Below are 114051 nucleotides of genomic sequence, written 5' to 3' on the forward strand. Positions count from 1 at the left end.
ACCGGACCCCGCACGCCCGGTGGTGATCATCAATGCCGCCACCTCCGTGCGTTGCCGGCACTATTCGCGGTTCGCCGATTACCTGTTCAGCCATGGCCTCGACGTCATCACCTACGACTACCGCGGCATCGGCGAGTCGCGGCCGGCCTCGATGCGCAAGCTGAAGGCGTCCTGGTCGGACTGGGGCAGCCTGGACTTCGAAGCCATGCTGCAACGCGCGCAGCGGGAATGCCCCGGCCAACCCATCGATGTGGTCGGACACAGCTTCGGCGGCTGCGCGGCGGGGCTGGGCGCATCCGGGCAGTTGATCCGCCGCGTGGTGACCGTAGGCGCGCAGTTCGCCTACTGGCGCGACTACGCCCCAGCGAGCCGCTGGCGCATGCTGGGCAAATGGCATGTCGTGATGCCGCTGCTGACAGCGATTTACGGCTACTTCCCCGGCAAGCGCCTGGGCTGGCTGGAGGACACCCCCGCCGGCGTGGTGCGCGACTGGGCCACGCCCACTGCGCACTATCAACGGCGGCCCAGTGGGCGCCACCTGGCGCGCCGGGACCCGGCGCTCCCCTTCGCCCGGGTCGAGGCGCAGCTGCTGGCCATCAGCATCAGCGACGACCCTTACGGCACCGTGCCGGCCATCGAGCGCCTGCTGGGCTACTTCACCGCCAGCCAGCGCAGCCATTGGCGCATCGAACCTGCGGACATCGGCGAGCGGGAAGTCGGGCACTTCGCGTTTTTCCGCAGCCATTACCAGGACCGCCTGTGGCCGATCGCCCTGGCCTGGCTGCAACACGCCACATTGCCCAGCGACACCCCGGGACGCCTGATCAGCGGTAGCCGTTGAGCGTGCCAGGCAGCGCATTTACTGGCATCCTCTGCCGCCTGAAAGCCAGGCCGGACACTGTATCCATCCCTGGCCCCCTCTTTGCGCAAAAGGTACGACGCCCATGGCATCTGCGAACAAGCAACACAAAAGAGCCCAGCGGGCGAAAACCAAGGCCAAGCAGAACCGCACCCAGCGCAACGCCGCGCCAGTGGAACTGGACCCGAACGACGACCGCATCGACTTCGAATCGGTGGACCTGACCGAGCTGTTCAAGAAGATGATCGACGCCGAGAAGACCAGCCAGCAGGCGATGTGCGCGGCGTTCCTGGAAGACCCGCTGCTGGAGATCGTCTACGAGCAGGAAGGCGAGGAAGGCGCCATGGACTTCATCCTCGCCGCCCTGATCGAGTACCGCCAGTGGTCCACCGAGACCGACGAGGCCGGCGCCCTGGCCTGGATCGAAAGCCCGGAGTTCCAGGCCGCCTACCTGGCCGCGTCGGAAGCCCTGATGCAGAAATAAGCTTCAACACAATCTGTAGCCGCTGGCGCAGCCTGCGGCTACAACGCGCCCTGCATGACCCTCACTGCTGCGTCGAATGTTCAATCGTCATCGCGGGCAAGCCTCGCGCCTACGGATCACCTTCATCTGCAGGAACGAGGCTTGCCCGCGAAAGCGTCGGTACAGGCCATAAAAAAGGCCGCTGTCAGCACTGACAGCGGCCTTTTTCGTTACCGGGAAAAACTCAGGCGCGGCTCAATACACCGGCCGCCTGCTTCTCCAGCTTGCGCCGACGCGCAACCAGCAGGCCCGCCGCGATCACGACGATGCTCAGCAGGCCGGTGGCGACGATCTCCATACGGTGCCCTTCCTGGAACAGCATGATAGTCAGCACCCCGACGATGAATACGATCACCGCGTAGGTCAGGCCCGGGAACAGCCACATGCGGAAGGCGATCTTCTCGCCGGCCGCCGTGCGTTTCTGGCGCATGCGCAGCTGTGATACCGCGATCACCAGGTACACCAGCAAGGCGATGGCGCCGGAACTGGCCAACAGGAAATTGAACACCGCGGCGGGTGCCACGTAGTTGGCGAATACCGCAAGGAAGGCAGCGGCGGTGGACAGGATCACCGCCCAGTAAGGCGTGCCGCTAGCGTTGGTGCGCTTGGCCGCGGCCGGGGCGTCGCCGCGCTTGCCCAGGGAGAACAGCATGCGCGAGGCGGTGTAGAGCGCCGAGTTCAGGCAACTGGTCACCGCCACCAGCACCACCAGATCGACGATCAGCTTGGCGTTGGGGATGCCCATGCGGTCGAGCACGGTCTGGTAGGAACCGACCTGGGCCAGGCTCGGGTCATTCCATGGCACCAGGGCCACGACGATGAAGATCGACACCAGGTAGAACAGGCCGATCCGCCAGATCACCGAGTTGGTCGCCTTGCTGATCTGCTGGCCCGGGTTCTTCGATTCGGCGGCGGCAATGGTGACGATCTCGGTGCCCATGAACGAGAACATGGTGGTCAGCATGGCGGCGAGTACCGCGCCCATGCCGTTGGGCAAAAAGCCCTGGGTATCGAACAAGTGCGAGACGCCGCTGACATTGCTGGTCGGCAGCAGACCGAAGATCGCCAGCAGGCCGAGCACCACGAAGCCGATGATCGCCACGACCTTGATCAGGGCGAACCAGAACTCGAACTCACCGTAGTTCTTCACGCTGAACAGGTTGGTCGCGGTCAGCAGCAAGGTGATGACCAGGGTAAAGGCCCAGATCGCTATATCAGGGAACCAGGCATGCAGGATGGTCGCGGCGGCGTTGGCCTCCAGCGGAATCACCAGCACCCAGAACCACCAGTACAGCCAGCCGATGGTGAAACCGGCCCAGTGGCCGATGGCGCGGTCGGCATAAGTCGAGAAGGAACCCGTGTCCGGCGAGGCGACGGCCATTTCGGCCAGCATGCGCATCACCAGCACCACCAGGGTGCCCGCGGCCGCATAGGCCAGCAGCACGGCAGGGCCGGCTTCGGCGATGGCGTGGCCGGAACCGACGAACAGCCCGGCGCCGATTACCCCGGCGATCGACAGCATGGTGACATGCCGCGGTTTGAGCCCCTGTTCGAGGTCATTGGAGGTCTGCGTACTGCTCATTGAAACTACCTTTGCGAAGAAAGCGAAAGCGTCCACCCGGTCTGGATATTCTTTCTCGTAAAAAGAATCCAACAGGGCGTTCTTTATTTCTTACGCAAGATTTGCGCCAAAATGTTACAGGCTCCCAGCCGGCGCGGCCTGCGAAGGCGATCGACGGATGAGCGCAAGTCCTTGAGATTAATGGCCTTGCGCCAGAACGTTACCGCACCACCCATTTGTAGAACGAAGCAGCGCACCAGAAACACACACAAAAAGTGTGTGACGCACAAATAGAGGGCGGATACGCAACCTTTGGCCGTTTTACCCTTCCAACACCTGGCCAAAGCTGGCACCATCGCGCCTTTTTTTACGCGACACCCGCTGGGAACAGGGTTCAAACGGGCGTTCGGTTGTTGACGGGGCGACAGTCTGCTGTGCCGATGCGACAACCTGTCACACGCCGTCTGCTTACACCCTGAAGCGCTGTTGGCTGTCATTCGAACGCTATGCTAGGTTGGCGCCTCGCCAGAAAAGCCGCTACCAGCAGGAGCGCAATGAACTCATGAGGACCGCACATGGCTGAGGCCACGCCCGCGCTTGAAATCCGCAACTTGCACAAACGGTACGGCTCGCTGGAGGTACTCAAGGGTGTCTCGCTGACCGCACGCGACGGCGATGTGATCTCGATCCTGGGTTCCTCCGGTTCCGGCAAGTCCACCTTCCTGCGTTGCATCAACCTCCTGGAAAACCCGCACCAGGGCCAGATCCTGGTGGCCGGTGAAGAACTCAAGCTCAAGGCCGCCAAGAACGGCGAACTGGTTGCCGCCGACGGCAAGCAGATCAACCGCCTGCGCAGCGAAATCGGCTTCGTGTTCCAGAACTTCAACCTCTGGCCGCACATGAGCGTGCTCGACAACATCATCGAGGCGCCGCGCCGGGTGCTCGGCCAGAGCAAGGCCGAAGCCATCGAAGTGGCCGAAGCGCTGCTGGCCAAGGTCGGCATCGCCGACAAGCGCCACGCCTACCCGGCCCAGCTCTCCGGCGGCCAGCAGCAACGCGCCGCCATCGCCCGCACCCTGGCGATGCAGCCCAAAGTCATCCTGTTCGACGAGCCGACCTCGGCACTGGACCCGGAAATGGTCCAGGAAGTGCTCAACGTGATCCGCGCCCTGGCCGAAGAAGGCCGGACCATGCTGCTGGTCACCCACGAAATGGGCTTTGCCCGTCAGGTCTCCAGTGAAGTGGTGTTCCTGCACCAGGGCCTGGTGGAGGAGCAAGGATCGCCACAGCAGGTGTTCGAGAACCCGCTTTCGGCACGCTGCAAACAATTCATGTCCAGCAACCGCTAACGGAGCAACACGCATGCAGAGCTATAAGAAATTCCTCCTGGCCGCTGCCGCCACTCTGGTGTTCTCGGCCAATGCGATGGCCGCCGACAAACTGAAGATGGGCATCGAAGCGGCCTACCCGCCGTTCAACAACAAGGATGCCAGCGGCCAGGTCGTGGGTTTCGACAAAGACGTCGGCGACGCCCTGTGCGCCAAGATGAAAGTCGAGTGCGAAGTGGTCACCTCCGACTGGGACGGCATCATCCCGGCCCTGAACGCGAAGAAGTTCGACTTCCTGATCTCCTCGATGTCGATCACCGACGAGCGCAAGCAGGCGGTGGACTTCACCGACCCGTACTACTCCAACAAGCTGCAGTTCATCGCGCCTAAAGACAAGGCCGACTTCAAGACCGACAAGGCTTCCCTCAAGGGCAAGATCATCGGTGCGCAGCGCGCCACCCTGGCCGGTACCTGGCTGGAAGACAACCTGGGCGACGACATCACCATCAAGCTCTACGACACCCAGGAAAACGCCTTCCTCGACCTGACGTCCGGCCGCCTGGACGCGATCCTGGCCGACAAGTACGTCAACTACGAGTGGCTCAAAAGTGAAGCGGGCAAGCCTTACGAGTTCAAGGGCGACCCGGTTGAAGAAAGCGACAAGATCGGCATCGCCGTGCGCAAGAACGATCCGATCCGCGAGAAGCTCAACGCCGCCCTGAAGGAAATCGTGGCCGACGGCACCTATAAGAAGATCAACGACAAGTACTTCCCGTTCAGCATCTACTGATACTGACTGGCCTGCCCGGCGCCCTTCCCCGAGGGCGCCGGTCCTTAGCAAAGCCTGCCGCGACTTGAATAACCATCCATGAATATCGATCTCTACGGATTCGGCCCGGCGCTCGCCGCTGGCGCGCTGATGACCGTCAAGCTGGCTCTTTCGGCGCTGTGCCTGGGGCTGGTGCTCGGCCTGCTCGGCGCCTTGGCCAAGACTTCCCCGTACAAGCCGCTGCAATGGCTTGGCGGCACCTATTCGACCCTGGTGCGCGGCGTTCCCGAGCTGCTCTGGGTGCTGCTGATCTACTTCGGCACCGTCAACCTGATGCGCGCCCTGGGTGAGTTCTTCGGCAACCCGGAGTTGGAACTCAACGCCTTCGCCGCCGGGGTCATCGCCCTCGGCCTGTGCTTCGGCGCCTACGCCACCGAAGTGTTCCGTGGCGCGATCCTCGCCATTCCAAAGGGCCATCGTGAGGCCGGCGTGGCCCTGGGCCTGTCGAAATGGCGGATCTTCACCAGGCTGATCATGCCGCAGATGTGGCGCATCGCCCTGCCGGGCCTGGGCAACCTGTTCATGATCCTGATGAAGGACACCGCGCTGGTGTCGGTGATCGGCCTGGAAGAAATCATGCGTCACTCGCAGATCGCCGTGACCGTGTCCAAGCAACCTTTCACCTTCTATATGGTGGCGGCCTTCATGTACCTGGGCCTGACCGTGCTGGCCATGACCGGCATGCACTTCCTGGAAAAACGCGCCGCTCGCGGCTTCGCGAGGAGCGCCCAATGAACTGGGAAGTGATCATCAAGTGGCTGCCCAAGCTGGCCCAGGGCGCCACGCTGACCCTGGAACTGGTGGCCATCGCGGTCATCGCCGGCCTGCTGCTGGCCATTCCGCTGGGCATCGCCCGCTCGTCGCGCCTGTGGTACGTGCGCGCCCTGCCCTATGCCTACATTTTCTTCTTCCGTGGCACGCCGCTGCTGGTGCAGCTGTTCCTGGTCTACTACGGCCTGGCACAGTTCGATGCAGTGCGTAACAGCGCGATGTGGCCGTACCTGCGCGATCCGTTCTGGTGCGCCACCGCCACCATGACCCTGCACACCGCGGCCTATATCGCCGAGATCCTGCGCGGGGCGATCCAGGCCATCCCGCCGGGCGAGATCGAAGCGGCGCGGGCGCTGGGCATGTCCAAGCCCAAGGCGCTGTTCTACATCATCCTGCCCCGGGCGGCGCGCATCGGCCTGCCGGCCTACAGCAACGAAGTGATCCTGATGCTCAAGGCCAGCGCCCTGGCCAGCACCGTGACCCTGCTGGAACTGACCGGCATGGCCCGCACCATCATCGCCCGCACCTACCTGCCGGTGGAGATCTTCTTCGCCGCCGGGGTGTTCTACCTGCTGATGTCCTATGTGCTGGTGCAAGGCTTCAAGCTGTTGGAACGCTGGCTGCGCGTCGAGCAATGCCAAGGCCGCTGAACCGCTTCTGTAGGAGCGAGGCTTGCCCGCGATAAACGATAACGCGGTGTACCAGATAACCCGCGACGCTCTCATCGCGGGCAAGCCTCGCTCCTACGGCCCCTATCCTGAGCAGCCCAGCATGCCCTCCATCCTCCAAGGCCCCGAACTCCTCAGCCGCTTCCAGGCCCTGGACCGCTTCCTGCTGGACCATCAACCGCTCTGGCGCCCACGCCCCTTCACCGAGCCGCAGCTGCCCTGGGAAGCCCAGCACCATGAACTCGCCCAGTGGCTGCGCCAGCGCAGCCTGGACGATGCCGAGGCGAGCCATAACCACCCAGAACGGCTCGATGCTCCCGCGCCCTTCCCCGATCTGGCGCGGATCGCCGCCGTGCTCGGTGCCGTGGCCGAGCTGCCGACGCACGAGGTGCCAGCCGCCCGCCAGCGCCTCAATGTCGATGTGCCCGGGCGCAAATGGCAGCAGATCGAAGCCTTCGCCGCCTGCCTGGAGTTCACCCAGGCGCCCGGCCACTGGCTGGACTGGTGTTCGGGCAAGGGCCACCTCGGCCGCCGCCTGCTGCAACCCGGGCAACGGCTGACCTGCCTGGAATACGACCCGGCGCTGGTCGCCAGCGGCCGGCAACTGAGCGAACACCATCGGCTGCCGGCCAGCCACCTGCAGCAGGACGTACTCGCCGCCGACGCCGCTGCCCGCCTGAGCGCCGAACACACCCCGGTGGCCCTGCACGCCTGTGGCGACCTGCATGTACACCTGATGCAACTGGCCAGCGAACGCGGCTGCCGCCAGCTGGCTATCGCGCCCTGCTGCTACAACCGCATCAGCCATGCCGAGTACCAGCCGCTCTCCGGCCCGGCCAAGGGCTCGGCGCTGCAACTGTCCCTCGACGACCTGGGCCTGCCCCTGAGCGAGACCGTCACCGCCGGCGCCCGGGTGCGCCGCCAACGCGACAGCTCCATGGCCCGCCGCCTGGCCTTCGACCTGCTGCAACGGCGGCTGCGCGGGGTCGACGAATACCTGCCCACCCCGTCGCTGCCCGCCAGTTGGCTGGACAAAACCTTCGCCGACTACTGCCACGACCTGGCGGCCCTCAAGGACTTACCCACAGTCGGTTCGCAGGACTGGCCGGCGCTGGAAGCCGCCGGCTGGCAGCGCCTGGCCCAGGTGCGCAACCTGGAGCTGCTGCGCGGCCTGTTTCGCCGGCCCTTGGAGCTGTGGCTGGTGCTCGATCGCGGGCTGTTTTTGCAGGAACAGGGTTACTGCGTGCAACTGGGCCTGTTCTGCCCGGCACCGCTCACCCCACGCAACCTGATGCTGCTGGCGGAACGTGGATAAGTTGGATCCATCATCCTATCCAGCCTGTGGATAACTCTGTTGATGAAATCCCGCCAAAGCCGCTGAAAGCGCCTGCTACAGCCTCAATACAGAGCTGGTCATTTTTTGTTCATAAAAATAAACCAGCGAAAAAACAGCCAGTTGCGGCGAATTGAGAACGGATCCACAAAATCAGCGAAAACAGCCGCGCGACAGCCATCGATTGTGCATAAGCGTCAATGCCAAAGGACATAACAGCCGAAAACCGGCACCACAGGCGAGGCAAATTGCGCCGGTCGGCGACGCTTGTTATACAGACGCAGGCGCTCGCGGGCGCGTCCGCTCCAGAACCTTTGTGATTAACGGGAAAAGACAGTGACGTTCATTTCTTATGCACAAAATTTCGAAGACATCCGCCTGTGGCGCGCGCTCAAACACGTTGAAAACGGCTTCTACATCGACGTCGGCGCCAACCACCCCACCGCCGACTCGGTGACCCGCGCCTTCTACGATCGCGGCTGGCGCGGCATCAACGTCGAACCGGTGCCGAGCTATTACCACGCCCTGTGCCAGGAGCGGCCCTGGGACACCAACCTGCAATGCGCCGCCGGCGACAACGCCGAGGCCCTGACCTTCTACGCCATCGCCGACACCGGCCTGTCCACCCTCGACCCCGCCATCGCCCAGCAACACAAGGACGCCGGCATGCAGGTGCAGACCCAGATTGTCAGCTCACGCACCCTGAGCGATATCTGCGAGGCCCACGTCGGCGGCCCCATCCACTTCCTCAAGATCGACGTCGAAGGCCACGAAGAAACCGTGCTGCGCAGCATGGACTTCAACCGCTGGCGGCCGTGGATCCTGCTGATCGAAACCCCATGGAACCGCGACCAGGCCTGGGAAACCCTGGTCACTGGCGCGGGCTACCACCCGGTGGTGTTCGACGGCATCAACACCTTCTACCTGGCCGAAGAACACCTGAACCTCAAGGGCGCCTTCGACATCCCGCCGTGCAACCTCGACGAGTTCCAGTTCAACCCCGGCCACCGCTTCGTCGCCCCCGCCACCGACCTGGAACAGGCCCTGATCGCCGAACGCCAACGCGCCGACCGCGCCGAAGCTGCACTGCACGCCCTGCGCAACAGCCGCTCATGGCGCGCCCTCGAAAAACTCAAGAAAGTACTGGTCCGCGGCTAGAGCCCGGCACAAAGCAAAAATAGTCAGATTTCAGGGGTTTACAGAACCCCGCCAATCGCTATAATCGTCGCCCACACGCCGGTATAGCTCAGTTGGTAGAGCAACTGACTTGTAATCAGTAGGTCCCGGGTTCGACTCCTGGTGCCGGCACCATACAAGGTTCCAGAGAAGGCTTTCAAAATCTCTGGAACCCCCGAAAAACCCGCCTTCTGGCGGGTTTTTTCGTTTTGGCGTTCCATCGGTTTCCGTCAGAAACTGGTGGATTCCAACCGTTTTAAGGGTAGAGTTTGGGATACAGGTCACTTCGATAAAAGGGAGTACCCTTATGTCGCGCACCACAGCTCCCCTCTCCGACGCAGCTTGCCGCTTGGCAAAACCTACAGACCGCGCCTACAAGCTTTTCGACGGCGATGGCCTCTACCTCCTAGTCCAACCCAATGGCCGCAAAGGCTGGCGGCTCCGTTACGTCAAACCTGACGGACGCGAAGGACTGACCTCGTTCGGCAACTACCCCGTCATTGGCCTCGCCGATGCGCGCCGCAAGCGCTTGGAAGTTAAGCGAATGCTTGCGGATGGCGTTGATCCTATAGAGACCAAGCACCAAGCCAAGGCGGAAGCCGTAATCAAAGGCAGAACCTTTGAAAGCGTTGCGCTCGACTGGCATACGGAAATGTCGGCCAAGTGGGCACCAGGCCATTCCAAGACAGTGATGAGCCGCCTCAAAACCCACGTATTCCCGCTGATCGGCGCACGCGCCATTATTGATCTCGACACCCATGACCTTATGCAGCCCTTGGAAGCGATCAAGAAACGCGGAACGATAGACGTTGCTTTAAGGGTACAAAACTACCTTCAGAGCATCATGCGCGAGGCAAAGCGCCTCCGGCTTATCACCATAAACCCTGCTTACGACCTCGAAGGCTCGATCAAGGCCCCGCGGGTGGTCCATCGCCCGGCTCTACCCTTATCGCGACTGCCGGAACTGCAGGAGCGGATCGACACCTATAAAGGCCGGGCACTTACCCGTCTGACGGTGATGCTGTCGCTGCATGTGTTTGTACGATCCAGCGAGCTGCGTTTCGCACGCTGGAGCGAGTTCGACCTCAAGCGTGGCACCTGGGAGATACCGGACACTCGACCAGCGCTGGAGGGAGTACCTTTTTCCACAAGGGGTACGAAGATGGCCGGGGATATCCATTTAGTACCCTTATCGCCGCAAGCAGTGGCGCTACTCGAAAAAATCCATGCACTCACAGGCAAATTCGCATTGGTCTTCGCAGGTGATGCCAAACCCTGGAAACCCATGTCCGAAAATACCGTGAACAACGCGCTACGGACGATGGGATACGACACCAAAACCGATATCTGCGGGCATGGGTTTCGTTCAATGGCCTGCAGCGCACTGATCGAGTCCGGACTGTGGTCCGAGACCGCCATTGAAAGGCAGATGAGCCACAAGGAACGCAACAACGTCCGCGCCGCTTACATCCACAAGGCCGAGTTCATCGAGGAGCGCAGGCTGATCATGAACTGGTGGAGCCGGTACCTGGAGACCAACCGGCAGGAGCATGTCACTCCACACGAATTCGCGAACCAGACCGGAGCGAACGTCACTCGCCTAAAAGCAAAACGTGGCGCAACCGAGTAAGCGCTCGGTCTTCATATCTCAGTGATCCGCTTTTCCACGCGGGTCCATCCAAGCAGGGCTGCAAAGCCGCCCTGCTTGGATGGACCTCACTTAAAAAATCGAAAGCCCAAGTAACTGTCTGTCGAAAACCACAGATTTCCACCGGTGGATAGTTTCATCCACAGCCGCAGAACGCCCGAAAATTCGGGCCTTGACCCGAATTATCCACAAGCGTAGAAAAGATCGGGCAAAGCGCTGTCGTCGACAGCAACCCAGGTAGCCAGAACCTTTAAGGCTACGCCACACGGTGGTGGTTCTCCCAAAGTGCGATTAGCGTCCGGCGGCTCGCACGGTCACAGCGATGTGATGGATGCCTCCTTTTACCAGTGTGCCCACTGCGGCAACTCATTCCCTTTCATAGCTGCCCTGCAGCAACCTATCCGCTTGGCCATTTCACTGCGCCAACCTGCGCCCGTCTCTTTCTTCCGGAAAGAGACGGGCGCTCCTACCGCTGCTGCAGCCCAACTCGTACAAGGCTTTGCGGCATTTCCCCTCGTGACAATCGGCGTGACAAACACCGAAGTCACCAGCAACAGCGATGCAGATGATGGTGCCGCAGCCCAAGGAATGGACTGCACCTGACTGACAGCCAGGCATGCCCCGGTCATCGCATCACTGCCCTCACCCGACTCAGGATCTCGCGGCGCCGGTCTCGTCAGCCAGTGCAACCTCCACCCGCCCACTTCTTCGGAAGTGCTCAGGAGGTCAGATCATGAGATGCCCAAGCTCCCGGTCGTAAAGAGCCGTAAGTCCCGCGTTAGTGGACACCCCTCACAGGTCGCAGGGACCTTGATCCCTGATAACACTCAACATTCTTGGCGGGATGACGTGGGGATAACGCTTCAGTCGATGGGCTTCGGGAGGAACAAGGCTATGCCACTTGTTGGAAGAAGGGGTGGACGGAATTTTGGATGGGGTCGACAGCTGAGTTATGCCGGACGGCAGGCGTTAAAGGATATGTTTGGCAACGGGCACTATTCCACGGTCAAAGCCCACGCAGACCGCTGGGTAGCCTTCGCCGAATGGTGCCGGTCCGAACTCGATCCAAGTATCAATGACGCCCGCAAGATCGACCAGCAAACGCTATTCGACTATGCCCAGCACCTGAGCCAACAGGTCGAGCGAAGCGGCCTGAAAATCGCTACCGCACAGAGCCGACTTTCCAGCGTGAACCGCACGCTGGAGGCGATTCGTGGTGATCGTTCGGTACGGGTCACCAGCCCCAGCCAAGCCCTCGGCTTGCACAGGTCCACAGTAAGAAGCGAGGCACCCAATGGACAAGATCGCAAGCACCTGAAAACCGTCATCAAAGCGCTCAACGCCCTGCAGCAGCAACGTGTCAGCGCAATCCTGCACCTTGCCCGCGAAACCGGCATGCGCCTGCGCGAAGCCATCCTGGCCGACCTGCCACGTTTGTATCGCGAAGCCGAGCGACTCGGCCGCATCAACATTCAAGACGGCACCAAGGGAGGTCGTTCAGGCGCATACGCACCACGATGGATAACAGCGACAAAGAACGTACGGGACGCACTGCAAGCCGCCCGTAACGCCTCGCCCATTGGCAGCAACAACCTGCTCGCCCAAGACGAAAGCTACAAGACCTTCCTGCAGCAAACCGTGAAACCGGCACGCGAGATCCTGCACGTATATGGCTTGAAAGGCTTCCACGAATTGCGCGCCGCCTACGCCTGCGAACGTTACAAACAACTTACTGGCCATGCAGCGCCGATCAACGACGGTACCTGCTTTCAGGAAAACCGTGAGCTCGACCAAACAGCACGCCAGCAGATCAGCCTGGAGATGGGCCATAACCGCACTGACGTGATCGCAGCCTACATAGGAGGACGGAGATGACTAAGTCCTTCGACATGAGGCTTTTCCTTGATGCCGTACTCACCGGTTCCCATGCCACGCGGCAGCGCCACATTAGGCAGGCCCAAACAATACAAAAGGCCATTCGGAAACGCTTCGGCCGAGACAATCCGTGGAGTTGGCAGCTTAAACATTTCCGGTGGTTTGAGGAGCAACACCTGAAGTCCCGCAGCCCGGCGACGAGGTATTACTACCAGCTAACCGAGTGGTTGATTATAAAGCGGCTTGGTAAACCTGGGCTTGCACAAGAAAGAAGCAAGAAAAACTGAGACCGCCCTGCCGGGTGATTGCAAACGGCGGCGAAATGGACCTGATCGCCTTCACAGCGCTAGGCGACACATTGTGTGGCTCGCATCAGGAAGATGTATAGAGCAGCCCAGCCACCAAGACTTCCACGCTAGTGTGATTGGCTATTTCAAAGCGGACCCACCTCTATAGAGCGCCTACTGAGCAAAAAGTGTTGACAGCACGAGCCAACGGGGAGATATTGCTCTCGCCATCTACTCAGTACGTCTTGTACAGAGAAAAATGAGGCGCGGCAGGTTGCACCCTGCCGCTATTGCAATAACTGACTCGTTAGGAGAGCTAGAGCTATGAAACTGTACCAAATTACCTATGACCTGCGTAAGAAACGTGATTACCAATCCCTGTATGAGCGCATTAAAGCCTACGGCACTTGGTGCCGGCCGCTGGAGTCTACCTGGATTATTGCCACGACCCAGACAGCGGCTCAGGTGCGAGATAACCTCAAAGCAGTAATGGATGCTGATGACGGGTTGCTTGTAACTCGTCTTAAGGGCGACGCTGCATGGTATGGGCTGGCAGCCGAGCAAGCCAAATGGTTGCAGAACCAGTACCAACGCTGCGAAGTCTGACCACACTTGTCGCGCCAAGGATGGCGCTTTTCCCCTGAGCTATTTATGCCAACCCAGTTATTCAAGTTGAGCGAACTGGCTGATGTCCGCTCCGGATACACCTTCCGCGGCGCGCTGGAGCATGACCCGTCTGGCGATGTTCGAGTACTGCAGATCAAGGATCTGCGCCAAAACGCAGTGATTGAACCCGATACGCTAATTGCCGTTACCTGGGACATTCGTACCGCTCCGCCTCTGCTTCAGCCTGGCGACATCACCGTGATCGCCCGTGGTGATAGCAACAAGGCCGTACTGTACGCAGGCGAGCAGGCAGTTGTAGCGACCAGCCAGTTTTTTATTGTTACAGCGAAACAGTCACAGGTGCTGCCGGCATTCCTGTGCTGGTTAATCAACTTGCCACAAAGCCAACGCAGCCTTGAGCGAAGCGGCAGTGCGATTCAAGCCATCGGCAAAGCGTCCTTGATGGACATGCAGATCCCCCTCCCACCGCTCGCGATCCAGCAGAAACTGATTGCCCTGCAAGCGGTGTGGGATGAAGAGGATGAACTGATCGCGCGCCTGCAAACCAACAGAGAGCACATGCTGCAAGGCATTTACCAGCAACTTATAAAGGCTTGATCCATGAACGACAAAGTAAACCAGGACGATATTAACAAGGCGCTGTGGGCAGCCTGCGACACCTTCCGCGGCACCATCAGTGCGGACACCTACAAAGACTTCATCCTCACCATGCTGTTCCTCAAGTACATCAGCGATGTCTGGCAGGATCACTACGACAACTATAAAAAGGAATACGGTGACGAGCCGGAGCTGATCGAGGAGATGCTCAAGAACGAGCGATTCGTGTTGTCAAGTGACGCCAGCTTCTATGCCCTCTACGAGCGTCGCCATGAGCCAGGAAACGGTGAGCGAATTGACCAGGCGCTGCACGCTATTGAGGAAGCTAACGGCACCAAACTCAAGGATGCCGGCAAGAGCGTGTTCCAGGACATCTCCTTCAACACAGACAAGCTCGGTGAAGAAAAACAGAAGAACTCTATCCTGCGCCACCTCCTAGAAAACTTCGCGGGGGCCGAACTCAACCTTAAACCGTCCCGTGTCGGCAGTTTGGATGTGATCGGTAATGCCTATGAGTACCTGATCAAGAACTTCGCCGCCAGCGGTGGGCAGAAGGCCGGTGAGTTCTACACACCGCCGGAAGTCTCTGAGCTAGTCGCCGAACTGCTAGACCCGCAACCGGGCGACACCATCTGCGACCCGGCCTGCGGCTCAGCGTCACTTCTAATGAAGTGCGGACGCAAGGTGCGCGAACACCACAACAGTAAGCAATACGCCCTCTATGGCCAGGAAGCTATAGGCTCCACCTGGTCGCTGGCCAAGATGAATATGTTTCTGCACGGAGAAGACAACCACAAGATTGAGTGGGGGGACACCCTGCGAAACCCCAAACTTCTCGACCAGAATGGTCAGTTGCTAAAGTTCGATATTGTAACCGCCAACCCACCGTTTTCGCTGGACAAGTGGGGTCATGAAGAGGCCGAGCACGATCAATTTGGTCGCTTCAAACGCGGCATCCCGCCAAAAACCAAGGCCGACTTCGCCTTTATTCTGCACATGATCGAAACCCTGAAAGCCAAGACTGGGCGAATGGCAGTAATCGTGCCCCATGGCGTACTGTTTCGTGGCTCCAGCGAAGGCAAGATTCGTCAGCAACTGATTGAAGAAAATCTGCTAGATGCCGTCATCGGTCTGCCGGAAAAACTCTTCTACGGCACAGGTATCCCCGCCTCAATCCTGATTTTCAGTAAGGCCAAAGCTGACGAAAACGTTCTGTTTATCGACGCCAGCCGCGACTTTAAGGCCGGCAAAAACCAGAATATTCTGGGTGATGAGCAGATCAAGAATATTCTGATCACTTACCGCCATCGCATTGGTTCGGACAAATTCAGTCATCGCGCCAGCCTGCAGGAAATCCGTGATAACGACTACAACCTTAATATTCCGCGCTATGTAGATACCTTCGAGAAAGAGGGAGAGATCGATCTGCTCGCAGTGCGTAACGAGCGCGAACAGCTCAAGGCACAACTCGTCAAACTGGAAGTGCAGATGGATGAGTACTTGAAGGAACTTGGTTATGGTTTTTAACGAGTGGCCACGCAGCAGCCTAGATGCTATTTCAAAAGTCATTGACTGCAAACACAGGACTCCTATTTATGTTGACTCCGGCATTCCCGTGGTATCCCCTGGGACATTAAAATGGGGGCAGCTAGATTTGGCATCGCCAAGCAAGCGAGTAACAGAAGAGGACTATCAATCACTGATGGATCACTGTGTAGTCGATATTGGCGATCTAGTAATTAGCCGCAACCAGTCCATTGGCGTGGCAAGTTATGTCGACACGACAGAACCGTTTATTCTTGGTCAAGATACAGTTTTGATCAAGCCAAACTCTGAAAAAGTTAATAAAAAATTCCTATATTTCAAGTTTCAATCAGAGCGTGTTCAGCTAGACATTCTAAGGCTGGCTGGTGGCTCGACTTTTTCACGTATCAACTTGTCAGAACTACGCAAGTTACGTTTTAGCATCCCACCGATTCAAGAACAGACAAAAATTGCAAAAATTCTGTCCGCATGGGATCAAGCCATCACCACCGCCGAATATCTTGTAGAGAATAGCAGGCTCCAGAAGAAAGCGTTGACGCAGCAATTACTGACGGGTAAAAAACGCCTGCGTGGTTTTCAAGAAGACTGGCGACAAATCCGCCTCGAAAAGCTCTTCCGTAGAGTCACAACAAAAAACACTGAAGCAAATACCAATGTGATGACTATTTCAGCTCAACAGGGCTTAATCCGCCAAGAAGATTTTTTCAGCAAAACCGTCGCCTCAGAAATTCTAGACAACTATTTTCTACTCAAGAAGGGACAGTTTGCCTACAACAAAAGCTATTCCAATGGTTATCCTATGGGAGCTATAAAGCGCCTGAACAAATACGATAAAGGCGTGGTCACTACACTTTATATTTGCTTTGAGACCGTCAACGAAAACACCTGCACTCCAGAGTTTTTTGAGCACTATTTTGAGTCTGGCTTGTTGAACAAAGGCTTGAGCAAAATCGCTAACGAAGGCGGTCGCGCGCATGGCTTGCTTAATGTCAAACCAAGCGACTTCTTTGGCCTACAGGTGTTTGTCCCCGAAGGTATAGAGCAAAATGCAATTGCTGCTGTGCTCACCACCGCTGATCAGGAAATCCAACGACTTCAAGCCAAACTTTCCTGCCTGAAGCAAGAGAAAAAAGCATTGATGCAGCAATTGCTAACAGGCAAACGCCGAGTAGTGGCAGATGAACAGGAAGTAGCTTGATGGCTAAAAAACACGTCCCCTTTGTGATTGCCTACGATTTCGACGGCACCCTGTCTCCCGGTAATATGCAGGAGTACAACTTTGTACCGGCATTGGGCATCAAGCCGGCTGAATTCTGGCGCGCAGTCAAGGCTATGTCTCAGGAGCAGCAGGCGGACGAGATTTTGGCTTATATGCGGCTGATGATCGAGAAAGCGCAGGCCGCCCGGGTGCCGGTGCACAAAAAGGACTTTGCCGATTTTGGGGCGCATATTCAACTATTTCCAGGCGTGCAAGACTGGTTCAAACGTATCACTGAATATGGCCGCGCCAAGGGCGTAAAGGTCGAACACTTCATCATCTCGTCGGGGCTACGCGAGATGATTGAGGGGACCCCGATCAACAAGCATTTCACACGCGTCTATGCCTCAGGCTTTATGTACGACCATAACGACGTCGCGCACTGGCCAGCCTTAGCGGTGAACTACACCACCAAAACCCAGTATCTGTTCCGCATAAACAAGGGCAGCCTGGATGTGCACGATAACTCGGTAATCAACAAGTTCGTAGAGCCAGCCGAGCGGCCTGTGCCGTTCAGCAACATGGTGTTTATCGGCGATGGTGAGACCGATATTCCCTCCATGCGCCTGGTCAAGAATCAGGGCGGCCATTCGATTGCCGTGTACGGCAAGGGCAAACGCGGTGCCCGCGAAAAAGCACTCAAGCTGGTCAAGGAAGGGCGTACTAACCTGGCGACCACTGCCGATTACACCGATGGTTCAGCCATTGATCGCGCCGTGAAGGCGATGATCGACAAGGTGGTATCGGATCGCACAATCGCAGAAGCGAATGGCTGACACCACAGGTAGCGACCTACAGAGATGATGGTTTGAGGCAGTTCACCCAGCGCGGAATGGATGCTCGACCATAGTGGGTCATTGACCAACATAGCAGTTAAATTCATGAGCTGATTGGTTCCAGCAACAGCTGGCGGGCGGCTTGGAGAACTACAGCGGATGATACCAACACCTAAATTCCAGGAAGAATACAGTGCGAAACTTCCAGCTTTGGCTCTTCTGTGCAACCTCGGCTGGCAGTTCCTCTCGCCCGCGCAGGCACTGACAGCAAGGAGCGGCAAGAGCGACGAGGTAGTTTTGCGTGATGTACTGCGCGAGCAACTGAGCAAGCGACGTTTCTTGTTTAGCGGGAGTGAATATCCGCTATCGGCCAAGGCCATCGACAACCTGATCGGTGAGATGTGCAGCCCAGCGCTCAACGAAGGGCTACAGGCCGCCAACGAGCGGCTGTACAACCATTTGCTGTATGGCATCTCGGTGACGGAGTTCGTGGATGGTAAAAAAGCTAACCCGACCGTGGCGTTGATCGACTGGAACAATCTTACAAATAACAGCTTCATCTTTACCGAAGAGTTTCGCGTGCTGCGCAGCAGTGGTGTGGAATCGCGGAGGCCGGATATTGTTTGCTTCGTCAACGGTATTCCGCTGGCAGTGATCGAGGCCAAGCGCCCCGATAGCAATGCACAGAAAGGCCCGACCATCGACGAAGGCGTTTCGCAGAGTTTGCGCAACCAGCGTCACGACGAAATCCCAAGGCTATTCGCCTACAGCCAATTGTTGCTGTCGATCAATGGCAGCGACGGGCGCTACGCCACATGCGGCACGCCTGCGAAATTCTGGGCGGCTTGGCGTGAGGAAGATATCGCCACCGCAGAGTTGTATGCGCTGAAGAACCGCAAACTGAGTGCCGCGGAGAAGGCCTCTATTTTTAGCCACCGCCCTCCCCGTGATCGGGACTGGTATGACACCCTGATCGCTGGCGGCGAGCTAGCGCTGACCGGCCAGGATCAGTTGCTTATCAGCCTGCTCTCTCCTGCCCGGCTGCTGGAGATTACTCGCTACTTCACCCTGTTCGATAAGACGGCTGGCAAGATTGTTGCTCGCTATCAGCAGGTATTTGGCATCAAACGGCTGATCGAGCGGATTACCCACAAGCGCAAGGACGGTGGCCGCGAGGGCGGGGTGATCTGGCATACAACAGGCTCGGGCAAGTCATTCACCATGGTTTTTCTGAGCAAGGCGCTGATCCTGCATGACTCGCTCAAACAGTGTCGCATCGTGGTGGTCACCGACCGGGTCGATCTGGAAAACCAGCTGAGCAAGACTTTCGCCTCGGGCGGCGAACTGGCAGGCAAGAAGGATCGCGGGGCCGCGATGGCCACTTCCGGGACGCGCTTGGCCGAGCAGATCGGCAAGGGTAATGAGCGCATCATTTTCTCCCTAATCCAGAAGTTCAACAGCGCCACCAAGCTGCCGCAATGCGTGAACACTAGTGCTGACATCATCGTGCTGATCGATGAAGGTCACCGCAGCCAAGGCGGTGAAAACCATATCCGCATGAAACAGGCGCTGCCCAATGCGGCTTTTGTGGCGTTTACCGGCACGCCCCTGCTCAAAGACGACAAGACCACAAATAAGTTTGGTCCCATCGTGCATGCCTACACCATGCACCGAGCCGTGGAGGATCAAGCGGTGACGCCGTTGCTCTATGAAGAGCGCATCCCCGATCTGGATGTGAACGCGCGCGCTATCGATAGCTGGTTCGAGCGCATCACTGAAGGGCTGAGCGAGCAGCAGAAGGCCGATCTAAAGCGCAAGTTCGCCAAGAAAGGACAGATCTACAGCGCAGATGATCGAATTCGCTTGATTGCACTTGATATCGCCAACCACTTCGTGAAAAACATTGATGAAGGCCTCAAAGGGCAGTTGGCCTGTGACAGTAAGGCGTCGGCGATCAAGTACAAGCAATACCTGGACGAAGCGGGTCTTTTCGAAAGCGCTGTGGTGATGAGCCCACCGGATAGCCGCGAAGGCAACACCGAAGTGGATGAAGCTGCTTCACCGGAGGTAACTCAATGGTGGAAGAACAACGTTGGGAGCGCGGATGAGCAGGTCTACACCAAGAAGTTGATTGAGCGTTTCGATAAGGATGATTCGCTCAAGCTTTTGATCGTAGTGGACAAGCTGCTGACGGGCTTCGATGAGCCGAAGAATACCGTGCTATACATCGATAAGCCGCTCAAGGAGCACAACCTGATTCAGGCCATTGCACGGGTCAACCGATTGCATCCCCTGAAGAAGTTCGGCCTGCTGATTGACTATCGCGGCATTCTTTCCGAGTTGGATACCACGATTCAGAAATATCAGGATTTGGCTTCACGCACTCAGGGTGGCTATGACATAAATGACATCGCCGGCCTCTACAGCCAGATGAGCAGCGAGTACAAACGGCTACCTCAACTGCACAAAATACTCTGGGCGATTTTTGCCGATGTGAAAAACAAAGGCGATATCGAACAGTTACGCCAGGTACTGGTACCCAAGATGCAGGAGCGCGACGGTGAGTTTGTGGATGTAAATCTCAAAGTGCGCGAGGACTTCTATGAGGCGCTAACCGAGTTCGCCAGTTGCCTGAAGGTTGCATTGCAATCAGCCTCTTTCTTCGAGGACACCAGCTTTAGTGACGCTGACCGCGCTCACTACAAGGAAACGCTCAAGCAGTTCTCCAGCCTACGCCAACTGGCCAAACAGGATGCCGGTGAGACGGTGAACTATGACCAGTACGCCGAACAGGTGCGCAAGTTGCTGGATAAGCATGTAGTCGGCGTGGAGGTTAGAGATCCAGGTGGTGTTTATGAAGTTGGCAAGATGGGGCAGCAAAAGCCTGAGCAGTGGAGTGAGGACAGGGTGCGCAACGAAACCGACATCATCAAGACCCGCGTGAGCAAGATGATTGAGCAGGAGCTACGTGACGACCCCTATGCCCAAGAAGCATTTTCTAAGCTGCTGCGCCAAGCCATTGAAGATGCCGCAAAGCTGTTCGATCACCCGCTCAAGCAGTACCTGCTATTCCACGAATTTGAGCAGCAGGTGCAGGCGCGCAAGCTAGATGAACTGCCGGACGTATTGGCGGGTAACCGCCATGCCCAGGCTTACTTTGGTGTTTTCAAGAAAAGCCTTCCGGAAGCCCTGACCTCAGCCGATGAACAGGTACAGGGGCACTGGGTGAAGCTGGCTTTTAGCCTGGATGAAATGGTCATGACCTCTGTGGCCGAACATTCTATCAACCCACAGAACATTGAAAGCGATATCCGCAAGAAGTTGTTACCGCTGCTCTTCAAGGAGTGCAAGGCGGTGGGGGCCGGCATGGATCAGGCGAAGGCCATGGTTGAGTGGGTGGTGCAAATTACGCGGGTGGGCTTGTCCGGTCTATGAGCGCTCCCATCGTCACGAATGCTCCGTCTAGTCCACCAGGGCAAAGCCGGCTGAGCTTTTACTACGCCGATGAGTTGATACAGGTTGAGCGGGCCCCACGGGGGCGCGAGGTTTCGCGCATTCTGATCAAGGTCGATCCAGATTGCCGCGTGCGGGTCAGTGCACCGGCCGGCGCTAGTGATGAACAGGTATTGGGTGCACTGAAGCGGCGCGGCCGTTGGATTTATCAACAGCTTCGTGAGTTCCGCGCTCAGCGAACGCATGTCCGCCCGCGGCAATACATCAGCGGAGAAAGCCACTACTATTTGGGCAAGCAATATGTGCTTAAGGTCGTGGAGGCTCCTGATGAGCTGCAACAGGTGCGTCTATTGCGTGGCAAGCTGGAGGTGTCTGTCCGGATGAAGTCGGCTGGAAAGGTACGCGAGCTACTGCACGCTTGGTACAAGACCCGCGCCCGAGAGGTTTTTGATCGACGTCTGGAGGCAGTCTTGCAGCAAGCCCTTTGGGTTTCTGGCAAGCCGCCACTGCGCATCCTCAGCATGCAAACGCAGTGGGGCAGTTGCTCCCCCGCCGGGCGCATCACTCTCAATCCCCACTTGGTTAAGGCGGCTCGTGAGTGCATTGACTATGTAATCCTGCATGAGCTTTGCCATATCGCGGAGCATAACCACAGCGAACGCTTTTACCGGCTAATGCAGCAAGTGATGCCACAGTGGGAAAGTGTGAAAAAGCGGTTAGACGGTATGGCGGCTTCCCTACTCAACGGCGGTTGATTTTGATTATACATCTGGATGCCGACTCTAGAATTACTACTGACCAAAAGCAGCCTCCTAGTTAGTCGGCACTATTGATCCGATTTTTTGCCGCAAGATCAACTTTCTTGATAGAGACCATCGCTGATGGGACACGACTTTAAAAGTATGGAAAAGGGTGAGCTACACGTTCACTTAAATGGCCTCGTCAGTACGCGCCTAGTTATTGATTTACTCCAGCAGCAGGGAGCAGAAATTCCTGATAATTTCGATTTAGAAAGAGACCTCACCAGGTTTATACCTTCCCCTGACCTTCAGACATATCTAAAGCCTTGGCAAGTTTTAAGGCTTATACCTCAAGGTCGCACAGCTCTCAATTTAATGGTTTTTAGTGCATTCGAAAACCTAGCAGCTCAGAATGTAAAGTTTGTCGAGTTACGGAGTAGCGTAATTTATCTTGCACTCCTTAATAACGTCACAGTACCCGAGGCGCTCTTGTGGTTGACCGAAGAGATTTACAGCGCCTCACTAAAATACGGCATTAGGGGCGGGCTGATATTAACGGTTTCACGCGGGGATTACGCTGCGGAACATCTACGCACCCTCTTAGCCGCTTATGCATCCATTGGTAAGCCCGGAATAATAGTGGGGCTAGATTTAGCTGGCAACGAAGATACCGTATCTCCAACAGAGCTCCCTCAGTTATATCGGAAAGCAAAATCTGATTTAGGATTAAAAGTCACTATACACGCAGGGGAAACAGGCAACCCCCAAAATATTATAGAAGCTATAGCCGAGTTTGATGCTGACAGAATTGGGCACGGCACAGCCGCATTCAAATCAACTAAAATCATGGAATTGATGCAAAAACGCGACATATGTGTAGAGGTATGCCCTATTAGCAACCGCCTAACAGGTGCTGTAAAATCAAGCGAGTCCCATCCTGTATGCGAGTTTATTAAATTCGGTGTACCGTTCGTTATTTGCTCGGACAATCCGGCGATTCACGGTGCGAGCATTAGCGATGACTATAATGAGTTCTATAAAGAAACAGAAAATAGTGCCATTCTCGAGAACATGCTGACTTTACAAAGAAAATATAGCTTCATGGAAGATAAAAATGAAAATTAGATTTGTTTCAAAAAACAACTTTAAAGTCCAAGAAGTCCAACAAATACTTCAGGATGCTGGGGTAGAGGTCGTTGCAGCCCGATACTCAATTGATGAAATCCAAACTGAGAATGTTGATAGTTTGGTCAGAGATAAATTACTGAAGGCTTTCAAGATAATAGGACGCCCTGTTTTCGTCGAGCATACTGGTCTCTATATTGACAGCCTCAATGGCTTCCCAGGTGGATTAACACAGATTTTTTGGGACAAGCTTCAAGCTGACAAATTTTCGACCCTGTTTGGATCCGGGGAAAATATTAACTTGGTCGCAAAAACGATAATTGGATATTGCGACTCTATGAAAATCCATCTTTTTGAAGGTGCAATAAAAGGTACCATATCTGCTGAACCCCGAGGAAACAGGGACTTTCAGTGGGATTGCGTTTTTATCCCCGAAGGCTTTACTGAAACTTTCGCGGAAATGGGGGATAGAAAAAACGACATATCGATGAGGCGTATTGCATTCGATAAGTTTAAACAGTTTCTTAAAGATGGAAATACTTGATGGAACAGTTACTATCATCTTTTAAGCAAGGCAACGTTATACTTTTCGTTGGTGCTGGAGTATCCACCAATCTGGGGCTTCCATCTTGGGGCGAACTGATCGACAAAATCGCTCAAGAACTAGGGTATGACCCTGAGATTTACAAGACATTTGGCGATCATTACGCCCTTGCCGAATATTATAGGATCAAAAAAGGTAGTATCGGTCCCCTCCGAAGCTGGATGGACCGAAGCTGGCATGCTCCGACTATCAATATAGAATCGTCGAAAATTCATGAACTGATTGCAAAAGCCAACTTTCCAATAATTTACACTACAAATTATGATCGATGGCTCGAAAACACATTCGATCACTTCCAAAAGCCATACACCAAAATAGCATCAGTATCTGACGTAACTAAGATAAGACCTGGAAGTACTCAAATAATTAAGTTTCACGGAGACTTCGATGATGACACCTCGATAGTACTTGATGAAACTAGTTATTTTGAAAGATTAGAATTCGAAACACCTCTAGATATTAAATTGCGATCAGACGTGCTTGGCAAATCAGTACTATTCATTGGTTACCGACTTGCCGATATAAATTTAAGGTTTCTATTCTACAAGCTATCCAAAATCTGGAAGGCCAACTGCAATAGTGAGGCACAGCCTCGGTCATACATATTTTCACCTAGACCAAACCCTGTCCAAGAAGCCATTCTTAACCAATGGGGAATTAACATGCTGTCCTCTCAGGTAGACTCCCAAGGAGATGCTCTCGCTGAATTTTTAGAGAATTTTGTATAACTCAAATGCATTTTCACCCGGCTAAACCGAAGAAATTTACGACTTCGGCCTGATTTTAAAAGAAGGCTCTCAGCAGGCCGAAAGTTCAAAGCAGACTCTGAAATTTATTAACCACATCGTTGCACTTGCTATGGGAATAATCCCTAGCAGAAAAAACTGCAAAATCTTAGGGTAGCTTTAGGGGTATAGCGGATTAATCGTAGCTGTTATCTCATTGTATTCAATGAAAAAAGTCCGTTTTTTCGACTCCTGGTGCCGCACCATACAAAACAAAGCCCCGCAATGCGGGGCTTTGTTGTTTCTGGCTGTTGTAAACGCCACTTAGTTCGCCTTAGTTGTCCACATTGTGCCCAGGCTGGCGAAAACGGTCCCAGGCGCTGGGCGCGCTCAAGCGGTGTCGGGCCGACCCGCGAGTCTGGTGGCCGACATGGACAGCCAACTGGCCGTTCATCCCCCATGCCGGCAACGCCGCTGCCTTCACTGCGGCGCCAGCCAAGGCCAACGTGCTGGGGGGGAAGATAAAGCCCCTCCCCTTTAAAAATTGAGCCTGAGCACTGTCCGCCAGAGGTTTTTAATCGGCGAGGTACAGTGCTTGTCCCAATTGCGCTGCCACCATTCATCCTCGTTTTTCACTTCGGTCTCGATGTCGCTACCCGCCAATGTTGCTGGCTGCTGACGGAACAGCATCGGAAAGGCGCAGTGCTGCTTTATGCGCTTCTTGAAAATCACGTCAACGGGCGTGCCGTTGTACGGGGTGTTCGCCAGGATCTGACAACCCTCACGAGACAGGATATAAGCGTGCAGCGCAACGACGCGGCCCCGGGCAATAAAGGGGAACCAGGTTAGCCAAGTCCTGCCCATGCTGTACCCCAGGTGCAGCACTTCAAATTGCCGAGTACGGATGAATTTGTTGATCCAGCGGATGGGGGTCGCCTTCAGCTCATACGGTGCAACGTCGTCTTCAAAGATCAACACCCGGTCAAGCCCGCGCTCGAGCGCAATCCGTGCCAGGTCCTGGTGCGACTCATAGCAGCCACGGACAGGGTCGGCGTGCCGCTCCACGACATGGAACACCACCGGGTTTCGGATCAGGCTTTGTACCGAGGCCCGGAACAGCTCTCGCCGGTCTGTTCGCTCTTTCAACGAAATGCAGTAGACCGCATCCACGTCGAACATGATTTTCCCGCCCGAGCCCTCAATCCTTTCTGACACCAACTCACTCCCACAAAAACGAAGAAGGCGCGGAGTTGAGCCGCGCCTGTTGCGGCAATTATGTCAAAACGATGGCGGGGATTTTTCTGAACTTATTACGAGTTAATTCCAACAAGGGCAGCATCATAAATGTTGCACGATGGCTTCACCGAAACAGCGAGGGATGCAGATGAAGTACAGCGAGTTTCGGCGATGGTTGAAAGACCAAGGCGAGGAGTTCCAACCCGGCAAGGGCAGCCACTTCACCCTGCAGGAACGCGGTCGGCGGATCTCTATCACCGTCGAGGCTGCATAAGCATCTGGTAAGCAACGACCAGCCCCCCACTGCTCTATCGGGCAGTGGGGGCTTTTTCATGCATGCGGCCACCGCCCTGAAAAATCCGAGCGCAGAGAAAAAAACCTGCCAAAAAAACACTTATCCCCCTCCCGCCGACGGGCTCTGCGTCCATTTTTTGTGCAAACCGGCAGGGTAGTGCAAACCAGGCCCCAGCCCAGGCCTGCTACGGGTCCTGTGGGGCGTTCGGCACTTGCACGGCTCAAGGTTTTGCAGAGAAATGTCATGCGCTTGCGCGGCGTGCTGTGGCGTCCTGGACGGGGTGACAATTCTGAAAGCCCCGACCCGCCTGGGCGAAAAGCTGAAAAACATGAGAAGACCGCAGTTTTCAAAATCGGAACGACTCCAGAAAAAACAACAGTCGCCTTCATCCATTATCGTTGCTTTCCAAGATCAATTTTTTCGAACATCCCGTTCGATATTTTCTCATATTCACAGAAGCCAATTAGATCGATCATGCGCCACGACTCACGCAGATGCGGGTGAAACAGTGGGATGGATAACTAACCTGATCGCCTATTTAACAGGCCGTCAGTCAGCTCAAGACACACCTCAAGAGGAAGTACGCATGGCTAAGGTATTGGTTCTTTATCATTCGATGTACGGTCATATCGAAACAATGGCCCAGAGCGTGTCGGAAGGTGCCCGGAGCGTTCCCGGGGTTGAAGTCACCCTCAAACGCGTACCCGAGACCATGGACCCGGAAGCCTTCAAGGCTGCCCATGGCAAAGTGGATCAGAGCGCTGCGGTTGCCACGCCAGGTGAGCTGGGCGACTACGACGCAATCATCCTGGGTACTCCGACCCGCTTCGGCAATATGTCCGGCCAGATGCGCAACTTCCTCGACCAGACTGGCGGGTTGTGGGCCAAGGGCGGGCTGGTTGGCAAGCTCGCCAGTGTATTCACCTCGACAGGTACCGGCGGCGGCCAGGAGATGACCATTACCTCCACGTGGACCACCCTGGCTCACCACGGCATGATCATTGTGCCCATCGGTTACAGCTCGCCAGCCTTGTTCGATACATCCAGTGTCGGCGGTGGCACGCCTTATGGCGCATCCACCATTGCCGGTGGTGACGGCTCGCGCCAGCCTGATGCTCGTGAACTGGAGATCGCCCGTCATCAAGGCCAGTACGTGGCCCAGCTGGCGGTCAAGCTGAGCAAGTAGGCGGTCGCCAGGCCGAGCTGAGGCAGACACTGCCTAGCGCGCTCTGTAATCAGCAGGTCCGGAGACAAAACCAAGCCCTCGCAGCAATGTGAGGGCTTGTTGTTTCTGTCTACGTCACAAGCGACGTAACAAGCCGCCGTCTCTTGGCGATGACCATCAATGCGCGCAAATCGCAACCTCCGGTCGAGACCAGCCCCATCGTCAGCACTGCCTGCGGCCATTCCCCCTCAATTGATCGCCACTGAAAACAAAAATCCGCCCGGCCGTACGTTTTCAGAACCATCCCCTTAAAGGCATCAGCCCTTGGTAAGTGTCAAAACGTGCCCAGCGGTGACGACGGTTCTCTTGCCGCTTTCAGGAATTGGAAAAACAGTGTTCATCTGAATAGGCGTATTAGAAGAGGGGAAATGGAGGAAAAGTAGGGTCAGACCATCTTATTTTCCTGAGGCATACACCATAGGGAGCCCGATTCAGAAATGTCTCATTTCTTGGGCAATTGCATCCAAACCAGAATGCCGGCTTCAGTCGATATCCGGGCTCACTAATAAAGCCACCGGTATATCTGCAGGCTTTCACACCTATGGGGAAATGGAATGCATCCCAGACCTAACATCACCCTGCATCCTTGTGCACGAGAAACACTCTCTCGACACAGGTGCAGGGTGCCTTCTCTTGCCATTGGACTGCTCCTTGCCTACCAATCCGGTACCGCCCTGGCGGACCTCTCTTTCGACGGACAGAACCGCTTCATCATGACGGGCCAGCGAATGGCGGTAACCCTGGTCAACGAAGGCAAGCAGGCCGCCCTGGCGCAAGTCTCGCTGGACTGGGGAGAGAAAGAGTCTGGGCGCAGCCAGACACTGCCCCTGGCGGTCTCCAAACCGTTGCTGCAAATCTCCAGCGGACAGAAAGCCACCGTGGAAATTTTCTACCAGGGAACAGGCCTGCCTACTGACCGCGAATCTTATCTTCTGTTGAGCGTCCTGGACGTGCCTCCGGCCGCCAAGACGCCTCACACCATGACAGTCGCTTTGCGGCACCGCTTCAAGCTGCTCTACCGCCCACCGCTAAAGAACACCTTGGACGACGCCATGGCCGGATTGTCCTGGGAAACGCAGAGAGAAACCGCAGGCAGGCTCATCGCCGACAACCCATCCCCCTACTACCTGACCCTCAGCGATATCGAAGCCATCGGACCGAATGGCCAACCCTGCGGCCAGCCGATCGAGCACCTCATGCTCCCGCCGCTCTCGACACAGCCCGTCGACATACCGGCCTGCCAACCTGCCAGTCTGCGTTACCAGATCGTCAGCGACGCAGGCAACCTGCGCCCCTACGGGGCAACACTATCCACCGACAAAAAAAGCCACGGCTCGGCTCAATTTTGAGGTCAATGGAGGAGACATGATGAAGAAAATTTACCAGTTGGTTTGCCTGGCCCTGCTACTGGCGCTGACTCAGAAGAGCTATGCCCTGGCCTGCAAGAAAGATGGCACCCAAGCCGCCGATGCAATAATGATCAACACCAGCATCGCTGTGCCGAACACCCTGCCGAAGGATACCGTGCTCTGGCGCTCCGATAATTACAGCATCAGCATGACCTGCTGGCAGGACAACTACGGGTATGGCAGAGAATACGTTTACTTTTATCTAAGCCCTCGCGACCAAGGCCTCACTATATTGGGACCAGACTTGGAGGTGGGTATCCAGCTGAACGGAACCGACCTGCGCTGTACTCAACTGGAGAGATGTCGGGTGCAACTCCCCATCGTTTTCGAGGGCTGTTACGTTTGGGCCGGTTGCAAGGACAAAGCTCAAACCTTCCCATTGAGCTTCAACTTCTTTATCTCCAAAAAAAGCCCGCCCAGCTCAGGCAAGGAGGGAAGCCTGACAGGAGCCGTGGTTTATCCAGCGTTCCAGTTGGATGGAGGGGGCGGTATGAACATCAACCCTGATAGCAACTTTGTCATGTCACTGGTTGGCTTGAACAATATGCGCTATATCGCCTGCTCATCGACCCTGTTTGTCTCCCCCAAGACCGTCGACTTTGGCAGTATCGCTGCCGCCTTGGCGCAAGCCGACAAGGTGATCAAGGAAGTCCCGTTCAGCATCACCGCCCTCAAGAACTGCACTAGCGCTTACGGGCTGAACGCACGGCTCACGCCGGTCGCCGCTACCGCGGCGGATGGCTACACCCTAGTGCCGAACAACAACTCATCGGTGGGCATCAGCCTGCTCAAGCAACCGAGCCGCAGTGCCATACCCTTCAACAAAGAGTTCACCTTGGTAGAGAACAGCCGTGATCAGATGGTGGTGAATAACTTCCTGGCTCAGCTGAAATGGCGAACCAGCAAGGCAATTCTCGGACCATTCAACGCCACCGCGACGATCGATGTTTTTTATAAATAGCCCCTCCGACCTCTGACATTCGCCTGTCATTTGACCGTTTGAAGAACTTGAAACAAGGGCGCCAATTGGCGTCCTTGTCTTTGCAGGGCGTGGTAGATCAAACGGCCATCACTCGCCCGATTACCCACGCAGATTCAGAATCCGGACAGACGGATCCAGGCCCCTCCGATTACTGCATACGCCCGCAGTCCGCGGCCTCCAGCGAGGCGTTGACAGGGGCGGTGCTATACTTTTTTAGCTAGTAATCAGCGTGCGGTGTTATCCAGAGCGGCAGGAAAAACGGTCTGGAATTTCAGATAACGACTGCAGAAAAAATGGGGGCCTCTGCGACGACGAAGTAGGAGGTGACTCATGAACCGGCATTTTTACATCAGCGATAATCTCGACGAGCTGGAAACCGTTGAAAGCGAGCTGGAAGCCAGCGGCATCAGTACCGAGCAGATTCATGTGCTCAGCGACCGGGATGCGGATGTGGAACAGCATCACCTGCATGATGTGAATTCACTCATGAAGCAGGATGTCGTTCACTCCGGCGAGATTGGCGCGGTCATTGGCATACCGCTCGCGGCATTGGTACTGCTCGGTGCGTATCTGGCAGGTTGGACCGAGTCCGCGGCAGGCTGGGTGCCGTTCATCTTTCTGGCGATCGTGATCCTGGGCTTCTGTATCTGGGAAGGCGGCTTCTTTGGTATCCAGGTGCCCAATGCCCACTTCAGCAATTTGAAAAAGACGGTAAGGGACGGCGAGCACATTTTCTTCGTGGACGTCGAACCCGCTCAGGAGCCGATCCTGGATCAGGTCATCAGCCATCACCCACAACTGCAGGTCGCCGGGACCGGCGCAGCAGCGCCTCACTGGATAGTGGCCTGGCTGCAGAAATGGCATCAGTTCAAGCGCACGATATAGGACGCTGCGGCGCCTGAACGCCGGAGGCGGAAGCCGGTCATTGCCCGAGGAAAATCCCCCGGGTGGAAAACACGTAGTCCGCCTCGGCGGCCATCAGGCCAACCAGCACCAGCAGGCACAACGGCGGGACGAGGATGGCGTAGACCATCGCCAGGCGTTCCCAGGCCATGTGCATGAAGATGGAAACGATCAGGCCGGCCTTCAACAACATGAGGACCAGGATCAGCGACCACCTGAAGTAGCCCTGGAAGTGAAAGTAGTCGACCAGGTAGGACAGGGTACTGAGTACGAACAGCAGCCCCCATATCTTCAGGTACAGGCTCAGTGGATGCTGTTGACCTTGTGCATGTGCCATCGCCGGTACTCCTCTGCAGGCTCACCATAAGTAGAAGAAAGCGAAGATAAATACCCACACCAGATCCACGAAGTGCCAGTACAACCCGGCGATCTCGACGATCTGGTAGTTTCCAGAGCGCTCGTAGTCTCCGCGCAATACCTTGAAGGCGACGATGCACAGGTAGATGACGCCGACCGATACATGCAGCCCGTGGAAACCGGTAATCATGAAAAAACTGGCGCCGAACTGCGCGGCGCCCATGGGGTTCGACCAGGGGCGTACGCCTTCGGCGATGAGCTTGCTCCACTCGAACGCCTGCATGCTGACGAAGGTCGCACCGAAGGCCGCGGTCGCCAGCATCAGGGCCGCGCATTTGCCGCGTACACGGCGATAGGCGAAGTTCACGGCCATGGCCATGGTGCCGCTGCTGCTGATCAGCACGAAGGTCATGATGGCGATCAGGATCAGGGGGATTTCAACGCCGCCAATGGTCAGGGCGAACACCTCGCTGGGGTTCGGCCAGGGGACGGTGGCACTGATGCGCACCGACATGTAGCCGGTCAGGAAGCAGGTGAAGATGAAGGTGTCGCTGAGCAGGAAGATCCACATCATCGCCTTGCCCCAGGGCACCCGCTTGAACACATCCTGATCCGAGGCCCAGTCGGTGGCGATGCTCTTCCACCCCGCTACCAGCGTATCGGGTGGGGGTGGGACGGAACTTTCCGGAGGGGTTGCTGAGGGCAATGCCATGGCTTCACCTCAGGCCGCAGAATGCGGCGATGGCTTGATAGGTTTCCGGCGTGCTGGTCAGCAGGACGAAGAGGACGATCCACAGCCCCAGCAGGTAGTGCCAATAGATCGCGCAGAGCTCCACGCTGGACGCCAGTCGCGACAGCGGAACGCGTCGCAGGAACCTGGCGCCGACTCTGCCCCACGCCACCAGGCCTCCCAGCAGGTGCAACCCGTGTACGCCGGTCAGCAGATAGAAAAAGCTGTTAGCCGGGTTGGCGGAGACGAAATAGCCCCAGTCGACGAACTGCTTCCAGACCCAGAGTTGCCCCCCGAGAAAGGCGATCGCGAAGACACCGCCCAGGGCGAAGCCGAGGGTGGCCCCATTCAACGCATCCCGCCGGGCGGCCATTCGCGCCCACTGCAGGCTGACACTGCCCAGCACCAGCAGGAGCGTGTTCAGCCAGAGTTGCCGGGCACTGGCCAGCGGCGCCAGGGGCTCGGTCAGAGGCTGCCAGTCCGCCATTTGCGAACGCGCGATGAAGGCCAGCAGGAACAGCAGGAACAGCGAGCTCACCACCACCAGGAACATGCGCAGGCCCACTTTTGCGGCTTTCTCCCTGTCCAGGCCTGCCGGTCCCCAAGAGTGGTCGGGGGGCTGACTCCAACGGCCACCGGCGCCGGCGCTTTCGGTGTTTTTCAATAGCGGCCCGTTCATGGTCTTTCGCCCGCGATCCTGGCTTCTGCGCTGTTCTGCCTCATCTGCTCCAGCTCCTGGGCCGAAACCGTCTGTGGCACGAAGTCCTGCTCTATCCCGGGCACGCTGTAGTCATAGGCCCAACGGTGCACCACCGGCAGCTCCGGCCCCCAGTTGCCATGTACGGGCGGGGTGTCCGGCGTCTGCCATTCCAGGCTGGCCGCCCCCCATGGGTTCGGGCCCGCCGGCTTGCCTTTGAAGGCACTCCAGGCCAGATTGAAGAGGAACAGCAGCTGGCATACCCCGACCGTCAGCGCGACAACGGTGATGAACGCATTCAGCTGCTGCGCCGATTGCGGGATGAAGTCGTAGTTCTGCCAGGCGTAATAGCGCCGAGGCATGCCCAACAGCCCCAGGTAGTGCATGGGGAAGTAGATGCAGTAGGTCCCCAGGAAAGTTATCCAGAAATGCAGCTTGCCCAGGGTGTCGTTCATCAGGCGCCCGGTGATCTTCGGAAACCAGTGATAGATGGCGCCAAATATCACCAGGATTGGCGCCACCCCCATGACCATATGGAAGTGGGCCACCACGAAGTAGGTGTCCGACAGCGGGATATCCACAATCACGTTGCCGAGAAACAACCCGGTGAGGCCACCAACCAGGAAGGTGACGATAAAGGCCAGGGCAAACAGCATCGGCACCGTCAGGTGGATGTCGCCATGCCACAGGGTCAGCACCCAGTTGTAGACTTTCAGCGCGGTCGGCACGGCGATGATCAAGGTGGTGGCGGCGAAAAAGAAGCCGAAGTACGGGTTCATCCCGCTGACGTACATGTGGTGCGCCCAGACCACGAAGCTCAGCACGCCGATGGCAATGATGGCCCAGACCATCATGCGGTAACCGAAGATGTTCTTGCGCGCATGGGTGCTGATCAGGTCGGAGACCAGGCCGAACGCCGGCAGGGCGACGATGTAGACCTCCGGATGGCCGAAGAACCAGAACAGATGCTGGAACAGGATCGGGCTACCGCCCTGATGCGCGAGCTGCTGCCCCATGGAGATCACCGCCGGCATGAAGAAGCTTGTGCCCAGCAGCCTGTCGAACAGCATCATCACCGCGCTGACGAACAAGGCCGGAAAGGCCAGCAGGGCCAGGATCGAGGCCATGAAGATGCCCCAGACGGACAGCGGCATGCGAAACAGCGTCATGCCGCGAGTACGGGCCTGCAGCACCGTGGTCACGTAGTTCAGCCCGCCCATGGTGGCGGCGACGATGAAGATCGCCAGCGACACCAGCATCAACACGATGCCCCATTCGGTCCCCGGGGTGCCCTGGGTGATCGATTGCGGCGGATAGAGTGTCCAGCCCGCCCCGGTGGGCCCGCCCGGGACGAAGAAGCTGGAAAGCAGCACCAGGACCGAGAGCAGGTAGAACCAGAAGCTCAGCATGTTGACGTAGGGGAAGACCATGTCCCGGGCGCCAATCATCAGCGGAATCAGATAGTTGCCGAAGCCGCCCAGGAACAGGGCCGTCAGCAGGTAGATGACCATGATCATGCCGTGCAGGGTCATCGCCTGGTAATAGGTGCTGGCATCCATGAACTCGAGGCTGCCGGGAAAGCCAATCTGTATGCGCATCAGGCCGGACAGCACCAGGGCGACGAGCCCCACGGAGATCGCCGTCAAGGAATACTGGATGGCGATGACCTTGTGGTCCTGGCTCCAGATATAGCGCGTGAAGAAGCTCTTCGGTTCGTGCAGGACTTCTGTTTCTGCATGCTCGACATAAGCCATCAGGTCATCCTCCGCTAAGTTTCGGAGCATTTCCGGCGAGTTACGGCGACTTGCCCGATTCCACCTTGCCGGCATCCGCGTCGACAGCAGCTTTCGACTTGATGAAGGCGATCAGGGCGTCCAGTTCCTTGTCATTGGGGGTAAAGGTCGGCATCACCGCGGCGTAACCCTTGACGATCGCAGCACCAGGGTGGCGCACGGAATCCTTCAGGTAGCCCTCATCGACCTTGATCTGAGAACCATCGGCCAGGGTTTGCGTCTTGCCGTACAAGCCCTGCCAGCCCGGGCCGATACCCTGGCTGCCATCGACACTGTGACAGGCCAGGCAACCCAGCGATTCGGCCAGCCGCTGTCCCTGCTCCGCCAGCTCATTCTGTGCGTCTGCAGGGCCTTGTTCTTTCTGCCCCACGGCACTCAGCGACTTGATGAAAGCCACCACGGCGGCCAGTTCATCCTGACTGAAAGTATAGGCCACCATGACCGGCGGATAGCCCTGGACCAGCCTGGCCTGCGGCTCGAGAATCGACTCCTTGAGGTAGGCTTCGTCGACCTGGACACTGCTGCCATCGGCCAGCTGTTCCGAGCGGCCGTACAGGTCCTTCCAGCCCGGGCCCAGGCTGGTGCTGCCGTCCTGGCTATGGCAGGCGCGACAGCCATGGTTTTCCACCAGTTGGCGGCCTTTTTCCAGCAGGCTGTCCCGGCTCGGGGTGGCGATGTTCGTCAGCGTCTGGGCAAAGGTCGGCTGGCTGGCGAACCATTGGTCGAAAGCGCCCTGCTCCTCGACGACCAGATGGCCGCGCATGTTGAAATGCCCCACGCCACAGTATTCGGCGCACAGCACTTCAAACTTGCCGAGCCGGGTCGGGGTGAACCAGAAGTGGGACACCATGCCCGGCACCATGTCCATCTTCGCGCGCATCTGCGGAATATAAAAATCGTGCAGCACATCCTTTGCCCGCAGCAGGACTTTTACCGGCCGATCGATGGGCAGGCGTACTTCATTGTTCATGATCAGCACATCGTCCTGCCCGGCAGGGTCATTGCGATCAAGACCGAAGGGATTGCCGGGATCGATCCATTTGACATCCGCCTTGCCGAGTTTTCCGTCACGCCCGGGAAAGCGAAACGCCCACTGCCACTGCTGGGCAACCACTTCGAGCTGGGTAGCCTCTTGCGGCACCTGGACAAAATCGTTGTAGACCACCAGGCCAGGCGCGAGCATGCCGATGATGCCCAATGAAGTGAGGATGACCAGCCACCCTTCCAGCTTCCGGCTTTCCGGCTGGTAGTGCGCCCGGGCACCTTCGCGATGACGGAAGCGAATCACGGCGATGGCCATGAACAGCGTGATGGCGATGAAAAAGATTCCGGTGATAACCAGGGTGATCAGCAGCGTGGTGTCTATCGACCCCCAGTTGGAGGCAGCCGGCGTCATGTGCCAGGGAGCAAGCAGGTGAAACAGCACCGAAGCGACAACGACTAGAACCAGGATGATTGCTATCGCCATTTTCTCGTCTTCCTGTGCCGGTTGTTCTGTGGCCATGCAAACGCAACGTCGCCCAACCGCAGCGCCACACCGATGCCTAACCCTCCTCCCAAGCCTGCTGGAACATTGCCTCTATCCCCGGGGCAAATCTTCTGAAAAGTATAGTGCGCCCCGTCGGACGTGCGCCGCCGGGCCACATATAGGACGGACGGGTCAGGGGCTGTTTTCGACTCAGAGAAAAGCCCTCGCGGCGATGCGAGGGCTTTGTTGTTTTCGGGCCATACCCTGTTTTGCTTTGAACCCTTACTGCATGTTTTCAGCGCTTCTCCTGTACCCATGACAAGCCAGCAGCCGGACTAATGCCTGATTAGATAGCAGCGCATGTCAGCCGAACTATTTGAGCCACCCCATGTGTTTACCAATCCCCCAAAGAACAAACAGCAGCGTTCCCCCAAAAAGTGCAGCCACGTACGAGAGCGTTATCATTCGACGCAGCGGGCCTGGGAAATTTTTGTAGTCCTCGGCATCCAGATCACCGCCTTTCAGCGAACGCTTGTAGAAGGTCAGCATGCCGCCGACACTGATCAGCATAAAGAAGCGAGTAAAGGGATCTGTCCCCATGACAGAGCGTCGCGACTGGATCCCCCGTGAGTTGCTCAAGCTGCTGAGTATTTCGTTCATCCGGAAATAGGCGAAGTACAGTTGCGTTCCAATGAATAAAAACGCCAATGCAAAACTCGCAATCACAAAGATGAAAAAAACATCTTCAGCATCAAACATCCCTATTCACTCCACTCATACACTTTCTCTCCCGCTCCCTCTCCAAGGCTCTCGCCAACAGCACCTCCGGCAACAGAGCCCAAACCTACCATGACCACGCCACACAGCAAGCCACCAATACCAGTGGCGCTGAGGGCAACACATACAGCACCGCCTATCGGACTACCAACAGCGCCGCCAGCGAGCCTGCCGGCGAATTTCCCACCCTCGGTAAACCGAACCTTGCGGCAGTCCTGTTCCCTGCCAATTTGACATGCCTCTCGTACTTTCAGTGCCGAAGCAGATGCCCCAAGCCCAATACCAACCCAGCCCCCGAGTTTGATGTATTTGCTGGCCTTGGCTACGCCATTAATGTGGGTCGCATAACCCGGAATATTTCCAGGCACTCCGGCTTTGCTCCAATGATGAACAAGGCTACGACTGGAGATCCCCAGGGCATGTTTCAGTTTTGGGTGCTCAGGTATACCTACGCCTTTACGCACAAGCGGGCCCAGGCTGTTATCCAGCTGAGACATCAAACGCTTTCGTTCTGCAAAAAACTCCGGGGTCTGCAACCTGCCGTGTTGCTGGAACGTACGCTGGTGCAACTGCTCCAGTTGCCCCAAGGTGCTTTTCAAGTTTTCCAGATGCTTAGAGAACATGACTTCGCCGATGCCGATCACCCCCGAACCTTCGGTCAAGAATGATTCGATTTGCGCTCGATGACGGACCATAAAGGTCGCCTCATCATCACTCATCGATCCAAGCGCGCTGTTCACCTTATTGGCAGCGTCCATCAGCAATGCTTCTTCTCGGGTGCACTGATGGTTCTTTGGATCGCTCAAGACAATCAGTTGTCCCGGTTTTGCGTAGCTCGATAGCTGAGGGTTCAAGCTTCGGAACTTATTGAGCACAGCGGCACTTGGCTGTTCGAACAGGAGCGCTTCAAGCTCTGAGCGAGGGATAACGCTTTGCACAATATGAAACCCAGGCTCGACACCCTGAAGCGTTGTCGGCACAGCTGACAACGGCTCAGCACTGGTCAACCCGGTCAGTCCTTGACTTGGAATATCCCGAGTGAATTCGCTTTTGTAAGAACCATCGCTGATTGCCTGTGCCCAGGCATGCGTGGCCGCCTGTGCCTTCGCTGCAAACTCAGGAGCGATGGTGACGCTACCTTCCTCGGCTGCCATTACCGTACTTTGAGTGGCAATCAGCCGATTACTGCCAGAAGGGCATCCGCATTGCACAGCATGACCATGGGTCGCTACTGCAACCCCCTCAACGATGAAGGTCGGATTGCCTTCGGCAATAAACCCCATGCTGTTGCATTGAGGACACCACACCGGATCGCTGATTCTCGCGGCCTTACGGTACTCCACAATCGTAGTCGTCGACCCTACGAGAACCCGACCTCCCGTCGTGGTCGGGTCTCCCTCCCTGATCACAAAAGTCATGGCTATTTCCTGCAAGCGGAATGAGCCTGAATGCTAACGACCGGGGTCTTCAGAAGGATTTAAGGCATTTCTCAAAACACCGGGCGAAATGGCTTCAGCAACCAATCTTTCCTCGGACTCGTAACACCCCTTTCCCGAAAGACCGCCCGCCATGCTCAAATAGCCCCCGCTTTTGTTACCCGCCACATCCGATCCGGAGCCGAACATGAAAAACACCGCAGCCCTGACCTTGGCCCTGATGCTCAGCCTGCTGTCGCTCCATGCCCAGGCAGAAGCGGTGGGCGATGCCGGGGCCGGTGGCAAGCTGTTCAAGCGCATCTGCGGCGGCTGCCACAATATCGGGCCTTCGGTGCGCAGCTCTTTCGGGCCGCAGCTCAATGGCATTTTCGGGCGCACCGCGGGGAGCGTGGCGGACTATCACTACTCCGACGCGATGAAGTCCTCCGGCATCGTCTGGACCCGCGACAAGCTGGTCGCCTACCTCGAAGACCCAAAGGCCATGGTGCCCGGTACGCGGATGATTTTCTGGGGACTGAGCGATCAGGAGAAGATCGATAATCTGCTGGCTTATCTGCAGAGCTTTCAGGCGCAACAGCCCTGAGTGACCTGACAAATCAAAGCGGCCCCAGATCCTCAACGGGCGCTTCGCGCCCGATCGCAGCCTGGCGGCAGCGGCTACAGGGAGCCGCGGTGCTGTTCAGGACGGGGCAACACCCACAAAAAAGCCCCGAACCAGTCGGGGCTTTTTCTATGGCCGGCCCAGTATCAGGCCGCGATCAGGCGTTTATCAGAACACGTTGATCGGGTAGTCGACGAACACACGCAGTTCGTTACCGCTGTCGTTGTAGCCGGCGGATTTCTGCGATACACGCAGGATCGAGCTACGCACCTTGACACTCAGGTCCTTGGCCGGGCCGCTCTGGACCACGTACTTGAACTGGTTGAAGATTTCGCGCTCGGTGCCGCCGGTGGTGGTGGCGCCCTCACTGTTGGTGGCGGTGATGTTGTCACCACGCACATAGGCCAGGTTGTAGGTCAGGCCCGGTACGCCGAAGGCGCCGAAGTCCAGACCGTAGCCCAGCTGCCAGCTGCGCTCGTCTTCCGCGTTGAAGTCGGACCAGTAGGAGTTCGCCAGGTAGATGGTGTTGCCACCGTCGCCCACACGGTGCTGCTCTTTCTGGTAGCCGCCGTAGGCGTAGCCCAGGTTGCTGTCGCCGGTGCTGCGCTGGTGCGCCAGGGTGAAGGAGTGCGGGCCGGTGGCGTAGGTAGCTGCCAGGCTCCAGATCTTGTTGTCCTGGCCGCCTGCTTCTTTGAGCTCAGCGTAGGACTTGTCCAGCTTGGTACGGTAGCCGTTGAAGTCGAAAGTCAGGGACTGGTCGGTGGCCAGCGGGAACACGTAGTTCAAGTTCACGTACTGCTTCTTCAGCACGTCTTCGACGTCGGAAGCGTACAGCGAGCCCTTGAACTGTTCGGTGAACTGGTAGCTGCCGCCCAATACGTTGATCGACTTCAGGCCACCGCTGTCACGGCCTTCGGCGCTTTTACGCGACTCGGCGGTGAAACGACCGGCGTTCAGCTCCAGGCCCTTGATCTCTTTGGAGGTGATCAGGGTACCGGTGTAGCTTTCCGGCAGCAGACGCCCATTGTCGTAGCTCAGCACCGGCAGGGCCGGCATCTGGTCACCGTAGGTCAGGACGGTGTTGGACAGGCGGAATTTGACCGCGGCGCCGGCTTTGGCCAGGTCGCCTGCCGGGCTCTTGTTGCCGCCTTCGCTTGGCTTGAAGAAGTCGATGCCCTGGCCGCCGCTGTGGCTGCCTTTATCCAGGCGCAGGCCGTACAGGCCGAAGGCATCGACGCCCACGCCGACGGTGCCTTGGGTGAAGCCCGACGAGAAGGTACCGATGGCCGCTTGACCCCACTCGCGCTGGTCATCGTTACCGTTTTTCTTGTCGCGATTGATGTAGGCGTTGCGCAGCAGGATTTTCAGGCTGCTGTCTTCGACAAAGCCCTTGGACTCAGCCTGGTCGTTAGCCATAACTTGAGTACTGCTCAGAATCCCCAGTGCGATCAGACCGATCCGCTTGTTCAACATTTTATTTTCCTTATTACGGGTTGATGACGCGCTGTGGTGCTCCTTGGAAACGGCGCTTAAGCGCTCTTTTTTCAGGCCAGAACAAAAAGACCCACCCACGAAAAATCGCGGTGGGCCTTTTATTATTGGAAGGTCATGGCCGTTGGCCACAGGCGTTGGCGCGAATCCTATCCGCGCCCTGAACAGTGTGTCAATTTCAAGAATCGTCTGAAAATAGGCAAAAATCGTCTAAGAACTTAACGATCCTTGATGGCCAGTTGCACGGTATGGCTGTCGACGAACTGTTCGAAGTGCGTGACCTTGCCATCTTTCAACGTCCACAAATGGGCCACGCGGGCATTCAGCGGTTTGCCCGTGGCTTTATAGACGCCGCTGTAGTTGCCGTAGGCGAACACCTTGTCGCCCTGGGCCACATAGTTCTCGACAGTGAAGGCAAACCCCTCCCACTCGGTGGCCAGGCGCTTGAAGACATTCTCCACCACGGCATCGAAGCCGACGTAGGTGCCGGCATAGGGAAAACCTGCCGCTTCGGTCCAGCGCGCATCCGCAGCCAGGGCGGCGGCGGTGTTTTTCGCGTTCTCCTGGGAGTTGGCGCCTTCGTAAGTGCTTTTGATCAGTGCCAGGTTATCCATGGGCGACTCCGCAAATTAAGTGGGGGTTCAAAGGGCGCAACCGTTCAGGCCACAGGCCTGCAGGCTGGGTGAAAGCTCGACCACTGGCGAACCGAAGGCTTCGCTCAGCCAGGCGGCGAACGCCTGCGGCTTGCCCAGCCAGGGGCTGATATCGAGCAGCCTGAACTGACCGTCCTGCTCCAGCACCAGGGTCGGAAAACCCTGGCCACCGACCCGGGCCAACAAGGCACGGCTGGCCTTGATGTGCTCGTTCAAGCTGTTCGCCGCGGCGTACTCGAAGGCTTCCTCGAACTCGCCGCGCTCAAAGCCCAGGCCTTCGGCGAGTTCCAACAGAACATCGACATCGGCGATGCGGCGCCCTTCGACGTAGTGGGCCGTCTGCAAGCGCCCGAGCAACTCCAGGCCGCGCCCGGCGAGCGCCTGCGCCGCCAGTACCGCGGCAATCGGCGGGGCCGAATCGAACAGCGCCGAATAGTCGCGCAGCAAACCTTCGAAGTAAGCCTCGCCGAACGGCTGCCCGGTGTATTCGGCAATACGCCGGTCATGGGGCATGACGTAATCGCGCAGTTGCGGCGAAACCTGCTGGCAGTTGCGCCCGGTCATCATGCCGCCGCCATGGGCGACCACCGGCAGCACTGCCTGGGCCGCCTGCACCAGCGGTTTGGCGCCGTAGCACCAGCCGCACAAAGGATCGTAGATGTAATGAAGGGTCGCTGCCGACATGCAAGGCTCCGGGACAAAGGCCGATAAATTCGATGGCGGCAGACTATGCCTGTGGCCCACGGCGAAAAACGCTGGAATGGCTTTTAGTCTGTTTCGGGAATCGGTCGAATCGGCCGTGTATCCACTTCATCTCAATCAAGACACAAATTGAAACAATCCGCCCAGGGAACTTTTCAAGAATAATTAACGAAAGTAAATAGCAAGCATTACCATTCGCGCCGACTGTTTCTTTCCCCTTCTGGATGCGTTTTTCCATGCCTGCCCCCTTCCGCCTGACTCCCCTCACCCTTGGCTTTTGCGCCTCGCTGACGGCCGGTTTCACCTGCGCCGCCCCGACCACCCTGCCGGCTACCGCCATCAGCGCGCAAGTCGATGCCGACGACCCACGGGTCAAGGAAGTCAGCACCGCGACCCGTACCGCCACGCCGGTGCGCTACGTGCCGCAAGCCATCGACTCGGTGAAGACCAGCAACCTGCTGGACTACGGCATCAACGACCTGGGCACGGCCTTGAGCGGCATTCCCAACGTCAGCAGCGGCGCCGACACCCGCTTCGACAGCCTGCGCATTCGCGGTTTCGACGCCAGCAACGACTTCTACCTCGACGGCGTCCGTGACGACAGCCAGTATGTGCGCGACCTGCACAACATCGAGCGTATCGAGGTGCTCAAGGGCCCGGCGGCGGTGCTTTACGGCCGTGGCAGCCAGGGCGGGATCGTCAACCGGGTGAGCAAGCTGCCGCAGTTCGGCCGCCACTCCAGCGTCGAAATCAAAGGCGGCAGCGAAGACCTGCGCAGCCTGTATGCCGACCTCAGCGCCGATCCCAGCGAGAACATCAGCCTGCGCCTGAACATGGGCAACCAGGACAACAACAGCTTCCGCGATGGCGTCAGCGGCAGTCGCCAGCTGTTCGCGCCGTCCATGAGCTGGCAGCTGACGCCAGACCTGAACTGGCTGGTGCAGTACGAGTACAGTCGCTACAACCGCACGCCGGACCGCGGCATCCCGGGGATCGACGGGCGCCCGGCGGACGTGAGTCGCGACACCACGTACGGCGACCCGCGCGACTACATCGACGACAAGTCCCAGTCGCTGCGCTCCAAGCTCAGCTACGAGCTGAACGACAACTGGCAACTGCGCCATACCCTGAGCCTGTTCAAGCTCAACAGCGATTTCGACAACACCTACCAGATCGGCTACGACAGCCGCACCAAGCGGGTGAACCGCCAGCGCTGGCAGCAGGACCTGAACACCCGCAACCTCTACAACAACCTCGAAGTCGAAGGCACCTTCGATACCTTCGGCCTCGAGCACCGGGTGCTGACGGGTGTCGAGCTGGGCAGCCAGCGACGCGATCCGAAGCTCTATACCGCAGCGGCGGTCAGCGCCGGTGGCCAGGCCGTGCCGTCCCTGGACCCGTTCAACCCGGATAAAAACATGCGGCATACCGGGAAAATGGTGGCGTCCAGCTACAACCACAGCGAGGTGGAAAGCCGCGCCGTGTATGTCCAGGACCAGCTGCGCCTGAACGATCAGTGGCAAGTGCTCGCGGGCCTGCGCTACGACAACTTCAACGTCGAGACCCACAACAAACTGCGGGATATCAAGGACGACCGCGACAGCCACAGCACCAGCCCGCGCCTGGGCGTGGTCTGGACCCCGCTGGAGAACCACTCTTTCTACGCCTCCTGGAGCAAGAGCTTCTCGCCGGTCGGCGGTGGCCTGATCGGCATCACCCCGAACGCCAACGGCAACAGCAACGACCTGAGCCCCGAGCGCACCCGGCAGAAGGAAATCGGGGTCAAGAGCGACTGGCTCGACGACCGCTTCAGCACCACGCTCGCGGTCTATGAACTGGAACTCTACAACCGTCGCAGCCGCAGCGTGGAAGACCCGAACGTGATCCTGCTGACCGGCCTGCAGCGCTCCCGCGGCGTGGAACTGACCGCGGCCGGCAAGATCGTCGGCAACTGGTCGATCCGCGGCGGCATCGGCCTGCAGGACGCGACGGTGGTCAAGAGCAACAACGGTGACGAGGGCAACCGGGTGAACAACGTGGCCAAGCGCAATGGCAGCCTGTTCGTGACCTGGAAACCGGAAATGGGCTGGTACGCCGAGACCGGCCTGACCCTGGTGGGCGATCGTTATGCCGATAACGCCAACACCGTGATGCTTCCGGGCTACGGCCGCTGGGACGCCCTGGCCGGTTTCCGGCAGAAGGACTGGGACCTGCGGGCCGCGCTGAACAACATCAGCGACCGCACGTATTACTCTTCGGCCACCAGCGCCGGGCAGATCCAGTTCGGCGATCCACGCAGCCTGGTGGTGACCGGCACCTACAGCTTCTAAAAAGCAGCCATGGATACGGCCGCCATCGCCTGAGCGCGGTGGCCGGCCTTGCGTCCGCTGCGCGGCCGATCGCAGCCTTCGGCAGCGGCTACATTCGCGCAAAAAAAAAGCGCTGCCATCCGGGCAGCGCTTTTACCAATCCGTTGTTTGCTTATCCTTCCAACACATCCCACAGCGCTTCGAGTTCGGCCTCGCTGAACAAACCAGCAGGGTAACGATCGAGGATCATCCGGCGCGGCTCGATTTCCCGGACCTGTCGCGTTCCATTGGACTTCAACCATTGCGCCAGAACCTGAAGCGACTCGCTATTTATTGCGGAAGTCCGCTCGCTGACCCTATTCATTTCCAGCGCTCTCTCCCGGTTTGTAAGCGGCTAACTTATCCAAGGTTTATGACAGAACATCGCAGTTCCACCGGCCTCGGATTGACCTCGCGAGAGATACAAGAGCTATGCCAAGGTCTCGCAATTGCCAGCTTCCGGATCCAAAAAAACCCGCAGTCCATCAGGGCTGCGGGCTTGCCGGGCGACGCCGGATTGGATCCATGTAACCGCCCGTCAATCAGGCGTCACGGGCTGTTACAACAACACTCAAACCTTGTGCGGCGCCGGTTGCTGTTGGGTAAGGCAATGGATATTTCCGCCCCCCAGTAACAACTCGCGACCCGGCACCATCACCACTTCGTGTTGCGGGAACAGGTTCTGCAGGATTTCCTTGGCCTGGGCATCCAGGGGATCGTCGAAACTCGGAGCGATGATACCGCCGTTGACGATCAGGAAGTTCACATAGGAACCGGCCAGGCGCACCGACGGATTACGCTCCTGGGTGCCATCCACCGGGTCGACGCCCGCGCACTCTTCTTCGGTGGCGTACAGCGGTCCGGGAATCGGCATCTTGTGCACTGTGAACGGGCGACCCTTGGCGTCGGTGCTGTCTTGCAGCACTTTCAGCGCCGCCTGGCAGCGCGGGTAGTTCGGGTCCTGCGGGTCGTCGGTCCAGGCCAGCAATACTTCGCCCGGGCGCACGTAGCAGCAGAAGTTATCCACATGGCCGTCGGTTTCGTCGTTGTACAGGCCATCCGGCAGCCAGATGACTTTATCCACAGCCAGGTTGACGCTGAGCACCGCTTCGATCTCGGCACGGTTCATGTGCGGGTTGCGATTGCGGTTGAGCAGGCATTCCTCGGTGGTGATCACCGTGCCTTCGCCGTCGACGTGAATCGAGCCGCCTTCGAGCACGAAGCCCTCGGTGCGGTAACGCGGGCTGCGCTCGATCTCGAGGATCTTGCCGCCTACCTGCGAGTCACGGTTCCACGGCGAATACAGGCCGCCGTCGAAACCGCCCCAGGCGTTGAAATCCCAGTTCACGCCACGGACTTCGCCCTGGTCGTTGATGACGAAGGTCGGGCCGGTATCGCGGACCCAGGCGTCGTCGCTGGACATCTCCACCAGGCGGATATTCGGCACGTCCAGGCGGGCCCGGGCGTTTTCATACTGGCCCGCGGACACTGCCACGGTTACCGGCTCGAAGCGGGCGATGGCCTTGGCCACCGCTACGTGCGCGGCTTGCGCCGGCTTGCCGCCCAGGCGCCAGTTGTCCGGGCGCTCGGGCCAGATCATCCAGGTCTGGGTCTGCGTCGCCCACTCGGCGGGCATGTAGAAGCCGTCGGCGCGAGGGGTGCTGTGCAAAGTGGTCATGGGTTCAGGACTCCAGGGAACCGTCGAGGGTTTTGATCGCGCTGTACAGGTTCGGCCGACGGTCGCGGAACGAACCCCAGGCGCTGCGAATGTGTTCCAGCTCGTCGAGGTCGAAACTGTGGACAAGAATACCTTCTTCAGTCTCGTTCAGTTCTTCAACCTTCTCGCCGAACTGGTTGGCGATGAACGACGAGCCGTAGAAAGTGATGTCGTAGCCGTCCTGCTCTTCGTTGCCGATGCGGTTGCTGGCGATCAGCGGCATCAGGTTGGCGCCGGCGTGGCCTTGTTGCACGCGCTGCCAGTGGTCGCGGGACGAAATGCTCTTGTCGTGGGGCTCGCTGCCGATGGCGGTCGGGTAGAACAGGAGCTCCGCACCCTGCAGGGCCATGCTGCGGGCGCACTCCGGGAACCACTGGTCCCAGCAGATGCCCACGCCGATTTTCGCGTAGCGGGTGTTCCACACCTTGAAGCCGGTGTCGCCCGGATTGAAGTAGTACTTTTCGTGATAGCCGGGGCCGTCCGGGATGTGGCTTTTACGATAAATCCCGAGGTTGCTGCCGTCGGCGTCGATGATCGCGATGCTGTTGAAACGCGCCCGCCCGGCCAGTTCATAGAAGCTGATCGGCAGCACCACCTGCAGCTCCTTGGCGACTTTCTGGAAGTGCGCGATGGCCGCATTGCTTTCCACCGGGGTCGCCAGCTGCAGGTAGTCCGGGTTCGGCTTCTGGCAGAAGTACGGGGCCTCGAACAGTTCCTGGATCAGGATGATCTGCGCGCCTTTGGCGGCGGCCTCGCGGACCAGCTTTTCCGCGGTCTCGATATTGGCTTCGAGGTCCCAGGAACAGGCCATCTGGGTTGCGGCGACGGTAACGATACGGCTCATGGATCATCTCCTGGGCAGCAGCAAAGGACCGAGGGTGGCATCGGTCGATGACAAAAAAGGGAATGCTCAGGCGCGGCTTGAGCCTGTCCTGATAGGGACGACTTTATATCCGATAAAAATCGACTTTAAAAGCCTAAAAACAAAGCATCCAAAAATTAACCCCTATAAACATCGATTATTATCGATATTTATAGGGATTCAGGGGTGTCAGTGCCGACGCTATCGCGAGCAAGCTCGCCCCTGCAGGGCATGCCTTTCTATGTAGGAGCGAGCTTGCTCGCGATCCGAATGCAGGGCATTCGAGTGGGGCCTAGAGCCCCTCCTCCAGCACCTTGGCCAACATGTCGACAAAGAAGTCGACGCTCTGGCGCGTGGTGACCATCGGCGGCTTGATCTTGAGGATGTTCAGGTCATCGCCGGTGGGCTGCATGAAGATCCCCAACTCGCGCAGGCGATCGCACAGCAGGGCGGTCTCCTGCGTGGCCGGCTCCAGGGTCTGGCGATCGCGGATCAGCTCCAGGCCGAGGTAGAACCCCGAGCCATGCACCGCGCCCACCAGCGGATAACGCTCGATCAGGGCTTCGAGGCGCTGCTTGAAGTAGCCACCGACCACCTGGGCGTTTTCCCAGAGTTTTTCTTCCTGCATCACGTCCAGCACCGCCATGCCGATCCGGCAACTCACCGGGCTGCCGCCGGCCGAGGAGAAGAAATAACCTTCGGCCTCCAGCGCTTCGGCGATCTCCCGGCGGGTGATCACCGCCCCCAGCGGCTGGCCGTTGCCCATGCCTTTGGCCATGGTGATGATGTCCGGCACCACGCCCTGCTCTTCGAAGCCCCAGAAGAACGTGCCCATGCGCCCGTAACCGACCTGCACCTCGTCGGCGATGCACACCCCGCCCTGGGCGCGGACCAGCGCATAGACCTGCTTCAGGTAACCCGGCGGCAGGGCGATGCCGCCGGCGTTGCCATACACCGGCTCGCAGATGAAACCGGCCAATTGGCGATTCTGCTCCGCCAGTTTGGCCAGGTTGTGTTCGACGCTGCGCACGTAGTCCGCGGTGCTGTCCTGGCCGCGGAACTCGCCGCGATAGGTATTGGGCGCGGTCACCGGATGCACCCAGTCCGGGCGGCTGCTCAGGGCCTGGGGGTTGTCGGCGATCGAGGTGGACACCGCATCCGCGCCCACCGTCCAGCCGTGATAGGCCTCCAGCACGCTGAGCAGGTCGCGCCCGCCGCTGTAGGCCCAGGCCAGGCGGATCGCCAGGTCGTTGGCCTCGCTGCCGCTGTTGACCAGGAACACCCGGTCCATGGAGTCCGGCGCCAGCTCCAGCAAGCGCTCGGAGAACTCGGCAATCGCCGCGTAGTGGAAACGCGAGTTGGTGTTGAGCAGCGACCATTGGCGCGCGGCCTCAGCAGCCATCCGTGGATGGCCATGGCCGAGCACCGCGACGTTGTTGAGCATGTCCAGGTAGGAACGGCCCTGCATGTCGATCAGGTGGTTGCGCCAGCCGCGCTCGATGCGTGGCGGGTCGACGTAATAGTGCTTCTGCGAACGGGCGAAACTGGCATCGCGGCGCGCCAGCAAAGCGTGCGAGTCGAGCTCCGGCTCGGCGTCGCAGGCCAGGCCCAGCAGAGCCGCCGGCGACGGGCACAGCGCCTGCCATGCCGCGGCCCGCGAGGGCGTGCAGAACAGTGGTGGATCGAGCTGCGCGCCACGGCACAGCTGGACCTTGAGCCCGCCATCCACCGCCCCCAGCACCTGGCCTTTGACCAGCGCCGCGCCGGCATGCACCGAGGGCGTGACGCCCCACAGCCGCACACTCAATTGCGGGCCATCGAGGCGCAACACACCGTCGGTGGCACGGTGCAGCACCCCAGCAAAAGGCGCTTCGACCGCCGTGCCGGACGGTACCTGCAACTGCACGTGCAACGGGAAAGTGTCCGGCTCGACGGCACTGTCCGGACAGGTCTGGGACAGGCGGTACTGCCCATACCGACTGGCTGCCAATCCATGGGCCGCCGCGGCCTGCTGCAACAGCCGGGTATCGATCTCCGGCTGCTCCCAGTTGCCGGCCTCGAAATGCGGGCTGAGCACGCCCAGGTCGATCAGGGCGAACTCGCGCCCCACCAGGCCCGGCAGCAAGGGGGCGAAACCTTCGCTGGCGATGGCCGGCAGAGACTGGCCGACCGCCGCGAGGATCGCCGCTTCCATCAACTCGAACGGCACCGAGGTGGCGACGCGGAAGATCTCCCATTCGTGGCTCAAGTTGTCGCGGCTGTACTGGTTGCCCGGGTCGATGCTCACCTGCTGTTCGCCACTGAGCACCAGCACCGCGGCGCGGGCCACGATCAGCGGCCACAGCGCCAGCAACTCGGCCTGCTGCAGTGGATTGACCGCGTGATAGGCGCGGACCGCCGGCAGGATGCAGAACGGATCGCCCTCGGCATGGTGCAGCAGCGCCGCGCAGGTCACCGACAGGTCAGTGATGCGCCAGGTGCGGATCAGGTCGCCGAAATCGATCACCCCCTGTACCTGCCAGTGGCGCTGGGCGTCACGCTGCCAGACCACGTTGTCGTCGGTGATGTCCAGGTGGATCGCCTGCATCGGCAACTGCTCGGCCAGGCGCTGCACACGACGCTCGGCCTGCTCGGCCACTTCGGCGATCAGGCGGCGTTGCTGTTCGTCGGCGATCACCGGCAACAGGTGATTGATCAGGCTATGGGCGTGGCGCGCGTCCCATTGCAGGGTGCGTTCCAGGCCCGGGTGCCGGAAGTCCGCCAGGGCCAGGTCCATCTGCCCGCACAACCGGCCGAAGCCGGCCGCCAGCTCGGGGCCCAGGTGCTTGAGGTGGGTCAGCGGCTGGCCTTCGATGTAGTCGAGCAGGCGCACATGCACCGCCTGGCCGTCGACTTCCAGGGACAGCAGGTCGGCGCCGTTCTTCGCCGGGATCACCCGGGGTACGTGCAGCTCGGGGTGGCTGCCCAGGTGCTTGAGCGCCGCATGTTGCGCCTGCAGTTCCAGGGCGGCGTAGTCGCCACGGCAGATCTTCAGGACAAAACGCCCCCGGGGACTGTCGAGCCGGTAGTTGAGATCCTGCTGGCTGCCCAACGATTGCAGCGTGCCGCCAAGGCCATAGTGCACTTCGAGCAGGTCCAGCGCCTGCTGCGGGGTGACTTGCGGACCGGGCAGACTGGCGCGGTGAATCAACGTGGCGAGCAACATGGAACGACCCCTGGAATTATTGTCAGATGCGTATATCGCCACTGCGCCAGGCGTTACGCAACCCCCTGGTCCGGGCAGCCGACAAGGGCTTCACTGCCACCGGGAAGGCAAACAGGATGCCAATACCCGGGCCAGACATCGGCGGCCCTTGCAGCGGCCGCTGGCTGCCGACAAGCTATGCTCCATTCGCGACTCCATGTCTTAGGGAAGAAGGCCTACCCATATGCGCATTCTCGTTACCGGCGGTGCCGGCTTTATTGGATCGGCGCTGATTCGCCACCTGATCCGCAACACCGAACACGAGGTGCTCAACCTCGACAAGCTGACCTACGCAGGCAACCTGGAGTCGCTTTCGAGTATCGCCGCCGACACCCGCTACGAGTTCGTCCAGGCCGATATCGTCGACCAGGCCAGCGTCAGCGCCGTGCTCGAGCGTTTCCAGCCCCAGGCGATCATGCACCTGGCCGCCGAGTCCCACGTCGACCGCTCCATCGACGGTCCGTCGGACTTCATCCAGACCAACATCGTCGGCACCTACAGCCTGCTGGAAGCCGCCCGCGCCTACTGGCAGGCCCTGCCGCCGACGGAAAAAAGCGCCTTCCGTTTCCACCACATTTCCACCGACGAGGTGTACGGCGACCTGCACGGCGTCGACGACCTGTTCACCGAAACCACGCCCTACGCCCCCAGCTCGCCCTACTCCGCCAGCAAGGCCGCGTCCGACCATCTGGTCCGCGCCTGGCAGCGCACCTACGGCCTGCCGGTACTGGTCACCAACTGCTCGAACAACTACGGGCCGTTCCACTTCCCGGAAAAACTCATCCCGCTGGTGATCCTCAACGCCCTGGCCGGAAAACCGCTGCCGGTGTACGGCAACGGCCTGCAAGTGCGCGACTGGCTGTTCGTCGAAGACCACGCCCGCGCCCTGCTCAAGGTGGTGACCGAAGGCGTGGTCGGCGAGACCTACAACATCGGCGGCCACAACGAACAGACAAACATCGACGTGGTACGCGGCATCTGCCAACTGCTGGAAGAGCTGGCGCCACGCAAGCCCGAAGGCGTGCAGCACTACGCCGACCTGATCACCTTCGTCCAGGACCGCCCCGGCCACGACCTGCGCTACGCCATCGACGCCGGCAAGATCGAGCGCGAACTGGGCTGGGTACCGCAAGAAACCTTCGCCAGCGGCCTGCGCAAGACCGTGCAGTGGTACCTGGACAACCAGGAATGGTGCCAGCACGTGCAGGACGGCAGCTATCAAGGGCAACGGCTCGGTTTCACTGACTTCAAGGATCTGATCGCATGATGAAAGGTATCGTTCTGGCGGGTGGCTCGGGCACCCGCCTGCACCCGATCACCCTGGGTGTGTCCAAGCAACTGCTGCCGGTCTACGACAAACCGATGATCTATTACCCGATCTCGGTGCTGATGCTGGCCGGCATCAAGGACATCCTGCTGATTTCCACCCCCCAGGACCTGCCGCAGTACCGCAACCTGCTGGGCGACGGCAGCCAGTTCGGGGTGCGCTTCAGCTACGCCGAACAACCATCGCCGGACGGCCTGGCGCAGGCGTTCCTGATCGGCGAGGAATTCATTGGCGACGACCCTGTGTGCCTGATCCTCGGCGACAACATCTTCCACGGCCAACACTTCACCGAGAAGCTGCAGAACGCCGCGGCGAAACCCTCCGGAGCGACGGTCTTCGGCTACTGGGTCAAGGACCCGCAGCGCTTTGGCGTGATCGACTTCGACGCACAGGGCAACGCTCTTTCGATCGAGGAAAAGCCTCTGCACCCCAAGTCCAGCTACGCCGTGACCGGGCTGTATTTCTACGACAACTCAGTGGTCGAGATCGCCAAGGCGGTCAAGCCTTCGGCGCGCGGTGAACTGGAAATCACCGACGTCAACAATGCCTACCTGCAACGTGGCGACCTCAGCGTCGAACGTTTCGGCCGTGGCTTCGCCTGGCTCGACACCGGCACCCACGACAGCCTGCTGGAAGCCTCGCAGTACGTGCAGACCATCGAGCACCGCCAGGGCCTGAAAGTCGCCTGCCTCGAGGAAATCGCCTACAACCAGGGCTGGATCGACCGCGAGCATCTGCTCGAACACGCCAAGTACTTCGGCAAGACCGGTTACGGCCAATACCTCTATAGCCTGGCGGGGGAAACCCAATGAAGGTCCTGGCCACCGAACTGCCCGGCGTGCTGATCATCGAGCCCAAGGTCTTTGGCGACGAGCGCGGTTTTTTCTACGAGAGCTTCAATGCCAAGGCGTTCGAAGAAGCAACCGGCGTGCGCACCCAGTTCGTCCAGGACAACCATTCGCGCTCGCAAAAGGGCGTGCTGCGCGGCCTGCACTACCAGATCGAAAACACCCAGGGAAAACTGGTGCGGGTGGTCGCCGGCGAAGTACTCGACGTGACGGTGGACATCCGTCGCAGCTCGCCGCACTTCGGTAAGTGGGTCGGGGTGCGGCTGTCCGCGGACAACCATCGCCAGCTGTGGGTACCGGAAGGCTTCGCCCATGGCTTCGTGGTGCTGAGCGAGTACGCCGAGTTCCTCTACAAGACCACCGACTACTACACCCCGGCGTCCGAACGCTGCATTCGCTGGGACGATCCGACCCTGGCCATCGACTGGCAACTCACAGGCCCGGCGCAGCTCTCGGCCAAGGATCAGGCCGGCAAGTTGCTCAGCGAAGCCGAGCTGTTCCCATGAGCGGCCGATTGAAGATCCTCATCAGCGGCCAGCACGGCCAGGTCTCCCAGGCCCTGCAACAGCGCCTGGGAAACCAGCATGAATTGATCGTGCCCGGACGCGGCCTGCTCGACCTGACAAACCCGGACGCCATTCGCCAGCAAGTGCGCAGCCTGCGCCCGCAGCTGATCATCAACGCGGCCGCCCACACCGCCGTCGATCAGGCCCAGAGCGAACCGGACCTGGCCTTTGCAATCAATGCCAGCGCCCCCGGGGTGTTCGCCGAGGAAGCGCGGGAACTGGGCATCCCGCTGATTCACTACTCCACCGATTATGTCTTCGACGGCAGCAAGCAGGCCCCCTACACCGAAGACGATGAACCCCACCCGCTGAGCGTCTACGGCCAGAGCAAGCTCGCCGGCGAACGGGCCATCGCCGCGGCAGGTGGCGAACACCTGATCCTGCGCACCAGCTGGGTGTATTCCAACACCGGCAAGAACTTCCTGCTGACCATGCAACGCCTGCTGCAGGAAAAACCGCACTTGCGCGTGGTCGCCGACCAGATCGGCGCGCCTACCTGGGCCGGCACCATCGCCGCCAGCACTGCCGCCCTGATCGAGCGCTGGCAGGCAGGCCAGCCAGGAGCCTGGGGGACCTACCACCTGACCGCGGCTGGCGAGACCTCCTGGTTCGGCTTCGCCCAGGCCATTGGCGAGCACCTGCTGGCCCAAGGCAAAGCCTGCGCGACCCTGGAGGCGATCCCCTCCAGCGCTTATCCGACACCCGCGCCACGGCCGCTGAACTCACGCCTCGATTGCCGCCGCCTGGAGCGCGAGTGGGGCGTGCGCCAGCCTGAGTGGCGCAGCGCATTGCACGAGTGTCTTGCCGGGCAGGGGTAGGCATAATGCGCTTGTACCCACAGGCGCATCGTCCCCATGACTCCACCCCTTCCCCGACGCCCCCGCTGGCGTAGCCTGGCTTTGCTGGCCCTGTGCCTGGCGCCGCTGCTGTGGCCGCTGGAGCACCTGGCCGAGCGTTATTACCGCAGCGAACTGGCGGGCCAGAACCGCCAGACCCTCGACCTCTACGTCGCTAACCTGCTGGGCACCCTGCACCGCTATGAGGTGCTGCCGCAGATTCTCGGCGAGCTGCCGGCGTTGCGTGCGGTCCTCGGTGCGCCGGACGATGGTGTGACCCAGGGCAACGCCAACCGCCTGCTGAAAAACATCAGCGCCCAGACCGGGGCCGAAGTGATGTACCTGATGGACACCTCCGGCAACACCCTGGCGGCGTCCAACTGGGACAAGCACGACAGTTTCGTCGGCCGCAACTTCTCCTTCCGCCCCTATTTCAGCGAAGCCATGGCCGGACGCCTGGGGCGTTTCTTCGGCCTGGGCACCACCTCGGCCAAGCGCGGTTATTTCTTCGCCGCCGCCGTGCGCAACGGCGAGAAAATCATCGGTGTGCTGGTGGTCAAGGTCGACCTGGACCACACCGAAAGCCTCTGGGGCAAGACCCCCGAGCAACTGGTGGTCACCGATCACAATGGCGTGGTGATCCTCACTTCGCGCGCGGAATGGCGTTTCCGCTCGACCCGCCCGCTGACTGAAGACGAAAGCCAGGCCATCGTCGCCATCCAGCCCTACCCGACCCGCGATCCACGGCCGTTGAACCTCGACTCCAATGCCTGGCTGACCCAGACCCGGCAGATCGACGAAACCGGCTGGAGCGTGAGCATCCTCGCCCCGCGTACCCTGATCGATCGCCCGGTGCGCACCGTGGTGGCGGTGGGCGGCGCCACGCTGCTGGTCTTGATGCTGCTGCTCGGCTTGATGATGCAGCGCCGTCGCCACTACCTGGAACGCATCGCCTTCGAAGCCAAGGCCCGGCGCGAGCTGGAAATGCGCGTGGCCGAACGCACCAGCGACCTGGAAGGCCTGAACCGTCGCCTCAAGCAGGAAGTACTCGAGCGCGAACACGCCCAGCAGGAACTGGTGCGTGCCCAGGACGATCTGGTGCAGGCCGGCAAGCTCTCGGCCCTGGGCACCATGTCGGCGAGCATCAGCCATGAGCTCAACCAGCCGCTGGCGGCGATCCGCAGCTACGCGGAAAACGCCGAGGTGCTACTGGACCACCAGCGCACCGAGGACGCCCGCGGCAACCTCAAGCTGATCAGCGAACTGACCGGGCGCATGGCCTCGATCATCGCCCACCTGCGCGCCTTTGCCCGCCGCGACCGCCACGCGCCGGAAAGCGTCGCCCTGCAACCGGCGCTGGACGATGCCCTGGCACTGCTGGCCAAACGTCGACGGGCGATGGAAGTGGAGCTGATCCGCGACCTGCCGGCGGCCACCCTGTGGGTCGAGGCCGGGGAGACGCGGCTGCGCCAGGTGCTCGGCAACCTGCTGGCCAATGCCCTGGACGCGCTGACCGAAAAAGGCCCGCCGCGCAAACTCTGGCTGAGTGCCGAATCCACCGCCACGGGCGTCAATCTGTACATTCGCGACAACGGCCCGGGCTTCTGCATGGAGGCCCTGGGCCGCGCCGGCGAGCCTTTCTACACCACCAAGACCCGCACCCAGGGCCTTGGCCTGGGCCTGGCGATCTGCGACACCCTGATGCGCGCCTTCGGTGGTGAACTGTCATTCTCCAACCACCGCGAAGGCGGCGCCCTGATTACCCTGCGGCTGCGCGCCGGCGCGCCGGGAGTGAGCCTGCAACCGTCCGAGGACCGCAGCGTATGAGTACACCGATCACCAGTGACGTACAGGTGGTGTTGATCGACGACGATCCGCACCTGCGCCAGGCCCTGAGCCAGACCCTGGACCTGGCCGGGCTGAAGATCCTGCCGCTGGGCGAAGCCCAGGGCCTGGCCGCGCGCCTGGAGCGCGACTGGCCGGGGGTTGTGGTCAGCGACATCCGCATGCCCGGCATGGACGGCCTCGAACTGCTCGGCGAACTGCACGGCCAGGACCCTGAGCTGCCGGTGCTGCTGATCACCGGCCACGGCGATGTGCCGCTGGCGGTGCAGGCGATGCGCGCCGGGGCCTATGACTTCCTGGAGAAACCCTTCGCCAGCGATGCCCTGCTCGACAGCGTACGCCGCGCCCTGGCCCTGCGCCGCCTGGTCCTGGACAACCGCAGCCTGCGCCTGGCCCTGAGCGATCGCCAGGAGCTCAGCGCGCGGCTGGTCGGGCTGTCGGCGCCGATCCTGCGTCTGCGTGAACAGATCGGCGCCCTGGCGGCGACCAAGGCCGACGTGCTGATCCTCGGCGAGACCGGCGCCGGCAAGGAAGTGGTGGCGCGGGCGCTGCACGACCTGTCGAGCCGGCGCAACGGCCCGTTCGTGGCGATCAACGCCGGCGCCCTGGCCGAATCGGTGGTCGAAAGCGAACTGTTCGGCCACGAGCCGGGGGCCTTTACCGGCGCGCAGAAACGCCGCATCGGCAAGTTCGAATTCGCCAACGGCGGCACGCTGTTCCTCGATGAAATCGAAAGCATGAGTCTGGATGTGCAGGTCAAGCTGCTGCGCATGCTGCAGGAGCGTGTGGTGGAACGCCTGGGCGGCAATCAACTGATCCCGCTGGACATCCGCATCATCGCCGCGACCAAGGAAGACCTGCGCCAGGCGGCCGACCAGGGGCGCTTCCGCGCCGACCTGTATTACCGCCTGAATGTCGCGCCGCTGCGTATTCCACCGTTGCGCGAGCGTGGCGAAGATGCCCTGCTGCTGTTCCAGCATTTCGCCGACGAGGCCAGCGCCCGCCACGGCCTGCCGCCCCACGAACTGCAACCCGGGCAGCGCGCCCTGCTGCTGCGCCACAGCTGGCCGGGCAATGTGCGCGAACTGCAGAACGCCGCCGAACGCTTCGCCCTCGGCCTGGAACTGGCCCTGGACAACAGCGCGGCGGATGGCGGCTCCTCGCAGCCGGCGCCGACGGTGGTCGAGGGCGGCCTGAGCGAGCAGGTGGAGAACTTCGAAAAGAGCCTGATCGCCGCCGAGCTGGCCCGCTCCCACAACTCCCTGCGCAGCCTCGCCGAAGCCCTGGGTATTCCGCGCAAGACCCTGCATGACAAACTGCGCAAACACGGCCTGAGCTTCGGCGACAGCGGCGCCAGTTCGGGCGGCGACGATATCGAGTGAGCGATGCCGACTAATCTTGTTAATGCACCATTTCACCACCGAGGCCCTGCATGAACCGCGACAGTCGTCACCTGGAATCCATCCTCCATCACGACATTCCCCTGACGCGGGACATGGGCCTGAAAGTGCTCGACTGGCACGCGCATGAGCTGCGCCTGCAACTGCCGCTGGAAGCCAACGTCAATCACAAGAGCACCATGTTCGGCGGCAGCCTGTATTGCGGCGCGGTGCTGGCCGGCTGGGGCTGGCTGCACCTGCGGCTGAAAGAAGCGGGGATCGACGACGGGCACATCGTGATTCAGGAAGGGCAGATCAATTACCCGCTACCGGTGACCAGCGACGCCACGGCCATCTGCGCCGCGCCGAGCGAAGAGGTGTGGCACAGGTTCGTGACCATGTATGAGCGCTACGGCCGCGCGCGGCTGATCCTGCACACCCGGGTGGTGAATGCCGGCAGCAATGAAGATGCGGTGCGTTTCACCGGGCAATACGTGCTGCACCGATGAGCCTGTAGCCGCTGGCGCAGCCTGCGATCGGCTGCGCAGCAGTCGTAAACGGCCAGCGCGGTGTGTCAGACGGAATATCGCCAGTCGATCCACAGCCGCTTCGCGCGCAGGCTGCGCCAGCGGCTACAGGGATCAGCCGCGCGCCAGCTCCAGCAAGCGCCCACGCCATGCGGCCTTGGCCGGCAGCGCCAGGAAGAAGCCATTGAGCAGCGACTCCCGCGCGGGGTAGCAGAACGGCGCGCCATTCAGATCCAGCACCTCGCCTCCAGCGCCCTCCAGCACGCCCTGGGCCGCTGCGGTGTCCCACTGCGAGGTCGGCGCCAGTCGCGGATAACAATCCGCCGCGCCTTCGGCCAGCAGGCAAAACTTCAACGAGCTGCCGATGTTCGCCAGCTGCAACTCACCCAGGGTCGCGCTCAACCCGGCCAGCAGACGCTCCTGCTCGGGGCTGGTATGGCGACGGCTGGCGACCACGGTGAAGGCTTCGCCCGCCGTCAGGCTGTCACGCACGTGGATCGCCACCGGCGCCTGGCCCTTGTCCGCGCGCCAGGCACCGAGGCCGGCGCCGCCGAAATAGCAGCGACCGCTGGTCGGCATCGACACCACGCCGAACACCACCCGCCCCTGTTCGATCAGGGCGATATTGACGGTGAACTCTTCGCTGCCGGAGATGAACTCCTTGGTGCCGTCCAGCGGGTCCACCAGCCACCAGCGCTGCCAGCCGGCACGCACGTCCTGGGGAATGTCGGCGTCTTCTTCGGAGAGCACCGGGATGCTCGGGTCCAGCGCGGTCAGGCCTTGCACGATCAGGTGATGGGCCGCCAGGTCGGCGGCGGTCACCGGCGACTCGTCGGCCTTGCTGGTGACGGCAACGTTGGCGCGCCAGAACGGCAGGATCGCTTCGCCTGCCTGCAAGGCCAGGTCGATCACCGGCGCCAGCAACGGATGGGGAAAATTCATCGATGGTTCACTCATGCTTGGAAGGCGCCGCGCTGGGTCAGCAGGTCGCGGGCCAGATACAGCGCGGCCAGGGCGCGGCCCTCGGTGAATTGCGGGTTCTGCGCCAGGCTCGACAGCTCGCGCAGGTTGATCTTGTCCACGCGCATCGGCTCGGGCTCGTCGCCCTCCAGCCGCTCCTCGTAGAGGTCGGTGGCCAGCACCACCTGGATCTTCTGGCTCATGTAGCCGGGGGACAACGACAGCTCGGTCAGGTGTTCCAGTTGCCGCGCGCCAAAACCGGCCTCCTCCTTGAGCTCACGCTCGGCGGCGGCCAGCACATCCTCGCCAGGCTCGATCAGGCCCTTGGGCAGCGACAGCTCGTAGGCGTCGGTGCCGCCGCAATATTCTTCGACCAACACCGCGTGATCGGCATCGAGCATCGCCACAATCATCACCGCGCCATAGCCCGCGCCCTTGCCCACCAGGCGCTCGTAGGTGCGCTCCACACCGTTGGAAAAGCGCAACTGCACCGCTTCGACGCAAAACAGACGGCTGGTGGCGACGATCTCGCGGGCGAGTACGGTGGGTTTCTGGCGCATAAAAGGCTCCTTGGCGTGAACGCGCTACTATAACGCGGCTTTCCCGATTGTTTGTGTCGGATATCTTTCTCCCGTTCGAGACGTTTTCCATGCCTTCACTGCCCTGGCGCGACATCGATACCGTTCTGCTGGATATGGACGGTACCTTGCTGGACCTGCACTACGACAACCACTTCTGGATGGAGCACCTGCCCCAGCGCTATGCCGAGCTGCATGGCGTCAGCCGCGCCATGGCGGAAATGGAACTGCAGCCGCTGTTCGAGCGTAACGCCGGACAGTTGCAGTGGTATTGCCTGGACTTCTGGAGCGCCGAACTGAAGTTGCCGGTGCGCGAACTGAAGCTGGAGACCGCCCACCTGATCGCCCTGCGCCCGGACGCCGATACCTTTCTCGCGGCGATCAAGCAGGCTGGCAAACGCGTGGTGCTGATCACCAATGCGCACCGCGATTCGTTGTCATTGAAGTTGGAAAAAGTCGAGCTGGCGCCCTATTTCGAACGTTTGATCAGTTCCCACGATTACGGCTTCGCCAAGGAGAACCCGCAGTTCTGGGATGCGTTGCAAGCGGATATCGGCTTCGATCCGGCACGCAGCCTGTTTATCGACGACACCCTGCCGATCCTTCGCAGCGCGCGGAATTTTGGCGTGGCTCATCTATTGGCGGTGAGTGAACCGGACAGCCGCAAGGGGCCAAAGGACACGGCGGAATTTGCCGCGCTGGGGGACTATCGAGCATTGATCGAAGGGTTGTAGAGCAATCCTGTAGCCGCTGCCGCAGGCTGCGATCGACCGTGAAACGGTCGTAGCGATGTTGATCGCCAAAGGTCCTTCGGACCTTATCGCAGCCTTCGGCAGCGGCTACAGACCGAGCATTACTCGGGAATGCGCAGTACCTGGCCCGGATAGATCTTGTCCGGGTGCGACAGCAGCGGCTTGTTGGCCTCGAAGATCTTGTTGTACTTGTTGGCGTCGCCGTACACGGCCTTGGAAATGGCGCTGAGGGTGTCGCCTTTTTTCACGGTGACGAAACGCGCGGCAGCCGCCACAGGACCGGTGACGGTGATCTGGTCGTCGACGCTGCCGACACCTTCGATGTTACCCACGGCCAGCAGAATCTTTTCCTTCTCTTCCTGGCTGGCCACTTCGCCGGTCACGATGACCTTGTCGCCTTCCACGGTAGCCTGGACGTTGGGGTTACCCAGGCCGACCTTGGCGATGTGCTCCTTCAGCTGTTCGCTCGCATTGGCGTTACCCGGCGTCAACAAATCGATAAGCTTTTCGCCCGCTTCTTTCACAAAGCTAAAAATACTCATGGTGCACACTCCTTGGGTTTAATAGGTCCAGACGCGAAAGACTAGACCAGCCTTGAGAGACGAGGTTCAAAATCGACCGATGACGCTGTGCACGGCAAGCACGCTAGAATCGCCTCCCCCCGCGCCCAGGAAGCGAAGATGGACATCAAGCAGCTGAAATTCCTCATCGCTCTCGACGAAACCCGCCACTTCGGCCAGGCCGCCGCGCGCTGCCACATCACCCAGCCGACCCTGTCCATGCGCCTGCGCAACCTCGAGGAAGAACTCGAGCTGCCGCTGGTCAACCGCGGCCAGCGTTTCGAGGGCTTCACCGCTCCGGGGGAACGGGTGCTGGCCTGGGCCCGCAGCGTGCTGGCCGCCTACGACGGGTTGCAGGCCGAGGCGGCCGCCTGTCGCGGCAATCTGGTCGGCACCCTGCGCCTGGGGGTGGTACCGCTGTCGAGCTTCGACCCGCTGCCACTGATGCAGCGCCTGCACCAGGCGCACCCGAACGTGCGCTTCGAGTTGTCGGCGCTCAGTTCCGAGCAGATCCTCGAACAGCTGGCGAGCAATCGCCTGGATATCGGCGTTTCCTATCTGGAGCGCCTGGACAGCGAACGCTTCGAATCCCTGGCCCTGGGCGAAACCCGCATGGGCCTGCTCTACGACCAACGCTTCTTCAGCTTCGGCGAACAGCCCCTGAGTTGGGAGGCGGTGATCGAACTGCCGCTGGGCATGCTGACCAGCGGCATGCATTTTCGCCAGTCCATCGACCATAACTTCCACAGTCGCGGCCTCACCCCACAACCGCTGCTGCAGACCGATGCGGTGCATCAATTGCTGCAAGCCGTACATGGCGGCCTGTGCTGCGCGATCATGCCGCTGGACGGCGGCCTGGAAGCCCTCACCGAACACCTGCGCCTGCAGCCCATAGCAGACGCCAACACCCTGGCGCACCTGGGCCTGATCATGCGCCGCAGCGCACCGCGCTCGGCCCTGGCCGAGGCGTGCTTCACCCTGCAGCAGAAATCACCGAGCGAGTCTTGATCGACGGCATCTATCGGCACATCAGTACTAGCAATTAGACGCGACACTTTGACGCGCTTAGTCTTAGGGCTGGATATTCCGCCGGTGATGCCCCATGAAACCCCAGCGCCCGGCTTGCGCGACGCCCACTGCGAAAACGCCCGCGCCCGCCGCCAGTCAGAACTATTGCTACAGCAACCTCGACCACACGGAATCGGCCAGCACCGCGCTCGCCGAGGAAGTTGCGCTGGCGATCGCCTATAACGGCATCAGCCAGGCCGTGATGCTGGTCACCCCCAGCGACCTGGAAGACTTCATCGTCGGCTTCAGCCTCGGCAGCGGCATCATCGGCGACGCCTCGGACATCTACGACCTGCAACTGAGCGGCAGCGGTTCGGCCCAGTACGCCCAGGTGCAGATCTCCAGCCGCGCCTTCTGGAACCTCAAGCAGCAACGCCGGCAACTGGCCGGCACCAGCGGTTGCGGCCTGTGCGGCGTGGAAGCCGTGGAACAGGCCTTGCCGGACCTCAAGGTGCTGCCCGGCGCGCCATTGCCGCCCGCCCAATGGCTCGATGGCCTGCGCCAGCGCATCAGCGCCTTCCAGCCCCTGGGCCAGCACTCCGGCGCGGTGCATGCGGCGGTGTTCATGAACGCCCAGGGCGAGTTGCTGCTGGGCCGTGAAGATATCGGCCGGCACAACGCCCTGGACAAGCTGATCGGTGCGTTGATCCGCCAGAACATACCTACTGCCGGCGGCGTGGCCATCGTCACCAGCCGTTGCAGCCTGGAACTGATCCAGAAAGTCCTGCGTGCCGGCATCCAGACCCTGGTCAGTCTGTCGGCGCCCACCGGCCTGGCCCTGCAATGGGCACGCCGACACAACCTCAATCTCATTCACCTGCCGCAAAAAAGTGCGCCACGGGTCTATAGCCCTGCGATGGAGAAACAAGCGTGACCACTCATCACCAAGCCGACCAGACACCCACCCCGCGCTACAAGCCCTACAAGGGCCCGGCCGGCGGCTGGGGCGCGCTCATCAGCGTCGCCCAGGCCTGGCTGACGAGTGACAACGCCCTGAAAAACCTGCGCATGATGCTCAAGACCAACCAGAACGGCGGTTTCGACTGCCCGGGCTGCGCCTGGGGCGACTCGCCGGAAAGCGGCATGGTCAAGTTCTGCGAGAACGGCGCCAAGGCGGTGAACTGGGAGGCCACCAAACGCCGTGTGGATGGCAAGTTCTTCGCCAAACACAGCGTCAGCTCGCTGCTGGAGCAGAGCGACTACTGGCTCGAATACCAGGGCCGCCTGACCGAGCCCCTGAGCTACGACGCCGAAACCGATCGCTACAAGCCCATCAGTTGGGAAGCCGCCTTCGCCCTGATCGGCAAGCACCTGCGGGCACTGCCCAACCCAAACATGGCCGAGTTCTACACCTCGGGTCGCGCCAGCAATGAAGCGGCGTATCTGTACCAGTTGTTCGTGCGCGCCTATGGCACCAACAACTTCCCCGACTGCTCGAACATGTGCCACGAAGCCAGCGGCGTGGCCCTGGCGCAAAGCGTCGGCGTCGGCAAAGGCACCGTGACCTTCGACGACTTCGAGCATGCCGATGCGATTTTCGTCTGGGGCCAGAACCCCGGCACCAACCACCCTCGGATGCTCGAGCCGCTGCGCGAAGCGGTGAAACGCGGGGCCCAGGTGGTGTGCATCAACCCGCTGAAAGAACGCGGCCTGGAACGCTTCCAGCATCCGCAGCACCCGATCGAAATGCTCACCAACGGCAACAAGCCGACCAACACCGCCTACTTCCGCCCGGCCCTGGGCGGCGACATGGCGGTGGTGCGCGGCATGGCCAAGTTCCTCCTGCAATGGGAACGCGACGCCCAGAAGACTGGTGCGCCGGCGGTGTTCGATCACGACTTCCTCAACGAACACACCGCCGCCGTGCTGGATTACCTGAGCGTCATCGACGACACCCCATGGGACGACATCGTCGAGCAGTCCGGCCTGACCCTGGTGGAGATCGAGCGCGCGGCGCGCATGTACGCCAAGGGCAAGAACGTGATCATGTGCTGGGCCATGGGCATCACCCAGCATCGCCACTCGGTGCCGACCATCCAGGAAATCGCCAACCTGATGCTGCTGCGTGGCAATATCGGCCGTCCGGGCGCCGGCCTGTGCCCGGTGCGCGGCCACAGCAACGTGCAGGGCGACCGCACCATGGGCATCAACGAACAGCCGCCGGTGGCCTTCCTCGACGCCCTGGAGCGGCGCTTCCAGTTCAAGGTGCCACGCGAGAGCGGCCATAACGTGGTCGAGGCGATCCACGCCATGCTCGAAGGCCGTTCGACAGTCTTCATCGGCCTGGGCGGCAACTTCGCCCAGGCCACCCCGGACAGCCCGCGGACCTTCCAGGCCCTGCGCAACTGCGACCTGACCGTGCAGATCAGCACCAAGCTCAACCGCAGCCACCTGGCCCATGGCAAGGAGGCACTGATCCTGCCGTGCCTGGGCCGCACCGACATCGACCTGCAGAGCGAAGGCGCGCAAGCGGTGACGGTGGAAGACTCCTTTAGCATGGTCCACGCCTCCAACGGCCAATTGCAGCCGCTGTCGCCACAGATGCGTTCGGAGCCGTCGATCCTCGCCGGCATCGCCGCCGCCACCCTGGGCAGCCATCCGGTGGACTGGAACTGGCTGGTGGCCGACTACAGCCGTATCCGCGACCTGATCGCCGACACCATTCCCGGCTTCAAGGACTTCAACCAGCGGGTAAAAAACCCTGGCGGCTTCTACCTCGGCAACTCGGCCGGCGCGCGGCGCTGGAACACTCCATCGGGCCGCGCCAATTTCCGCCCGAACCTGCTGCCCAAGGATCTGGTGCACGAACGCACCCGCGCCACCGGGCAGTTGCCGGACCTGATCATGCAGTCGATGCGTTCCCACGATCAGTACAACACCACCATCTACGGCCTGGACGACCGCTACCGTGGCGTGAAGGGCCAGCGCGACGTGCTGTTCGTCAACGAAGCCGACATCATCCGCCTGGGCTTCAAGCCGGGGCAGAAAGCCGACATCGTGTCGTTGTGGGATGACGGCCGCGAGCGTCGGGTCAAGGGTTTCACCCTGCTGGCCTTCGATATTCCGGCTGGGCAGGCCGCGGCCTATTACCCAGAGGTGAACCCGCTGGTGCCGCTGGAAAGCATCGGGGACGGCAGCTACACCCCGACCTCGAAGTTCGTCGCGATCCGCCTGGAAGCGGCCAGCGACAGCGGCTTGATCATGGCCCGGTCGGCCTGATCGACGAAATCGCTGGCCCTGTAGCCGCTGCCGCAGGCTGCGATAAGGCGCGCAGCGCCTTCCAGGGCCCTCAAGAGCAACGTCTCCTACGGAGCCGATCGCAGCCTGCGGCAGCGGCTACGATCGGCGAGGTGTTCCAGCGAAAGCGAAATCGCAGGCACAAAAAAGGCCACCTCCATCCAGAAGCGGCCTTTTCCAAGTAGCTACAGACTCGCAAAAACGGGATAAGTTCCCTACTAAAAACAATAAGTTACGAGATTGTGTACAACTCGTGCTATTCGTCGGATTTCGATTGTAAGCGCCTCAACACAGCCTCAGGATCGCGCCGTCATCCCTTTGAGGCTCCTCTATGAAGTTCTCCTCGATTCTCTTGTTGTCCCTTGGCCTGGTCAGCGGCGTCGCCTCTGCCGGCGGCACCACAGAAGCAGGTGTGGGCGGCGCATTGGGCGGGGTTCTAGGCTCGGTCGTCGGTCAGTCGATTGGTGGCAACACCGGTTCCACCATCGGTGCCGCATTGGGCGGCGCGGGCGGCAGTGCCGTGGGTGCCGACAGACGCAGCCGTGGCGAAGCCGCTATCGGTGGTGCGCTAGGCGCAGCCGGCGGTAACGTGGTCGGTCGCAGCGTGGGGGGCACCACTGGCAGCCTGATCGGCGCAGCCGCGGGCGGTGGTGTGGGTGGCGCACTGGGTAACCATATGGGCAACTCCAGCGATCGTGACGATCGCCGCTACCGCGACTACGACGACGACCGTCGCTACTACCGCGACGGCCATCCGGGTCGTGGCCATGCCTACGGGCATCGCAAGCACAAACGTCACTGGCGCGACTAAGACCTGAAACGGTCGCAACCCGCTGACACAAAGACCGCAGCCTGACGGCAGCTCCTGCCAGACAGGGTTCATCACCCCCGGGATGAACCCCAAGGAGCCGCCCGAAGCAGGCTGCGGTCTTTTTTGTGCCTTACACCAGCAAGCGTTCCAGCGCTCCACGCAGCCCGGCGGGAATCCCTACCGGCTGATTCGATGCCCGATCGACGAACACATGCACGAAGCGCCCCGCCGCGCAGGCATCGGTTTCCCCCGCCTTGAACACCGCCAGCTCGTACTGCACCGAACTGTTGCCCAGCTTGCCGACACGCAGGCCGATCTCGATGCGCTCGGGGAAAGCGATCGAGGCAAAGTAATCGCAGGCCGAACTCACCACGAAGCCCACCACCTCGCCATCATGGATATCCAGGCCGCCCTCCTCGATCAGGTAGGTGTTCACCGCCGTGTCGAAGAAGCTGTAGTAGGTGACGTTATTCACATGACCGTACACATCGTTGTCGTGCCAGCGCGTGATGATGGGCTGGAAGTGGCGGTAGTCAGCGCGTTGCGGCATGCGGTCGGTCATTGGCGGGTTCTCGAAGGCGAGGTGTCTGGAAGGCGACCATGACGGGGTCGATCCGGCGACGCCTATTTCAACCGATGGCCCGGTGATCGGCAAACCCTTTGCCTGCCTGCACCAGCTCGTCAATCAACCGCGCCGGCTTCCAATGCACGCCCGACTCGGCTTGCAATCGCAGCAACCCTTGCTGGATGGATACCAGCCCCTGCCCGTCCGCCCAGCTCATCGGCCCGCCCTTGTCCGCCGGGAAGCCATAACCGTTGAGGTACACCAGGTCGATGTCGTGGGCCGAGCCGGCAATGCCTTCCTCGAGAATCTTCGCGCCTTCGTTGACCAGCGCCAGCAGGCAGCGCTCGAGGATTTCCTCGGGACCGATGTCGCGACGACGGTAGCCCAGGCCTTCGCTGACTTCCTGAACCAGGGCATCGACCTGCACATCGTGCTCGGCCTGACGACTGCCGGGCTCGTAGTGGTAATAACCCTTGCCACTCTTCTGGCCAAAACGACCCGCCTCGCACAGGCGATTATCCACCTGCACTTCGTGCGCCTCCTGGCCTTTGCCGGCCAGCTGCCGGGCGCGCCATTCCAGGTCGATGCCGACCACGTCGTACATGCGGAACGGGCCCATGGCAAAACCGAAGCCCTGCAATGCGGCATCCACCTGATAAGGGAAAGCCCCTTCCAGCAACATCTTGCGCGCCTCCAGCACATAGGTGCGCAACATGCGGTTGCCGATGAATCCAGGGCAGTTGCCGGACACCACACTGACCTTGCCCATGCGCTCGCCCAGCACCAGCGCGGCCTCGAGCACCTGCGGCGCAGTCGCGGCGCCCCGCACGATTTCCAGCAGCTTCATGATGTGGGCCGGGCTGAAGAAGTGCAGGCCCAGCACCTGTCTTGGGCGCCGGGTGACTGCGGCGATGGCGTCGATATCCAGCGCCGAGGTATTGCTGGCGAGGATCGCCCGCGGCTGGAGCAGGCCATCGAGTTCGCGGAAGATTTGCTGCTTCAGCTCGAGGTTCTCGTAGATCGCCTCGATCACCAGATCCACATCGCGGATCGCCGGATAATCCGCCGCCGCGCTTATCCGGGCCCGGCGCGCATCGGCCTCTGCCTGATCGATCCGCCCCTGACGCACATTGTGTGCATAAGTCTCGGTCACCGCTGTCAGCGCCTGTTCGAGCATCTGCGGATTGTTGTCCACCCACTGCACCACGACCCCGGCATTGGCCAGGCACATCACGATCCCGCGGCCCATGGTCCCGGCACCGATCACCGCGGCGCGCTGAATATCGATCTGGCTCATAGTGGCTCCCCTGTAGGTGGCTCAAAGACGCAAACCACCATAATCAGGCCCAGGACATTTTTGAAATTTATTCCTGTGATGAGCGGCATTCAGCAGATGGATCGGGCAGGTATCAATCCTGGAGATGATGTTCGGCCCAATCGCGCACTTCGGCGTAGGGATAATCCTCGAGCACCGCGAAACCCGGGATCGACCGCGCCTTGAGTTTGGTGAACAGCGGCACGCTGATCCCACAGAGAAAGCGCGTCAGCCGTTCCGCCCCTGGAACCGTGCCGCTGTATTGGTGGTGCCTGTGGATAAATTCGCCACACAGCGCTTCGAAGTTTTTATCCACAAGCGCGGGCAAGGCTGGCGGCTCCGGCAGGCGGGCCACCTGGCCATGGCATACCGAGCAATGCCCGCACCGCTGCGGTGCCTGGTCGTCGCCGAAATACTGCGCCAGGCGATACCCCAGGCACTGCTCGGTGGCGAACAGTGCGAGCATCGCGTGGATCCGCGCGATCTCGCTGCTTTCGTGCTGTTTGAAGTAGGCATGCAGTTGCTGGCTCAGGGTCGCGGCATCGAAGCCCGTCTCCAGCAGGTTGTAGACCTCGGTCATCTGCTTGCTTTCCAGCTCGACCCAGCCCTTTTCCTGGAAGTAGTCCAGGGCCTTCACCACCCGGTTACGCTCGGCCTGATGCTGCTGATAAAGCGCGTCGAAATTCACTGTGGCCCAGGTCCGGGCACGGCTGGAGGTCTCGATGATCGCCGCCACGAAGTCCCGGCGCTCACCTTCGAAACGCGCCAGCAGCGCCTGCGGTTCCTCAAGGAACTTGAAGCGGTATTCGGCGAAGTAGGCGTAACGCGGCGCGATCAGGCCGCGCAGTTCCAGCTGCACCAGCAAGGTCTTGAGCGGCAGCTGGCGGATATTGCTCTGGTCCGCCAGCGGCCCCAGCAGGAACTCCCATTGCCCGTCGGGTGCTGCATTTTGCAGCTCGTCCAGCACACAACGAATGCCTTCCAGCTCCGGCGTGTCGCCGTAGACGAAGTTCTCCAGCACGTTGAGGCTGTCGCGGTTGGCCAGCACCAGGCAGTCCGAAGGTTGGCCATCACGCCCCGCGCGGCCAATTTCCTGGCTGTAGTTCTCGATGGATTTGGGCAGGTCGAAATGCACCACATTGCGGATGTCGCTCTTGTCGATACCCATGCCGAAAGCGATGGTGGCGACGATGCAATTGGACTGGCCCGCCATGAACTGGCGCTGGATGGCTTCGCGCTGCTCATGGGGCAGACCGGCGTGATAAGCCTGGGCCTGGATGCCGTTGCGACTCAGATGCTCGGCGATGTGCTCGGCGGTTTTCTGCAAGGTGACATAGACGATGCTCGGCTGCCCAGGACGCTCGCTCATCCACTGCACCAGGCGCCGGCGCTTGTCCTGTCCGCGCACCGGTTCCACCAGCAGGTTGAGGTTGGGCCGGTAGAAACCGGTGGTCACCACATCCTGCCCGGCGATAGCGAATTTCGCCTGCATGTCGGCGATCACCTTGGGCGTGGCGGTAGCGGTCAGCAGCAGTGCCTGGGGAATGTTGAACTGGCGCTGGTAGTCCGGCAGCTTGAGGTAGTCGGGGCGAAAGTTATGGCCCCATTCGGAGATACAGTGCGCCTCGTCCACCACCAGCAGGGAGATCCGCACCTGCTGCAGAAAGTTGCGAAAGCGCTCGTTCTTCAGGCGCTCCACCGAGATCATCAGGATCTTCAGCTCACCGGAGCGCGCCCGCGCCATGACCTCGTTGGCGTCATCGCGGCTCTGCGCCGAATCGATGCTCGCCGCGGCGATGCCGTGCCGTTGCAGGAACGCCAGCTGATCCTGCATCAGCGCCAGCAACGGCGAGACCACCAGGGTCAGGTGCGGCAGCAGCAAGGCCGGCAGCTGGTAGCACAGCGACTTGCCGGAGCCCGTGGGAAAGATCGCCGCCGCCGAGCGCCCGGCCAGCACCGCGCTGACCGCCGCCTCCTGGCCGGGACGGAACTGTGGATAACCGAAGACCTGTTCGAGGGTGTTGTGCATGAGCTGTCACTCCTTTGACCGCTGACGTGCCTTGAAGCCTAGCGCGGCCAGTCAGCGGGTCGAGAAAAGGTCGGGAGGAAAAGGATACGGGATGATACAGGGGGACGGAGAGCAGCGTTCGGCTGGGGATGACGCGGAGTTTTTCGGGGTGTATCGCAAGCCATCGGGCACCGGTCGATGCGCGATGGCTCGCGATAGAAATCGTGCTCTTAGCGCGTCGCGCGGCAATCCACCCACTTCACGCCATTGCTCTTGTTCGCGGCGATCAACGCCGGCACTGCGGCAGGCGCCTTGTTGTGAATATCGTGGAACAGAATGATCCCCCGGCGCCACAGCAGCATCAGGGTCTGCACCCGCAGGCTCGCCGCGCTGGCGCTGATGCTCTTGCTCCAGTCCTGGGAGTCGATGCCCCAGAGCATCACCTTGATGCCCTGGGCCTTGAAGAACGCCGGGCTGTCACTCGAACGCTGGCCATAAGGCGGGCGGAACAGCGGCTGGTAGTCATCCGGCAACGTGCCGCGCACCAGGGTCGCGGAACGGGTGATGGACTGCTGCCATTCGCTCCAGGCGCTATGGGACTTATGTTCCCAGCCATGCAGGGCAACGCACTGGCCGCTGTACAACTCACGCATTTGCGCCGGCGACGACTTGCGCAGACGCGCCTGGAACGGCTCGCCCAGCACGAAGAACAGGCCATGCAGGTCGTTGGCCCGCAGCACATTGGCCAGCGTATCGGTGTGGCCGCCCGCGGCCGTCGGGCCGTCGTCGAAGGTCAGCAGAAACTGCCGGTCCGCCAACTCGTCGCCCATCAGCTCGGCGCTGTCGAAACGTTCGATCTCGCTGCTGATCTTCGGAAACAAGGCCGCCAGGCGCAGCTGTTCGTTCAGGTACTGCTCATGAAACTGGCGGCTTGCCTGGGCCCAGGCGTCATAGGCCGGGCTGACCGTCCCGGTGAAGCCCTGGGCCAGTTGCCGCAAGTCATCCAGGTTACGCACCGGCGGGCAGAAGGCGGCACCTTCACAATCCTGGCTGGCGCTGTGGTAACTGCTGAGCAGGCGTATCCAGAAACGATCGCGCACTTGCTCGACCGAATGATGGTCCAGCGCCTTGACGCCCAGGCGCTGCTTGAGGCTCGCATCGTCCAGCGCCTCGCTGGCCAGCAGGGCCTTACCGAACATCAGGATTTCCGCGCGCGAGGCGGTATCGAAACCCGCTTGCGTGGCCAGCGAACCCGGCCAGGTGCTGCGGTCGATAGTGGCGAACACCATCGGGCCGGCAGCCTGGGCAACGGCCGTCCACAGGGACAACATCAAAGCAACAACCAGAACCCGCATAACAACCTCCATAAATGCATAACGCGCCGTGGGACGGCGCGTTATGGGGGTCAGATCAACACCCGTGAATCAACGGTTTTGCACACGCTCGATGGCTTTGTCGTACACCGGGTTGGCCTTCTGCTGCTTGGCCAACTGATAGTGACGCAGGGCATCGGCGAACTGGCCGGCCGCTTCGTAGATCCGCGCGATGTTGTAGTAGGAACTGGCGCGCACGGTGGCCGCCGAGTTGCCGCTGGCCAGGGCGATGGCCTTGCGGTTGGCCCAGATCGACTCGGCAGTGTTGCCGGCTTTCTGATAGGCCAGGCCGAGGTTGCTGTAGGCCTGACCGTAGCCGTTGTTCAGCTCGATGGCCTGACGGTAGAAGTCGATGGCTTGCTGCAGGTTACCGGCGTGGTAAGCCTCTTCGCCCTTGCGGTTCAGGGTTTTCGCATCGGCTTGCGCGCTGCTGCTGACAGCGACAGCGGCCACTTCCACTTTGTCGTCGAGCAGCGGCGATACTTCGTTCAGCACGTCCTGCGCGTCGACGGTCACGCCGCTGAGGGTGTTGATGTCCTGGAAGTCGCCATTGCCGGTCATGCGGAACACGGTCCACAGGTTACCGCTGCGGTCCTGCGGCACGTAGTAAGTGCGCACCAGCGACTGGCCCATGTACACGAACACCTTGGCCTGGCTGGCAGAGAGCTGGCGGGACGCCGGGCGGCTCTGGTTGCTGTAGTCATGCACCGCGTACACATAGCTTTCGCCGTAGTGTTTCTTTTCCAGGGTGATGGTTTCCGGGCCGTAGCTGTCGACATCGTCGACGTCCAGGTGGGCGTCATCGCCTTGCTGGTTGCGGAAGTAGATGTTGTTGCCCGGGAAGATCATGTGCGAGTCGAGGTCGCTGGGGTTCGCGCCCCAGGTCAGCACCACGCGCAGACCGTCGAGGTTCTGCATCACCGGGCTGATGGCGTAGGTCATGCCGCTGCACGGGCACTTGACCACCAGGTTGGAATAGCCGGGTTTCTTGATGATCAGCAGGTTGCTGGGGTCATCGGCGAAGTCGGTGGTCAGGGTCACCTGGCCTTGAGCATTGGTACGACCAACCACGCTCTGCGCGCCATTGCGCTGCACCAGCACTTCGGCGTCGGCGATCTTCTGGTCCTTGACCACCGCACTCAGCACCTCGACCGGCAGCTGCTGCGCCGTCACCGAAAACGCCAATGCCCACAACGAAAAAATCGAAGTCACGCGAAACAATCGCATACCTAATTCCCTTTAAGTGTATGAAGTCGGCACCCAAAGGTACCCGGCAGATTTCGCGCGCACGATACACAGTTTTTTCGGGATTTGCTTGCTAATCCATTGGGAAAGATGGGGGCTGCGGGAACCCCTGAAGTTTGCTGAGGGGCCGGGATGGCAAAACCTTTTCAGACAGATTTGAAACCGGGCAAACCATTAGCCGCTCGCCACTCCTTCACTATCCGTGTGATGCCTTCGGTCGAGCCATCGGCACCGTCCTCTGGGTAGAAAATCAGATCGGAGCCTGCTGGGTCTTCTCTCAACTTTTGGAAATGGGGTACAAGCGCATCCACTTCTTTTTCAGTGCCCCTCCGAAAATACTCAGCCATTAGCTGTCAGTTGGAAATCGTATGCGCAGAGATCAAATTTCTTCTCCGTGATCTTTTCAAACTCCACCAACTGCTCTGCACTCAGGTCATAGCCTTCCCAACCTTGAGGGTCCACTGTCCAGCCCATGATCTCTTTCACCCGCTCGTCACAGTCGGCCGGCAGCTCTACGTCAAAAACCAACATCTCGGTTTTCTTGTCAAAAGCCTCAACGAGAAACTTCATGGTTCTACGCTCCTTGCTTTGTCGGCTGCTTTAGTTTGCTCACCAGTAAGCGGATCAAATTCGCCAAGATGGCGGCCGTGCTTGTCATACATTTCAACTGCGCCATGTTGAAAGTCCCATTCTAAAATGAGTCCTTTTGCCGTTTTCCATCGCTTACGCCGCCCACCACCTCCTTGGACAGAAGTTTTCCGCTTTGCCCTAATAGCATCAGGAAAGCCAGGCAAGGCGCTCGGTGCAGGAACATATCCTGATACCGGTGTGCTCAGCACAATGTACAGCGGCTGAACTCCAGACCCCGGCGGAAACACCAGAATAAAATCCCGATACTCCGGCGGATAAATCGGACTCACGATGATCCGCTCCGCCGCTTCCGTCGGCGGGAAAATCCAGATCGGTGGTGTCTGTGGCGCCGCTTCGAGCGGTGGTATCCCTGCGGTGCTCGAGGGGTCCACCGCTGGAGTCCAGATAAGGATGATGCCATCACCCAGATCGGCCACTTGCTGCTCATCACGAACCTCAAACTCAGCCACCGGAATCATTTCCCACTCGCGGCGACCCTGGGTGTTGAAACCGTAGCCCTTGAGGCTGCCATCGGCCTGCTGTTCAACCCGCAGGCGCAAGCGGGTGCGGGCCTGCTTGAGGTTGCGTAGTTGCTCTTCGCTGTACAGCGCACCGTCCCCCAAACTCGATGGAGCAAGCAAGGCCACCAGCCCCAGCAACGCACCGGCCGCCACGCCCGAGGAGATCAGCCCCAAGCCACTGCCGGTGGTGCCGGAGCCCACGGAGACACCACTCAGAGCCAAGGCACCGAGATTGGCCGGTAGCGCGCCGCTGATGCGCTTGAGGGGTACGCGCCCACCCGCCTCGACCTCACGGCCACCCAACAGCGTCAACGCGCCGTAATTCGCCACCGAATCAGTGGGTATGAAGCCCGTCGGGGTGACGTAGTCGATGATTGCGTTCGGCAGCTTGCAAGACTTGGCAAATACGCAACCGACGGGCGTTGGTTGCGATTCCATCTGTGTGGTCGGCAGCCGCTCTTCATAGGCCTGCTGACGAGCGAGCATCTGCTCGTAACCCTGCTGCGCCTCATCACGCTCGGCCAATTCGCTCGCAGTCATATCGCGCAGGCGACGATAACCACCGCCGTCAGCGTCGTAGTGCTGCCATACCTGGGACACATCCTTGTTGCGGGCCATAGTCCTTTGCTCGGTCGCCTGGGAAACCCCGGCCTTCAACCGGGGATCTCACGGTAACCAGTGCGAGGGGGCCCTGGCTGTCAGGCAAATCCGAGCTGGTCGAGCGACTTTTCTTTTTCGTTCATGCCCTGCGATTGGCCCTAAACGGTCTACGACAGGACACAAGGATTTACCCTACAAATCGCGTCGAATCTGGCTTATTGAACCGCCCGGACAAGCCGCCTAGTGTTTGAACAGGACTGAATGACGCCCATAAAAAAGCCGCCCCGAAGGGCGGCTTCTTGAACCACTTGCCCGATGCTTACAGCTTCGGACCGGCAGCCTTGATGGCGTCGCTCACGTCGAACTTCTTGAAGTTCTCGATGAACAGGCCGGCCAGGGCCTTGGCGGCCTCGTCGTAGGCGGCTTTGTCAGCCCAGGTATTGCGTGGGTTGAGCAGGCCGGTTTCGACGCCTGGAACGGCCAGTGGCACGTCCAGGTTGATGGTGTCCAGGTGCTCGGTCTCGGCACCGACCAGAGCGCCGCTCTGGATGGCGGCGATCACGCCACGGGTGGTCGGGATGTTGAAGCGCTTGCCAACGCCGTAGCCACCGCCGGTCCAGCCGGTGTTGACCAGGTAGACCTTGGAGCCGAAGCCGCGGATGCGCTTGATCAGCAACTCTGCGTATTCGCCTGCCGGACGCGGGAAGAACGGTGCGCCGAAGCAGGTGGAGAAGGTCGACTTGATGCCGGCGCCCGAGCCCATTTCGGTCGAGCCCACCAGAGCGGTGTAGCCGGACAGGAAGTGGTAGGCAGCTTGTTCTTCGCTGAGGATCGAGACTGGCGGCAGTACGCCGGTCAGGTCGCAGGTCAGGAAGATCACGGCATTCGGCTCGCCACCGAGGTTTTTCTCGGAACGCTTCTCGACGTGCTCCAGCGGGTAGGCGGCGCGGCTGTTCTGGGTCAGGCTGCCGTCGGCGTAGTCAGCCTTCTTGGCATCGTCCAGCACAACGTTTTCCAGCACGGCGCCATGCTTGATGGCTTTCCAAATGACCGGCTCGTTCTTCTCGGACAGGTCGATGCACTTGGCATAGCAACCGCCTTCGATGTTGAACACCACGCCCTCTCCCCAGCCGTGTTCGTCGTCACCGATCAGGTAACGGCTTTCATCGGCGGACAGGGTGGTCTTGCCAGTGCCGGACAGACCGAAGAACAGGGTTACATCGCCTTCTTCACCGATGTTGGCGGCGCAGTGCATCGGCAGCACGTCGGCAGCCGGCAGCAGGAAGTTCTGTACCGAGAACATGGCTTTCTTCATTTCACCGGCGTAGCGCATGCCGGCGATCAGCACTTTTTTCTGAGCGAAGTTGAGGATCACGCAACCGTCGGAGTTGGTGCCGTCACGCTCTGGAACGCATTCGAAATTGGCAACGTTGAGCACCTGCCACTCGTCACGGCCAGCCGGGTTGTACTGGGCCGGGTTGATGAACAGGCAACGACCGAACAGGTTCTGCCAGGCAGTTTGGGTGGTCATCTTCACGGCCAGGTAGTGCTCGTCGGAAGCACCTACATGCACATAGGAAACAAAATGCTCTTGCGCGTTGTTGAATGCCTCGACGCGAGCCCACAGGGCATCGAACTTGTCGGCCGGGAACTTGCGGTTGATCGGGCCCCAGGCGATAGCGTCCTGGGTGCTCGGCTCTTCAACGATGAAACGATCGACTGGCGAACGGCCGGTACGGTGACCGGTACGAACAACCAGCGCGCCGGTATCGGCAAGCTCGCCTTCACCGCGCTTCAGGGCTTCTTTGACCAGATCATCAACACTCAGATCGGTGTACACGGCGTTATTGGCTTGCGTCATGAGGTTCCCCGTCGGCCAGTGGCCGAGTGCTCCAAACGTTTTGTAGTAGAAAGTCGTGCACTACTACCGCGAAAAAAGTGCGCCGGATTATGCCAGAAAAGCCCAAAAAGAGTAGGGCCCTCCCGTCAGAACGGCGTTAATCCGGCGCTTGCCAGGTGATTTACCTGCGCTGAACCGTTTTAGTGACGAGTATCTGACGGCGACTCGACACCCGCTCCGGCGAACAATTGGCTGATATCGGCCGCATCGAACAGGTAGCGCTCGTTGCAGAACTGGCAATCGATCTCGATGCTGCCGCCGTGTTCGACCACTAGCTTCTGCGCATCTTCCAGACCCAGACTGACCAGCGCATTGCCCGAGCGTTCCCGCGAGCAGCTGCAACGGAAGCGCAACGGCTGCACATCGAACAGGCGCACGGCTTCTTCATGGTAGAGGCGATGGAGCACGGTTTCGTTGTCCAGGCTCAGCAGTTCGTCGGCGGTCAGGGTGCTGCCCAGCGCGGTGATGTGCTGCCAGCTGGCGGCGCGTTCTTCTTCATCCTTGAGGCGGTCGGCCGGCAGTTGCTGCAGCAATAGGCCACGGGCGCGACGACCGTCGGCATGCAACCAGAAACGGGTGCCGACCTGCTGGGACATGACGAAATAGTTGGTGAAGCATTCCGACAGGGTGGCGCCATCCAGGTCGACGATGCCCTGGTAGCGCTGGCCGTGGGTCGGGTCGACGGTCAGGGCCAGCACGCCATTGGGCATCAGGTCGGCCAGGGTCGCATCCGGGGCGATCTGCCCCGCGTCGTAGCGGGCCAGGCCACGGATCTCGCGCTCGCTGGAGCACTCGATCATCAGCAATGGCACCGGGCCTTCGGAACGGGCCTGGAGGATCAGCAAGCCATCGAACTTCAGCGTGCCGACCAGCAGCGCGGCCGCCGCCATCAGCTCGCCGAGCAGTTGCGCGACCGGCTCCGGGTAAGCGTGTTTGGCGAGCACTTCGGCATAGCTGCGCTCCAACGCCACCAGCTCGCCGCGGGCGTCGCTGTCATCGAAGATGAAGCGTTGGGTGAAGTCGGTATCCGGCAAATGAGTCATAGGTTTGGGTATCTGAAGTGATGACAAAATGGTTACAAGATATGAAAATTGCGTTTTTTGCACTGTTACGGTGCGCGATTTTCTGCCATTGGAGGCATTTTATGAACAATCCGGGTTTGTTCCAAGCAAGGTGGAACCTCGGCAAGCTGGTGTTGTGCAATTTGCTCCCTCTGGCACTGCTGGGTTTCTGGTTATGGCCAAGCGGGCACATGCTGTGTGTGATGTTCGACGAATGGCTGTTCCGCCTGCTGAATGCTCCCCTTGCGAGCAACTCCACCTGGCTGCATATCTGGGCCGTGGCCAGCCTGCGGCCTTTCGACGCGATAGTCGGGCTGATCCTGCTGACCCTTTTGATCCGCGGTGACTGGGTGTTCAAGGCCGTGGACGTACGCCGGGCCTTTTTCGGCTTCCTGTCGATCCTGGTCTTGATGCTGATTATCCGCTTGTTGTTCTCCAGGCTCGCCGACGCCATGGGCTGGCAGCACGACAGCCCGTCGATGATGCTCCAGGATGCCGTGCACATGAGTGACTATTTCCCGCACTGGGAAAAAACCTGGGAGCTCAAGGACCGTTCCAGCCAGAGCTTCCCCGGTGACCACGCCTCGGTGCTGCTGATCTGGGCGCTGTTCATGAGTGTGTTCAGCCGTGGCGCCGGCCAATTCCTGGTGATCTGGGGCCTGACCCTGCTGTTCATGATGCCGCGCTTGGTGGCCGGCGCGCACTGGGGCCAGGACGACTATATCGGTGGCGTACTGCTAGCGGTCTGGGCACTCGGCTGGGGCTACTACACCCCGTACGCGGCCAAGGCCTCGGACTTCCTGCTGCGGGCGACCAACCCGCTGTTCAACCTGCTGGGCAAGCTACCGCTGCTGTCGCGCCTGAGCGTGGTGCGGGCGGCCTGATTCTTCGGATTTGCTGCTTGTCGCGGCTTTGCCGCGGATCGCGAGCAAGCTCGCTCCTACAGGGGGTTGAGCGGTGCGCCGGCTGTGTAGGAGCCAGCTTGCTGACGATTGAACCCGCAGGGTTCGAAGGCCAAGGGTCTATTCGCTGCTGCGGAATTTGAACAGGTCGCGCCGCTGTTTCTTGGTCGGCTTGCCATCGGTGCTCACACCCAGGGCGCCGGCCTTGCGCAGGGCGGCGGCGTTTTCCCGCTTGGCAATACTGGCTTCGGTTTCCGTATAGAGAGCCTGCGCTTGCGGCGCCCCACGACGCACGATCGACAGGGCCTGGACCACCACGGTGCGCTCGTCGAAGCCGGTGCGTATCTCATACTCGTCGCCGACCCTCGGCTCCTTGCCCGGTTTGCAGCGCTCGCCACGGTGGTGCACCTTGCCGCTTTCGATGGCGGCCTTGGCCAGCGCACGGGTCTTGTAGAAGCGCGCCGCCCACAGCCATTTGTCCAGACGGACCTTGTCGTCGTCTTCGGCTTTTTGTGCCATGGCATGTCCTCATTCTGAAATATTTTCGAACTGTACTACCGTTTCTCCCGTGCCATGAATTGCGATGGCTCGGTTTAGAATGCGAGGCTCTGCAGCAGCCGGTCCGGGCGCTGTGGATCCGGGCCTAGATATCTGTCGCCTTTTACCCATTATTCTGCGTGAATACCGCGAATTCGGCCGCTTGACGGTACGAGCGGGTTCCTCAGCGGTTGAGCACATTTGAAGACATTTGACCATTTGACCGTCGTGGGTCTGCGCGAGTGGGTGGCGCTTCCGGATTTGGGAGTCGCCGGCCTGCGCGCCAAGATCGATACCGGCGCCAGCACCTCCAGCCTGCATGCCACCGAGATCGAGCCGTTCGAGCGCGACGGTGAGCAGTGGGTGCGCTTCAACGCGCACCTGGGCAGCGTGGTGCAGTTGCGTCACCGGCGTTGCGAAGCACCGCTGGTGGCGATGAAAACCATCAAGAGCTCCAACGGCCAGGCACAGGTGCGCTACGTGATCAGCACTACCCTGGCGCTCGGCGATCGGGTCTGGCGGGTGGAGTTCACCCTCGCCTGCCGCAAGGCCATGCGCTATCGCCTGTTGCTCGGTTCCAAAGCCCTGATCGATGGCCAGTTGGTGGTCAATCCAGGGATCAAATACGTTCAAGACAAACCGGTGTTCCCGGTGTCCACTACCTCTGCCACAGGTGTTGCATGAAGATCGCTGTGCTGTCGCGTAACCCGCGTCTGTATTCCACTCGTCGCCTGGTCGAAGCCGGCACCGAGCGTGGCCATGAAATGGTGGTGGTCGACACCCTGCGCGCCTATATGAACATTGCCAGTCACAAACCGCAGATCCATTACCGCGGCAAGCCGCTGGAAGGTTTCGATGCGGTGATTCCACGGATCGGCGCCTCGGTGACCTTCTACGGCTGCGCGGTGCTGCGCCAGTTTGAAATGATGGGTGTGTTCCCGCTCAACGAGTCGGTGGCCATCGCCCGCTCGCGGGACAAGCTGCGCTCGTTGCAACTGCTGTCCCGGCGTGGCATCGGCCTGCCGGTGACCGGCTTCGCCCACTCGCCGGACGACATTCCCGACCTGATCGAGATGGTCAACGGCGCCCCCCTGGTGATCAAGGTGCTGGAAGGCACCCAGGGCATAGGCGTGGTGCTGTGCGAAACCGCCACCGCGGCCGAGTCGGTGATCGAGGCCTTCATGGGCCTGAAGCAGAACATCATGGTCCAGGAGTACATCAAGGAAGCCGGCGGCGCCGACATCCGCTGCTTCGTGGTCGGCGACAAGGTGATTGCCGCGATGAAACGCCAGGCCAAGCCCGGCGAGTTCCGCTCCAACCTGCACCGTGGCGGCAGCGCCAGCCTGATCAAGATTACCCCGGAAGAACGCATGACCGCCCTGCGCGCGGCCAAGGTCATGGGCCTGAGCGTGGCGGGCGTGGATATCCTGCGCTCGAACCACGGGCCGCTGGTGATGGAAGTGAATTCCTCACCGGGCCTGGAAGGCATCGAGACCACCACGGGCAAAAACGTGGCGGGGATCATCATCGAGCACATCGAGAAAAACGGTGGCCCGAACATGACCCGGACCAAAGGAAAAGGCTGAGCTGTAGCCGCTGCCGCAGGCTGCGATCGGCTGCGTAGCAGACGCAGCATTCGCAAATCGAGCGAAGGTCCTGCGACCAGCGTGGCCCGGCCTTATCGCAGCCTTCGGTAGCGGCTACAGCTCAAACCGCATCCCTGGGCAGCAACAATCCCAACGGCAACCGCACCCGCGCTTCCAGGCCACCATCGGCGCGGTTGCGCAATTCGACATTGCCGCCGTGCATCGAGGCGATCCGCTTGACGATGGCCAGGCCCAGGCCGGTGCCCTTGCCGCCCCGGGCACGGTCGCCGCGGGTGAAGGGGTTGAAGATCGCCTCCAGCTCCGACGGGTCGATGCCCGCGCCACGGTCCATCACACTCAGCACTACATAAGGCGCGCTGGTGTCGCCCGACACATAGGCCGCGACTTCGACTTCCGTCCCAGCGTGGTTCAGGGCGTTACCGATCAGGTTGTTCAACAGGCGCTTCATCGACACCCGACGCAACGGGAACGGCGGAATCGGTTCCAGGCGCAGGTGCACCTTTTCATCGTTCTGGTTGTAGGGCGCCGCCACTTCGCGCACCAGATCGCTGAGATCGACCTCCTCCACTGACTCGTCGCGGCCGTCGCGGATAAAGGCCAGGAACTGGTCGAGAATCGCGTCCATGTCTTCGATGTCGCGAACCATGTCGTCGGTCAGGTCGTTGTGGCTGCCCATCAACTCCAGCGACAGGCGCAGGCGGGTCAGCGGCGTGCGCAGGTCGTGGGACACCCCCGCCAGCATCAACTCGCGTTCGCGCCCGGCCTGCTCCACGTCCTCGGCCATCTGGTTGAAGGCGCGGTACACCTCGGTCATCTCGCTTGGCGTATCGCTGATCGGCAGGCGCACGCTGCGCCCCTGGCCCAGTTGCCGGGCGGCATAGACCAGGCGCTTGAGCGGCTGGTTGAGCTGGCTGACGAAGATCCACGCCGACGCCGTGGACAACAGGCCGATGGCCAGGAACCAGCCGAGCACGCTCCAGATCTTCTGCCCCCGCAGCGGGTGCGGATACAGCGGTACTTTCAGCCAGCCGTCGCCCAGGCTCGGCGCGCGCACCCAGAGCGCAGGCGGCGCATGCATGCGCAGGCGCACTTCAGTGTCGACGCCCAGTTCGGCCTGCATCTGCCGCTGATAGATCTCGCTGTAGGGCCAATGCTGCTCGCCCGCCGGCACACCGCTGCCGACCACCTTGATCAGCCCAGCGGCCTCGGCGATCTGGTCGCGGTTGGATTCGTCGGCGGCCCAATAGGCACGCAGGGTCAGGGCCACGCCGTGGCTGTACTGGCGGTCCACCAGCACGTCCTCGTTCATCAGCAGATAAACCAGGGTCAGCGCCTTGGAGAACAGCACCACGATCAGCACCAGCCAGAGGGTGCGGGAGAAGAAGCTTTGCGGGAACCACAGCGGGGTTTTCATAAACAGCCATTACACGCTTTGCAGGAGCGAGCCGCGCTCGCAGAGTTGCGGAATGCGGGCGCCCGGGTCGTTTGCCGGCCCGGGCGCTCGCTCCTACAAATCATCGGTCACTTGGTGGTGGTGCCATCCGGCACGAACACATAACCCACGCCCCAGACCGTCTGGATATAACGCGGCTTGGACGGATCGGGCTCGATCATCCGGCGCAGGCGGGAGATCTGCACGTCGATGGAACGCTCCAGGGCATCCCACTCGCGACCACGGGCCAGGTTCATCAGTTTGTCGCGGGTCAGCGGCTGGCGAGCGTTCATCACCAGGGCCTTGAGCACCGCGAACTCACCGGTGGTGAGCATGTGCACTTCGGCGCCGCGCTTGAGTTCGCGGGTGGCCAGGGACAGTTCGTAGTCGCCGAAGGTGACGTTTTCGTCTTCGCTGCCCGGCGCGCCCGGCACCGGAGCCGACTGGCGACGCAGCACGGCCTTGACCCGCGCCATCAGCTCGTCGGGGTTGAACGGCTTGGCCAGGTAATCGTCGGCGCCCAGTTCCAGGCCCTTGATGCGGCTCAGCTCGTCGCCCTTGGCGGTGAGCATGATGATCGGGATCTGGTTGTTCGCACTGCGCAGGCGGCGGCATGCGGTCAGGCCGTCTTCGCCAGGCAGCATCAGGTCGAGGACGACCAGGTTGAAGACTTCGCGCCCCAGCAGACGGTCCATCTGCTCGGTGTTGGGAACCGCGCGGGCACGGTAGCCCTTGCTGACGAAGAAGCGCTCCAGCAGGCTGCTCAGCCCGGGGTCGTCGTCAACAATAAGAATTTTTTCGCCTTCGGCAGTTTGTGCAGTGCTGCTCATCAGATGCTCCTTTTATCTCGGTGCGCATTATGGCGTAGCTGCCGTTATACGCACCGTGTGCATTGTTAGCAGATTTTTCCTCTACCGCCAGAAAACCCGCCGTCGGCCGCCAGTGGGCCGATACCCCCGAAGACCGGAACGCTGGTTATAATGCGCCGCCTTTTGTGTCAGGCAACGTCTGATCGTTACCGCCCGTGGCCACTTTTTATTTTTCCCGGCCAGGCAGTAATTGTTCGATTTCACGGGTCAACAGGCAGCCTTTTGATCCAGGCAGCGGCGCACGCCAGGCCGCTCAACCAGACTCGCCGAGGCCAATTTTCCGTGCCGGCGAGCCTGCTTCACAATTTGTCAGGTGGTTTTATGGACAGCATCAACAGCCGCATTGCCGAGGAACTCGGCGTACGCCCACAACAGGTCGAAGCGGCCGTCGCTCTATTGGATGAAGGCTCCACCGTGCCCTTCATCGCCCGCTACCGTAAGGAAGTGACCGGCAGCCTCGATGACACCCAGTTGCGTCATCTGGAAGAGCGCCTACGCTACCTGCGAGAACTCGACGAACGGCGCATCAGCATCCTCGCCAGCATCGAGGAGCAAGGCAAACTGACCCCGGAACTTGCCCGCGACATCAAGCTCGCCGACACCAAGACCCGCCTCGAAGACCTCTACCTGCCGTACAAGCAGAAGCGCCGCACCAAGGGCCAGATCGCCCTGGAAGCCGGCCTCGGCGAACTGGCCGACGGCCTGTTCAACGACCCGAGCCTGACCCCGGAAAGCGAAGCCGCGCGCTTCGTCGACGCGGAAAAAGGCGTGGCCGATGTGAAGGCCGCCCTCGAAGGCGCCAAGTACATCCTCATGGAGCGCTTCGCCGAAGACGCCAGCCTGCTGGACAAGCTGCGCAACTACCTCAAGCAGGAAGCCACCCTCAGTGCCCGCGTGATCGCCGGCAAGGAAGAGGAAGGCGCCAAGTTCCGTGATTACTTCGAACACGACGAACCACTGAAGAGCATGCCGTCGCACCGCGCCCTGGCGATTTTCCGTGGCCGCAACGAAGGCATCCTCAGCTCCGCGCTGAAAGTCGGCGACGAACTGCCGGGCACCATGCACCCGTGCGAAGGCATGATCGGCCAGCAGGTCGGCATCCAGAACCAGAACCGCCCGGCCGACAAGTGGCTCGGCGAAGTGGTGCGCTGGACCTGGAAGGTCAAGCTCTACACCCACCTGGAAACCGACCTGCTGGGCGAGCTGCGCGACAACGCCGAAACCGAGGCGATCAACGTCTTCGCCCACAACCTGCACGACCTGCTGCTGGCCGCTCCGGCCGGCCCGCGCGCGACCCTGGGCCTCGACCCGGGCCTGCGCACCGGCTGCAAGGTGGCGGTGGTGGACGCCACCGGCAAGCTGCTGGACCACGCCACCGTTTACCCGCACGTACCGCACAACAAGTGGGACCAGACCATCGCCGTGCTGGCCGCGCTGTGCGCCAAGCACTCGGTGGACCTGATCGCCATCGGCAACGGCACCGCCAGCCGTGAAACCGACAAGCTGGCCGCCGAGCTGATCAAGAAATACCCGGCCATGCGCATGACCAAGGTCATGGTCTCCGAGGCCGGCGCTTCGGTGTATTCGGCGTCGGAACTGGCCGCCAAGGAATTCCCCGACCTCGACGTGTCGATCCGTGGCGCGGTGTCCATCGCCCGCCGCCTGCAGGACCCGCTGGCCGAGCTGGTGAAGATCGATCCGAAATCCATCGGCGTCGGCCAGTACCAGCACGACGTGTCGCAGCTGAAGCTGGCCCGTGGCCTGGATGCAGTGGTCGAGGACTGTGTGAACGCCGTCGGCGTGGACGTCAACACCGCGTCCGTGGCGCTGCTGGCGCGGATCTCCGGCCTCAACACCACCCTGGCGCAGAACATCGTCAGCCACCGCGATGAAAACGGTGCGTTCAAGACCCGCGCCGCGCTGAAGAAGGTTGCCCGCCTGGGTGAAAAGACCTTCGAACAGGCCGCCGGCTTCCTCCGTGTGATGAACGGCGACAACCCGCTGGACGCGTCCGCGGTGCACCCGGAAGCCTACCCGCTGGTGCAACGCATCGCTGCCGAGACCGACCGCGACATCCGCTCGCTGATCGGCGACAGCGGCTTCCTCAAGCGCCTGGATCCGAAGAAGTTCACCGACGAGACCTTTGGCCTGCCGACCGTCACCGACATCCTCCAGGAACTGGACAAGCCGGGCCGCGACCCGCGTCCCGAGTTCAAGACCGCCGAGTTCCAGGAAGGCGTCGAAGACCTCAAGGACCTGCAACTGGGGATGATCCTCGAAGGCGTGGTGACCAACGTCACCAACTTCGGTGCCTTCGTCGACATCGGCGTGCACCAGGACGGCCTGGTGCACATCTCGGCGCTGTCGGAGAAGTTCATCAAGGACCCGCGTGAGGCGGTGAAGGCCGGCGACGTGGTCAAGGTCAAGGTCATGGAAGTCGACATCCCGCGCAAACGCGTCGGCCTGTCGATGCGCATGAGCGACACCCCGGGCGAGAAGATCGACGGCGCTCGTGGTTCGCGCCCAGGCTCGGCGCCACGCTCGTCGGGCAATAGCGCCCCGCGCAAGGAAACCGTGGCCGCAGCCCCGGCCAACAACGCCATGGCGTCGCTGTTCGCCAACGCCAAGCAGTTGAAGAAACGCTGATGGAAATCCCGGCCGGCTTGACCGAAAGCGCGTTCAGCCAACTGCTCGGCTGCCGTCTGCAGCGCCTGGAGGTCGGGGAAGCCGACGTCGCCCTGACGCTGACGCCGCAGCTGCGCAATCGCGGCCAGAAGCTGCACGGCGGGGCGATCTTCAGCCTGGTCGACATTGCCATGGGGCTGGCCTGTTCCAGCTCCCACGGCTTCGACCAGCAGAGCGCGACCATCGAGTGCAAGATCAACTACATCCGCGCCGTCGCCGAGGGCGACGTGGTCTGCCACGCCCGGGTGCTCCACCCGGGCCGCCGCACCCTGGTGGTCGAGGCCGATGTGATGCAAGGCGACAAACTGGTCGCTAAAGCACAAGGCACGTTCGCTGTTCTATAGCCCCTCAACCTCGATTTGAGTTAATTTCGGCGCTGCACACACGGCGCCGGAGTTTTTTTGCGCGTGCAAGAGCCGGATCAAGGATGAAGCAATGGCGTTGCAAAGCGGGCCGGCAAGGCTCAACGACCAGGCGAAAACGCCAGTTTCAACTTCACCCTTGTAGACCGTCCTGCCCACCCCCATATTGGGGCGACTGACGCGTGAAGGAATCCAACTTGAGCGAACTTCTCAACCGCCGCCTGGCTCTGCTCGGCGAGCGCGCTAACCTCTCTCTGCTCGAGCAGTGCCTGCACGGTATCGAGCGCGAATGCCTGCGCGTGACCGGCGAAGCGCGCCTGGCACAGACCCCGCACCCGGAAGAACTGGGTTCCGCGCTGACCAACGAACAGATCACCACCGATTATTCCGAGTCGCTGCTGGAGTTCATCACTCCGGCCCTGGCCGATCCGGCTGACACCCTGGCCAGCCTCGACAAGATTCACCGTTTCGCCTACAGCAAGCTCGGCAACGAGTACCTGTGGAGTCCATCGATGCCGTGCCCGTTGCCGGCCGAGGAAGACATCCCGATCGCCTATTACGGCACCTCCAATATCGGTCAGCTCAAGTATGTGTACCGCAAGGGCCTGGCCCTGCGTTACGGCAAGACCATGCAGTGCATCGCCGGGATCCACTACAACTTCTCCCTGCCGGAGCAGCTCTGGCCGCTGCTCAAGCAGGCCGAAGGCTTCGTCGGCAGCGATCGCGACTATCAGTCCTCGGCGTACATCGCGCTGATCCGTAACTTCCGCCGCTACAGCTGGCTGCTGATGTACCTGTTCGGCGCCTCGCCGGCGCTGGACGCGGGCTTCTTGCGCGGGCGCTCGCACCAGCTGGAACAACTAGACGCCGAGACCCTGTACCTGCCGTATGCCACCAGCCTGCGCATGAGCGACCTGGGCTACCAGAGCAACGCCCAGGCCGGCCTGACCCCTTGCTACAACGACCTGAACAGCTACACCGACAGCCTGCGCAAGGCCGTCGCCACGCCGTACGCGCCGTATGTGGAGATCGGCACCCACCAGGACGGCGAGTGGGTCCAGCTCAACACCAACATCCTGCAGATCGAAAACGAGTACTACTCCAACATCCGCCCGAAACGCGTGACCTACACCGGCGAGCGGCCGATCCAGGCGCTGATGGCCCGCGGCATCCAGTACGTCGAAGTGCGTTGCCTGGACATCAACCCGTTCCTGCCGATGGGCATCGACGTGCAGGAATCCCGCTTCCTCGACGCCTTCCTGCTGTATTGCGCGCTCAACGAGAGTCCGCTGCTGGAAAACAACGAGTGCGGCAACGCCACCTCGAACTTCCTCAAAGTGGTCAAGGAAGGACGTCGTCCGGGCCTGCACCTGCTGCGCCAGGGACAACTGGTGGAGCTCAAGGAATGGGCCGGCGAACTGCTGGAAAAGATCGCGCCGCTGGCCGCCCTGCTCGACCGCAGCCACGGCAGCGACGCCCACAGCAAGGCACTGGACGCCCAGCTGGCCAAGGTCAAGGATTCGTCCCTGACGCCTTCGGCCCAGGTCCTGGCCGCCATGCAGGAGCACAAGGAAAGCTTCAGCCAGTTCTCCCTGCGCCAGAGCCTGGCCCACGCCGAGTTCTTCCGCAGCGAGCCCCTGAGCAAGGAAGACCAGGCACGTTTCGAAGAAGCCGCGCGCAGCTCCCTGCTGCAACAGGCCGAGCTGGAACGCAACGAAGTCGGTGATTTCGACGTGTTTGTCGGCTCGTACCAGGCGAGTATCCTGGCAATCAGTAACTGACACACCGCGCCGCCTGTATCGCGAGCAAGCTCGCTCCTACACAGTACTGTCCTGTAGGAGCGAGCTTGCTCGCGATGGAGCGCAAAGCGCTCCCCTTCAAAAAAGTGCTCTCTTTAGAAGATTCCTCTTTTAAGCTAATTCTAAAAAGTTATTTATTTTTAGATTCTTAGATCATTTAGTCTCCTCTCACGTCCACACTTGGCCGCCCGTCGAGGAGCTTCATGATGAAAATGCACTTTCCCCTTCGCCTTCTGGCGGCCGTATCCCTGGCTACCGCGAGCTTGTTCGCCCAGGCAGCCGACGTCACCGTCGCCTACCAGACCACCGTCGATCCAGCGAAAGTCGCCCAGGCCGACGGCACCTATGAAAAGGCCACCCAGGCCAGGATCGACTGGCGCAAGTTCGACAACGGCGCCGATATCATCGCCGCCATCGCCTCGGGTGACGTGCAGATCGGCTACCTCGGTTCCAGCCCGCTGACCGCCGCGATCACCCGCAAGGTGCCGGTGGAAACCTTCCTCATCGCCACCCAGATCGGCGCCGCCGAGGCCCTGGTGGCCCGCGACGGATCCGGGATCAACACGCCCCAGGACCTGGTCGGCAAGAAAGTCGCCGTGCCCTTCGTTTCCACCGGTCACTACAGCCTGCTGGCCGCGCTCAAGCACTGGAAAATCGACCCGGCGAAAGTACAGATTCTCAACCTGGCGCCACCGGCGATCATCGCCGCCTGGAAACGCGGCGACATCGACGCCACCTACGTCTGGGACCCGGCGCTGGGCGTGGCCAAGGAAAACGGCAAGGTGCTGATCACCTCCGGCGAACTGGCCCGGTTCGGCGCGCCGACCTTCGACGCCTGGATCGTGCGCAAGGACTTCGCCGAGAAGCACCCGCAAATCGTCACCGCCTTCGCCAAGGTGACCCTCGACGCCTACGCCGATTACCGCAAGGACCCAAAAGCCTGGCTGGCCGAGCAGAGTAACGTCGACAAGCTGGTGAAACTCTCCGGCGCCAAGGCCAGCGACATTCCGCTGCTGTTGCAGGGCAACGTCTACCCACTGGCGGCCGACCAGGTCATCAGCCTTGGCGCGCCGACCACCAAGGCCATCACCGACACCGCGGTGTTCCTCAAGGAACAGGGCAAGGTCGAGGCGGTACTGCCAGATTACGCGCCATACGTCAGCGCCAAGTACATCACCCACTGAAGATTCGCCGCAGAGGTCGCCGGGCCCAGCCCGGCACTTCTCGTACAACGTCTCACCTCGACAAAGGCTGCATTTGAACAAGGAGCGCGCCGTCATGGCTTTGCTACAACTGGAGCGCATCAGCGCACAGTACCCCGGCGCCGCCGAACCGGTGCTGGCGGATATTTCCCTGACGCTCGGGCCCCAGCAGCTGCTGGTCGCCCTCGGCCCTTCCGGCAGTGGCAAGACTTCGTTGCTGAACCTGATCGCCGGCTTCGTCGAACCCAGCGCCGGACGAATCACCCTGGACGGCGTGCCAGTCGCCGGCCCGAGCGCCGAACGCGGCGTGGTGTTCCAGGACGATGCCCTGCTGCCCTGGCAGGACGTGCTGGCCAATGTCGGCTTCGGCCTCGAACTGGCCGGCATTGCCCGCGACCCGCGCGAAGCCCGCGCCCGGGAAATGCTCGCGCTGGTGGACCTGGCCGGCTTCGACAAACGGCGCATCTGGCAGCTCTCCGGTGGACAACGCCAGCGTGTGGGCCTGGCCCGCGCCCTGGCCGCCGACCCGCGGCTGCTGCTGATGGACGAGCCCTTCGGCGCCCTCGATGCCTTCACCCGCGAGCAGATGCAGGAGCTGTTGCTGCAAGTCTGGCAACGCACCGCCAAGCCGGTGTTCCTGATTACCCACGACATCGAGGAAGCGGTGTTCCTCGCCACCGACCTGATCCTGCTGGCTCCCAACCCGGGGCAAATCGTCGAGCGCTTGAGCCTGGACTTCGGCCGGCGTTACGCGGCCGGCGAATCGGCCCGGGCAATCAAGTCCGATCCACGCTTTATCGAAACCCGCGAACACGTGCTGGCCCGGGTGTTCTCCCAACGCAGTGCCGTCTTGCGGCAGGAGCGCGCATGAACAGCTACGACCTCCCAGCCACCACGACCAAAGCCGCTAACCCGCACACCGCGGTGCCCCTGCGCCGCAGCCTGAGCACTCGCTGGATCAGCGTGCTGACCCTGGTCGTGCTGCTCGCCCTATGGTGGGCAGTGACGGCCAGCGGCCTGATCGAACCGCTGTTCCTGCCGCCACCTTCCGCCGTGCTGCAAAAGGGCTGGCTGCTGGTGACCAGCGGCTATATGGACTCCACCCTGTGGCAGCACCTGGGCGCAAGCCTCGGACGCATCGGCCTGGCCCTGGGTTTTGCCGTGCTGAGCGCGATCCCGGTGGGCATCGCCATCGGCCACAACCGCATCGCTCGCGGCGTGCTGGACCCGCTGATCGAGTTCTACCGGCCGATTCCACCCCTGGCCTACCTGCCGCTGATCGTCATCTGGTGCGGCATCGGCGAGCTGTCCAAGGTGCTGCTGATCTACCTGGCGATCTTCGCCCCGATCGCCATCGCCACCGCCACCGGCGTACGCACCGTGGACCCGACCCGGCTGCGCGCCGCGCAGTCCCTGGGCGCAACCCGGGCCCAGCTGATTCGCCATGTGATCCTGCCCAGCGCCCTGCCGGACATCCTCACTGGCGTGCGCATCGGCCTCGGGGTGGGCTGGTCGACCCTGGTCGCCGCCGAACTGATCGCCGCCACCAGCGGCCTGGGGTTCATGGTGCAATCCGCCGCGCAGTTCCTGGTCACCGATGTGGTGGTACTGGGGATCCTGGTCATCGCCCTGATCGCCTTCGCCATGGAAATGGGCCTGCGCGCCCTGCAGCGCAAGCTGGTGCCCTGGCACGGCCAGGCCCATTGAGACCCTGTATCTGTAGCCCTGTAGCCCTGTAGCCCTGTAGCCCTGTAGCCGCTGCCGAGCCTTGGCGAGGCTGCGATCGAGCGCAACGCGCTCGCCCAAAGCCTGCGCCTGCTTCGCAGGCGATCGCAGCCTCGCTGCGCTCGGCAGCGGCTACAGCCACACCTGAATTCGAGAACGACATGAGCCTGACCATCACCCCTTTAAGCTCCGCCCTGGGCGCCCAGATCAGCGGCGTCGATATCAGCCAACCGCTGGGCGGCGAACAGCGCGACATCATCGAGCAGGCGCTACTCCAGCATCAGGTGCTGTTCTTCCGCGACCAGCCGATCGACCCGCAGCAACAGGCGCGCTTCGCGGCGAACTTTGGCAACCTGCATATCCATCCGATCTACCCCAACGTGCCGGAACAGCCGCAAGTGCTGATCCTCGACACCGCGCAAACCGACGTACGCGACAACGCCATCTGGCACACCGACGTGACCTTCCTGCCGACCCCGGCCCTGGGCGCGGTGCTCAGCGCCAAGCTGTTGCCGGCCTACGGTGGCGATACCCTGTGGGCCAGTGGCATCGCGGCCTATGAGGCGCTCTCGGAGCCGATGAAAAACCTGCTGCAAGGCCTGACCGCGACTCACGAGTTCATCAAGTCCTTCCCCCTGGAACGCTTCGGCAATACTCCGCAGGACCTGGCGCGCTGGGAAGAAGCCAAGCGGAAAAACCCGCCGCTGTCGCATCCGGTGATCCGTACCCACCCGGTCAGCGGGCGCAAGTCGCTGTTCGTCAACGAAGGCTTCACCACCAGGATCAACGAGCTGTCGGACAGCGAAAGCGAAGTCATCCTGAAACTGCTGTTCGCCCACGCCACCCGCCCGGAATTCACCATCCGCTGGCGCTGGCAGGCCAACGACGTGGCCTTCTGGGACAACCGCGTGACCCAGCACTACGCGGTCGACGACTACCGCCCGCAACGCCGCGTGATGCACCGCGCGACGATTCTCGGGGATGTGCCATTTTTCCGATAACCGATATTCATGGCTGCGGCAGGACTGGCGGGTGATTGCGGCGTCACCAAACGATAAGTGGTTGCCCACCCTCGATGACGCGCGGCTATGCTATCAATGATTGCATTGATTTCATTCGGAGGAACCCATGGCCAGCCTGACAATCCGAAACCTGGACGACCACATCAAAGAGCGCCTGCGCATCGAGGCCGCCCACAACGGCCACTCCATGGAAGAAGAAGCCCGCTTGATTTTGCGCCGCGCCCTGAACAGAACAACCGACAGCCAAGGCCTGGCCAGTCGTATCCGGGCACGCTTTGCCGAGGCCGGCGGAGTGAAGCTTGAGCTGCCCGAACGTACCGAGCCGGCACGCGTGGTGGATCTGGGCGAATGATCGTGCTCGACACTAATGTGCTGTCGGAACTGATGCGTCCCCAACCGGACGCATCGGTATTGCTGTGGATCGAAGCGCAACCTGTCGAAGACCTCTACATCAGCGCCATGACCATGGCCGAGATTCTTCACGGCATCGCGCGCCTGCCCCACGGCAAGCGCAAACAGATGCTCCATGCGTCGGCGCTGGCGATGTTCGAGGAAGATTTCATCGACCGCATCGTGCCCTTCGGGACCCAGGCGGCTCTTTACTACGCCCATCTGATTTCGCACCGGGAAAGCCTGGGGCGTCCGATCAGCCTGGTGGATGCGCAAATCGCGGCCATATGCCGCGTCCACGACGCGGCGATCGCCACCCGTAACGCCAAGGACTTCAGCGACACCGGGTTGATCGTTATCAACCCCTGGCTGCCACTCGAAATCTGAACGGCCACAGAGTCCAGTCCGACACAGATCCCCTGTAGGAGCGCAGCTTGCTCGCGATGGCGGCATGCCTGACAGCACATGCCCTCTCGATCGCCGGCAAGCCTGCCTCCTACAGAAGCCGCGGCAGCCTTGCAACAGGACGGCAGGTTCTATTCCGCGGTTGAAGGCTTCTCCCACAGATTGATCCCGCCTTCGCGGGCAAAACGATCGATCTCTGCCAGTTCTTCGGCGCTGAAGTTCAGGTTCTGCAATGCACCGACGTTCTCGACGATCTGCTCCGGCCGGCTGGCACCGATCAGGGCCGAGGTCACCCGCGGGTCGCGCAGAGTCCAGGCCAGGGCCAGTTGCGCCAGGCTCTGGCCACGACGCTGGGCGATTTCGTTGAGGGCGCGCACATGGGCGAGGTTGGCCTCGGACAGGTGCGAGGCTTGCAACGAACCACCGCCCGGGCGGTTGACCCGCGCGTCCTCGGGAATGCCATTGAGGTACTTGTCGGTCAGCAGGCCCTGAGCCAACGGTGTGAAGGCGATCACCCCGGCACCGAGTTCTTCGGTGGTGTCCAAAAGGTCCTTTTCCACCCAGCGGTTGAGCAGGTTATAGGCCGGCTGGTGGATCAGCAGCGGCACTTTCCACTCCTTGAGCAAGGCTGCGATCTCACGGGTCTTCACCCCCGAATAAGACGAGATACCGATGTACAGCGCCTTGCCCTGCTGCACCGCGGTGGCCAGGGCGCTGGCGGTTTCTTCCAGCGGGGTGTCCGGGTCGAAGCGGTGGGAATAGAAGATATCCACATAGTCGAGGCCCAGGCGCTGCAGGCTCTGGTCGAGGCTGGCCAGCACGTATTTGCGCGAGCCACCACCCTGGCCATACGGACCGGGCCACATATCCCAACCGGCCTTGCTGGAGATGATCAGCTCGTCGCGATACCGCTTGAAGTCTTCACGCAACAAACGACCGAAATTGATCTCGGCGCTGCCATAGGGCGGGCCGTAGTTGTTGGCCAGGTCGAAGTGGTTGATGCCCAAATCGAAGGCGGTGCGCAGCAACGAACGCTGGGTGTCGATCGGCGTGCTGTCGCCGAAGTTGTGCCACAGGCCCAGGGACAGCGCCGGCAGCACCAGGCCGCTGCGTCCGACGCGGCGGTAGGGGATGGAGTCGTAGCGGTTTTCGGCAGCAAGGTAAGTCATCGAATCCTCTCTTAGTCCTGAACGCCCAGGTTTAAGCGAATGCACATGGGTGTGGGGCAGCGCCCTTGCAGCATATGAATCAGCCAAACGCCAGAAAGTTGCCCAGCATACGCCCAGGCGCGCTCGCGGCCACTGCAGGAGTGGCCAATGACAGAAACGATCTGACACCCGCTGGCGGAACGCTCGAACGTGGCATTGGCACCGCGCTATTGCCCAAATCGGATGTTCGAAAACAGGAAATAGATATTACTGTCGAAATATTTAATTACGTACCACGTACCACGGTACGAAATCGTAGCTGGAGGGGAAGCTCAGCCGATGAAAATCCCGGCTAAATGACGCCGTCGACCGGAAGCCGGATCAGCGAACAAAACCCAGGAAACACAGGGCCCAGGCGGTGCTGCACCGCCCGGAAAAACCAGGAATGGCGGCATCGAACAAAGCGCTGCACCCGTTGTTTATAGACGCTAAAACGCCACCCTGCCGGGCCGAAACGAAGGGTTCCAAAGCCTGGGTAGTACAGGAAAATATCGAGGGACAGATGCCAGGCATGCCCCCATGGGAACCATGGGGGCGGGCAATGCCTAGGCGGAGAGTTCGCGTAAAGCGGCAGCCGCGAGAAAGCCCGAACGCGAGCGGTAACGCTGGTCGCGCTTCACCGTCTGGTCGATGCGTTCCAGCAGTTGCTCCGGCAGGGTGGCGTTGAAGCGCACCGCCTTGCCGAAGTAAGGCGTGATGTCGAACTCGATCATGCCCCACACGCCACCGGCGTAATCGGGGTTGTCGATATGCACGTCGACCTCATGCACCTGGGGCAGCGGTTCACCATCGGCGACCAGGCCTTCGTAATGCAGCGACAGGGCCTCTTTCACATTCTCGAAGGCTTCTGCTGCGGTATGACCGGCGGAAAAACAGCCCGGCACATCGGGGACGATCACGCCATATCCGGAGTCGGCATCCTTGTGCAGCACGACCGGGAATTTCATCTCGTTGACCTCTTCGTTCAAGGCCGGCCTCATTTCAGGCCCGCCTGTTTCAAGATGCTGTGGATCGTGCCCTTGGGCAGATCCGCATCCGGGTGGGGAATAGTGACCCGCCCCGGCTTGTGCAGATGCTTGTATTGGTGATGACTGCCTTTGACCGCGATCAGATACCACCCGTCCTCCTCGATCATCCTGATCAGTTCCCGACTGCGCATTGCCGTGTCCTTTCGATACGTCCCGAAAAACCACAATACCCAGCCGAAGGCGAGTAATACACACTATACACATTCAGATAATCAATACAGAAAGCGGCGATGACCGGTGCCGCCTGGCCCTTTTCAGACCGCCCTGGCAAAAACCTCCGCCAGCCAGTCGACGAACACTCGCACCCGTGGCGACATCTGACGGTTGTGTGGGTACAGCACGGAAACCGGCATGGGCGGCGGCGGGGTATCGGTGAGGATCTCCTGCACCAGCCCCTGGGAAATCTGCTGTGCCATGCGGTAGCGCGGGCACTGGATGATGCCCAGCCCGGCCACGGCCGAGGCTGCATAGATTTCCGCGCCGAACACCGACAGCGCACCCTCGATGGCGACTTCCCGCAGCTCGCCATCGACCATGAATTCGAAGGGAAACAGCTTGGCGGTGGTGCGCGAGACATAGTTCACCGCCCGGTGCCGCGACAACTCGTCGAGGCTCTTCGGCTCACCGTATTTGCGCAGGTAGGCCGGACTGGCGCAGGTGATCTGCTGCAAGTTGGCCACGCGCCGGCCGATCAGCGACGAATCGCCCAGGGTGCCGGCGCGCAACACGCAGTCCACCCCTTCGGCGATCAGGTCGACAAAACGATCGGCCTCGCTGATGGACAGCTCGATTTCCGGATAGCGCGCCATGAATTCGGGCAGGGCCGGAATCACGAAGTACTTGGCCAGGGTGCCATGCAGGTCGACCCGCAAACGCCCCTTCGGCGCCACCGTGCGAAACGCCAGTTCGGCCTCTTCCAGCTCCGCCAGCAGCTGTACGCAGCGCTGGTAATAGGCCTCGCCGTCGAGAGTCGGGCGCACGCGGCGGGTGCTGCGTTCCAGCAGGCGGGTACCGAGCCAGGCCTCGAACTGGTTGAGGGTATGGGTCAGGGTGGCGCGCGGCAGGTTCAGGTCCTCGGCGGCCAGGGTGAAGCTGCTGCGCTCGTAGATCCGCACAAACACCTTCATCGCTTTGACTTGATCCACGACGGGCTCCAGGGCTCATTGATTGTTGGCGATTATTGAACAGTCAAGCCAACTCTGGCGCATTTATCACCCTGGGTAAACATGTGAGTCTGCTTCCACACCACAGCCAATCACTCGTTACCCAGAAGGAAATTCGCCATGACTACCCAGACTTCGAAAGTTGCCATCGTGACCGGCGCCTCCCGCGGCATCGGCGCGGTGATCGCCCGGCAACTGGCCAGCGAAGGCTTCGCCGTCGCCATCAACTACGCCAACAGCGCCAGCGAAGCCTCGGCCCTGGTGGTGGAGCTACGCCAGGCCGGCCACCAGGCCATAGCGATCAAGGCCGATGTGGCCAATGCCGATGATGTGCGCCGCCTGTTCGACGAGACCGAAACCCAACTGGGCAAGGTCGACGTGCTGATCAACAACGCCGGCATCCTCAAGGTCCTGCCGCTGGCGCAACACACGGACGAACTGTTCGAGCAGAACTTCAACATCCACGCTCGCGGCACCTTCAACACCCTGCGTGAAGCCGCGACTCGCCTGAACGCCGGCGGGCGCATTGTCAATTTCTCCAGCAGCACCGTCGGCATGAACCTGCCGGGTTACGCGGTGTACATCGCCAGTAAAGCGGCGGTGGAATCCCTGACCCAGGTGTTCGCCAAGGAAATGCGCGGTCGCAATATCACCGTCAATGCAGTGGCACCGGGCCCGGTGGCCACCGACCTGTTCCTGCACGGCAAGAGCGAAGAGCAGATCCAGGGTTTCGCCAAGATGGCCCCGCTGGAGCGCCTGGCTCAACCCGAAGATATTTCCCGCGTCGTGTCCTTCCTGGTCAGCCCTGATTCGGCCTGGGTCAACGGGCAGGTCCTGCGCGCCAACGGCGGGCTCGTCTGAGCCACCTCACCCACGGTCGAAGGAGCCACGCTCATGAATCACTCCACCGCGACACCCGCCCGTGGCGGGCAGACGAAACCGATGTTCATCCTGTTCACCGCGGTGGCCGCCGCCACCGCCGCACTGGCGGCGGGCTCCAGCCTGCTGCTGAGCCTGCCGGTCTGGGCCATGTTCGTTGGCTGGGTGGCGTTCTTCAGCCGCGGCCTGACCCTGCGCGACGGCCTGGTCAACCTGGGCTGCGTGCTGATGGGCCTCGCCGTCGGCATGGGCGCGGCGCTGAGCATTGGCGCACTGAGCCCAAGCCTCGGCCCCTGGGCCCTGCCGCCGGTGGTGTTCGTGGTGGCGATGCTCGTGGTGTCGCTGCGCAGCCTGCGGGTGATGAATAACATCGTCGCCTACTTCCTCGGTCTGATCGCCTGGTTCGCCGCGCACCTGGAACCCTCCCTGGAAAGCTTCGCCGAACTCAGCGGCGCCGGAACCCTGGGCACCTTCGCCGGCTGGCTGTCCCACGCCGTACAACAACGCCTGCCCCGGCGTGCCTGAAACCACCCTCACCTGAAGAGATCAATGCCATGCAATCCGTCATCCTGATTACCGGCGCCTCCAGTGGTTTTGGCGCCCTGACCGCCCGCGCCCTCGCCGACGCTGGCCACATCGTCTACGCCAGCATGCGTGAAACCCTGGGCCGCAATGCGCCTCAGGTGGCCGAGGTGCGGCGCTACGCCGACGAGCACCGGGTCGATTTGCGCAGCGTCGAACTGGACGTCGCCTCCAGCGCCTCGGTCGAGGCCGGTGTCGCCCGGATAGTCGCCGACTGCGGCCGGCTGGATGTGATCATCCACAACGCCGGGCACATGGCCTTCGGCCCCGCCGAAGCCTTCACCCCCGAACAGTTCGCCCAGCTCTACGACATCAACGTACTGAGCACCCAGCGGGTCAACCGCGCGGCCCTGCCGCAACTGCGCAAGCAGGGCCGGGGGCTGGTGCTGTGGATATCCTCCAGCAGCGCCCGCGGCGGCACCCCGCCCTACCTGGCGCCGTACTTCGCGGCCAAAGCGGCGATGGACTCCCTGGCGGTGTCCTATGCCGGGGAGCTGGCGCGCTGGGGCGTGGAGACCTCGATCATCGTGCCGGGCGCCTTCACCCAGGGCACCAACCACTTCGCGCACTCCGGAGCCCCGGCCGACCAGGCCCGCGCCGCCGAGTACAACCAGGGCCCCTATGCCGGCGTGCCGGAGCAGGCACTCAACGGCCTGGCCACCCTGGAGCCGGCTGACGCCGATGTCGCCGAGGTCGCGAAGGCCATCGTCGAGATCGTCGGCCTGCCCTTCGGCTCCCGGCCGTTGCGCCGGCATATCGACCCGTCCCAGGACGGTGCCGAGATCGTCAATGCCATGGCCGACCGGGTGCGCGCCGAGATGTTTCGCCGCATCGGCCTGGAAGACCTGCTCAAGCCCGCCGTTCGCTGAAACAACGGCACCGATGGCCCGGGCACTCCCCGGGCCATCGCTGCTTTCCACCGGCTTATTCGCGGAGACACTCATGCCCCCGACCACCGACTCGCCCGTTTCGTCCAACACCCTGCTGTTCCCGGCCTTCGCTTTTCGCGGAGCAGGACGCCACTCCCTGGACCACACTCTAGGTCGGGAGCCTTGAACCGCCATCGACCCTGGACTCACCCCTGAATTCCGCCCGCGAGGACTTCATCATGCACACCGCGATCATCACTTGCTTCGGCCTGATTCTCCTGGCGCTGATGCTGTTTATCGGCGAAAAGCTCGGCCTCGGCCGCCAGACCCTGGCCTACAGTTTCGTCGTACTCTGGCTGGCGCTGACGGTGATCAACGGCGCGGTGGGGATGGTCCACGCCGGCCAGCCCCTGAGCACGGAGCTGGCGGTTGGCAGTGTGGTGTTCGGCGTGCCGGTGGCGGCGCTGGTGTTGTTCACGGTATTGGGCCGGGCCTGAGGCCCGCGATGACGGTGGCACAAACGCCACCGCCCCGCGATCAACGCACCAGGTGCAGGAACTGCATATGGCGTTCGTACTGGTCGAGGATGTCGTTGATGATCTGCTCCTTGGTGTAGCCCATCAGGTCATAGTCCTGGCTACCCTCGGCCAGGTGCACCTCGGCCCGGTAGTAACGCCGGTTGCGCATCTCCTTGGGCCCCATGCCGCCACGGGCGAAGGACGGGGTGAAGTAGCCGCGCATCTGCACCTGGTAGACGAACGGATGCTGGTCGCCATGGCCGATTTCCAGGCTGACGTTGTCGTTGGCCGGGTCCGGCTGGGTGATCACGTTCAGGCCTTTCTCGACGAACACCGCGGTCACTTCTTCGATGGCCGGGCGCACGGTCTGATCGAGGAAGCGATAGACCTCGTCGCGCGACGGGAAATGCACCGCCTGGCTCAGGCGCTGGCGCCAGCCGCCCTTGCCGCGCCGCGAAGACGACGACACCGGCGCCAACGAATGCAACTGGGCGATCTGCTTCTGCGACTCGAGGTAGAAGGCCTTGTGCAGCCCCCACATCATCAGCAGCAGGATCATCGAGAACGGCAGCGAGGTCAGCACCACCGCCGACTTCAGCGAGTCGATGCTGCCGGCGAACAGCAGCGCGCTGGTGACCAGCGCGGTCATCGCGCCCCAGAACACCCGCAGCCATTTCGGCCCGTCTTCATCGGCATTGCCGCCACGGGCCGACAGGGTCGAGAGCACCACGGTGCCGGAGTCGGCCGAGGTGACAAAGAACACGAAGCTGATGAACACCGTCACGGCGATGACGGTCTTGCTCCAGGGGTAGGTTTCCAGCAGCAGGTAGAGGGTCATCGAGGGGTTCTCGATGGCCGACATGCCCAGTGCGCTCATGCCATGGTTGAGCACCTGGTCGATGGCGCTGTTACCGAAGATCGACATCCAGGCCAGGGTGAAGCCCAGGGGAATCAGCAGCACGCCGAACACGAACTCACGGATGGTCCGGCCACGGGAAATCCGCGCGATGAACAGGCCCACGAACGGCGACCATGCGATCCACCAGGCCCAGTAGAAGACGGTCCAGCCACCCAGCCAGTCACTGGGTTCATCATAGGCGTAGAGGTCGAAACTCTTGGTCGGCAAGGCGCCGAGGTAATCGCCGAGGTTCTGGATCAGGGTGTTGAGCAGGTGCTGGGTGGGGCCGGCGAACAACACGAACAGCAGCAGCGCACAGGCCAGCAGCATGTTGATGTCGGACATCACCCGCACGCCCTTGTCGACGCCGGACACCGCGACAATGATCGCCGCGCCCATCATCAGGGTGATCAGGCCCACCTGGACCCACTGGGTGTGGGCGATACCGAACAGGTAATCCAGGCCGGAGTTGAGGTGCAGCACGCCAAAGCCCATGTCGGCGCCGAGGCCGAACACCGTGGCGATGATGCCGAAGCCATCCACCGCGTAGCCGATGGGGCCGTTGATGCGCTTGCCGATCAGCGGGTACAGCGCCGAACGCAGGGCCAGCGGCAGGTTATGCCTGTAGGCGAAATACGCCAGGGCCATGCCGACGAAGGCGAACACACCCCAACCATGCAGGCCCCAGTGCAGGAAGAGAATCTGCATGGCCTGGCGCGCCGCATCCGCGGTCCCGGCCTCGCCCTGGGGCGGTTGCAGCATGTGGGTCAGGGGTTCCGACACGCAGAAGAAAAACAGCGTGATGCTGATCCCGGCGGCGAACAGCATGCCGGCCCAGGACAGGTAACTGAATTCCGGTTCGTCGTGGTCGGCACCGAGCTTGATCTTGCCGTAGCCGGACAAGGCGGTGACCACCACGAAGATCAGGTACAGGGTCATGGCCAGCATGTAGTACCAGCCGACCGTATTGGCCGCCCAGTTTTGCGCGGCCAGCAGCCAGGCGCCGGCTTGTTCCGGCAGGGCAATGACCACCAGGCCGAAGGCCAGGATAAAGCTCGCGGCGAAGTAGAACACCGGCGGATTCATGCGGATCAGGCCGCTGGCGGGAATGGACGATGCACTCATGAAACGTGCACCTCGAGGGGGTAAAACGCGGCTGAAAAGATCGGACTCAGCAAAGGTAAGCCTCCTGTTGTGAGCGGGCAGCGAGCTGCCGGTTTAACTTGAACAAGCGTTCAAGTTAAACACGGATAGGCGCGCAAGGACTAATCGCCGGGCTCGGCGGTCGCCTGATTTCGCAGGTTTTAAGAAAGGTCTGATGTGTCGCGGAGGGAATCGTTCAGCGTTAAATTAAGCCGATCTCTGTAGCCGCCGCCGAAGGCTGCGCCAAGGCCCGCAGGGCCTGCAAAAGACCCAAGGGCGGCGCCCCTCTCGGGGCGATCGCAGCCTGCGGCAGCGGCTACATGATGCAAGCACCTCGGCTTATTTTTGCGACCCATCGTCATGCTGCAGGTTGGCCTGGGTCAGGTTGCACCCGGTCGGCACGCTGCGGGTCAGCCAGACGTTGCCGCCGATGGTCGAGCCCTTGCCGATGGTGATGCGCCCGAGGATGGTCGCGCCGGCGTAGATCACCACGTCGTCCTCGACGATCGGGTGGCGCGGGTGGCCCTTCTGCAACTGGCCGTCCTCGTCCGCCGGGAAGCGTTTGGCGCCCAGGGTCACCGCCTGGTAGATGCGCACACGCTCGCCGATGATCGCGGTCTCGCCGATCACCACACCGGTGCCGTGGTCGATGAAGAAACTGCGGCCGATCTGCGCCCCCGGGTGAATGTCGATGCCGGTGGCCGAGTGGGCGATTTCCGCGCTGATCCGCGCCAGCAGCGGCAGGCCGGCGCGGTACAGATGGTGGGCCAGGCGATGGTGGATCACCGCCAGGATGCCCGGGTAGCACAGCAGCACTTCGTCGACGCTGCGCGCCGCCGGGTCGCCGTGGTAGGCGGCCAGCACATCGGTATCGAGCAACACCCGCAGCCCCGGCAGGGCCAGGGCGAAATCCTGGATGATGCGGATGGCCCTGGCGTTGACGTCTTCGTCCGCCTCGCCGCTCTGGCGCGCGGCATAACGCAGCTCCAGGCGAGCCTGGGCGAGCAGCGCATTGAGGGCCGCGTCCAGGGTGTGGCCGACGTAGAAGTCCTCGCTTTCTTCGCGCAGGTCCACCGGGCCCAGGCGCATTGGGAACAAGGCCCCACACAGCGCCTCGAGAATCTCGGCCATGGCCGCGCGCGACGGCAGCTCCCGACCGCCCTGCTCACCACTGACCCGCCCGTTGCGGGTACGCCACTGGTCGCGGGCATCACGCAGTTGACCGACTATGGTCTGCAATTGCCAATGGCTGGAACGCTCGCTCACGATAAGACTCCTCACTCAGGCGGCCGGAGGGTCTGGCCGCATAAACGACGTCACTTTACGGTATGCGTCCCAGGCCAAATTAAGAACTAATTGTGCTGGCCTAAGTACTTTTTGGCATAAGCGATTGGCGGTTGCCCCGGTAAATATCGCTGCCTATAGTCCCTGACACCTCTGACAACCTGTGCGGCCTCATGATCAAACGACAGCTCGACCGTTTTAACCGTCTCGACCTGCTGGGCGGCGCCACCGCCCTGGAAAAACTCGAACGCCTGTCCACCTGGCTGGGCCGCGATATCTACGTCAAGCGCGACGACACCACGCCGCTGGCCATGGGCGGCAACAAGCTGCGCAAACTCGAATACCTGGCCGCCGATGCGCTGGCCCAGGGCGCGGACACCCTGATTACCGCGGGCGCCATCCAGTCCAACCACGTACGCCAGACCGCGGCCCTGGCCGCCAAGCTCGGCCTGGGCTGCGTCGCCCTGCTGGAAAACCCCATCGGCACCGATGACGGCAATTACCTGGGCAACGGCAACCGCCTGCTGCTCGACCTGTTCGACGCCAAGGTCGAGCTGGTGGAGAACCTGGACAACGCCGACGAGCAGTTGCAAGCCTTGGCCGAGCGCCTGCGCAGCAGCGGCAAGCAGCCGTACCTGGTGCCGATTGGCGGCTCCAATGCCCTCGGCGCGCTGGGTTACGTGCGCGCCGGCCTGGAGCTGGCGGAGCAGATCAACAACAGCGGGCTCGACTTCGCCGCCGTGGTGCTGGCCTCGGGCAGCGCCGGCACCCACAGCGGCCTGGCCCTGGCCTTGAGCGAAGTGTTGCCGCAGTTGCCGGTGATCGGCGTCACCGTGTCGCGCACCGACGAAGCGCAACGGCCGAAGGTCCAGGGCCTGGCCGAGCGCACCGCCGAATTGCTCGGGGTGACGTTGCCGGAGAGCTTCAAGGTGGAGTTGTGGGACGAATATTTCGCCCCGCGTTATGGCGAACCGAATGCCGGCACCCTGGCCGCGGTGAAGCTGCTGGCGAGCCAGGAAGGCCTGCTGCTGGACCCGGTCTACACCGGCAAGGCCATGGCCGGCCTGCTCGACGGCATCGGCCGCCAGCGTTTCGACGACGGCCCGATCATCTTCCTGCATACCGGCGGCGCGCCGGCGCTGTTCGCTTATGCCGGCTCGTTTGCCTAACAAATGCCTGTAGCCGCTGGCGCAGGCTGTGATCGATTGGGCGGCATTCCGTACCGAAGGGGGCGCAGGATCTTGAGATCGCAGGAGGTCCTGCGGACCTGTCGCAGCCTGCGGCAGCGGCTACAGGGATTTATATTTATAAAAAGAATAACAATGTGAATTTATATTATTTTTACATCTATAAGTAGCCACTTATAGTCGCGCCGCAGGCGAATTTGCCGCGAGACGCATACGCTGCATTTAGTGCAGGATAAGGCGCTCGTTCCCGCTCACCGATTGACCTGCATCTCCCAACCGCATCTGCATAAGAAAACACAGGGGCTTGTCATGATTTTTTCCGCACTACGTCGAAATATCCTCGTTGGCTCGCTGGGTCTGGCCCTCGGTGCCGGGTTGCTGGGGCAAGCGGTTGCCGGTGAGCAACTGCAGAAGATCAAGGACGCCGGCACCATCAACGTCGGCCTGGAAGGCACTTATCCACCGTTCAGCTACGTCGACGAAAGCGGCAAGCTGGCCGGCTTCGAAGTCGAGTTCTCCGAAGCCCTGGCGCAGAAGCTGGGCGTGAAGGTCAAACTGCAGCCGACCAAATGGGACGGCATCCTCGCCGCCCTGGAGTCCAAGCGCCTGGACGCGGTGATCAATCAGGTGACCATCTCCGATGAGCGCAAGAAGAAATACGACTTCTCCACCCCCTACACCGTTTCCGGCATCCAGGCCCTGACCCAGAAGAAGAACGAAGGCAAGTTCAAGACCGCCGCCGACCTGGCCGGGCACAAGGTCGGTGTCGGCCTGGGCACCAACTACGAACAATGGCTCAAGGACAACGTGCCACAAGCCATCATCAAGACCTACGACGACGATCCGACCAAGTACCAGGACCTGCGCGTAGGCCGTATCGACGCGATCCTGGTGGACCGCCTGGCCGCCTTCGAGCTGATCAAGAAAACCAACGACACCCTGGCCGTTTCCGGCGAGCCCTTCTCCCGCCAGGAAGCCGGCGTGGCCCTGCGCAAAGGCGAACCCGAACTGCTGGCCGCGGTGAACAAGGCGATCGAGGAACTGCGCGCCGACGGCACGCTGAAAAAGCTCTCGGAAAAATACTTCAACGCTGACGTCACTCAATAATGGAAGCAGGTTTTCAGTTCGAACTGTCTTTCCCGCAGTTGAGCCAGCAAATCGCCGAAACCACGCAGCTGTTGCTGAACTCCGCGCCCTTCCTGCTCAAGGGCGCGTATTTCACGGTCATCCTCAGCCTCGGCGGCATGTTCTTCGGATTGGCGCTGGGGTTCGCCCTGGCGCTGATGCGCCTGTCGCGCTTCAAGCTGCTGAGCTGGATCGCCCGCGTCTATGTGTCGTTCTTTCGCGGCACGCCGTTGCTGGTGCAACTGTTCGTGATCTATTACGGCCTGCCGCAGCTGGGTATCGAGCTTGACCCGCTGCCGGCGGCGCTGATCGGCTTCTCGTTGAACATGGCGGCCTACGCCTGCGAGATCCTGCGCGCGGCCATCGGCTCCATCGAGCGCGGGCAATGGGAAGCGGCGGCCAGCATTGGCATGACCCGGGCCCAGACCCTGCGCCGGGCGATCCTGCCGCAAGCCATGCGCACGGCCCTGCCGCCCCTGGGCAACAGCTTTATCTCGCTGGTCAAGGACACGGCCCTGGCCGCCACCATCCAGGTCCCGGAACTGTTCCGCCAGGCACAGCTGATCACCGCCCGGACCTTCGAAGTCTTCACCATGTATCTTGCCGCCGCGCTGATCTACTGGGTTCTGGCCAGCGTGCTGGCGCACCTGCAGAACCGACTGGAAGAGCGGGTCAATCGGCACGACCAGGAGTCCTGAACCCATGATTGTGGTTGAAAAACTGACGAAGCAGTTCAAGGGTCAGACCGTCCTCAATGGCATTGACCTGACGGTGGCGGAAGGCGAGGTGGTCGCCATCATCGGCCCCAGCGGTTCGGGCAAGACCACCTTTTTGCGCTGCCTGAATTTCCTCGAAGAACCTACCAGCGGCCGGATCAAGGTCGGCAACATCGAAATCGATGGCAGCCGGCCGCTGACCCAGCAGCAGGGCCTGGTGCGGCAACTGCGCCAGCAGGTGGGTTTCGTGTTCCAGAACTTCAACCTGTTCCCCCATCGCACCGCGCTGGAAAACGTCATCGAAGGCCCGCTGGTGGTGAAGAAGACGCCCCGCGAGCAGGCGCTGGCCCTGGGCCGCGGGCTGTTGGCCAAGGTCGGCCTGGCGGGCAAGGAAGACGCCTATCCGCGGCGCCTATCCGGCGGCCAGCAACAGCGCGTGGCGATTGCCCGGGCGCTGGCGATGGAGCCGGAAGTGATCCTGTTCGACGAACCGACCTCGGCCCTCGACCCGGAGCTGGTGGGCGAAGTACTGGCGACCATCCGCGGCCTGGCCGAAGAAAAGCGCACCATGGTCATCGTCACCCACGAAATGGGCTTCGCCCGCGACGTGGCCAACCGGGTGATCTTCTTCGACAAGGGGGTGATCGTCGAACAGGGCGAAGCCAAGGCGCTGTTCGCCAACCCCAGGGAAGAACGCACCCGGCAATTCCTCAGCAAGTTCCTCACCTCGGGCCATCCCCAGGCCTGAGCGGCGCCCTCGCTGCCGAGCCCAGGATGGGCTGTGCAGCGAACGCAAACCCGCCATCCCATTCCGCCAGACACATCGCATGCGCCGGTTTACGACGGCTGCGCCGCCGAGCGCAGGCTGCGCCAGCGGCTACAGAAACCACGCTCCCCCGTAACCGCGCCCCCTGTAGCCGCTGCCGAACTCCGCGAGGCTGCGATCGGTCTGGGCGGCATTCCGACACAGCGGCCGCCAGGCCCGCCACTGCATTGCGCCCGGGAAACCGTATGCCCCGGTTTACGACGGCTGCGTCGCCGCGCGCAGGCTGCGCCAGCGGCTACAGGCCTCAGATCTATCTCCCATTACCCTTCTCCTTTTCCTACCTGCCGTATACGTAAACCCCTTCTATACATATTCCTAAAAGTTAGTTTATTTAATTTTTATACGCGCATAGGGTATATGCACCGGACCACCGGACATTCTTGAACCCGATTTCGCCGCCACGGCGCGGCACTTCCAAAGATGTGAGGTAGGTATGGTCCGGAACACAATCACCCCAGTGCAGATCGCCAGGGCATTGCGTGCAGCCAAGGAGTGGCACTGATGTCCAATCTGGCCGATGCAAATGTCCAGAGCGATCTGGATGTCGCCCCCCTGTTGTTGCCCGCACGGGTTCTGCTGAACGACGCAGAAGCCCTTCAAGCCGCCCATGAACTGGCCACCGTCGCCCGCCAGCAGGCGGCCCGGCGCGACCAGCAGCGCAAGCTGCCGTGGGCACAAATCGAACACTTCACCCGCAGTGGCCTGGGCAGTATTGCCATCCCCCGTGAGTACGGCGGCCCGCAGGTGTCTTTCGTGACCCTGGCCGAAGTCTTCGCGATCATTTCCGCGGCCGACCCGGCCCTGGGACAGATCCCGCAGAACCAGTTCGGCATTCTCAACCTGATCCTCGGCAGCGCCACCGAACGGCAGAAAAAGCAGCTATTCCAGAGCGTGCTGGAAGGCTGGCGCATCGGAAACGCCGGCCCGGAACGCGGGACCAAAAACACCCTGGAACTCAAGGCACGGATCAGCGCCGACGGCGACGGTTACCTGCTCAATGGCCAGAAGTTCTATTCCACCGGCGCCCTGTTTGCCCACTGGGTGGCGGTCAAGGCGTTGAACGACGACGGCAGGCAGGTCCTGGCCTTCGTCCGGCGCGGCACGCCAGGGCTGCGCATCGTCGACGACTGGTCGGGCTTCGGCCAGCGCACCACCGCCAGCGGCACCATTTTGCTCAACAACGTGCGGGTCGATGCCGACCTGGTGGTGGACAACTGGCGGATCAACGAGTCGCCGAATATCCAGGGCGCGGTCTCGCAGCTGATCCAGGCGGCCATCGACGCCGGCATCGCCCGCGCCGCCATCGACGACGCCATCAGCTTCGTGCGTGAACGCTCGCGGCCGTGGGTCGACGCCAACGTCGAACGGGCCAGCGACGACCTGTATGTAATCGCCGACATCGGCAAGCTGAAAATCGAACTGCACGCCGCCGAGGCCCTGCTGCGCAAGGCCGGCCAGGTGCTGGACCAGGTCAATGCCGCGCCGATCAGCGCCGAATCCGCCGCCCGCGCCTCGATCGCCGTGGCCGAGGCCAAGGTGCTGACCACCGAGATCTCCCTGCTGGCCAGCGAGAAACTCTTCGAGCTGGCCGGCAGCCGCGCCACCCTCGCCGAGTTCAACCTCGACCGGCACTGGCGCAACGCCCGGGTCCACACCCTGCACGATCCGGTGCGCTGGAAATACCACGCCGTCGGCACCTATCACCTGAACGGCACCCTGCCGGCTCGCCATTCCTGGATTTAAGCGACCAGATCTCTGGAGAAGTACATGACTCTTTCTCAACACGTCGCGGTCATAACCAGCGATGAGCAAGCCCTGATCGTCGCCAGCGACCTGGCCGAGGATTTCAAGCGCGACAGCGCCCTGCGCGACCGCGAACGCCGCCTGCCCCACCCCGAACTCGAAGCCTTTTCCCGCTCCGGCCTGTGGGGCATCAGCGTGCCCAGGGAATACGGCGGTGCCGGTGTGTCCAACGTCACCCTGGCCAAGGTCATCGCCCTGATCGCCCAGGCCGACGGCTCCCTGGGGCAGATCCCGCAGAACCATTTCTACGCCCTCGAAGTGCTGCGGGTGAACGGCAGCGCGGCGCAGAAAAAACGCCTGTACGCCGAGGTCCTGGCCGGCCAGCGCTTCGGCAATGCCCTGGCCGAGCTGGGCACCAAGACCGCCCACGACCGCACCACTCGCCTGACCCGGGACGTGCAGGACGGACGCGACGGCTATCGCATCAACGGCCGCAAGTTCTATTCCACCGGCGCCATCTACGCCCAGCGCATCCCCACGTCGGTGGTGGATGAACACGGCGTGCAGCAACTGGCCTTTGTCCCGGCGGGCAGCCAGGGCCTGAACGTGATCGACGACTGGAGCGGCTTCGGCCAGCGCACCACCGGCAGCGGCTCGGTGGTATTCGAGGACGTGTTCGTCGCCGCCGAGGACGTGATTCCCTTTCAGAGCGCCTTCGAGCGCCCGACCACCGTCGGCCCGCTGGCGCAGATTCTCCACGCCGCCATCGACACCGGTATCGCCCGCGCCGCCTATGAGGACGCCCTGCATTTCGTGCGCACCAAGACCCGGCCGTGGATCGACTCCGGCAACGACAAGGCCAGCGAAGACCCACTGACCCTCAAGAGCTTCGGCCACCTGAGCATTCGCCTGCACGCCACCGAGGCGTTGCTGGAGCGCTCCGGGGAGTTCCTCGACGCCGCCCAGGCCGAGCCCGACGCCGAGACCGTGGCCGCCGCCTCCATCGCGGTCGCCGAGGCCCGCGCCATCAGCACCGAAATCTCCCTGGCCGCCGGCAGCACCCTGTTCGAACTGGCCGGCAGCCAGGCGACCCTGGCCGAACATGGCCTCGACCGGCACTGGCGCAACGCCCGGGTGCACACCCTGCACGACCCGGTGCGCTGGAAGTACCACGCGGTGGGCAACTACTACCTCAACCAGACGAACCCGCCATTGCGGGGGACTATCTGATGAGTGCTCTGGAGAAAGGCAAAAAAAAGATCCTGCTCAATGCCTTCAACATGAATTGCATCGGGCACATCAACCACGGCCTGTGGACCCACCCTCGGGACACCTCGACCCAGTACAAGACTATCGAGTACTGGACCGAGCTGGCGCAGCTGCTGGAGCGCGGACTGTTCGACGGGCTGTTCATCGCCGACATCGTCGGGGTCTACGACGTCTACCAGAACTCGGTGGACGTGACGCTCAAGGAGTCGATCCAGCTGCCGGTCAACGACCCGCTGCTGCTGGTTTCGGCCATGGCCGCGGTGACCCGCAACCTCGGCTTCGGCCTCACCGCCAACCTCACCTACGAGCCGCCGTATCTGTTCGCCCGGCGCATGTCGACGCTGGACCACCTGAGCCGCGGCCGGGTCGGCTGGAACATCGTCACCGGCTACCTCGACAGCGCCGCCAAGGCCATGGGCCTGAGCGAACAGGCCGAGCACGACCGGCGCTACGACCAGGCCGACGAATACCTGGAAGTGCTCTACAAGCTTTGGGAAGGCAGCTGGGAAAACGACGCGGTGATCAACGACCGCGAACAACGGATCTACGCCCGGCCGGAGAAGGTGCACAAGGTCGAGCACAAGGGCGAGTTCTATCAGGTCGAGGGCTATCACCTGTGCGAACCCTCGCCGCAGCGCACGCCGGTGCTGTTCCAGGCCGGCAGTTCCGATCGCGGCCTGCTGTTCGCCGGGCGCCACGCCGAGTGCGTGTTCATCAGCGGGCAGAACAAGCCCACAACCCGCGCCCAGGTGGACAAGGTCCGCGCCAGCGCCGTGGCGGCCGGGCGCAATCCCGAGGACATCAAGGTGTTCATGGGGCTCAACGTGATAGTCGCCGCGACCGAGGAGCTGGCCTGGAAGAAGCACGCCGAATACCGCAGCTACGCCAGCGCCGAAGCCGGAGTGGCGCATTTCTCGGCGTCCACCGCCATCGACTTTTCCCGGTACGAGATCGACGAACCGATCCAGTACGTGAAGAGCAACGCCATCCAGTCGGCCACCAAGAACCTGCAGAACAACGACTGGACCCGGCACAAGCTGCTCGACCAGCACGCCCTGGGCGGGCGCTACATCACCGTGGTCGGTTCGCCGCAGCAAGTGGCCGACGACCTCGAATCCTGGATTGCCGAGACTGGCCTGGACGGCTTCAACCTGACCCGCATCGTCACCCCGGAAAGTTATGCCGACTTCATCGACCTGGTGATCCCCGAACTGCAACGCCGCGGCTCGTACAAGACCGCCTACGACAACGGCACCCTGCGCGAAAAGCTGTTCCGGCAGGACGCGCAGTTACCCGAGCAACACAGCGGCGCCACCTATCGCCACTAACCCTGTAGCCGCTGCCGCAGGCTGCGATCGACTGCGAAGCAGTCGTGCTCTTGAGGACGCAGGAAGGTCCTGCGACCAGCGTGGCCCGGACCATCGCAGCCTGCGGCAGCGGCTACAGGTCACCCGAATATCTAACGCACTGACTGGAACCAAAACCATGAAAACCAAGCTCTTAAGCCACCCAGTCAAAGCACTGGCCCTCGCCCTCGGACTGTTCGCCAGCGCGGTATTCGCCGCCGACGCGCCGCTGAAAGTCGGCACCACCGCCGCCTTCGCCATCCCCCTGGAAGCCGCCGTCGAAGAGGCGGGCAAACAGGGCCTGAAAGTCGAGCTGGTGGAGTTCAGCGACTGGATCGCGCCGAACGTCAGCCTGGCCGCCGGCGATATCGACGTGAACTACTTCCAGCACATCCCGTTCCTGGAAAACGCCAAGGCCGCCGCCGGTTTCGACCTGGTGCCGTTCGCCCCGGGGATCATCAACAACGTCGGCCTGTACTCGAAGCGATACAAAAGCTTCGACGAGCTGCCCGAAGGCGCCACGGTGGCCATCGCCAACGACCCGATCAACAGCGGCCGCGGCTTGCAGCTGCTGGCCAAGGCCGGCCTGATCAGCCTCAAGCCGGGGGTCGGCTATAAGGCCACCGAGGACGACATAGTCGCCAATCCAAAGAAACTGAAGATCCTCCAGGTCGAGGCCGTGCAACTGGTACGCGCCTATGACGACGCCGACCTGGTGCAGGGCTACCCGGCCTATATCCGCCTGGCCAAGACCTTCGACGCCGGCTCGGCGCTGCTGTTCGACGGCCTCGACCACAAGGAATACGTGATCCAGTTCGTGATCCAGCCCAAGAGCAAGACCGACCCACGGCTGATCAAGTTCGTCGATATCTACCAGCATTCGCCGGCGGTGCGCGCCGCCCTGGACAAAGCCCACGGCAAGCTCTACCAAGCCGGCTGGGAAGGTTGAGATGAGCGTCGCCTACCTCGCGCACAAGTCGCCGAACCAGCCGCCCGAACAGCGGCAGGACGCGCAGCAGACCGAGCTGCATCCAGAACTGAACCGGGCCCACGTGCGCTTCATCGGCCTGACCAAGACCTACCAGGGCCAGCAAGGCCCGGTGCAGGCCCTGCACGGGATCGACCTGGCGATCCAGCGCGGCGAGGTGTTCGGCATCATCGGCCGCAGCGGCGCCGGCAAGTCGTCGCTGATCCGCACCATCAACCGCCTGGAACAGCCTTCGGGCGGCCGGGTGCTGATCGATCAGGTGGACATCGGCGACTTCGACGAAGACCGCCTGGTGGAGCTGCGCCGGCGCATCGGCATGATCTTCCAGCACTTCAACCTGATGTCGGCCAAGACCGTGTGGCAGAACGTCGAGCTGCCGCTGAAGGTGGCCGGCGTGCCCAAGGAACAGCGTGAGCGCAAGGTCCGCGAACTGCTGGAACTGGTGGGCCTGAAGGACAAGCACAAGGCCTACCCGGCGCAGCTCTCGGGCGGGCAGAAACAGCGGGTGGGCATCGCCCGGGCGCTGGTCCACGACCCGGCGATCCTGCTGTGCGACGAGGCCACCTCGGCGCTGGACCCGGAAACCACCCAGTCGATCCTCGGCCTGCTCAAACAGATCAACCAGCGCCTGGGCCTGACCATCGTCCTGATCACCCACGAGATGGCGGTGATCCGCGATATCTGCGACCGCGTGGTGGTGCTCGAGCATGGGCATATCGTCGAGCAGGGGCCGGTCTGGGAAGTGTTCGGCAACCCGCAGCACGAGGTCAGCAAGACCCTCCTGGCGCCCTTGCAGCACGGCTTGCCGGAAGAGTTGCAAAACCGCCTGCAGGCCCAGCCGAAGTCTTCCGACGCGGCGGTGGTGTTGCGCGTGCGGTTCACCGGCAGGAGCAGCGACGAGCCGGATCTGGCCGCGCTGTTCGGCACCCTGGGCGGGCGCGTGCGGCTGCTGCACGGCGGCGTGGAGCGGATCCAGGGGCATGCCCTGGGGCGATTGCTGCTGGCGGTCAGCGGCTCGTCCCTGGGCGCCGAGGAGCAACGTTTACGCGCGCAGCACTTTTTGCACAAGCAATGGACACAACAGGTAGAGGTGCTGGGTTATGTGGTTTGATCGCTTGCTCCAGGGCGTTATCGATACCTTCCTGATGGTCGGCGTGTCGTCGCTGATCGCGCTGCTGGCGGGCATTCCGCTGGCGGTGATCCTGGTCACCAGCGGCAAGGGCGGGATCTATGAAGCGCCCAGGCTGAACAGCGTGCTGGGGGCCTTCGTCAACCTGTTCCGCTCGATCCCGTTCCTGATCCTGATGGTGGCGCTGATCCCCTTCACCCGGCTGATCGTCGGCACTACCTACGGCGTCTGGGCCGCCGTGGTGCCACTGACCATCGCCGCCACGCCGTTCTTCGCGCGGATCGCCGAGGTCAGCCTGCGCGAGGTCGACCACGGCCTGATCGAAGCCGCCCAGGCCATGGGCTGCCGGCGCTGGCACATTGTCTGGCACGTGCTGTTGCCGGAGGCGCTGCCGGGCATCGTCGGCGGCTTCACCATCACCCTGGTGACCATGATCAACTCCTCGGCCATGGCCGGGGCCATCGGCGCCGGGGGCCTGGGGGACATCGCCTATCGCTACGGTTACCAGCGTTTCGACAGCCAGATCATGCTCACGGTGATCGTGCTGCTGGTGATCCTCGTCGCGGCGATCCAGCTCGGCGGCGACCGCCTGGCGCAGGTGCTCAACAAGCGTTGAGAAACGCCACCTTCGTTGTGACGAATAACCTGTAGCCGCTGCCGAAGGCTGCGATCGGTTTGGGCGGCATTCCGTGCGAAACGGCCGTGCTCTTGAGAGCGCCGAAGGCCCTTCGGGCCTTATCGCAGCCTTCGGCAGCGACTACAGAGGGCCGGGGGGACGGGCATGGAGTATATTCGGCACATCACTCCAGCCAACGCAGCCCGCCATGAAACTCGCTCCCGACGACCTCGACCAGATCACCTCCACCACCCTGGGTCACTACAACCAGGTGGCCGAAGATTTCCGCGAAGGCACCCGCGACCACGATGTCAGCCAGAACATCGACGCGCTGCTTCGACATATCCAGGGCACGGCGCCCTTCACCCTGCTGGACTTCGGCTGCGGTCCCGGGCGCGACCTGCAGACCTTTACCCGCCTGGGTCATATCGCGGTCGGCCTCGATGGCTCCGAACGCTTTGCCCAGATGGCCCGGGACGACAGCGGCTGCGAGGTCTGGCAGCAAGACTTCCTCAAGCTCGACCTGCCCGCCGAGCGCTTTGACGGCATCTTCGCCAACGCCGTGCTGTTTCATATCCCCTCGCAGGAGTTGCCGCGGGTGCTGCGCCAACTGCATGCCACGCTGAAACCCGGCGGCGTGCTGTTCAGCTCCAACCCGCGCGGCGACAACCGCGAAGGCTGGAACGGCGCGCGTTATGGCGCCTACCACGACCTGGCGGCCTGGCAGCAATTGCTCACCGCGGCGGGGTTTGTCGAGCTGGAGCATTACTACCGGCCCGCCGGCCTGCCGCGGGAGCAGCAGCCGTGGCTGGCGAGTGTGTGGCGCAAGGTTTGAGCGGTTTGCCAGATAGGCCGTAGCGCCTGGTTCGCGGGCAAGCCTCGCTCCTACGGGGTATTCCAGCGTAGGAGCGAGGCTTGCCCGCGATGGCGTCCTCTCGAACGAGCACAATCTCAAGCCGTGGTTTTCTTCGGCTCCTTGATCTTGTACCAGGCCACATACAGCGCCGGCAGGAACAGCAGCGTCAGCAGGGTGGCGACGATGATGCCGCCGATCATGGCGTAGGCCATCGGCCCCCAGAACACTTCCCGGGCGATGGGGATCATGCCCAGGCTGGCCGCCGCGGCGGTCAGCAGGATCGGCCGGCGCCGGTGCTCGGTGGCTTGCACCACCGCGTCCCAGGATGAATGACCGGCGCGCTCGAATTCGTCGATCTGGGTCACCAGGATCACCGAGTTGCGGATGATGATGCCGATCAGCGCGAGAATCCCGAGGATCGCCACAAAGCCCATGGGCGTGCCCGACGGCACCAGCGCCAGGACCACGCCGATCAGCCCCAGGGGCGCGACGCTGGCCACCAGGAACAGCTTCTGCACGCTGTGTAGCTGGATCATCAGGAAGGTCGCCATGAGGAACAGCATCAACGGCACCACCTTGGCGATCGGCCCCTGGGCCTTGCCGCTCTCCTCCACCGTGCCGCCGGTGGCCACCGAATACCCCACCGGCAGGCCGGCGGCGAATTTGTCGATATCCGGCTTGAGCAACCTGACCAGGTCAGTCGGCTGGATCTCATCACGCACCGAGGCCTTGATGGTGATGGTCGGCTTGCGGTCACGGCGCCAGACCAGCGGCTGCTCCAGTTCGTAACGCACGGTGGCGAAGGCCAGCAGCGGAATCGAGGTGCCGTTGGGGTTGACGATCTGCAGGTTCTGCAGGGTTTCCGGGGAACCGCGCTCGCTGTCGTCGGCCCGGCCGACCACGTTGATCAGGTAGATGTCGTCATGCACCTGGGTCACGGTGGAGCCACTGACGATGCTGTTCATCAACTGCGCCACGTCCTCCGAAGACAGCCCCAACTGGCGGGCCTTGTCCTGGGCGATGTCGATGCGCAGCACTTTGCCCGGCTCGTTCCAGTCGTAGATGATCTCGCCGATGTGCGCGTTCTTGTCCAGTTCGGTGGCCAGTTCGATGGCGTGCTTGCGCACCTGGTCGATGTCCTTGCCGCTGACCCGGTACTGGATCGGCCGCCCCACCGGCGGGCCCATTTCCAGGGCCTGGACGTAGCTGCCGATGCCGACGAAGTCGTCGCGCAGGCGTTTTTTCAGGCGTTCGGTCAGCGCCGTGCGCGACTCCAGGCCCTTGCTGACGATCACCAGCTGCGCGTAGTAGGGGTTCTGCAGTTGCTGGTCCAGCGGCAGGTAGAAACGGATCGCACCTTCGCCGATGTAAGTGCTCCAGCGCACGATGTCCGGGTCGTCCTTGAGGGTCGCCTCCAGGCGATCCACCGCCATGCGGGTCTCGGCGATCGAGGCGTTCTGCGGCAGGTTGAGGTCGACGAGAATCTCCGGCCGATCCGAGGACGGGAAGAACTGGTTCTGCACGAAGCGCATGCCGACCACCGACAGCACGAACGCCAGGACGGTGATACCGATGGCCCACCAGCGGTTGCGCATGGCCCACAGCAGGCCGCCGTTGAAGGCGCGGCCGATGCGGCCCGGCTCCTCGGAATGGGGCTTCACATGGGTGCTGAGGATATGCACGCCGATCACCGGGGCGAACAGCACGGCGACTATCCACGACACCAGCATGGCCACGGCGATCACCGCGAACAGGGTGAAGGTGTACTCGCCGGCGGAACTGGCGTTGAGGCCGATGGGCACGAAGCCGGCGACCGTCACCAGGGTCCCGGTGAGCATGGGGAAGGCGGTGGAGGTGTAGGCGAAGGTCGCCGCCTGCTCCTTGCTCTCGCCCATCTCCAGGCGCGTGACCATCATCTCCACGGTGATCATCGCGTCGTCCACCAACAGGCCCAGGGCGATGATCAACGCCCCGAGGGAAATCCGCTGCATGGTG

At 61.4% G+C, this 114051-nt stretch carries 106 protein-coding genes and 1 tRNA gene (2 of these 107 cut by a window edge); 67 read left to right on the top strand and 40 right to left on the bottom strand.

The features are described from left to right. Positions 1-841, top strand: the 3' portion of a protein-coding gene (locus tag AC07VU_RS09360; RefSeq protein ID WP_495029762.1) for an alpha/beta hydrolase family protein. The gene continues 128 nt to the left of window position 1, outside the view; only the last 841 of its 969 coding nucleotides appear in the window; its start codon lies off the left edge, out of view; its stop codon occupies positions 839-841. Between the two features lie 103 nt (positions 842-944). After that, on the top strand, positions 945-1343 hold the full coding sequence (locus AC07VU_RS09365) for a hypothetical protein (protein WP_009046516.1): 399 nt from the start codon (positions 945-947) through the stop codon (positions 1341-1343). A gap of 223 nt (positions 1344-1566) precedes the next feature. On the opposite strand, the gene gabP is transcribed toward AC07VU_RS09365, so the two are convergent. Further along, positions 1567-2964 (bottom strand): GABA permease, encoded by a 1398-nt coding sequence (gene gabP, locus AC07VU_RS09370; RefSeq protein ID WP_274305268.1) that lies wholly within the window; start codon positions 2962-2964, stop codon positions 1567-1569. A gap of 554 nt (positions 2965-3518) precedes the next feature. On the opposite strand from gabP, the gene AC07VU_RS09375 reads away from it, so the two are divergent. From AC07VU_RS09375 to AC07VU_RS09470, 20 genes are all read left to right on the top strand, one after another. After that, positions 3519-4292 carry an ABC transporter ATP-binding protein gene (locus tag AC07VU_RS09375; protein ID WP_007922616.1) on the top strand — a complete coding sequence of 258 codons (774 nt, stop codon included), beginning with the start codon at positions 3519-3521 and terminating at the stop codon, positions 4290-4292. Positions 4293-4305: 13 nt separating this feature from the next. Continuing rightward, positions 4306-5061, top strand: coding sequence for an ABC transporter substrate-binding protein (locus AC07VU_RS09380; protein ID WP_101336582.1), 756 nt, complete (start codon positions 4306-4308; stop codon positions 5059-5061). A gap of 78 nt (positions 5062-5139) precedes the next feature. Next, positions 5140-5835, top strand: a complete 696-nt coding sequence (locus tag AC07VU_RS09385) for an ABC transporter permease (RefSeq protein WP_007922609.1) — start codon at positions 5140-5142, stop codon at positions 5833-5835. Continuing rightward, positions 5832-6521 carry an ABC transporter permease gene (locus AC07VU_RS09390; protein WP_007922607.1) on the top strand — a complete coding sequence of 230 codons (690 nt, stop codon included), beginning with the start codon at positions 5832-5834 and terminating at the stop codon, positions 6519-6521. The genes AC07VU_RS09385 and AC07VU_RS09390 overlap by 4 nt, the downstream gene beginning before the upstream one ends. 121 nt (positions 6522-6642) lie before the next feature. Then, complete coding sequence (locus AC07VU_RS09395) at positions 6643-7854, top strand: methyltransferase (protein WP_495029763.1); 1212 nt, start codon at positions 6643-6645, stop codon at positions 7852-7854. Positions 7855-8208: 354 nt separating this feature from the next. Further along, the gene (locus AC07VU_RS09400) at positions 8209-9030 is read left to right on the top strand and encodes an FkbM family methyltransferase (RefSeq protein WP_457275452.1); all 822 of its coding nucleotides are present in this window, start codon (positions 8209-8211) and stop codon (positions 9028-9030) included. A gap of 77 nt (positions 9031-9107) precedes the next feature. Beyond that, positions 9108-9183 (top strand) — tRNA-Thr (locus AC07VU_RS09405). A gap of 172 nt (positions 9184-9355) precedes the next feature. Then, entirely contained in the window at positions 9356-10678 is a 1323-nt protein-coding gene (locus AC07VU_RS09410; RefSeq protein ID WP_495029764.1) for a tyrosine-type recombinase/integrase, read from the top strand. Between the two features lie 912 nt (positions 10679-11590). Next, on the top strand, positions 11591-12571 hold the full coding sequence (locus tag AC07VU_RS09415; protein WP_495029765.1) for an integrase domain-containing protein: 981 nt from the start codon (positions 11591-11593) through the stop codon (positions 12569-12571). Further along, positions 12568-12858 carry a hypothetical protein gene (locus tag AC07VU_RS09420; RefSeq protein ID WP_462020190.1) on the top strand — a complete coding sequence of 97 codons (291 nt, stop codon included), beginning with the start codon at positions 12568-12570 and terminating at the stop codon, positions 12856-12858. Before AC07VU_RS09415 ends, AC07VU_RS09420 begins: the two co-directional genes overlap by 4 nt. Positions 12859-13182: 324 nt before the next feature. Then, complete coding sequence (locus AC07VU_RS09425) at positions 13183-13464, top strand: hypothetical protein (protein ID WP_124312651.1); 282 nt, start codon at positions 13183-13185, stop codon at positions 13462-13464. 45 nt (positions 13465-13509) lie between these two features. Then, a complete protein-coding gene (locus AC07VU_RS09430; protein ID WP_495029766.1) occupies positions 13510-14082 on the top strand; it encodes a restriction endonuclease subunit S in 573 nt (190 codons plus the stop codon). A gap of 3 nt (positions 14083-14085) precedes the next feature. Further along, entirely contained in the window at positions 14086-15609 is a 1524-nt protein-coding gene (locus tag AC07VU_RS09435; RefSeq protein ID WP_462020193.1) for a type I restriction-modification system subunit M, read from the top strand. Next, positions 15599-16825 (top strand): restriction endonuclease subunit S, encoded by a 1227-nt coding sequence (locus tag AC07VU_RS09440; protein WP_462020194.1) that lies wholly within the window; start codon positions 15599-15601, stop codon positions 16823-16825. Before AC07VU_RS09435 ends, AC07VU_RS09440 begins: the two co-directional genes overlap by 11 nt. After that, positions 16825-17661 (top strand): HAD family hydrolase, encoded by an 837-nt coding sequence (locus AC07VU_RS09445; RefSeq protein ID WP_462020195.1) that lies wholly within the window; start codon positions 16825-16827, stop codon positions 17659-17661. Before AC07VU_RS09440 ends, AC07VU_RS09445 begins: the two co-directional genes overlap by 1 nt. Before the next feature lie 159 nt (positions 17662-17820). Continuing rightward, positions 17821-21096, top strand: coding sequence for a type I restriction endonuclease subunit R (locus tag AC07VU_RS09450; RefSeq protein WP_495029767.1), 3276 nt, complete (start codon positions 17821-17823; stop codon positions 21094-21096). Continuing rightward, positions 21093-21869, top strand: a complete 777-nt coding sequence (locus AC07VU_RS09455; RefSeq protein ID WP_495029768.1) for a M48 family metallopeptidase — start codon at positions 21093-21095, stop codon at positions 21867-21869. Before AC07VU_RS09450 ends, AC07VU_RS09455 begins: the two co-directional genes overlap by 4 nt. Before the next feature lie 126 nt (positions 21870-21995). Next, positions 21996-22979, top strand: a complete 984-nt coding sequence (locus AC07VU_RS09460) for an adenosine deaminase family protein (protein ID WP_495029769.1) — start codon at positions 21996-21998, stop codon at positions 22977-22979. Then, entirely contained in the window at positions 22969-23523 is a 555-nt protein-coding gene (locus AC07VU_RS09465; RefSeq protein ID WP_495029770.1) for a non-canonical purine NTP pyrophosphatase, read from the top strand. Before AC07VU_RS09460 ends, AC07VU_RS09465 begins: the two co-directional genes overlap by 11 nt. Continuing rightward, complete coding sequence (locus AC07VU_RS09470; RefSeq protein WP_112196099.1) at positions 23523-24311, top strand: SIR2 family NAD-dependent protein deacylase; 789 nt, start codon at positions 23523-23525, stop codon at positions 24309-24311. Before AC07VU_RS09465 ends, AC07VU_RS09470 begins: the two co-directional genes overlap by 1 nt. A gap of 534 nt (positions 24312-24845) precedes the next feature. Here the strand turns inward: AC07VU_RS09470 and AC07VU_RS09475 are convergent. Then, complete coding sequence (locus AC07VU_RS09475; protein ID WP_495029771.1) at positions 24846-25487, bottom strand: glycosyltransferase family 25 protein; 642 nt, start codon at positions 25485-25487, stop codon at positions 24846-24848. Positions 25488-26425: 938 nt separating this feature from the next. Here AC07VU_RS09475 and wrbA point away from each other — a divergent pair. From wrbA to AC07VU_RS09495, 4 genes are all read left to right on the top strand, one after another. Further along, complete coding sequence (wrbA, locus tag AC07VU_RS09480) at positions 26426-27025, top strand: NAD(P)H:quinone oxidoreductase (protein ID WP_085533433.1); 600 nt, start codon at positions 26426-26428, stop codon at positions 27023-27025. A 662-nt stretch (positions 27026-27687) separates the two neighbouring features. Continuing rightward, on the top strand, positions 27688-28413 hold the full coding sequence (locus tag AC07VU_RS09485) for a fimbrial biogenesis chaperone (RefSeq protein ID WP_457275450.1): 726 nt from the start codon (positions 27688-27690) through the stop codon (positions 28411-28413). A 19-nt stretch (positions 28414-28432) separates the two neighbouring features. Next, positions 28433-29434 carry a fimbrial protein gene (locus AC07VU_RS09490; protein WP_274306735.1) on the top strand — a complete coding sequence of 334 codons (1002 nt, stop codon included), beginning with the start codon at positions 28433-28435 and terminating at the stop codon, positions 29432-29434. A 351-nt stretch (positions 29435-29785) separates the two neighbouring features. After that, positions 29786-30340, top strand: coding sequence for a hypothetical protein (locus tag AC07VU_RS09495; RefSeq protein WP_053259294.1), 555 nt, complete (start codon positions 29786-29788; stop codon positions 30338-30340). A gap of 37 nt (positions 30341-30377) precedes the next feature. Here the strand turns inward: AC07VU_RS09495 and AC07VU_RS09500 are convergent, their stop codons facing one another. From AC07VU_RS09500 to AC07VU_RS09530, 7 genes are all read right to left on the bottom strand, one after another. Beyond that, entirely contained in the window at positions 30378-30695 is a 318-nt protein-coding gene (locus AC07VU_RS09500) for a cytochrome C oxidase subunit IV family protein (protein WP_007922565.1), read from the bottom strand. A gap of 21 nt (positions 30696-30716) precedes the next feature. Next, positions 30717-31427 carry a heme-copper oxidase subunit III family protein gene (locus AC07VU_RS09505; protein WP_007922563.1) on the bottom strand — a complete coding sequence of 237 codons (711 nt, stop codon included), beginning with the start codon at positions 31425-31427 and terminating at the stop codon, positions 30717-30719. Between the two features lie 4 nt (positions 31428-31431). Next, on the bottom strand, positions 31432-32124 hold the full coding sequence (locus tag AC07VU_RS09510; protein ID WP_274305263.1) for a cytochrome c oxidase subunit 3: 693 nt from the start codon (positions 32122-32124) through the stop codon (positions 31432-31434). Next, the gene (ctaD, locus tag AC07VU_RS09515) at positions 32121-33896 is read right to left on the bottom strand and encodes a cytochrome c oxidase subunit I (protein ID WP_495029772.1); all 1776 of its coding nucleotides are present in this window, start codon (positions 33894-33896) and stop codon (positions 32121-32123) included. Before ctaD ends, AC07VU_RS09510 begins: the two co-directional genes overlap by 4 nt. Before the next feature lie 40 nt (positions 33897-33936). Then, positions 33937-35403, bottom strand: a complete 1467-nt coding sequence (locus tag AC07VU_RS09520) for a c-type cytochrome (protein ID WP_495029773.1) — start codon at positions 35401-35403, stop codon at positions 33937-33939. A 372-nt stretch (positions 35404-35775) separates the two neighbouring features. After that, on the bottom strand, positions 35776-36162 hold the full coding sequence (locus AC07VU_RS09525; RefSeq protein ID WP_495029774.1) for a hypothetical protein: 387 nt from the start codon (positions 36160-36162) through the stop codon (positions 35776-35778). 2 nt (positions 36163-36164) lie between these two features. Continuing rightward, complete coding sequence (locus AC07VU_RS09530) at positions 36165-37598, bottom strand: PAAR domain-containing protein (protein WP_495029775.1); 1434 nt, start codon at positions 37596-37598, stop codon at positions 36165-36167. Between the two features lie 205 nt (positions 37599-37803). On the opposite strand from AC07VU_RS09530, the gene AC07VU_RS09535 reads away from it, so the two are divergent. After that, positions 37804-38199, top strand: coding sequence for a c-type cytochrome (locus tag AC07VU_RS09535; protein WP_495029776.1), 396 nt, complete (start codon positions 37804-37806; stop codon positions 38197-38199). Between the two features lie 186 nt (positions 38200-38385). Here AC07VU_RS09535 and AC07VU_RS09540 read toward each other — a convergent pair whose 3' ends face one another. The 4 genes from AC07VU_RS09540 to AC07VU_RS09555 all read right to left on the bottom strand — a co-directional run bounded on the left by AC07VU_RS09540 (position 38386) and on the right by AC07VU_RS09555 (position 41301). Then, entirely contained in the window at positions 38386-39690 is a 1305-nt protein-coding gene (locus AC07VU_RS09540; protein ID WP_277587653.1) for an OprD family porin, read from the bottom strand. A 236-nt stretch (positions 39691-39926) separates the two neighbouring features. Further along, positions 39927-40322, bottom strand: a complete 396-nt coding sequence (locus AC07VU_RS09545; protein ID WP_007922537.1) for a nuclear transport factor 2 family protein — start codon at positions 40320-40322, stop codon at positions 39927-39929. 27 nt (positions 40323-40349) lie between these two features. Then, positions 40350-41045: a DsbA family protein gene (locus AC07VU_RS09550; protein ID WP_087089631.1), complete on the bottom strand. Its 696-nt coding sequence runs from the start codon at positions 41043-41045 to the stop codon at positions 40350-40352. 43 nt (positions 41046-41088) lie between these two features. Continuing rightward, entirely contained in the window at positions 41089-41301 is a 213-nt protein-coding gene (locus AC07VU_RS09555) for a hypothetical protein (protein WP_125737956.1), read from the bottom strand. On the opposite strand from AC07VU_RS09555, the gene AC07VU_RS09560 reads away from it, so the two are divergent. Next, positions 41300-43393, top strand: coding sequence for a TonB-dependent receptor (locus AC07VU_RS09560; RefSeq protein ID WP_495029777.1), 2094 nt, complete (start codon positions 41300-41302; stop codon positions 43391-43393). The genes AC07VU_RS09555 and AC07VU_RS09560 overlap by 2 nt on opposite strands. 151 nt (positions 43394-43544) lie before the next feature. Here AC07VU_RS09560 and AC07VU_RS09565 read toward each other — a convergent pair whose 3' ends face one another. From AC07VU_RS09565 to AC07VU_RS09580, 4 genes are all read right to left on the bottom strand, one after another. After that, the gene (locus tag AC07VU_RS09565; protein WP_277587650.1) at positions 43545-43736 is read right to left on the bottom strand and encodes a hypothetical protein; all 192 of its coding nucleotides are present in this window, start codon (positions 43734-43736) and stop codon (positions 43545-43547) included. A gap of 246 nt (positions 43737-43982) precedes the next feature. Further along, positions 43983-45089 carry an agmatine deiminase gene (aguA, locus tag AC07VU_RS09570; RefSeq protein WP_495029778.1) on the bottom strand — a complete coding sequence of 369 codons (1107 nt, stop codon included), beginning with the start codon at positions 45087-45089 and terminating at the stop codon, positions 43983-43985. A gap of 4 nt (positions 45090-45093) precedes the next feature. Beyond that, positions 45094-45972, bottom strand: a complete 879-nt coding sequence (aguB, locus tag AC07VU_RS09575) for an N-carbamoylputrescine amidase (protein ID WP_457275441.1) — start codon at positions 45970-45972, stop codon at positions 45094-45096. Between the two features lie 310 nt (positions 45973-46282). Then, positions 46283-49195, bottom strand: a complete 2913-nt coding sequence (locus AC07VU_RS09580; protein ID WP_495029779.1) for an aminotransferase — start codon at positions 49193-49195, stop codon at positions 46283-46285. A gap of 223 nt (positions 49196-49418) precedes the next feature. Here AC07VU_RS09580 and rfbB point away from each other — a divergent pair, with 223 nt between their 5' ends. The 7 genes from rfbB to AC07VU_RS09615 are packed head-to-tail and all read left to right on the top strand — an operon-like array spanning position 49419 to position 56544. Beyond that, positions 49419-50501 (top strand): dTDP-glucose 4,6-dehydratase, encoded by a 1083-nt coding sequence (rfbB, locus tag AC07VU_RS09585; RefSeq protein WP_114760201.1) that lies wholly within the window; start codon positions 49419-49421, stop codon positions 50499-50501. After that, on the top strand, positions 50498-51373 hold the full coding sequence (gene rfbA, locus AC07VU_RS09590) for a glucose-1-phosphate thymidylyltransferase RfbA (RefSeq protein ID WP_092418937.1): 876 nt from the start codon (positions 50498-50500) through the stop codon (positions 51371-51373). Before rfbB ends, rfbA begins: the two co-directional genes overlap by 4 nt. Then, positions 51370-51915 (top strand): dTDP-4-dehydrorhamnose 3,5-epimerase, encoded by a 546-nt coding sequence (gene rfbC, locus AC07VU_RS09595; protein ID WP_009041723.1) that lies wholly within the window; start codon positions 51370-51372, stop codon positions 51913-51915. The genes rfbA and rfbC overlap by 4 nt, the downstream gene beginning before the upstream one ends. Then, a complete protein-coding gene (gene rfbD, locus AC07VU_RS09600; protein WP_495029780.1) occupies positions 51912-52793 on the top strand; it encodes a dTDP-4-dehydrorhamnose reductase in 882 nt (293 codons plus the stop codon). The genes rfbC and rfbD overlap by 4 nt, the downstream gene beginning before the upstream one ends. Before the next feature lie 36 nt (positions 52794-52829). Then, on the top strand, positions 52830-54638 hold the full coding sequence (locus tag AC07VU_RS09605; RefSeq protein WP_007931700.1) for a sensor histidine kinase: 1809 nt from the start codon (positions 52830-52832) through the stop codon (positions 54636-54638). Further along, positions 54635-56038 carry a sigma-54-dependent transcriptional regulator gene (locus AC07VU_RS09610; protein ID WP_087089617.1) on the top strand — a complete coding sequence of 468 codons (1404 nt, stop codon included), beginning with the start codon at positions 54635-54637 and terminating at the stop codon, positions 56036-56038. Before AC07VU_RS09605 ends, AC07VU_RS09610 begins: the two co-directional genes overlap by 4 nt. Positions 56039-56088: 50 nt before the next feature. Beyond that, positions 56089-56544, top strand: a complete 456-nt coding sequence (locus AC07VU_RS09615; RefSeq protein WP_274305252.1) for a YiiD C-terminal domain-containing protein — start codon at positions 56089-56091, stop codon at positions 56542-56544. 132 nt (positions 56545-56676) lie between these two features. Here AC07VU_RS09615 and cysQ read toward each other — a convergent pair whose 3' ends face one another. Both cysQ and nudE read right to left on the bottom strand, forming a co-directional pair. After that, positions 56677-57504: a 3'(2'),5'-bisphosphate nucleotidase CysQ gene (gene cysQ / locus AC07VU_RS09620; RefSeq protein ID WP_277589972.1), complete on the bottom strand. Its 828-nt coding sequence runs from the start codon at positions 57502-57504 to the stop codon at positions 56677-56679. A gap of 11 nt (positions 57505-57515) precedes the next feature. Continuing rightward, positions 57516-58082 (bottom strand): ADP compounds hydrolase NudE, encoded by a 567-nt coding sequence (gene nudE / locus AC07VU_RS09625; RefSeq protein WP_007931715.1) that lies wholly within the window; start codon positions 58080-58082, stop codon positions 57516-57518. Positions 58083-58171: 89 nt separating this feature from the next. Between nudE and yrfG the strand changes: the two genes are divergently transcribed. Beyond that, the gene (gene yrfG, locus AC07VU_RS09630; protein WP_053259276.1) at positions 58172-58834 is read left to right on the top strand and encodes a GMP/IMP nucleotidase; all 663 of its coding nucleotides are present in this window, start codon (positions 58172-58174) and stop codon (positions 58832-58834) included. 119 nt (positions 58835-58953) lie between these two features. Here the strand turns inward: yrfG and lysM are convergent, their stop codons facing one another. Beyond that, on the bottom strand, positions 58954-59394 hold the full coding sequence (gene lysM / locus AC07VU_RS09635; protein ID WP_009046477.1) for a peptidoglycan-binding protein LysM: 441 nt from the start codon (positions 59392-59394) through the stop codon (positions 58954-58956). A 138-nt stretch (positions 59395-59532) separates the two neighbouring features. Between lysM and AC07VU_RS09640 the strand changes: the two genes are divergently transcribed. The 4 genes from AC07VU_RS09640 to AC07VU_RS09655 all read left to right on the top strand — a co-directional run bounded on the left by AC07VU_RS09640 (position 59533) and on the right by AC07VU_RS09655 (position 64528). Continuing rightward, the gene (locus tag AC07VU_RS09640) at positions 59533-60420 is read left to right on the top strand and encodes a LysR family transcriptional regulator (RefSeq protein WP_150048466.1); all 888 of its coding nucleotides are present in this window, start codon (positions 59533-59535) and stop codon (positions 60418-60420) included. 94 nt (positions 60421-60514) lie between these two features. After that, entirely contained in the window at positions 60515-61354 is an 840-nt protein-coding gene (gene fdhD / locus AC07VU_RS09645; protein ID WP_038582969.1) for a formate dehydrogenase accessory sulfurtransferase FdhD, read from the top strand. Further along, entirely contained in the window at positions 61351-63699 is a 2349-nt protein-coding gene (locus AC07VU_RS09650) for an FdhF/YdeP family oxidoreductase (protein ID WP_277587646.1), read from the top strand. Before fdhD ends, AC07VU_RS09650 begins: the two co-directional genes overlap by 4 nt. A gap of 349 nt (positions 63700-64048) precedes the next feature. After that, a complete protein-coding gene (locus AC07VU_RS09655) occupies positions 64049-64528 on the top strand; it encodes a glycine zipper domain-containing protein (RefSeq protein WP_009041712.1) in 480 nt (159 codons plus the stop codon). Between the two features lie 130 nt (positions 64529-64658). Here AC07VU_RS09655 and AC07VU_RS09660 read toward each other — a convergent pair whose 3' ends face one another. From AC07VU_RS09660 to hslO, 10 genes are all read right to left on the bottom strand, one after another. After that, positions 64659-65090 carry an acyl-CoA thioesterase gene (locus tag AC07VU_RS09660; RefSeq protein ID WP_053259275.1) on the bottom strand — a complete coding sequence of 144 codons (432 nt, stop codon included), beginning with the start codon at positions 65088-65090 and terminating at the stop codon, positions 64659-64661. A gap of 67 nt (positions 65091-65157) precedes the next feature. Next, positions 65158-66390 carry a 3-hydroxyacyl-CoA dehydrogenase gene (locus tag AC07VU_RS09665; RefSeq protein WP_274305250.1) on the bottom strand — a complete coding sequence of 411 codons (1233 nt, stop codon included), beginning with the start codon at positions 66388-66390 and terminating at the stop codon, positions 65158-65160. Between the two features lie 112 nt (positions 66391-66502). Then, a complete protein-coding gene (locus AC07VU_RS09670; RefSeq protein WP_277587645.1) occupies positions 66503-68437 on the bottom strand; it encodes a RecQ family ATP-dependent DNA helicase in 1935 nt (644 codons plus the stop codon). Positions 68438-68646: 209 nt separating this feature from the next. After that, a complete protein-coding gene (locus AC07VU_RS09675) occupies positions 68647-69771 on the bottom strand; it encodes a polysaccharide deacetylase family protein (RefSeq protein ID WP_277587644.1) in 1125 nt (374 codons plus the stop codon). Positions 69772-69840: 69 nt separating this feature from the next. After that, entirely contained in the window at positions 69841-71016 is a 1176-nt protein-coding gene (locus tag AC07VU_RS09680; RefSeq protein ID WP_007931735.1) for a tetratricopeptide repeat protein, read from the bottom strand. 164 nt (positions 71017-71180) lie between these two features. After that, the gene (locus AC07VU_RS09685; protein ID WP_422121717.1) at positions 71181-71381 is read right to left on the bottom strand and encodes a bacteriocin immunity protein; all 201 of its coding nucleotides are present in this window, start codon (positions 71379-71381) and stop codon (positions 71181-71183) included. Then, entirely contained in the window at positions 71374-71604 is a 231-nt protein-coding gene (locus AC07VU_RS09690) for a DUF7683 domain-containing protein (protein ID WP_009041706.1), read from the bottom strand. Before AC07VU_RS09690 ends, AC07VU_RS09685 begins: the two co-directional genes overlap by 8 nt. Beyond that, positions 71601-72803 carry a colicin E3/pyocin S6 family cytotoxin gene (locus AC07VU_RS09695; protein ID WP_274305247.1) on the bottom strand — a complete coding sequence of 401 codons (1203 nt, stop codon included), beginning with the start codon at positions 72801-72803 and terminating at the stop codon, positions 71601-71603. The genes AC07VU_RS09690 and AC07VU_RS09695 overlap by 4 nt, the downstream gene beginning before the upstream one ends. Before the next feature lie 301 nt (positions 72804-73104). Then, positions 73105-74646: a phosphoenolpyruvate carboxykinase gene (locus AC07VU_RS09700; RefSeq protein WP_274305246.1), complete on the bottom strand. Its 1542-nt coding sequence runs from the start codon at positions 74644-74646 to the stop codon at positions 73105-73107. A gap of 179 nt (positions 74647-74825) precedes the next feature. After that, positions 74826-75728 carry an Hsp33 family molecular chaperone HslO gene (hslO, locus tag AC07VU_RS09705; RefSeq protein WP_277587643.1) on the bottom strand — a complete coding sequence of 301 codons (903 nt, stop codon included), beginning with the start codon at positions 75726-75728 and terminating at the stop codon, positions 74826-74828. Between the two features lie 101 nt (positions 75729-75829). Here hslO and AC07VU_RS09710 point away from each other — a divergent pair, with 101 nt between their 5' ends. Continuing rightward, complete coding sequence (locus AC07VU_RS09710; RefSeq protein ID WP_274305245.1) at positions 75830-76630, top strand: phosphatase PAP2 family protein; 801 nt, start codon at positions 75830-75832, stop codon at positions 76628-76630. A 138-nt stretch (positions 76631-76768) separates the two neighbouring features. Here AC07VU_RS09710 and AC07VU_RS09715 read toward each other — a convergent pair whose 3' ends face one another. Further along, on the bottom strand, positions 76769-77167 hold the full coding sequence (locus tag AC07VU_RS09715; protein WP_274305244.1) for an RNA-binding S4 domain-containing protein: 399 nt from the start codon (positions 77165-77167) through the stop codon (positions 76769-76771). A gap of 219 nt (positions 77168-77386) precedes the next feature. On the opposite strand from AC07VU_RS09715, the gene rimB reads away from it, so the two are divergent. Together rimB and rimK are read left to right on the top strand one after the other, a co-directional pair. Continuing rightward, positions 77387-77869, top strand: coding sequence for a retropepsin-like aspartic endopeptidase RimB (gene rimB, locus AC07VU_RS09720; protein ID WP_007931742.1), 483 nt, complete (start codon positions 77387-77389; stop codon positions 77867-77869). Then, complete coding sequence (gene rimK / locus AC07VU_RS09725) at positions 77866-78771, top strand: 30S ribosomal protein S6--L-glutamate ligase (protein WP_007931744.1); 906 nt, start codon at positions 77866-77868, stop codon at positions 78769-78771. The genes rimB and rimK overlap by 4 nt, the downstream gene beginning before the upstream one ends. Positions 78772-78892: 121 nt before the next feature. Here rimK and AC07VU_RS09730 read toward each other — a convergent pair whose 3' ends face one another. Together AC07VU_RS09730 and ompR are read right to left on the bottom strand one after the other, a co-directional pair. Continuing rightward, complete coding sequence (locus AC07VU_RS09730; RefSeq protein WP_495029781.1) at positions 78893-80206, bottom strand: ATP-binding protein; 1314 nt, start codon at positions 80204-80206, stop codon at positions 78893-78895. 107 nt (positions 80207-80313) lie between these two features. Continuing rightward, positions 80314-81054, bottom strand: a complete 741-nt coding sequence (gene ompR / locus AC07VU_RS09735; RefSeq protein WP_007925257.1) for an osmolarity response regulator transcription factor OmpR — start codon at positions 81052-81054, stop codon at positions 80314-80316. A gap of 360 nt (positions 81055-81414) precedes the next feature. Here ompR and AC07VU_RS09740 point away from each other — a divergent pair, with 360 nt between their 5' ends. The 9 genes from AC07VU_RS09740 to AC07VU_RS09780 all read left to right on the top strand — a co-directional run bounded on the left by AC07VU_RS09740 (position 81415) and on the right by AC07VU_RS09780 (position 90665). Beyond that, complete coding sequence (locus AC07VU_RS09740; protein WP_274305243.1) at positions 81415-83739, top strand: Tex family protein; 2325 nt, start codon at positions 81415-81417, stop codon at positions 83737-83739. Next, complete coding sequence (locus AC07VU_RS09745) at positions 83739-84122, top strand: PaaI family thioesterase (RefSeq protein ID WP_016702565.1); 384 nt, start codon at positions 83739-83741, stop codon at positions 84120-84122. The genes AC07VU_RS09740 and AC07VU_RS09745 overlap by 1 nt, the downstream gene beginning before the upstream one ends. Before the next feature lie 215 nt (positions 84123-84337). Beyond that, positions 84338-85921, top strand: a complete 1584-nt coding sequence (gene gshA, locus AC07VU_RS09750; RefSeq protein WP_457242153.1) for a glutamate--cysteine ligase — start codon at positions 84338-84340, stop codon at positions 85919-85921. Between the two features lie 224 nt (positions 85922-86145). Then, entirely contained in the window at positions 86146-87123 is a 978-nt protein-coding gene (tauA, locus tag AC07VU_RS09755; RefSeq protein ID WP_007925265.1) for a taurine ABC transporter substrate-binding protein, read from the top strand. Between the two features lie 94 nt (positions 87124-87217). Then, a complete protein-coding gene (tauB, locus tag AC07VU_RS09760) occupies positions 87218-88012 on the top strand; it encodes a taurine ABC transporter ATP-binding subunit (protein ID WP_053259265.1) in 795 nt (264 codons plus the stop codon). Next, a complete protein-coding gene (gene tauC / locus AC07VU_RS09765; RefSeq protein WP_007925274.1) occupies positions 88009-88848 on the top strand; it encodes a taurine ABC transporter permease TauC in 840 nt (279 codons plus the stop codon). The genes tauB and tauC overlap by 4 nt, the downstream gene beginning before the upstream one ends. A gap of 179 nt (positions 88849-89027) precedes the next feature. Further along, complete coding sequence (tauD, locus tag AC07VU_RS09770) at positions 89028-89867, top strand: taurine dioxygenase (protein WP_457275424.1); 840 nt, start codon at positions 89028-89030, stop codon at positions 89865-89867. Between the two features lie 127 nt (positions 89868-89994). Then, positions 89995-90240: a FitA-like ribbon-helix-helix domain-containing protein gene (locus AC07VU_RS09775; protein WP_062823999.1), complete on the top strand. Its 246-nt coding sequence runs from the start codon at positions 89995-89997 to the stop codon at positions 90238-90240. Then, positions 90237-90665 carry a type II toxin-antitoxin system VapC family toxin gene (locus AC07VU_RS09780; protein WP_007925281.1) on the top strand — a complete coding sequence of 143 codons (429 nt, stop codon included), beginning with the start codon at positions 90237-90239 and terminating at the stop codon, positions 90663-90665. The genes AC07VU_RS09775 and AC07VU_RS09780 overlap by 4 nt, the downstream gene beginning before the upstream one ends. Before the next feature lie 149 nt (positions 90666-90814). On the opposite strand, the gene mgrA is transcribed toward AC07VU_RS09780, so the two are convergent. From mgrA to AC07VU_RS09800, 4 genes are all read right to left on the bottom strand, one after another. Further along, positions 90815-91852: an L-glyceraldehyde 3-phosphate reductase gene (gene mgrA / locus AC07VU_RS09785; RefSeq protein ID WP_053259262.1), complete on the bottom strand. Its 1038-nt coding sequence runs from the start codon at positions 91850-91852 to the stop codon at positions 90815-90817. A gap of 584 nt (positions 91853-92436) precedes the next feature. Next, positions 92437-92838 carry a type II toxin-antitoxin system HicB family antitoxin gene (locus AC07VU_RS09790; RefSeq protein WP_009041686.1) on the bottom strand — a complete coding sequence of 134 codons (402 nt, stop codon included), beginning with the start codon at positions 92836-92838 and terminating at the stop codon, positions 92437-92439. A 29-nt stretch (positions 92839-92867) separates the two neighbouring features. Further along, entirely contained in the window at positions 92868-93050 is a 183-nt protein-coding gene (locus tag AC07VU_RS09795; protein ID WP_007925285.1) for a type II toxin-antitoxin system HicA family toxin, read from the bottom strand. Between the two features lie 123 nt (positions 93051-93173). Continuing rightward, a complete protein-coding gene (locus tag AC07VU_RS09800; protein ID WP_495029782.1) occupies positions 93174-94064 on the bottom strand; it encodes a LysR family transcriptional regulator in 891 nt (296 codons plus the stop codon). A 138-nt stretch (positions 94065-94202) separates the two neighbouring features. Between AC07VU_RS09800 and AC07VU_RS09805 the strand changes: the two genes are divergently transcribed. The 4 genes from AC07VU_RS09805 (at position 94203) to AC07VU_RS09820 (ending at position 96909) form a co-directional block, all read left to right on the top strand. Further along, positions 94203-94943 carry an SDR family oxidoreductase gene (locus AC07VU_RS09805; protein WP_274305237.1) on the top strand — a complete coding sequence of 247 codons (741 nt, stop codon included), beginning with the start codon at positions 94203-94205 and terminating at the stop codon, positions 94941-94943. 33 nt (positions 94944-94976) lie between these two features. Continuing rightward, positions 94977-95486, top strand: coding sequence for a DUF1097 domain-containing protein (locus tag AC07VU_RS09810; protein ID WP_457275422.1), 510 nt, complete (start codon positions 94977-94979; stop codon positions 95484-95486). Positions 95487-95515: 29 nt separating this feature from the next. Further along, complete coding sequence (locus tag AC07VU_RS09815; RefSeq protein WP_457275421.1) at positions 95516-96412, top strand: SDR family oxidoreductase; 897 nt, start codon at positions 95516-95518, stop codon at positions 96410-96412. 239 nt (positions 96413-96651) lie between these two features. Continuing rightward, positions 96652-96909 carry a hypothetical protein gene (locus AC07VU_RS09820; protein ID WP_053259255.1) on the top strand — a complete coding sequence of 86 codons (258 nt, stop codon included), beginning with the start codon at positions 96652-96654 and terminating at the stop codon, positions 96907-96909. Positions 96910-96949: 40 nt separating this feature from the next. Here AC07VU_RS09820 and betT read toward each other — a convergent pair whose 3' ends face one another. Together betT and epsC are read right to left on the bottom strand one after the other, a co-directional pair. Continuing rightward, a complete protein-coding gene (gene betT / locus AC07VU_RS09825) occupies positions 96950-98914 on the bottom strand; it encodes a choline transporter BetT (RefSeq protein ID WP_123362193.1) in 1965 nt (654 codons plus the stop codon). Between the two features lie 396 nt (positions 98915-99310). Continuing rightward, positions 99311-100237 carry a serine O-acetyltransferase EpsC gene (epsC, locus tag AC07VU_RS09830; RefSeq protein WP_495029783.1) on the bottom strand — a complete coding sequence of 309 codons (927 nt, stop codon included), beginning with the start codon at positions 100235-100237 and terminating at the stop codon, positions 99311-99313. A gap of 191 nt (positions 100238-100428) precedes the next feature. On the opposite strand from epsC, the gene AC07VU_RS09835 reads away from it, so the two are divergent. The 11 genes from AC07VU_RS09835 to AC07VU_RS09885 all read left to right on the top strand — a co-directional run bounded on the left by AC07VU_RS09835 (position 100429) and on the right by AC07VU_RS09885 (position 112035). Next, positions 100429-101424 (top strand): D-cysteine desulfhydrase, encoded by a 996-nt coding sequence (locus AC07VU_RS09835; protein WP_102679895.1) that lies wholly within the window; start codon positions 100429-100431, stop codon positions 101422-101424. Between the two features lie 327 nt (positions 101425-101751). After that, the gene (tcyJ, locus tag AC07VU_RS09840; protein WP_495029784.1) at positions 101752-102549 is read left to right on the top strand and encodes a cystine ABC transporter substrate-binding protein; all 798 of its coding nucleotides are present in this window, start codon (positions 101752-101754) and stop codon (positions 102547-102549) included. A gap of 50 nt (positions 102550-102599) precedes the next feature. After that, positions 102600-103265: a cystine ABC transporter permease gene (gene tcyL, locus AC07VU_RS09845; protein WP_037005081.1), complete on the top strand. Its 666-nt coding sequence runs from the start codon at positions 102600-102602 to the stop codon at positions 103263-103265. Between the two features lie 4 nt (positions 103266-103269). After that, positions 103270-104031: an L-cystine ABC transporter ATP-binding protein TcyN gene (tcyN, locus tag AC07VU_RS09850; protein ID WP_007925310.1), complete on the top strand. Its 762-nt coding sequence runs from the start codon at positions 103270-103272 to the stop codon at positions 104029-104031. A 579-nt stretch (positions 104032-104610) separates the two neighbouring features. Next, positions 104611-105852, top strand: a complete 1242-nt coding sequence (locus tag AC07VU_RS09855; protein WP_495029785.1) for an SfnB family sulfur acquisition oxidoreductase — start codon at positions 104611-104613, stop codon at positions 105850-105852. Between the two features lie 24 nt (positions 105853-105876). Continuing rightward, entirely contained in the window at positions 105877-107082 is a 1206-nt protein-coding gene (locus AC07VU_RS09860; RefSeq protein WP_495029786.1) for an SfnB family sulfur acquisition oxidoreductase, read from the top strand. Beyond that, positions 107082-108449, top strand: a complete 1368-nt coding sequence (locus tag AC07VU_RS09865) for an LLM class flavin-dependent oxidoreductase (RefSeq protein ID WP_495029787.1) — start codon at positions 107082-107084, stop codon at positions 108447-108449. Before AC07VU_RS09860 ends, AC07VU_RS09865 begins: the two co-directional genes overlap by 1 nt. Before the next feature lie 157 nt (positions 108450-108606). Further along, the gene (locus AC07VU_RS09870) at positions 108607-109416 is read left to right on the top strand and encodes a MetQ/NlpA family ABC transporter substrate-binding protein (RefSeq protein ID WP_102679900.1); all 810 of its coding nucleotides are present in this window, start codon (positions 108607-108609) and stop codon (positions 109414-109416) included. Position 109417: 1 nt separating this feature from the next. After that, on the top strand, positions 109418-110566 hold the full coding sequence (locus AC07VU_RS09875; protein ID WP_495029788.1) for a methionine ABC transporter ATP-binding protein: 1149 nt from the start codon (positions 109418-109420) through the stop codon (positions 110564-110566). Then, positions 110556-111200 carry a methionine ABC transporter permease gene (locus AC07VU_RS09880; protein ID WP_257371496.1) on the top strand — a complete coding sequence of 215 codons (645 nt, stop codon included), beginning with the start codon at positions 110556-110558 and terminating at the stop codon, positions 111198-111200. Before AC07VU_RS09875 ends, AC07VU_RS09880 begins: the two co-directional genes overlap by 11 nt. A 208-nt stretch (positions 111201-111408) precedes the next feature. After that, positions 111409-112035 carry a class I SAM-dependent methyltransferase gene (locus tag AC07VU_RS09885; protein WP_007925320.1) on the top strand — a complete coding sequence of 209 codons (627 nt, stop codon included), beginning with the start codon at positions 111409-111411 and terminating at the stop codon, positions 112033-112035. 116 nt (positions 112036-112151) lie between these two features. Here the strand turns inward: AC07VU_RS09885 and AC07VU_RS09890 are convergent, their stop codons facing one another. Further along, positions 112152-114051: the 3' portion of an efflux RND transporter permease subunit gene (locus AC07VU_RS09890; protein WP_277587632.1), read on the bottom strand. It continues 1166 nt past the right edge of the window; only the last 1900 of its 3066 coding nucleotides appear in the window; its start codon lies off the right edge, out of view; it ends in the stop codon at positions 112152-112154.

Source organism: Pseudomonas sp. GW821-FHT02B10, assembly GCF_059421865.1.

Bases quoted from the DNA above. Each gene is read 5' to 3' on its own strand.
- AC07VU_RS09365 (WP_009046516.1), top strand. From the start codon at position 945: ATGGCATCTGCGAACAAGCAACACAAAAGAGCCCAGCGGGCGAAAACC.
- gabP (WP_274305268.1), bottom strand. From the start codon at position 2,964: ATGAGCAGTACGCAGACCTCCAATGACCTCGAACAGGGGCTCAAACCG.
- AC07VU_RS09375 (WP_007922616.1), top strand. From the start codon at position 3,519: ATGGCTGAGGCCACGCCCGCGCTTGAAATCCGCAACTTGCACAAACGG.
- AC07VU_RS09380 (WP_101336582.1), top strand. From the start codon at position 4,306: ATGCAGAGCTATAAGAAATTCCTCCTGGCCGCTGCCGCCACTCTGGTG.
- AC07VU_RS09385 (WP_007922609.1), top strand. From the start codon at position 5,140: ATGAATATCGATCTCTACGGATTCGGCCCGGCGCTCGCCGCTGGCGCG.
- AC07VU_RS09390 (WP_007922607.1), top strand. From the start codon at position 5,832: ATGAACTGGGAAGTGATCATCAAGTGGCTGCCCAAGCTGGCCCAGGGC.
- AC07VU_RS09395 (WP_495029763.1), top strand. From the start codon at position 6,643: ATGCCCTCCATCCTCCAAGGCCCCGAACTCCTCAGCCGCTTCCAGGCC.
- AC07VU_RS09410 (WP_495029764.1), top strand. From the start codon at position 9,356: ATGTCGCGCACCACAGCTCCCCTCTCCGACGCAGCTTGCCGCTTGGCA.
- AC07VU_RS09415 (WP_495029765.1), top strand. From the start codon at position 11,591: ATGCCACTTGTTGGAAGAAGGGGTGGACGGAATTTTGGATGGGGTCGA.
- AC07VU_RS09420 (WP_462020190.1), top strand. From the start codon at position 12,568: ATGACTAAGTCCTTCGACATGAGGCTTTTCCTTGATGCCGTACTCACC.
- AC07VU_RS09425 (WP_124312651.1), top strand. From the start codon at position 13,183: ATGAAACTGTACCAAATTACCTATGACCTGCGTAAGAAACGTGATTAC.
- AC07VU_RS09430 (WP_495029766.1), top strand. From the start codon at position 13,510: ATGCCAACCCAGTTATTCAAGTTGAGCGAACTGGCTGATGTCCGCTCC.
- AC07VU_RS09435 (WP_462020193.1), top strand. From the start codon at position 14,086: ATGAACGACAAAGTAAACCAGGACGATATTAACAAGGCGCTGTGGGCA.
- AC07VU_RS09440 (WP_462020194.1), top strand. From the start codon at position 15,599: ATGGTTTTTAACGAGTGGCCACGCAGCAGCCTAGATGCTATTTCAAAA.
- AC07VU_RS09445 (WP_462020195.1), top strand. From the start codon at position 16,825: ATGGCTAAAAAACACGTCCCCTTTGTGATTGCCTACGATTTCGACGGC.
- AC07VU_RS09450 (WP_495029767.1), top strand. From the start codon at position 17,821: ATGATACCAACACCTAAATTCCAGGAAGAATACAGTGCGAAACTTCCA.
- AC07VU_RS09455 (WP_495029768.1), top strand. From the start codon at position 21,093: ATGAGCGCTCCCATCGTCACGAATGCTCCGTCTAGTCCACCAGGGCAA.
- AC07VU_RS09460 (WP_495029769.1), top strand. From the start codon at position 21,996: ATGGGACACGACTTTAAAAGTATGGAAAAGGGTGAGCTACACGTTCAC.
- AC07VU_RS09465 (WP_495029770.1), top strand. From the start codon at position 22,969: ATGAAAATTAGATTTGTTTCAAAAAACAACTTTAAAGTCCAAGAAGTC.
- AC07VU_RS09470 (WP_112196099.1), top strand. From the start codon at position 23,523: ATGGAACAGTTACTATCATCTTTTAAGCAAGGCAACGTTATACTTTTC.
- AC07VU_RS09475 (WP_495029771.1), bottom strand. From the start codon at position 25,487: ATGTTCGACGTGGATGCGGTCTACTGCATTTCGTTGAAAGAGCGAACA.
- wrbA (WP_085533433.1), top strand. From the start codon at position 26,426: ATGGCTAAGGTATTGGTTCTTTATCATTCGATGTACGGTCATATCGAA.
- AC07VU_RS09490 (WP_274306735.1), top strand. From the start codon at position 28,433: ATGAAGAAAATTTACCAGTTGGTTTGCCTGGCCCTGCTACTGGCGCTG.
- AC07VU_RS09495 (WP_053259294.1), top strand. From the start codon at position 29,786: ATGAACCGGCATTTTTACATCAGCGATAATCTCGACGAGCTGGAAACC.
- AC07VU_RS09500 (WP_007922565.1), bottom strand. From the start codon at position 30,695: ATGGCACATGCACAAGGTCAACAGCATCCACTGAGCCTGTACCTGAAG.
- AC07VU_RS09505 (WP_007922563.1), bottom strand. From the start codon at position 31,427: ATGGCATTGCCCTCAGCAACCCCTCCGGAAAGTTCCGTCCCACCCCCA.
- AC07VU_RS09510 (WP_274305263.1), bottom strand. From the start codon at position 32,124: ATGAACGGGCCGCTATTGAAAAACACCGAAAGCGCCGGCGCCGGTGGC.
- ctaD (WP_495029772.1), bottom strand. From the start codon at position 33,896: ATGGCTTATGTCGAGCATGCAGAAACAGAAGTCCTGCACGAACCGAAG.
- AC07VU_RS09520 (WP_495029773.1), bottom strand. From the start codon at position 35,403: ATGGCGATAGCAATCATCCTGGTTCTAGTCGTTGTCGCTTCGGTGCTG.
- AC07VU_RS09525 (WP_495029774.1), bottom strand. From the start codon at position 36,162: ATGTTTGATGCTGAAGATGTTTTTTTCATCTTTGTGATTGCGAGTTTT.
- AC07VU_RS09530 (WP_495029775.1), bottom strand. From the start codon at position 37,598: ATGACTTTTGTGATCAGGGAGGGAGACCCGACCACGACGGGAGGTCGG.
- AC07VU_RS09535 (WP_495029776.1), top strand. From the start codon at position 37,804: ATGAAAAACACCGCAGCCCTGACCTTGGCCCTGATGCTCAGCCTGCTG.
- AC07VU_RS09540 (WP_277587653.1), bottom strand. From the start codon at position 39,690: ATGTTGAACAAGCGGATCGGTCTGATCGCACTGGGGATTCTGAGCAGT.
- AC07VU_RS09545 (WP_007922537.1), bottom strand. From the start codon at position 40,322: ATGGATAACCTGGCACTGATCAAAAGCACTTACGAAGGCGCCAACTCC.
- AC07VU_RS09550 (WP_087089631.1), bottom strand. From the start codon at position 41,045: ATGTCGGCAGCGACCCTTCATTACATCTACGATCCTTTGTGCGGCTGG.
- AC07VU_RS09560 (WP_495029777.1), top strand. From the start codon at position 41,300: ATGCCTGCCCCCTTCCGCCTGACTCCCCTCACCCTTGGCTTTTGCGCC.
- AC07VU_RS09555 (WP_125737956.1), bottom strand. From the start codon at position 41,301: ATGGAAAAACGCATCCAGAAGGGGAAAGAAACAGTCGGCGCGAATGGT.
- AC07VU_RS09565 (WP_277587650.1), bottom strand. From the start codon at position 43,736: ATGAATAGGGTCAGCGAGCGGACTTCCGCAATAAATAGCGAGTCGCTT.
- aguA (WP_495029778.1), bottom strand. From the start codon at position 45,089: ATGACCACTTTGCACAGCACCCCTCGCGCCGACGGCTTCTACATGCCC.
- aguB (WP_457275441.1), bottom strand. From the start codon at position 45,972: ATGAGCCGTATCGTTACCGTCGCCGCAACCCAGATGGCCTGTTCCTGG.
- AC07VU_RS09580 (WP_495029779.1), bottom strand. From the start codon at position 49,195: ATGTTGCTCGCCACGTTGATTCACCGCGCCAGTCTGCCCGGTCCGCAA.
- rfbB (WP_114760201.1), top strand. From the start codon at position 49,419: ATGCGCATTCTCGTTACCGGCGGTGCCGGCTTTATTGGATCGGCGCTG.
- rfbA (WP_092418937.1), top strand. From the start codon at position 50,498: ATGATGAAAGGTATCGTTCTGGCGGGTGGCTCGGGCACCCGCCTGCAC.
- rfbC (WP_009041723.1), top strand. From the start codon at position 51,370: ATGAAGGTCCTGGCCACCGAACTGCCCGGCGTGCTGATCATCGAGCCC.
- rfbD (WP_495029780.1), top strand. From the start codon at position 51,912: ATGAGCGGCCGATTGAAGATCCTCATCAGCGGCCAGCACGGCCAGGTC.
- AC07VU_RS09605 (WP_007931700.1), top strand. From the start codon at position 52,830: ATGACTCCACCCCTTCCCCGACGCCCCCGCTGGCGTAGCCTGGCTTTG.
- AC07VU_RS09610 (WP_087089617.1), top strand. From the start codon at position 54,635: ATGAGTACACCGATCACCAGTGACGTACAGGTGGTGTTGATCGACGAC.
- AC07VU_RS09615 (WP_274305252.1), top strand. From the start codon at position 56,089: ATGAACCGCGACAGTCGTCACCTGGAATCCATCCTCCATCACGACATT.
- cysQ (WP_277589972.1), bottom strand. From the start codon at position 57,504: ATGAATTTTCCCCATCCGTTGCTGGCGCCGGTGATCGACCTGGCCTTG.
- nudE (WP_007931715.1), bottom strand. From the start codon at position 58,082: ATGCGCCAGAAACCCACCGTACTCGCCCGCGAGATCGTCGCCACCAGC.
- yrfG (WP_053259276.1), top strand. From the start codon at position 58,172: ATGCCTTCACTGCCCTGGCGCGACATCGATACCGTTCTGCTGGATATG.
- lysM (WP_009046477.1), bottom strand. From the start codon at position 59,394: ATGAGTATTTTTAGCTTTGTGAAAGAAGCGGGCGAAAAGCTTATCGAT.
- AC07VU_RS09640 (WP_150048466.1), top strand. From the start codon at position 59,533: ATGGACATCAAGCAGCTGAAATTCCTCATCGCTCTCGACGAAACCCGC.
- fdhD (WP_038582969.1), top strand. From the start codon at position 60,515: ATGAAACCCCAGCGCCCGGCTTGCGCGACGCCCACTGCGAAAACGCCC.
- AC07VU_RS09655 (WP_009041712.1), top strand. From the start codon at position 64,049: ATGAAGTTCTCCTCGATTCTCTTGTTGTCCCTTGGCCTGGTCAGCGGC.
- AC07VU_RS09660 (WP_053259275.1), bottom strand. From the start codon at position 65,090: ATGACCGACCGCATGCCGCAACGCGCTGACTACCGCCACTTCCAGCCC.
- AC07VU_RS09665 (WP_274305250.1), bottom strand. From the start codon at position 66,390: ATGAGCCAGATCGATATTCAGCGCGCCGCGGTGATCGGTGCCGGGACC.
- AC07VU_RS09670 (WP_277587645.1), bottom strand. From the start codon at position 68,437: ATGCACAACACCCTCGAACAGGTCTTCGGTTATCCACAGTTCCGTCCC.
- AC07VU_RS09675 (WP_277587644.1), bottom strand. From the start codon at position 69,771: ATGCGGGTTCTGGTTGTTGCTTTGATGTTGTCCCTGTGGACGGCCGTT.
- AC07VU_RS09680 (WP_007931735.1), bottom strand. From the start codon at position 71,016: ATGCGATTGTTTCGCGTGACTTCGATTTTTTCGTTGTGGGCATTGGCG.
- AC07VU_RS09685 (WP_422121717.1), bottom strand. From the start codon at position 71,381: ATGGCTGAGTATTTTCGGAGGGGCACTGAAAAAGAAGTGGATGCGCTT.
- AC07VU_RS09690 (WP_009041706.1), bottom strand. From the start codon at position 71,604: ATGAAGTTTCTCGTTGAGGCTTTTGACAAGAAAACCGAGATGTTGGTT.
- AC07VU_RS09695 (WP_274305247.1), bottom strand. From the start codon at position 72,803: ATGGCCCGCAACAAGGATGTGTCCCAGGTATGGCAGCACTACGACGCT.
- AC07VU_RS09700 (WP_274305246.1), bottom strand. From the start codon at position 74,646: ATGACGCAAGCCAATAACGCCGTGTACACCGATCTGAGTGTTGATGAT.
- hslO (WP_277587643.1), bottom strand. From the start codon at position 75,728: ATGACTCATTTGCCGGATACCGACTTCACCCAACGCTTCATCTTCGAT.
- AC07VU_RS09710 (WP_274305245.1), top strand. From the start codon at position 75,830: ATGAACAATCCGGGTTTGTTCCAAGCAAGGTGGAACCTCGGCAAGCTG.
- AC07VU_RS09715 (WP_274305244.1), bottom strand. From the start codon at position 77,167: ATGGCACAAAAAGCCGAAGACGACGACAAGGTCCGTCTGGACAAATGG.
- rimK (WP_007931744.1), top strand. From the start codon at position 77,866: ATGAAGATCGCTGTGCTGTCGCGTAACCCGCGTCTGTATTCCACTCGT.
- AC07VU_RS09730 (WP_495029781.1), bottom strand. From the start codon at position 80,206: ATGAAAACCCCGCTGTGGTTCCCGCAAAGCTTCTTCTCCCGCACCCTC.
- ompR (WP_007925257.1), bottom strand. From the start codon at position 81,054: ATGAGCAGCACTGCACAAACTGCCGAAGGCGAAAAAATTCTTATTGTT.
- AC07VU_RS09740 (WP_274305243.1), top strand. From the start codon at position 81,415: ATGGACAGCATCAACAGCCGCATTGCCGAGGAACTCGGCGTACGCCCA.
- AC07VU_RS09745 (WP_016702565.1), top strand. From the start codon at position 83,739: ATGGAAATCCCGGCCGGCTTGACCGAAAGCGCGTTCAGCCAACTGCTC.
- tauA (WP_007925265.1), top strand. From the start codon at position 86,146: ATGAAAATGCACTTTCCCCTTCGCCTTCTGGCGGCCGTATCCCTGGCT.
- tauB (WP_053259265.1), top strand. From the start codon at position 87,218: ATGGCTTTGCTACAACTGGAGCGCATCAGCGCACAGTACCCCGGCGCC.
- tauC (WP_007925274.1), top strand. From the start codon at position 88,009: ATGAACAGCTACGACCTCCCAGCCACCACGACCAAAGCCGCTAACCCG.
- tauD (WP_457275424.1), top strand. From the start codon at position 89,028: ATGAGCCTGACCATCACCCCTTTAAGCTCCGCCCTGGGCGCCCAGATC.
- AC07VU_RS09775 (WP_062823999.1), top strand. From the start codon at position 89,995: ATGGCCAGCCTGACAATCCGAAACCTGGACGACCACATCAAAGAGCGC.
- AC07VU_RS09780 (WP_007925281.1), top strand. From the start codon at position 90,237: ATGATCGTGCTCGACACTAATGTGCTGTCGGAACTGATGCGTCCCCAA.
- mgrA (WP_053259262.1), bottom strand. From the start codon at position 91,852: ATGACTTACCTTGCTGCCGAAAACCGCTACGACTCCATCCCCTACCGC.
- AC07VU_RS09790 (WP_009041686.1), bottom strand. From the start codon at position 92,838: ATGAAATTCCCGGTCGTGCTGCACAAGGATGCCGACTCCGGATATGGC.
- AC07VU_RS09795 (WP_007925285.1), bottom strand. From the start codon at position 93,050: ATGCGCAGTCGGGAACTGATCAGGATGATCGAGGAGGACGGGTGGTAT.
- AC07VU_RS09805 (WP_274305237.1), top strand. From the start codon at position 94,203: ATGACTACCCAGACTTCGAAAGTTGCCATCGTGACCGGCGCCTCCCGC.
- AC07VU_RS09810 (WP_457275422.1), top strand. From the start codon at position 94,977: ATGAATCACTCCACCGCGACACCCGCCCGTGGCGGGCAGACGAAACCG.
- AC07VU_RS09815 (WP_457275421.1), top strand. From the start codon at position 95,516: ATGCAATCCGTCATCCTGATTACCGGCGCCTCCAGTGGTTTTGGCGCC.
- AC07VU_RS09820 (WP_053259255.1), top strand. From the start codon at position 96,652: ATGCACACCGCGATCATCACTTGCTTCGGCCTGATTCTCCTGGCGCTG.
- betT (WP_123362193.1), bottom strand. From the start codon at position 98,914: ATGAATCCGCCGGTGTTCTACTTCGCCGCGAGCTTTATCCTGGCCTTC.
- AC07VU_RS09835 (WP_102679895.1), top strand. From the start codon at position 100,429: ATGATCAAACGACAGCTCGACCGTTTTAACCGTCTCGACCTGCTGGGC.
- tcyJ (WP_495029784.1), top strand. From the start codon at position 101,752: ATGATTTTTTCCGCACTACGTCGAAATATCCTCGTTGGCTCGCTGGGT.
- tcyN (WP_007925310.1), top strand. From the start codon at position 103,270: ATGATTGTGGTTGAAAAACTGACGAAGCAGTTCAAGGGTCAGACCGTC.
- AC07VU_RS09855 (WP_495029785.1), top strand. From the start codon at position 104,611: ATGTCCAATCTGGCCGATGCAAATGTCCAGAGCGATCTGGATGTCGCC.
- AC07VU_RS09860 (WP_495029786.1), top strand. From the start codon at position 105,877: ATGACTCTTTCTCAACACGTCGCGGTCATAACCAGCGATGAGCAAGCC.
- AC07VU_RS09865 (WP_495029787.1), top strand. From the start codon at position 107,082: ATGAGTGCTCTGGAGAAAGGCAAAAAAAAGATCCTGCTCAATGCCTTC.
- AC07VU_RS09870 (WP_102679900.1), top strand. From the start codon at position 108,607: ATGAAAACCAAGCTCTTAAGCCACCCAGTCAAAGCACTGGCCCTCGCC.
- AC07VU_RS09875 (WP_495029788.1), top strand. From the start codon at position 109,418: ATGAGCGTCGCCTACCTCGCGCACAAGTCGCCGAACCAGCCGCCCGAA.
- AC07VU_RS09880 (WP_257371496.1), top strand. From the start codon at position 110,556: ATGTGGTTTGATCGCTTGCTCCAGGGCGTTATCGATACCTTCCTGATG.
- AC07VU_RS09885 (WP_007925320.1), top strand. From the start codon at position 111,409: ATGAAACTCGCTCCCGACGACCTCGACCAGATCACCTCCACCACCCTG.